This window comes from Kribbella italica, assembly GCF_014205135.1.
Classification (GTDB): domain Bacteria; phylum Actinomycetota; class Actinomycetes; order Propionibacteriales; family Kribbellaceae; genus Kribbella; species Kribbella italica.
Genome location: NZ_JACHMY010000001.1, coordinates 558,075 through 673,417, shown reverse-complemented (window position 1 = coordinate 673,417; position 115,343 = coordinate 558,075). Strand labels below are relative to the sequence as shown.

Here is a 115,343-nt window from a genome sequence, read left to right as displayed (position 1 = left end):
GTACGGCGACCACCAGCGGCCGGCCGATCGCCGCCGCCTGGGCCTCGCCGAGCGCCTCGGCGTCCGCCGCGCGCAGCACGACCCCGGCCGATCCCGGCGCGATCCGCGCGAACACCTCGGGCAGGCCGCTGAAGTACGGGTTCCACGCCGGGTGCAGCCCCTGCGTCAGATCCACCACGTACGGCGAACCGCCGAGCGCCGGGATCTCCTGGCCGGTCACCGTCCGCGCCGCGACCTCGCGGGTCGGCGCGCCGTCGAGGCCGGGCATGCGGGTCCGGGCCGCCAGGTCGGCGGCGAGATCACGAACCCTTTGAGCAGCCTCGGTGACGCGGGACGCGTCGAGCGTTCCGTTGCCGACGGCACCGACGATCTCGGCGGTCAGCGCCCGCGGGTCGGCCTCGCCGATCGCGATCATCGCCAGGTCCGCGCCGGCCCGGATCGACTCGACCGCGGCCTGCTCGATCGACCGGGTGCTGGTGATCGCCTGCATCTCGAGCGCGTCGGTGGTGATCACGCCGGTGAAGCCGAGCTCGTCGCGCAGCAGGCCCTGCAGGATCCGGCGCGACAGCGTGGCCGGCTGGTCGTCGTACGCGGAGAAGACGATGTGGGCGCTCATGATCAGGTCCGCGCCGGCCTCGATGGTCGCCTGGAACGGCGCGAGCTCGACGGCGGTGACCTGCTCGATCGACCGGTCGACGCGCGGCAGCGCGAGGTGGGAGTCGACGGCGACGTCGCCGTGGCCCGGGAAGTGTTTCGGGCAGGCGGCGATGCCGGCGTCGCGCACGCCCTGGACGAAGGCGACGCCGTGGCGGGAGACCACGCCGGCCGTCGTACCGAACGAGCGGGTCGAGATGATCGGGTTGGCCGGGTTGCTGTTGACGTCGACCGACGGCGCGAGCATCACGTCGATCCCGAGCAGGGCCAGGGTCGCGGCGGCGTCGCGGGCCGCGGCGCGGGTCAGGTCGGTGTCGTCGAGCTCGCCGAGCGCACGCGGCGAGGACAGCGGCCAGGGGTTCGCCGGAGCGAGGTGGCTGAACTCGCCGCCCTCGTGGTCGATCGCGATCAGCAGGTCCGGCCGCTCGGCGCGCAGCGCGGTGGTCAGGGCGGACACCTGGTCGGCGTCGACGACGTTGCGGGTGAACAGGATCACCGCGCCGAGGCCGTTCGCGATCGCTCGGCGCAGGTCGTCGGGGGCGGTGGTACCGGTGAAGCCGACGATCAGGGCGCCGGCGGCGTCGCGTTCCAGTTGGTCACTCATAGCGTCACCCTCTCGCGCCGGACCATCCGATGCCAATGGACCCGGAGATGTCTCACGCCCAGTGAGTTCACCAAGGTCACCTCCCAGCGTCATCTGAGGTTCGGAGCAGCACACAAGGGTGGATGGGATTCCATCCCCCCGATCAGTTACGGAGCTCCGCCATGCCCGTCACACCGATCACTCGTCGCACGTTGCTGGTGGCCACCGCGGCCGGCGCCACCGCTGTCGCCGCGGCCGGATCGCTGCCCGCGTCCGGCTCGCCGATGCCGGTCGAGGCCGCCGGCTCGCACCAGCCGCTGCCGGACCCGTTCACCCTCGGCATCGCCTCGGGCGACCCGGACTACCAGAGCGTCATCCTGTGGACCCGCCTCGCGCTCGACCCGCTCGCCGCCGACGGCATGGGCGGGATGCCGAGCCGCCGGTACCACGTGCAGTGGCAGGTCGCGCTCGATCCCGCCATGCGTCGCGTCGTACGGTCCGGCGTTGTTTCGGCCACGCCGGAGTCGGCGCACGCCGTCCACGTCGAGGTCCGCGGCCTGCTGCCCGGCCGCGAGTACTACTACCGCTTCCGCTGCGAGCGCCACGTCTCGGAGATCGGCCGCACGCTGACGACGCCGCTGCCGGGGACTTACGGGAGCCCGCTCGACATGGCCTTCGTCTCCTGCTCGAACTACTCGGGCGGCTACTTCACGGCGTACCGGCGGCTGGCCGAGGATCACCCGTCGCTGGTGCTGCACCTCGGCGACTACATCTACGAGGGCGCGGGCGGCACCGGCGCGCGCGCCCACTCGCCGGCCAAGGAGATCTGGACGCTGGCCGACTACCGGGTCCGGCACGCGCAGTACCGGACCGACCCGGACCTGCAGGCCGCGCACGCGGTCGCGCCGTGGGCCGTGGTCTGGGACGACCACGAACTGGAGAACAACTACGCCGACGAGATCCCGTCGCCGGCCGGGCAGGCCGGGTTCCTGGAGCGGCGCGCGGCGGCGTACCGGGCGTACTACGAGATGATGCCGCTGCGGCGCAGCTCGATCCCGCGCGGGATCGACATGCAGATCTACCGGCGGATCCAGTGGGGCCGGCTGGCGTCGTTCCACATGCTCGACACCCGGCAGTACCGCAGCGACCAGGCCTGCAACGACACGACGTCGGACTGCCCGGCGGCACTCGACCCGGCGCGCTCGATCACCGGACCGGCGCAGGAGAAGTGGCTGCTGGACGGGCTCGGCCGGTCGTCGTCGACGTGGGACGTGATCGGGCAGCAGGTGTTCTTCGGTGCGCGCGACTTCACCGCCGGGCCCGCGGTGAGCTACAGCATGGACGCCTGGGATGGGTACGTCGCGTCGCGACAGCGCATCCTCGACGGCTTCCGGCAGCGGCACGTCACCAACCCCGTCGTCTTGACCGGTGACGTCCACAAGCACTACGCGAACGATCTGAAGGCCGACTTCCGCGACCCGTCGTCGCGCACCGTCGGCGTCGAGCTGGTCACCACCTCGATCACCTCCGGCGGCGACGGCCAGGACTTCCCCGCCGGCGGTCAGCTGCAGCTCGACGAGAACCCGCACATCAAGCTGCTCAACAACCAGCGCGGCTACGTCAAGACCCGCATCACCCGCGACACCCTGCAGGCCGACTTCAAGGTCGTCCCGTACGTCAGTACGCCGGGAGCTCCGGTCTCCACCCGAGCCAGCTTCACCGTAGAAGCCGGCCGCCCGGGGCTAGAGCTGACCTGACCACCGCGGCCGACCGCCGGCCGCTTCCGCCTCGCCGCCCGCTGTCGCGTCGCCGACGCACTCCCGCTCCGCGGGCCCGCGGCTCCGCACCACCGGCCCGCGCAGCGGGCTCGGCCCGGGCGACCGCGCCTTCCCTCCGCTCCCGCCGTCTCGCCCGCAGGGCGAGACGGCGGGAGCTTTTTTGTCCTTTCAAAGGCCATCGTTGTCAGTGACCGTCGGTGCACCTGGTGGACCAATTCGCGCACGCTGTGGCGTGGTGGTGCGTGATTAGCACTGGTTACCTCTCGCTGTATCAGCTACTTGCGGATAACGTTGTCTCTCGACCTGACCGCCACCCGACCGGAGCCCGATCACCGTGACAGTGCAGATCACCCGCCCATGAGCGCTGACTCAGCGACCGTTCTCGGCATCGACATCGGCGGCACCAAGATGGCCGCCGCCCTGGTGGCCGCCGACGGGACGATCCTCACCGAGGACCGGATCCTCACTCCGCCCGGCAACGCCGACCAGGTCTTCGACGCCCTCGCGGAGCTCGTTGGACGGGTCGTCGGCGGTACGACGCCGATCGCGGTCGGGATCGGTTCGGCGGGTCCGCTCGACCTCACCCACGGACTGGTCTCCCCGGTGAACATCACCGGCTGGCGCAACTTCCCCCTCGTCGACCGGGTCCGCGCGCTGGTCGGCGACGTACCGGTCGAGCTCGGCGTCGACGGGCACTGCTTCGCGCTCGGTGAGTCCTGGACCGGCGCGGGGCGCGCGGTCGACACGTTGCTCGGCATCGTGGTCTCGACCGGCGTCGGCGCCGGGATCGTCGTCGACGGGAAGCCGCTGCTCGGCCAGTCCGGCAACGCCGCGCACCTCGGGCACATGGTGGTCGACCTGGACGGCGAGGCATGCGCCTGCGGTTCGTACGGGTGCGTCGAGACGTACGCGAGCGGTCCCCGGATGGTCGCTCGCGCTCAGCGGCGTGGGTGGCGTGCGGGTGAGCGAGTGGACGCGGCCGTGCTGTCGGCCGACGCCGCGGCCGGGGACGAGATCGCGCTCGCGGTGTTCGACGACGGCGCCCAGGCGCTTGCCGCAGGCATCGTTGCGACCGCGGTCACGGTCGACCTCACGACCGTGGTCATCGGCGGGGGTGTGGCGAAGGCGGGGCCGGTGCTGTTCGACCCGGTGAGCCGGTGGGTGAAGCGGCTGGCTCAGCTGCCGTTCGTGACCGAGCTGACCGTCGAGCCCGCGCAGCTCGCGAACGCCGGCCTGCTCGGCGCGGCGCGGCTCGCCTGGGCGACGACCTGAGCCGACCTGGCTGACGCGGGCGCGGCCGTTTCGCCGTACCTGGGTCATTGAATTCTGTCCGACAGTCCGACGGAACCGCGCGTGACCGTGGCCGCAGGCCTTACACACAGTGATGCCGCGCGGAAAGGGATCTCCCGCGCAAATTTGCGCAATTTTTACCCAATGCCGAAAAGTCTGTAACGGCGACCCCTGTCCACGCGATGCAACGGATGGATGGGGTGGGGGCACGTCATCCAAGGGCAATCAGGGGGGCCTGCATGCCAGGGATTGACCGCTTGCGAGTGCGGCGGAGAGGCGACTCTCCGCCGCGCACGCGGGCTCGACAGGTTGCGTACGCACGTCCACCAGCGTTGTCCGGGGCAACGCTCGACCAGGGGAACAGGTCTTGATGGACGTCGCAGTACTCGTCGTCTTCGCACTCTTCTTCACCGCGCTGGTGGTCGTCACCACCAGCGCGGACGGCCGCCTGCGGGCTTCGGTCCGCCGTCCGCGGCTGTTCCAGCTGGTCGTGTTCGGCGCCGCCGCCGCGACGGTTCCCGTCGACGTGTACGCCGTGGTCTACGGCACCGTCGCCGGCGTACCGGTCGCCGAGGTCGCCGACCGCCTGCTGCTCCTGAACGTCGCCGCCGCGTGCGGCGTCGCGGCCCTGCACGAGTCCCTCCGGGGACGCGCCGTCTCCGCCGCGCTCGACCCGGACGACCCGTCCGCGTCCGAGCAGCCGGTACGGATGGGCGTGCTGGGCTGGACCGGCCCATTGATCGCGCTGGTCGCGGTCACCGCCGTCGTCGCGATCGGATCCCGGGGGAACGGGAACGAGCTCGGCAACGTCGGATCCGTCTGGGCCGTCTACTCGCTGCTCATCTGCGTCATCAGCGCCTACGCGCTGCTGCGCCGCCGGGCGGTGAGTGCGATCGATCCTCAGGAGGGATGAGGATCGTCGCGGGTTCTGCACCGCGGACGGTGGGCCGGTGACTGCGGGAGGGCTGTCACCGGGACTCACACCCCCGTCCACGGTGCAGAACCAACCCGGATGCGCCCGCCCGGTGGTCACCGGGCGGGCTTTGGTGTTCCCCGTCAGGGCTGGAGCCACTCCGGTTCCGGGAGTTGGCGGCGGTCCAGCTTGCCGGCGGCGTCCAGCGGGAGCTCGTCGATCGGGATCAGGTCCGCAGGCACCAAGTAGATCGGAAGCTCCTTGGTCAGCTCGAGCATCAATCGCGCGAGCACCGCCGGGTCCTCGTCGTCCAGGACGACGTACCCGATCAAGCACGTGTCCCCCGCCGGATTGACGCAGGCGACGACGACCGCGTCGATCACGCCGTCGAGGTCGGCGAGGACGTGTTCGGTCTCGCCGGGCTCGACCCGGTGGCCGCGGATCTTGACCTGGTCGTCGACCCGGCCTAGGTAGTCCAGTGTCCCGTCCGGCCGCCAGCGGCCGAGGTCGCGCGTCCGGTACAGCCGGCTCCCCGGCGTCGCCGGATCGGCGACGAACGACGTCATCGTCTCGTCCGGCCGCCCGATGTAGCCCTGGGCAACGGCCACTCCCCCGAGGTGGATCTCGCCGACCGCACCCACCGGCACCGGCCGCAGCGCCTCGTCCAGCAGCCGTACGACGACCCCGTCGATGGGCCGCCCGATCGACGGCCGGTCCTCGGCCGGGTCGACCTGGTGGATCGTCGTCACCACCGACGCCTCGGTCGGCCCGTACTCGTTGTACAGCAGGCATTCCGGATGCGCCGCGAGGAAGTCGCGGATCCCGTGCGTCAGCACCATCGCCTCACCACCGGCGACGATCTCCCGCAGCGCCGGCAGCTCGGGCATCTCGTCCATCGTCGCGAGCAGCGCGGTCAGCGGCGTGAACGTCATGAACAGCCGCTCGATCCCGTACTCGGTGAGCGCGGCAACGACCGCGTCCGGGTCGTACCGGTCGTCCTCGCCGATCAGCACCAGCGCGGCCCCCGACGCGAGCGCGGTGAACATCTCCTGCACGTGCACGTCGAACCCGAACGACGTCCACTGCAGCGTCCGCAGCGACGACCGCGACCGCAGGTAGTGCCGGATCAGGTTGACCGGACCGCGATGCGGAACCGCGACGCCCTTCGGGTTCCCGGTCGAGCCCGACGTGTAGATGCAGTAGGCAACATCATCGGCCGCGGCCTTCACCGGCGGCGCCTGATCGGCCCGTACGTCGTTGTCTCCGGCAACCACCGGGACCAGCCGCAGCCCGAGCCGGTCCGCGAGCGCCGCGTCGTCGCCGACCAGCGCGACCGCGCCGGCGTCGGCCGTCATGAAGGCCCAGCGCGCCTCCGGCACCCCAGGATCCAGCGGCAGGTAAGCAGCCCCGGACTTCAGCACAGCCAGTACGCCGACCACCAGCTCAGCGCCACGAGCAACCCGTACGGCGACCAGTTGGCCGGGCTTCACGCCAAGGTCGACGAGCTGCCAGGCCACGGCGTTCGCGCGGCGATCCAGCTCGGCGTACGAGATCTCGCGCTCGCCGTGAATCAGCGCGATCGCGTCCGGCGTACGGGCGACCTGCTGCTCGAACAGGGTGTGCAGTCCACTCAGCTCACCGCTGACGACCGCGTTGCGGCGAACCCGGCCGACCGGCCCGCTCGCCGGCGCAGCGCCTTCGAGCTCCCGCAGCGCATGGCGATCGGACTCGATCGGCAGCATCAGGTCGGGCAGCGACGCGGCCGGCTGGGCGAGCGCGCGACGCAGCACGGCTTCGAGGTAGTCGAGCAGCCGCTTGATCGTCGACTCGTCGAACAGGCCGGAGCGGTAGTCCGCCGTGCAGGTGATGCCCTGCAGGTGGTTCGCGAGCGTGAGCCTGAGGTCGAGACCGGCAGGCAGCTCGTCGGTGGCCGGTTCGAAGACGACCAGGACCTGGTAGAGCGGGTCCTGCTCGAGTACGGCGAGGTCGGCGCCGGCGTGGTCGAACGCGCCGGTCGTTGCCTCGCGCACCCTTTGGGCCAGCTCGCCGAGGTCCGGTTCGCCGGATAGGTCGATTCTGAGCGGCAGGGGCGTCGGCTCCTGGCTGCGCAGCGCGGCCGCGCCGATGGTGATGTCGTCCTGCGCCGCGAACCGGCCGAGTACCGTGCCGACCGCTGCGAGCATCGTCATCAGCGGGCTGAGCCGGCGCTGCCGGCTGAACGCGAACACGGCCTCGCCGAGCCCGGCGTCCAACTCGTGGACCAGCGCCGCCGTACCGGCCGCTGCTTCGGGGCGAGCCTTGTCCGCCGGGAGCACGAGCGGCTGGGCTCCGCTCAGCGCGGCCTGCCAGTACTGGATCGCGGCCCGCTGGCCGGCGCGCTCGGCCTCGATGGTTGCCGCGTCTGCGGCGGGGTTGCTCTGACCCGTGGCTGCCTGACCCGCTCCGACCTGGCCTGCTCCTGCTCCTGCGTGGCCGGCTCCGCCTTGGCCCGCTCCCGCGCCGGCGTGGCCGGCTCCCGCATGCGGCGTACCGGCCTGGGCTCCCCCGTGCGCCTGCGGTACGTCGCCCAGCAGCGCCAGCTGCTCGTGCATCAGCTTGGTGACACCGTCGACCAGCTGGCTGGCGACACGGAGCTGCTGCGACATCAGCGCAGCCATGCCCGAGCCGGGCAGGTCGGCCTCGCTCGTCGCCGACGCCGCGGCGTCGACCTTCGCGGCCAGCTCCGCCAGGCCGGACCCAAGCACCGCGAGGGCGGCGCGCGAGTTCGGCTCCTCCTTCTTCGGGACCTCCGGCAGCACCCTGATCCGGGCCGGCTTCAGCGTGACCGGCTTGGCCTGTTTCGGCTGCGCGGTGAACGCCGACGGCGGCGTCTTGGCGGCGACCGCCGACGCGAGCTTGTGCGGCGTGATCAGGTCCTCGAACAGCGCCTCGGCCTTCACCTCGACGTCGAACTTGCGCAGCACCTCGTCCAGCACGCGCTGCATCGACGCCGGATCGGCGCCGAGCTCGGCGAACGAGTGGTCGACGGTGACGTCGTACGGGTCGAGTCCGAGCTGCTCGCTGGTCAGGTCGAGCACCAGGTCGAGGGACTCACGGTAGCGCTCGGCAACGACCTCGGGGTCGGCCGCGGCGGCGTACCCGTCCGGCTTCGGGGCGTGGTCGGTGGCCTCGGGCACCTTGATGGTTGCCTCAGGCACCGGTACGACGAGCACGCGGTCGACGTCGTCCGCGGGGATGGCGAACGGCGACTCCTCGGCCGCCTCCGGCTCGGGCGCGATCTCCTCGGTCGCCTTCGCGGCCGGCGGGTCCAGCGGGATCCGCTTCAGCGCGCCGCTCGTCCGCTCGACCGGACGGAGGTCGTCCGCCGGCTCCTCGACCCGCGCGGCCTTCGCCTGCGCCGGCTCCGGCGCGCGAGCGGCGAACAGGTCGACCGGGTAGTGCACCCGCCGGAACGGGTACGTCGGCAGCGGCACCCGGCCGCCGTCGGCGTACACCTTCGCCCAGTTGATCTCGGTCCCCTGCAGGTACAGCTCGGCCAGCCCGTTCATCGTCGCGAGCACCGGGTCCTGCCCGAGCCGCTGCGCGGGGATCCAGGTGCTGTTCGGCGCGATCCGCCGACCGGCCGGTGACAGTACGGCGTCCGGCCCGAGCTCCAGGAACCGGCGGCACCCGGCCGCGGTCAACGCCTCGACCGCGTCGCCGAACAGCACCGGCTGCCGCAACTGGCCGACCAGGTAGTCCTCGTCGAGCTTCGTGCCGCTCTCCAGCAGCTCGCCCGACCACGACGACACCATCGGCGTCCGCAGCGGCCGAAGCTTGACCTTGGCCACGATCTCGGCGAAGTCGGACAGGATCGGGTCGACCAGCGAGCTGTGGAACGCGCGATCGACGTCGAGTCGTTGCCACGACACCTGCAACCGGTCGAGCTGCTCGGCCAGCTGCCCGACGATCACCTCGGACCCGGCCAGCACGAACGACTGCGGACCGTTGCCCGCGGCAACCTCGACGCCAGGGGTCTTGGCCAGCTCGCGCACCCGGTCGGCATCGGCGCGCACGGCAACCATTGCCCCCGGCACCGTTCCGCGCTGCATCAGTTCGCCGCGCTTCGCGGTCAGCCGGACGCCGTCCGCTGTCGACAAAGCGCCCGCGACGCACAGGGCGGCATACTCGCCGACGCTGTGCCCGACCACGAGCGCGGGCCGGACGCCGAACGACTCCCACAGCCTCGCCAGCGCCAGCTCGAACGCGAACAGCGCGGGCTGCGCGGTCTCGGTCGGCCAGACGCCTTCGGTCCCGGTCGCCGGGGTGAGCAGCAGCTCGAGCAGGCTCCCGCCGAACTCCTCGGCGTACACCTTGTCGCACTCGTCGAGCACCGACCGGAACACGGGGAACCGTGCTGCAAGACCTGACGCCATGCCACGTCGCGCGGCACCCTGCCCGGTGAACGCGTACCCAAGCGGGCCGGGCCCGCCGCGCGGAACCTCCGCCGGGATCGCCGATCCGAGCGCCTCCGCGAGCTCCTGCTCCGACGACCCCGCGACGGCGATCCGGTGCCGGTGCGCCGGCCGGCCGAGCGCCGCCGTACCGGCCAGGTCGATCAGCCGGTGACCGGTGCCGGCCTCGAAGTCGGCGCGGTACAGGTCGGCGAGGTCGCTCAGGCCGTGCGGGTCGGGCGCGGACAGCGCCAGGACGACAGGGCCGTCGTCGCCGCGGCGGATCTGGCGCGGCGCCTCTTCGAGGATCACGTGCGCACTGGTGCCCCGGGCATCTATCGCGCTGACGCCCGCGCGCAACGGCGTACTGGACTCCCAGTCGCCGACCTGGGTGCCGATCACGAACGGGCTGCCGGTCAGCTTGAGCTTCACGTTCGGCCGGTCGTAGTTGATCGTCGGGACGAGCGTGCGGTGCTGCAGCATCAGGATCGTCTTGATCAGCCCCGCCATGCCGGCCGCGCTGGCCAGGTGGCCGATGTTCGGCTTGACCGAACCGATCGTGCAGAACCCGACCTTGTCGGTGTGCTTGCGCAAGGCATTGCTCAGGGCAAGGAACTCGGCGGCGTCGGCGTCCGGCGTACCGGACGCGCTGGCCTCGACGTAGCTGATCGAGTCGGCCGGGACGCCGGACTTCTCCAGCGCCCGCTCGACGAGCTCGACCTGGTCGCCTTCACTGACAGCGGATCCACGGATCACGGCGTACACGGTGTCGCCGTCGGCGATCGCCTGGTCGAGCCGCTTCAGGAGCACGGCCGCGACGCCGTTGCCGCCGACGGTCCCGTCGGCGTCGGCGTCGAACGCCCTGAGATGCCCGCTCGGCGAGAGAATCGATCCCGCGCCGGCGTGGTAACCCGTTGCCTGAGGCACATGTACGGCGGCCGCACCGGCCAGCGCGAGGTCGGCGTCGCCGCTCCTCAAGGCCTGGCAGGCCAGGTGTACGGCGACCAACGACGAGGACCACGCAGCCTGTACGCCGATCGCGGGGCCGGTCAGGCCGAGACGGTAGGCCACGCGGGTCGCCAGGTTCTCGCCCGGCTGCGCGCCGTACAAGTTCATGCCGGAGCCCGCGAACACGCCGATCCGGTCGGTCGATCCCGCATGGCCACCGTGCTCGAGCGCCTGCTGACACACCTCGAGGAAGAGCCGCTGCGCCGGGTCCGTCAGCTCGGCTTCCCGCGCGCTGAGCCCGAAGAAGGCGGCATCGAACGACTCGACGTCATCGAGCGCACCACTGACGGCAACCAACTCGTCGTCCCCGAACGCCTCGGCGTCACCCGCACTGCGCAACTCCTCAGGCGAGAACCTGCGCAGACTCTCGACGCCGTTGACGAGGTTGTCCCAGAACTGATCCAGCCCACCGGCGCCCGGCAGCCGCGCCGCGAGCCCGACGACGGCCACGGGCTCTGCTACCTGGCCTGCTGCTGCGCCGCGGCCTGCGTGAGCCGGGGCTTTGGCGGCCGCCTGCGCCAGCTCGACCACCGAGACGTCCCCGGCAACGTCCTCACTCGGACTGGACTCCCGAGTCGGAAGCATCGGCGCCGCAGCTAGGCCCGAAGCCCCAGGTCCGTTGGTGTCCAGCGCTTGCTCGTCCGACTGCCCATCGTCGCCAGAGGCAACTACCTCAGGCCGGTCTCCTTCGCCGGGTGCTTCAGTGCCGTCCAGTCGACCGCGTCGGTCCTCGGGCTCCTCAGCAGCGGTCTCAGCTTCAGCTGCCGCGGGCTCTGTCTGAGTGTCGCCACCGGCCGACGACTCAGCATCGCCGGCCTCGGCCAGGTCACTAGGCATGACGGCTTCACGCAGGTCAGCCGACGTGACCATCTCAGCAGACTCGACAATGTCAGCCGTCGTCGGAGCCTCAACCGGCACCTCATCTGAATCCGTCGAGCCCTCACCTGCCGACGCCACCCCGGCCGAAGCAACCTCGTCGGACACGTCGGTGGACAGCTCCCTCTCCGATGCCCGCGCATCGTCAGCTTCCTGCGCGTCGACCCGCTGCACGTCTCCAACCGAACGCGCCACACCGGCTTCCTGCACACCCTCGGCCGGACGCCGGTCCTCAGCGACCTGTACGCCGTCGGCCTGTCGCACTTCGTCGGCCGAACGCGGGTCATCAGCTTCTTGTACCCCGTCGTCCGGACGTGCGTCGTCTGCCGGGCGGTCGCTCGCGGAGGAACCTTCAGTCGATGCCTCCTCCCCCACGGCCTCCTCGCCCCCAGCTACCCCGGCAGGCGGTTCGTCGGCGGCGGCCGAGGTGAGGCCCTCGGCGGTGTCAATGTCTGTAGGCGCCTCATCATCGAACTGCTCGGCGGCAGGACTTACCTGACCGTCTGCGGCCTCACCCAACGGCTCGTCGCCCGCCGACGATTCGGCGGCAGCCTCGCCAGCACGCGCAGACACCGGCCCGTCGACATCAACTGCCTCGGGCCGCGACTCCTCGCTTCGTCCCGCGCCGGTCTGCGGGGCCTCCCCCTCGATTCGTCCCGCGTCGGTCTGCGCAGCCACAACATCGGCTCGTGCCGCGACGGTCTGCTCGGCATCCGTCTCGCCCGGCGCCTTGTACCCGCCAGCCGATCCGGCAGCAGCCTCGTCAACGCTGGCGGACATCGGTACGTCGACGGCAGCCTCATCAACGCCGGCCGACATCGGTACCTCGGCGTCAACTGCGTCAGGCTCCGGCACATCGGTCGATGCCTTGCCGCTCTGCGTGGAGCCGCTCGGCAGCGCATCAGTCTGCGGCTCGTCGCCGCGGTGGTCTTCGCTACCCGTCGTACCCTGCTGACGAGCCTCGGCGGAGGCCACATCCAAGCCCTCGGCAGACCGGACCGGCTCTACCACGATCGCCGTCGGGGAGGCGCTCCCGGCCGGGAGACCGTCGGTCGACTCTTCCGCCGGTACGACCTCGGTCGGCTCTTCCGCCGGTACGACCTCGGTCGGCTCCTCCGCCGGTACGACGTCGGTTGGCCGTGCCTCGTCGTGGGACTCGTCGCTTGCGGCCTGCGAGGCCGACCCGTCCGCAGTCGCCTCGGCCACAGACTCGTCCGCGTCCGCCGACGGACGAGTTTCGTCGGAAACTTCAGCAGCCGACGCATCCCGCGCAGCACCAACAGCCGACGCAGCCGCACCAACAGGCCGCGCAGTCTCAGCAGCCGACGCAGCCGCGACTGAAGCCACCTCCGCGGAAGGCTCATCGCCGTCCGCGCCCGAGAGCTTCTCGCCGATCTCGGCGGTGGGCTTGACCCCGACCTCGGCGGAAGACTCCGTGCCGACCTCGGTCAAGGGCTTGTCGCCGTCCACGACCGAGGTCTTCTCGCCGACCACGGCGGAGGACTCCTCGCCATCCTCGACCGCGGTGGCGTCGGTCTGCTCGGCTTCGCTGACGGATGCGTCAGCGGACGCAGACGACAGCGCGTCCGCCTCTTCGCCTTCGCTCGCGGACTTGTCGGCGGACGCAGACGAGCGTGTGTCCGCCTGTTCGCCCATGCTGACGGACCTGTCAGCGGGCGGAGAGGAGCGGACGTCGGTGGTCCGAGCGTCAGTGCCCGACTCGTCGGCGGACGCGGTGGAGGCCACGTCGGCCGGTGCTGCCTCGGACGGGATTGGGTCGGCGTCCGAGGCGGGCGGTCCCTCGGACGAGGCGTCCGAGGCGTCCGAGGCGTCCGAGGCGGACGCGGGGGCGCCAGCGGATGCCTCGGCACGGGCTTCTTCGGAGGCCTGCACTCGTGGGAGGACGCTGGTCGGCGCGTCCTCGTCAAGGGATCGGTCAGTGGAGACGGCAGAGGCCGCGTCGGTCGGGGTCGCCTCCGTCGGAAGCCCGGCCGGGTCTGCTGCTGCCGACAGACGGGTGTCCTCGGGCGGTTCAGCCGAGTCCGCCCCGGCGGAGGACTCACCAGTGTCCACGGACGAGACTGCGTCGGACGAGGTCGCGTCCGATGCGAGCGCGTCCTGACTGGCCGATTCCGACGAACGAGCGTTGTCGGACGGTTCAACCGAGTCCACCTCGGCGGAGGAACTGCCCGCGTCCACAGACGAGACTGCGTCCGACGCGAGCACGTCCTGGTCGCCCGATGCCGACGTACCAGCATCACCGGACGCATCAACCGCCTCCGCCTCGGCGGAAGACCTGCCAGTGTCCACGGACGAGACTGCGTCGGACGAGGTCGCGTCCGGCGCGAGCGTGTCCTGACCGGCCGATGCCGGTGCCGATGCCGACGCCGACGCCGACGCCGACGCCGACGCCGACGCCGACGCCGACGTACGAGCTTCGTCTGACGGTTCAGCCGAGTCCACCTCAGCGGACGACTTGCCAGCGTCCACGGACGGGGCTGCATCGGACGAGGTCGCGTCCGGCGCGAGCGCAGCCTGACCGGCCGATGCCGACGTACGGGCGTCGTCGGACGGTTCAGGCGAGTCCGCCTCGGCGGGAGATTTGTCGGCGTCGGCTGGCGAGAGCCCGGCGGCGGCCTGTGTCTCGTCGGCGGACGCGGATGCGAGGGTGTCGGACGGTGGCGCCTCGGGCTGGAGGGCGTGTGCGCTTGCTGCGGTCGGTTCGGGCGGGGAACCGTCGGCGGCTACTGCGGCGGACTTGCGGGGATCGGCGGAGGCATCCGCGGGGATCGGCTCCGGCGAGGTTCCGTCTGCGTTTGTGGTGGTGGTCGCACGAGCGTCGGTGGTGGGCTCGGGGGTGGTGGACGGGACGGCTCCGGCGGGTACTTGGCCGTCGTACGCCGAATCCTCCCGCGGCTCGGAAGCGGCAGCGGAAGGCGACTGCTCCTCGTCCGACTCGGAGGTGTCGCGAGGGTCGACGGCGCGGTTGACTTCGGATGGCGTCTGCGCGTCGGAAGGCGTCTCCGCATCGTCCACGGCGGACGCGGAGTTGTCGCGCGGATCAGCGGCGGGGCCGGCTTCGGAAGGCGCCTGGGCGTCGGCCTCGGCGTACGCGGAGTTGTCGCCCGGATCAGCGGCGAGGCTGGCGTCGGAAGGCGCCTGCTCGTCGGCGTTCTCGCGCGGTTCGTGGGCGTCCGGAGCGACCTCGGCAAGCGGCCCAGTCTCTGTCGAGGACTCGGCGTGTGTCGACGACTCGGCGGGTGCTTTGTCGGACGCGGGGTTCTCGTGCGGCTCACGGGTCGCCGGGTTGGCCTCGGACGAGGGCTCGGACTGTGTCGCGGGCTCGGAACGTGACTCGGCGGGTGCGGGGGTCTCGCGAGGGTCGGCCTGGAAAGGCGCCTCGTTGTCCGTCGGTTCCTCGGACGGCGCCTCGTCGTACTCGGGCGCCTTGTCGTGCTCGGGCTCCTCGTTCGCCTCTTCCTCGTGGCGGTTGGCGCCGAGGGTGGGGCGTTCGGGGGGCTTGGGGATGGAGTCCTTGATCTCTCGGCGCCAGGCGAGGCGGACGACCGGGAGTTCCATGGTGCGTTCGGCGGGGTCTTCTTCGAACGTGGGGAGCTCGGCCGCGCGGTCGAGGGGGTCGATCGTCGGCGCGGTGGAGGGATCAGAGGTATCGGAAGCGCCGGGGGCTCCCGCGATGCCGGGGGCATCATCGGCTCCCGCGACGCCGGGCTCGCCAGAAACACCCTGGAGACCGGGCGCGCGAGAGGCGCCGGCGACACCCGCGACACCGGGCATACCAGAGGCACCCGCGGCTCCGCCTGCATCGGCAACACCGGCACCCGCACCAGCACCTGAGCCACCAACGCCAGGAGCACCACCCACACCCACCCCAGCAGGCCGCAGCGGCCTGGACTGGTCGAAGCTGTTTTCGATCCAACGCTGTTTGAGCAGCGGACGGAGGATCTTGCCGCCAGGTGTCGTCGGGAACTGGTGGCGCGGGACCGCGACGAGTTGGGCCGACAAGGCCAGGCGGTCGAGCAGTGCGGCGCGGATGGCGTCGACGAGGTCGGGGCGGGTGCCCGGGAGGTCGGCGTAGAAGACCATCAGGCGGTCGGTGCCGGTGGTGCTGTCGGCGATGCCGCAGGCGGCGATCAGGCCTTCGGGGGCGCCGGGGACGGCGCCGGCGACGGCTTCGATCTCGTGGGCGTAGTGGTTCTCGCCGTTCAGGACGATGCGTTCGCTGTCGCGGCCGGTGATGACGACCTGACCGCCGGCGATGAACGCCTGGTCGCCGGTCGCGAGCCACTTGCGGGCCGGCCAGTTGCCGACCGGGAAGGCGGCGCGGTCGGCATCCGGGTTGCCGAGGTAGCCGGGGGTGACGCGGGCGGAGGCGACCTGGAGCTGGCCGATCCGGCCCTCGGGCAGGACGGCGCCGTTCGGACCGACGATGCGGACCGTCGTACCGGGGGCCGGTGCGCCGACCGACAGCAGGCTCAGTACGCCGGGAGCGTCGACGCGCGGTTTGCCGGGGCGCGCGACGGCGACCTTTCCCGACGGCGTGTGCTGGTCGACCCATTCGACGACGCCGGTCGGGGGGATGCGGACGCGGTGCACGTTCGGGGTGAGGCCGGGGCGGGCGAAGGTGATGCCGGTGACGGTCTCGGTCATGCCCCAGGCCGCGACGAACGTCTCCGGTACGACGCCGAAGCGGTTGGTCAGGCGGAGGAACTCGCTCATCACCGGCACGGTGATCTGCTCGCCGCCGCTGACCAGGCTGCGTAGCGCCGACAGGTCCCAGTGGCGGTCGGGTTCGCCGGCGATCGCGGTGGTGACGAGGCGGTAGCCGAAGTTCGGGGACCACGAGTGGTTGACCCGGTGCTGGTCCATCAGGTCGAGCCAGCGCAGCGGGTTGGCGACGATCCAGCCGGTGTTGACGTGGATGTTGGTGCAGCCGGTGAAGACGGGGAGCAGGTGGTACAGCAGGAAGGCGCCGCTCTGGTCGAGCGGGAGCCAGTTGAGCGTCACCTGGCCGGGGCGGACCGGCAGCATCGCCGGCGTACCGGCGGCGAACTCGACCAGGCCGCGGTGCGTCAGCTGCGTGAGCTTCGGCGTACCGGTGCTGCTGCCGGACGACATCATCAGGACGGCGACGTCGTCGGCCGCGGGGCGGTGGAAGTCGGACGTCGGTTCGTGGCCGGCGAGGGCGTCGGGGTCGAGGACGGGCAGGCCGAGGTCGTCGGGGAGGTCGCTGGGGCGGCCGATCAGGACGGTCCAGCCGAGCAGGTCGGTGACCTTGCGGAGGCGTTCGCGGCCCTCCTCGGAGCGGTCGCCGGCCGGTGACGGGGAGATCAGGAGCGGGCGGATGCCGCCGAGGGTGCAGGCCCAGAACGCGGCGAAGAAGCCGACGGGTTCGGTGCAGTGCACGACCGCGGGGTCGCCGGCGCGGACACCGTTGGCGCGCAGTCCGGCCAGGATGCGGGCGGCGAGCTCGAGCAGGGTCGGGAAGTCGAGGCGGGTCTCACGGCCGTCGGGGCCGATCTCGACGACGCCGGCGGTACCGAAGTCGCGTGCGGCGCGCAGGAGCGCGCTGGGCAGGTCGCGGGGGTACCCGGCCGGGATCATCAGGGCCGGCCCGGTGCTGATCGCCGGTCGGTCCGCGCCGTTCCTCACCACGCCGTAGCCACCACCAGCTCAGCCTGCTCCGCGGCAGGCCGATCGAAACCATCCAGTACGACGTACGCCTGCCGAACGCAGGCGGTCGGGTGCAGGTCAGGGAAAGCGGTCACCGGGTGGGGTGAGCGGGGTGCAGGCTGGGTACGGCTGTGGACCTCAGCGGCGCCAAGTCGGCGACCCACGGACACGCGCCTCCCCAACTGGACGGAGCCGGGCTCAGGGCAGACCCGTCTCGCTCTCACCGACAGAACAGGCCCCGTAAACGGCCGGGCGGCGGTGCCTCATCGTGCCGACCGACAGCCGTGAACCCTACCAGCCGGTGGGTGGGCTGGAGGAGTCCGTTCCCGGCAGCCGAAGGTTAAGAAATCCGCCGACCGCTGACAGAGAAGACAACGAGCGTCGGGCCGATCGGATACGGGCCGACGGGCACCTGGCGGGATCCCGCCAGGTGGAACGCCACGGCGAGCAGGCGGCCGGGCGAGGACCATCAGGAGAGGGGTGGGTGCTGAGGGGATCGAACCCCCGACATCTTCCTTGTAAGGGAAGCGCTCTACCGCTGAGCTAAGCACCCGGGAGCGACGTACTTTACCCGAGTCCGGGGACCAGTTCCGCCAGCGCCGCGGCGTAGTCGTCGGGGTCCCGCGCGTCCGGTACGTCGTTCACGACCGACCACCGCACGACCCCCGCGGCATCGATCACGAACGTCCCGCGCAGCGCACAACCCCGCGCGGAGTCGAACACCCCGTACGACGAAGCGATCGCCCCGTGCGGCCAGAAGTCGCTCAGCAGAGCGAACTCCAGCCGCGCGGACTCGGCGTACGCGCGCAACGTGAACATCGGGTCGCAGGAGACCCCGACGAAATCCGCCGCGCCGAGCAGGTCGGGCCGGTCCCGCAGCGCCTCCAGCTCGCTCGTGCAGACCCGGCTGAAGGCGTACGGGTAGAACACCACGACCACCGGCCGCCCGCCCCGGAGGGAGCTGAGGCGGAACGGCTCGCCGTGCTGCGTGCGTGCGGTGAAGTCCGGTGCCGCGCTGCCGACCAGGAGGGCGGCAGCGGGGCTCACTTCTTGACTCGCGGCGACTTCGGCATCACCAGTTTGGTGGCGGACCAGTCAGCGGTCACCGTCAGGCTGCTGGTCGTGGACAGTCCGGCGGTCGGTGCTGCCTCGGCGACGTCGGCGGCGTCGACGTAGCCGTCCCGGCCGACCTTCGGCGTCATCAGCCACACCACGCCGCCGGCCTTCAGGTCGGTCAGGACGTCGAACAGCGCGTCGACCAGGTCGCCGTCACCGTCCCGGAACCAGAGCAGCACGACGTCCACGACGTCATCGGTGTCCTCGCCGACGAATTCCTCGCCGGTCGTTTCCTGGATGGCGTCGCGCAGGGCGTCGTCGCAGTCCTCGTCGTAGCCGAGCTCCTGGACGACCCAGCCGCTCTCCAGGCCGAGCCGGCTCGCCATGTTCGGCTCGCCGCTCTTGCCGTCCGCGTGGTCCGCGGTCGCGCTCACGTGTCCTCCTCCGTCGTCCCCGGGGACCGGGGGTAGGCGTCAGTAGCAGTAGTCCATCGTGGCCTACCGCGTCGCGCAAGTATGCACGAGGGTTCCGTGACGTGTCCGGTATCCGCGTGCCGCGGCGGTGGCGTGTCCGCTCCCACCGCCGCCGGGAGCCCGGATCTCGCCCGGGAAGGGACGCGAAGTAGAACGCATTCCGAACAGGTGACAGGATTGCTAGGAGTACCGACTAGTGCTTGGCAGGATCGACTAGACAGAACGGCAGGACACCGTGGCTTCCGGACACGAACCACCAGCCATCATCACCGAGGGGATGCCGACCCAGCTCCCCGACATCGACCCCGACGAAACTCGTGAGTGGGTCGAGTCGCTCGACGCCGTGCTGGACGAGCGTGGCAAGGCGCGAGCGCGCTACCTGATGCTCAAGCTGATCGAGCGGGCCCGGGAGCGGCAGGTCGGCGTACCTGCGCTGCGGAGCACCGACTACATCAACTCGATCCCGCCCGAGCGCGAGCCGTGGTTCCCCGGTGACGAGCACATCGAGCGGCGGATCCGGGCCTTCATCCGGTGGAACGCCGCGGTGATGGTGAGCAAGGCCAACCGCAAGGGCCTCGAGGTCGGCGGCCACATCGCCACCTACCAGTCCGCGGCCAGCCTGTACGAGGTCGGTTTCAACCACTTCTTCCGCGGCAAGGACGATCCGGGCGGTGGCGACCAGATCTTCATCCAGGGGCACGCCTCCCCGGGCATCTACGCGCGCGCGTTCCTCGAGGGCCGGCTCAGCGCCGACCAGCTGGACGGGTTCCGCCAGGAGGTCTCCCGCGGTCCGCACCAGGGCCTGTCGTCGTACCCGCACCCGCGGTTGATGCCGGACTTCTGGGAGTACCCGACGGTCTCGATGGGTCTGGCGGCGCTGGACTCGATCTACCAGGCCCGGTTCAACCGGTACCTGCACAACCGCGGCATCAAGGACACCAGCGACCAGCACGTCTGGACGTTCCTGGGCGACGGCGAGATGGGTGAGCCGGAGTCGCTCGGCGCGATCGGCCTGGCCGCCCGCGAGGAGCTCGACAACCTCACCTTCGTGATCAACTGCAACCTGCAGCAGCTGGACGGACCGGTCCGCGGCAACGGCAAGGTCATCCAGGAGCTGGAGGCGTTCTTCCGCGGCGCCGGCTGGAACGTCATCAAGGTGATCTGGGGCCGTGAGTGGGACGCGCTGCTCGCGCAGGACCACGACGGCGCGCTGGTGAACAAGATGAACACCACCCCGGACGGCCAGTTCCAGACCTACTCGGTCGAGTCCGGCGAGTACATCCGCAACAACTTCTTCGGCGGCGACCAGCGGCTGCGGCAGATGGTCAGCAACCTGTCCGACGAGGACCTGCGCAAGCTGCCCCGCGGCGGTCACGACTACCGCAAGGTGTACGCCGCGTTCAAGAGCGCCAAGGAGCACGTCGGGCAGCCGACCGTCATCCTGGCCCAGACCATCAAGGGCTGGACGATCGAGGCGCTGGAGGGCCGCAACGCGACCCACCAGATGAAGAAGCTGACCTCGGACGACCTGAAGCTGTTCCGCGACCGGCTCTACCTGCCGATCGAGGACAAGGACCTCGAGGACGCCTACAACCCGCCGTACTTCCACCCCGGCACGGACTCGCCGGAGTACCAGTACATGATGGAGCGCCGGCGTCAGCTCGGCGGCTTCCTGCCCGAGCGGCGGGTGGCCCCGAAGACGACGCTGAAGCTGCCGGGCGAGAAGGTCTACGCGCCGCTCAGCAAGGGCAACGAGAAGACCCCGGTGGCCACCACGATGGCGCTGGTCCGGCTGTTCCGCGACCTGATGAAGGACCCGGAGATCGGCGACCGGATCGTCCCGATCGCCCCGGACGAGTACCGCACGTTCGGTATGGACTCGATGTTCCCGACGGCGAAGATCTACTCGCCGCACGGGCAGACCTACGAGTCGGTCGACCGCGCGCTGCTGCTGTCGTACAAGGAGTCGGCCCAGGGCCAGCTGCTGCACGAGGGCATCAGCGAGGCCGGCGCGATGGGCTCGATGATCGCGGCGGCGACGGCGTACGCGACGCACGGCGAGCCGATGATCCCGTTCTACATCTTCTACTCGATGTTCGGGTTCCAGCGCACCGGCGACTCGCTCTGGGCGCTCGGCGACCAGCTCGGGCGCGGCTTCCTGGTCGGCGCGACGGCAGGCCGTACGACGCTGACCGGCGAGGGCCTGCAGCACGCGGACGGGCACTCCCCGCTGCTCGCCTCGACGAACCCGGCGGCCGTGCACTACGACCCCGGTTTCGCCTACGAGGTCGCGCACATCGTCAAGGACGGGCTGCGCCGGATGTACGGCTACGGCCTGGACAAGGACAAGCCGTACGGCGAGGACGTCTTCTACTACCTGACCGTCTACAACGAGCCGGTCGCGCAGCCGGCCGAGCCGGAGAACCTCGACGTCGCGGCGCTGCTCAAGGGCATGTACCGCTTCAACGAAGGTCAGGCCGAGGCCGACGCGCCGCGGGTCCAGCTGCTCGGCTCCGGCGTGGCGCTGCCGTGGGTCCGCAAGGCCCAGCAGATCCTCGCCGAGGAGTACTCGGTGGCCGCCGACGTCTGGTCGGTGACCTCGTGGAACGAGCTGCGCCGGGACGCGATCGCGGCCGAGGAGCACAACCTGCTGCACCCGGACGAGGACGAGCGGGTTCCGTTCGTCACCGAGCAGCTCAAGGACACCAAGGGCCCGGTCGTTGCCGTCAGCGACTTCATGCGCTCGGTGCAGGACCAGATCTCCCGCTGGGTCCCGAACGACTACACCTCGCTCGGCACCGACGGCTGGGGCCTGGCCGACACCCGCGCGGCCGCGCGCCGGCACTTCCACGTCGACGCCGAGTCGATCGTGGTCGCCACGCTGGAGATCCTGGCCAAGCGCGGTGACGTCAAGCGCGAGGTGGCCGCCGAGGCCGCCCGCAAGTACCGCATCGACGACCCGACCGCGGTCGCCGGCGTGAAGCAGGAGGGCGCCGGCGCCTGATCCGGTCGCCTGGTCGTGAGGGCCGTCCACCTTCGGGTGGGCGGCCCTTCGCCTGTGGAAGACCTGATGAGGGATGGGTCCGGGGCCCTCTAGCCTTGGGCGCATGCCTGAGCTGATCCAGCCGACCGTGGACCTGCGGGACTCCTGGCTGGAGTCCTCGCTGGAGTGGGGATCCGAGTCTCAGCACGGATCAGGGCTGCACGAGTCCGACGACGTGGGCAGCGTCGAGGGGTTCGCCGCCTGGGTCGGCCGGCTGGCCGGCGAGGGCGACGAGACGCGAGAGCTCGCGCCGGGGCGCGTGCCGGCGGCGTACTGGTGGATCGTTGACGACGGCAAGTACGCCGGCGCGATCACCTTGCGGTACCGGCTGAACGACAAACTGCTCGACGGCGGCGGGCACATCGGGTACGGCGTACGGCCGTCCGCGCGCCGGCGTGGGCTGGCGTCGTGGGCGCTCGGCGCGGTGCTCGACCGTGCGCGGGAGCGCGGGCTGGAGCGGGTGCTGGTGACCTGCGACGACGACAACGCGCCGTCCGCGTGCACGATCGAGCGCCACGGCGGCGTACTGGAGGACGTCCGGGAGACCTGGCTGGGGCTGACGCGGCGGTACTGGATCGCGCTCTGACGGGCCCCGGATCGCTCAAGGCGGCGTCGACCGACTACCGTCGAGACGGTCTGTTGACGATCTACGGGGAGTAGTCGAGCGTGTCGCAAACGCAACCGGACGCCGAGCGGGAGAAGACGTTCTTCGGGCATCCACGAGGCCTGATGACGCTGTTCACCACCGAGTTGTGGGAGCGGTTCAGCTACTACGGGATGCGCGCCATCCTGCTGCTCTACCTGACCGACCAGGCGCACGGGCTCGGTCTCGGGCAGTCGCTCGGCGAGGCGGTCGTCTCGATCTACGGCGCGTCGGTCTACCTGCTGTCGGTGCTCGGCGGCTGGTTCGCCGACCGCGTCTTCGGCGCCCGGCGTACCGTCCTGTACGGCGGTGCGGTGATCGTGTCGGGCCACATCCTGCTCGCCGTACCGGTCGAGGGCCTTGCCTACGCCGGGATCGCGCTCGTTGCCCTCGGCACCGGCCTGCTGAAGCCGAACGTGTCGACGATGGTCGGCACGCTGTACGCCGACGGCGACGAGCGCCGCGACTCGGCGTTCTCGATCTTCTACATGGGCATCAACATCGGCTCGTTCAGCGCGCCGTTCGTGGTCGGGTTCCTGCGCCGCGAGTTCGGCTTCCACGTCGCGTTCGCGGCGGCCGCGGTCGGGATGACGCTGGCGCTGGTCGCCTACGTGCTCGGCCGGCGCACCCTGCACGGCCGCGGTGACGCCCCGCCGAACCCGCTGACCGCCGAGGACCGGCCGACGATGCTGAAGATCAGCGGCGCGGTGCTCGCGCTGCTGGTGGTCGTGTTCGGGGTGTCGGCCTGGATCTCCGGCGGGGTCGGGCCGAAGCCGGTCGTCGACGCGATCTCGTACCTGTGCTTCCTGGCGCCGATCGCGTACTTCACGATGCTGCTGCGCAGCCCGCTGGTGACGCCGACCGAGAAGCAGCAGGTCAGGGCGTACATCCCGCTGTTCGTCGCGGCGATGCTGTTCTTCATGCTGTTCGAGCAGGCCGCGACGACGCTGACCACGTTCGCCGCCGACCGGACGTCGCTGGAGCTGGTCGGGATCTCGCTCTCGCCGGAGTTCTTCCAGTCGGTCAACCCGTTCTCGATCATCGTGCTGGCGCCGGTGTTCGCGGTGGTCTGGATCAAGCTCGGCGACCGCGGGCCGGGGATCGGGCAGAAGTTCGCGACCGGGCTGCTGCTGGCGGGGATCTCGTTCGCGATCATGGCCGTGGCCTCGGCGGTGACCGGCGATGGTCTCGCCTCGCCGCTGTGGCTGGTGCTCGTGTACGTCGTACAGACGCTCGGTGAGTTGTTCTTGTCGCCGGTTGGTCTGGCCGCGACGACGGTACTGGCGCCGAAGGCGTTCCTGAGTCAGATGATGGCGCTGTGGTTCCTCGCGCCGGCGGCCGGGCAGGCGATCACCGCGCAGCTCGTGCAGGCCACCGAGGGCGCGTCGGACACGGCGTACTTCGGTGGGCTGGCGGTGGTGACGATCGTCTTCGCGCTGGCGCTGTACTTCCTGTCGCCGTGGATCCGGCGGCACGCCCGGCGCTGAATTTCCCCCGTGCGGGGGAGCCGAATCCCTCGTGTGGGTGAGGTTTTCGGGGCTTTTGCCTTGCAAGCTTGAGGGCATGACCGAGAGACCTGTACCGCGGTGGGCCGAGTGGCTGGCGCACGCGATTCCGTTCATGGTGCTGCCGTCCGGCCTGTGGCGGCTGGGGCTGGTGGCCGGGTCGTCGATGGGCATGCTGGACGACGCCGGGCGGCCGGTGACGCTGCACGGTCCCGGCGAGCACATCTACATCGTGTGCTTGACGCTGTTCTCCGAGGCGGTCGCGTTGACGGCGTTCGGGATGGTGCGGCGGTGGGGTGAGGTGGTGCCTGCGTGGATCCCGTGGATCGGCGGGCGGCGGGTGGCGCCGTACGCGGCGATCGTGCCGGCGACGCTGGGGAGCCTGGCCCTGATCGCGATCTGGACGTACGGGTTCCGCGACGCGTTCACCGCGCAGTGGCTGCCGTTCAGCAGCGACGGCGCGGCGGTGCTGATGGTCGCCTGCTACGCGCCGCTGAACCTGTGGGGCCCTGCGCTGCTGGTGCTGACGTGGGCGTACTACCGGCGCCGCGTGAGCGGTGTCCGGCGGGAAAGCGTGCTGGTCGCATGAGGCCGCACGGGATCGGCCCTTCGCGGGAGACTGCGTCGCGCCTCTCCCCGCCCTGGGAGGGATCCTGGGCGGGGAGCACGGTCTGCGTGAGGTCAGCGGGAGCGTGGCCTCGGCTTCAGGCGGGTGCCGGGCAGCGGCGGGGCCGGGAGCGGGTCGCCGTCGTAGCCGGGGACGGCCGGGAAGCGGGCCGAGCCGTGCGCGTCGACCGACGCCATCCAGTCGTTGCGAGCGGCAACGACCTCCTCGTGCGAGCGGCCGATGAAGTTCCACCACATCACCAGCTGTTCCTCGAACGGCTCACCCCCGAGCAGCAGGAATCGGGCGCCGTCGGGCCCAGCGGTCAGCTCGATCGTTCGGCGTCCGGTGCCGAAGTACGCCATCTCGCCGAACGCCGGCGCGACCTCTCCGGCGTCGACCGAGCCGTCGACCACCAGGACGGCGTACTCGAACTCGGACGTCAGCGGCACCTCGACGGTCCGCCCGGGCTCGATCGTGAAATCGGCGCCGACCAGCGGCGTGTACGCCGGAGCCGGCGACGTGACGCCGCCGACCGTGCCGATCATCACCTTCGCGCGGGCACCGTCGAGCTCGAGCACCGGCAGGTCGGCGTACGCGTTGAAGGTCGGCGTCACGGTGTTGCGCGCGGACTCGGGCAGGGCGACCCACAGTTGCGCGCCGTGCAGCGTTGGAGGTGCCGAGGGCAACGAGATCTCCGAGTGCGCGATGCCCGGGCCAGACGTCATGATGTTGAGCTCGCCCGGGCGGACCATCGCGTGCGAGCCGGCCGAGTCGCGGTGCTCGATCTCGCCCTCGAACAGCCAGCTCACCGTCTGCAGGCTGGTGTGCGGGTGCGGCGGCACGCGCATGCCCTGCTCCCCCGGCCCGTCGTACGAGTCGACCCGCTGGGTCAGGTCGTCGGGCCCGTAGTGGTCGGCGAAGCACCACGCGCCGACCATCCGGCGGTTCTTGTTCGGCAGCAGCCGACGGACCTTCGTGGTCCGGCCGAGCACCACCTGCCGCGGCTCCAGCAACTCCTGCACCGGCCCCTCGGCGCCGGTCCCGTCACAGACGACCTCGGCCGGGTCCTTCTCCAAGTCGCTCATGGGACGAGTATGGACTCCGGCCCCTGATGCGTGGTCGGGTAGGCAGGACCCGACCACTGGAGGCTCGCCGTGCACGACGTTCTCGATCTTCGCGACCTGGTCCCGGACGAGGCGGAGCAGCTGGAGAGTTCCGGGTACGCCGTCGGCGACCTGCACGCCCGCGCCCGCATCGCCGCGGCCGCCGGTGACCTGACGCAGCTGGCCGACATCGAGTCCGCGCTGGCCGCACTACGCCGAGACCCCGACTGGCCGTACGACGAGCCCTCAGCTGTCTCCCAAGTGGCGGAGGCGCCAGGTCCCGCGCAAACGAGTGATGACCTGGCCGACCGCATCCGAGGCGCCTGGCTCGGCCGCTGCGTCGGCAACACCATGGGCAAGCCCGTCGAAGGCCTCAGCCGCGCCGACGTACGGACCTATCTGGAAGCAGCCGACGACTGGCCGTTGAGCGGCTTCGTCCCGTACGTCGCGACGCCGCCGCCCGGCATCACCTTGCACCCGTCAGCCGCCGAGGCGTCGGCCGGCCGGTTCGACGCCGTACCGCGCGACGACGACCTCGACTGGACGATGCTCGGGCTGCACCTGCTGGAGACGTACGGCCGCGAGCTGCGCACGGAGGACGTCGCCCGCGAGTGGCTCGACCGGATGCCGTTCACGCAGACGTACACCGCCGAGCGCGCGGCGTACCGCAATCTCGTCCACGGCCTGCGCCCGCCGGACACGGCCACCACCCGCAACCCGTACCGCGAGTGGATCGGCGCCCTCATCCGCGTCGACGCCTACGGCTACGCGAGCCCCGGCAACCCCGCGGAAGCCGCCCGCCTCGCGCTGGTCGACGCCAGCCTGTCCCACACAGCCAACGGCCTGTACGGCGCGCAGTGGGCCGCCGCCCTCGTCGCCCAAGCCCTCGTCGCCACCACTCCCGCCGAAGCACTCCGCACAGCCCTCACCGTCGTCCCACCCCGCTCCCGCCTCGCCGACAGCCAACGCTGCCTCCTCGACCTCCACGAGCAGGACGCCACGGCCGAGGAAGCTCTCGACTGGATCGACGAAACGCTGGCCTACAACTGGGTCCACACCCTCAACAACGCCGCCATCATCACCACCGCCCTCCTCTGGGGCCACGACGACTACGTCCGCACCCTCGCCCTCTCCGTAGGCGCCGGCCGAGACACCGACTCCACCAGCGCCACCGTAGGCAGCGTCTTCGGCGCCCTCCACGGTGCGGCCTCGATCCCCCCGGCTTTGGCGAACGCCGGCAACGGCACGGTCCGCTCAGCAGTCCGAGGCTTCGACCGCATCACTATCGACGAACTCGTCACCCGGACGACAGCTCTCCATCACTAGCCGGCCTCGCCCTCGCCCGCACGCCAAAGCGCTCCCGCACACCAGCGCCGCCTTTACTGGCCCGGTCGTCCGCGCTGTTCGAGCCGCTGCACAGGCGGATCGCGCCACGCGGCCGGGGCCCGGGCTGGGCCTGGGGTCGGGACGGGGCCTGGGGGCCGGGGCCGGCAGATCCTGGTCGACTACCCCGGGCGCGCCCAACGCCAGTCATCCGACACATCCCCCAAACCAGCCGTGGTTGCGGGAGCCGGGCGGCTGCCGTCCGCGGTGTGCGAGCTGCGGCCTGCAGGTCGCGCCCTCCACCGTCATCCCACACGCCCCCAAGCCCACCATGGGTGCGGGAGCCGAGCGGCTGGCGCCCGCCGTACGCGTACTGCGGGAGCCGGACGGCCGGCGCCCGCTGTGCGCGTGCCGCGGCCTGCGAGTCGCCCCTCCACCGTCACCCCGCACACGCCCCAAAGCCCACCCGTGACGGCGGGAGCCGGGCTGCTGCCGCCCGCCGCCCGCCGTGCGCGGGCTGCGGCCAGCAGGTCGCGCCCTCCGGGCGGCTGGCGCCCGCCGTGCGCGTACTGCGGGAGCCGGGCGGCCGCCGCCCGCCGTGCGCGTACTGCAGCTTGCAAGTCGCCCCTTCCACCGTCACCCCACACACCCCCAAGCCCGCGGGTCGCAGCGGGAGCCGAGCGGCTGGCGCCTGCTGTGCGCGTGCGGCCTGCAGGTCGCGCCCTCCACCGTCACCCGGCACATCCCCAAGCCCACCCGTGACTGCCATAGCCGGACGGCTGGCGCCCGCGGTGGGCGTGCGCCTATACCGCCGTCCACACGCACACCCCGGTCCCCATAGACCGCCGGAGCTGCGGGCGGTAAGCCGCGATCTGCCCCGCGGGCGCCGGGTGAACTGGTCGGGCGGAGAAGCACTTACCGCCGTACGCGTGTCAGCTGTTGGTCCACTCCAGTAGGTCGTCCATCGACCACGTGTTGATGACGTTCTCCTGCTCGACGCCGCATTCCTCGGCGCGTTCGCACCCGTACGGTTGCCAGTCGAGCTGGCCGGGGGCGTGGGCGTCGGTGTCGATGGAGAACTGGCAGCCGGTCTCGACGGCGATCGTCAGCAGGCGGCGGGGTGGGTCGAGGCGTTCGGGGCGGGAGTTGATCTCGACCGCCGTACCGAACTGGCGGCACGCTTCGAACACGACCTCGGCATCGAAGTCCGACTCCGGGCGAGTCCCGCGCCCGCCGGTGACCAGGCGGCCGGTGCAGTGGCCGAGGATGTCGACGTGGGGGTTGGCGATCGCCTTGACCATCCGCTCGGTCATCGGTTCGGACGCCATCCGCAGTTTGGAGTGCACGCTCGCGACGACGATGTCCAGGCGCGCGAGGATCTCGGTGTCGCAGTCCAGCGAACCGTCGTCGAGGATGTCGACCTCGATCCCGTTCAGGATCCGGAACCCGTCGAGCTCGTCGGCGAGCTTCTGGTTCAGCTCGGCGACGACGTCGAGCTGCTGCAGCCGCCGTTCGCGCGAGAGCCCGTTCGCGACCGTCAGGCGCGGCGAGTGGTCGGTCAGTGCGATGTACGAGTGCCCGAGCCGCGCCGCCGTCCGCGCCATCTCCTCGATCGGGCTGCCGCCGTCGGACCAGTCCGAGTGCAGATGCAGGTCGGCCTTCAGCGCGGAGCGCATCGCCGTACCGTCCTCGGTCAGTGCGGCGGCTCCCTGCTCGAGTTTCGTCAGGTACGCCGGTACGGCGCCGTCCATCGCCTCCAGGATCACCGCCTCGGTCTTCGGCCCGATCCCCGGCAACTCGGTCAGCGTCCCCGCCCGCTTCCGCGCCCGCACCTCGGTCGCCGGCAACCCCTCGATCGTGTCCGCCGCCCGCCGGTACGCCTTCACCCGATGAGTCGGCTGGCGGTCCCGCTCGAGGTAGTACCCGATCGCCCGCAACGCCTCAACCGCCGCCACCACCCCAGCCTTGTCACTCATCCCCCCATCATGGCGGGTCCCACCGACCAACCACCGGCAGAACCCCGTCCCCACCTCCCCGACTTCGAGCACCACCCAGCCACATCCCGCCGCCCACGACGACGGGCCGGCGCACAAGGTTGGGGTCCAGGCTCACCACCTCCCCCACCTCGTGCACCGCTCAGCCACAAACCACCACCCGCGCCGGCCGGCCGGTGCACAAGGTGAGAGCAGTACGGCGCCTGTCGCAGCACCTGCCTGCGCGGCGGCCCGGATGGAGAGCACGAGCGAGCCCCGCCACGCGAGCTGGCGAGGAGGTGGCGCGGAGGTGGCGCGGGAGCGCGGAGGTGACGCGAACGGCGCACGGCGAGAACGCGGCGAGACTGGTCGAGCCGGCAGGCGTCGCAGGCGCGATGGCGCGAGAGCGCGGTGGACCTGCCCGGCAGACGGCGCGCGGCGCGGCGGTGTCGCGGAAGCGCGGCGGCGCGCGAACAGCCAGGCGAGGAGGCGGCGCGGACGACGCACGGCGAGTACGCGGCGGGGGTGGGCCTGCCTGCAGACGGCGCGGGGCGGCGGTGTCGCGGGAGTGGGGGCCAGCCTGCAGGCTGCGCCGGGGCGCGGGAGCGCGCAGACGAGGGAAGTGGCGCGGGCCACGCGCGGCGGGGTGCGCGGCAGGACCGGGCCGGCAGGCAGGCGGCGCCGCGGGAACGCGCGGGCGAGGTGATGACCCGGGCGATGCGCGGCGGGTACGCGGCGGGAGTGGGCGACGCGCGACGGCGCGGGAGCGCGCGGACGAGAAGGTGGCGCGAACGACGGGCGGGCGTCGGGAGCGCGGCGTCGGGCGAACAGGTGGTGGGTGCGGCGGCTCGGGAGCGCGGCGGCGCGGGAGCGTGGAGGCGCCGACGCCCGCGGCGGGCGTGGGTCGGCAGGCGACGCCGGGGGCGCGCAGCGGCGAGCGGGCGAGGAGGCGGCGCAGACGACGCACGCCGAACGCGGCGGGACCGGGCGAGCCGGCAGGCGGCGCCGGGAGCGCGGCGCGTGGGGGCGGGCGAGCAGGTGGTGGGGCCCTGGCGCGGAAATCGGCGAGTGGTGCAGGCGGGGAGCGCGCACGGCGGGGAGCGCGCACGGCGGCGAGCGGAGTGGGCGGGGAGCCAGCCTGTGGGCGAGCGGCGCGTACGCCGTGGAGCCGGCCTGCGGGCGAGCGGCGCGGGGGCGCGTACGGCGGAGAGTCGGCGTACGGGCGCACGGCGCCGGCAACTGCGGCGGGGAGCGGGCGCGCGGTGCCGCCGCGTGGAGGCGGCGTGCGGGCGAGTGGCACTGGCGCGTACAGCGCGGAATCGGCATACGGGCGCGCGGCGCGGGCGAGCCGCTGGCGCAGGCAGGCACCGCGTCCGGCGTCCCGCCCGCCAAGACCGTGGCGGTTATGGTCGGGGCGTGGTGATGGCTAAGGGCAAAGGGCATGTGGCTCGGGCTGAGCGGTTGCAGGGGGCTACGGGGGCGCTTGCCACGGCGGCGATGGCGGCTATGGATGAGGAGTTGCCCTGGTTCAGGACGTTGTCGGCGCAGGATCGGTCGTGGATCGGGTTGGTGGCGCAGTCGGGGATCACGGCGTTCGTGGACTGGTTTCGCGATCCGGAGGCGAACTCTTCGATGCCGACGCGGATGTTCGGGTCCGCGCCGCGGGAGTTCACGCGGGTGATCAGCCTGCACCAGACGGTCGAGTTGTTGCGGACCACGATCGAGATGATCGAGAACACGATCGGCGATCTGCTGCCGGAGGACGACGTGCCGGCGGTGCGGGAGGCAATGCAGCGGTACGCGCGGGAGGTGGCGTTCGCGGCGGCGACGGTCTACGCGCAGGCGGCGGAGATGCGGGGCGCGTGGGACGCTCGGCTCGAGGCGCTGGTGGTGGACTCGGTGATTCGGGGCGAGGCGGACGAGTCGGTGCGGTCGCGGGCGTCGGCGCTGGGGTGGACCGGTGCCAGCGGATCATCAGAGGTGGCCGTCGTGGTGGGAAGGGCGCTCGAAGGAGAGTCCGGTACGGCGAACGTCGCGGACTCCGTCCGGGCGGCGGCGCGGGAGGCCGGGGCCGACGCGTTGTGCGCGATGCAGGGCGACCGGCTGGTCGTAGTACTCGGTGGTACGAGTAAACCTGTGGAGATCGTACAAAAGCTGGCCGCGTGGTTCGGACCTGGTCCGATCGTCGTCGGCCCGGTCGTCAAGGACCTGATGTCGGCCGTCACGTCGGCTCGCGCGGCGGTCGCCGGACTGCGCGCCGCACCCGCCTGGCCGGGCGCTCCGCGTCCGGTCCACGCCGACGAACTGCTGCCCGAGCGGTCCCTGTCCGGCGACGGTCACGCCCGTCGCCAGCTCGCCACCGACGTCTACGGCCCGCTCACGATAGGCGATGGAGTCCTCCTGGACACCGTCAGCGCGTACCTGGACTCCGGCGGTTCGATCGAGGCGACGGCCCGCACGATGTTCATCCACGCCAATACCGTCCGGTACCGGCTGAAGCGTGTGGGCGAAATCACCGGCTACTCCCCGGGCAACCCGCGAGACGCTTTCACGTTGCGTGTCGCACTGGCACTGGGCCGCCTGCTCAACCGCGAGCCGGGTACGACGGTTTTGTAGGATCCCTACAAACTCCGGCCGGTAGAATTCGTACCGCCGGGAGACCCACGAACGGCCCGGCTCAGGGAGAGTTGTCACGTGCTCGTCATCGTCGCGCCCGGTCAGGGCGCCCAGGCCCCAGGTTTCCTCGAGCCGTGGCTGGAGGACCCAGTCTTCGAGAACCGGCTGAACTGGCTGTCCGCGGTCGCCGGTCTCGACCTCGCCCACTACGGCACCAAGGCCGACGCGGACACCATCCGCGACACCGCGATCGCGCAGCCGCTGCTGGTCGCGTCCAGCATGCTCGCCGCGCTGGCGGTCTTCCCGCACCCCGGTGACGCGTTCCAGAAGATGGGCGCGCTGGCCGGGCACAGTGTCGGCGAGATCGCCGCGGCCGTCGGGGCCGGCGTGATCAGCGCCGAGCAGGCGATGGTCCTGGTCCGCGAGCGTGGCAAGGCGATGGCCGCCGCGGCCGCGCTGACCCCGACCTCGATGACCGCCGTCCTGGGCGGCGACCGGGACGAGATCCTGGCCAAGCTCACGCAGTACGGGCTGACCGCGGCCAACGACAACGGCCCCGGCCAGATCGTTGCCGCCGGCACCGTCGAGGAGCTGGCCGCGCTGGCGGCCGACCCGCCGGCCAAGGCCCGGCTGATCCCGCTCTCGGTGGCCGGGGCGTTCCACACCCGCCACATGGAACCCGCCGTACAGACCCTGGCCGGGTACGCCAACTCGATCACCACCCACGACCCGCGGACGCGGCTGATCTCGAACCGCGACGGCCAGGTCGTGCACGACGGCCGCGACGTCCTGCAGCGGCTGGTCCAGCAGGTCAACGCGCCGGTCCGCTGGGACCTGTGCATGCAGACGATGGCCGACCTGCAGGTCACCGGCATCCTGGAGATGACCCCGGCCGGCACGCTGACCGGGATCGCCCGGCGGGCGCTGAAGGGGGTCGAGACGTTCGCGCTGAAGACGCCGGACCAGCTCGACGACGCCCGCGCGTTCGTCGACAAGCACGGCAGCCCGTCGGAGATCGACGCGTCGCCGACCTGGCGGCTGCTGGTCGCGCCGATGAAGGGCACCTTCACCCGCGAGGCGCAGGTCAAGCGCGAGACCGGTGACGCGGTCGAGGCCGGCGAGGTGGTCGCGTCGGTGAAGAGCCTGCGCGACGAGCTCGAGGTGCGTGCGCCGCACGGCGGCATCGTCGTCGAGTGGCTGGTCGAGGAGGGCGACCCCGTCGCCCCCGGGCAGCCGCTGGTGCGGCTGCACCCGAGCGGAGGAAACTGACATGACCGGTTCGATCGCGAGCGTCCAGGGTGCCGAGCACACCGCCGTACTCGGCATGGGCGCCTACCGCCCGCGGACGGTCGTGCCGAACTCGGTGATCCTCGAGCAGATCGACTCCAGCGACGAGTGGATCCGGACCCGGTCCGGGATCCGCGAGCGGCGCTGGGCCGAGCCCGACGAGACCGTGCTGATGATGTCGGTCGAGGCCGCCAAGGAAGCGCTGCGCGACTCCGGCATCGACCCGGCGCAGATCGGCTGCGTCGTCGTCGCCACCGTCACCCACCTGTACCAGACCCCCGCGATCGCGACCCAGATCGCGGTCGGGGTCGGCGCCCCCACGGCCGCCGCGTTCGACATCTCGGCCGCCTGCGCCGGCTTCTGCTACGGGGTCGCGATGGCCAGTGACCTGGTCCGCGGCGGCAGTGCGAAGTACGTGCTCGCGATCGGCGTCGAGCGCCTGAGCGACATCACCGACCGGACCGACCGCAGTACGGCGTTCATCTTCGCCGACGGCGCCGGCGCGGCCGTGATCGGCCCGTCCGACGAGCCGGGCATCGGCCCGGTGGTCTGGGGCTCCGACGGCACGCAGCACGAACTGATCAGCCAGAAGGAGTCCTGGCAGGAGGCGGCCGGCAGCTACAACTGGCCGAACCTGAAGATGGACGGCAACCCGGTCTTCCGCTGGGCGGCGTACGAGATGGCCAGGGCCGCGCAGCAGGCGCTGGACGTGGCCGGCGTCAGCGCCGAGGACCTGGACCTGTTCGTGCCGCACCAGGCGAACATGCGGATCACCGACGCGATGCGGCGGGCGCTGAAGCTGCCCGAGCACGTCAAGGTCGCCCGCGACATCGAGCGGCAGGGCAACACCTCGGCCGCGTCGGTCCCGCTCGCGATCAGCGCGATGCGCGAGAGTGGCGAGGCGAAGAGCGGCGACCTCGCGCTCATCATCGGGTTCGGGGCCGGACTGGTGTACGCCGGTCAGGTCATCCGCATCCCGTAGTACGACCCCTCAGATGTCCGGGGCCACGCGTCCCGGCGTACCAGAGCAGCAGAAATCCGAAAGGGAAACCACACAGATGGCCAGCACCGAAGAGATCCGCAGCAACCTCGCCGAGATCGTCAACGAGATCGCGGGGATCCCGGTCGAGGACGTCCAGCTGGACAAGTCCTTCACCGACGACCTCGACGTCGACTCGCTCTCCATGGTGGAGGTCGTGGTGGCCGCCGAGGAGAAGTTCAGCGTGAAGATCCCCGACGACGAGGTCAAGAACCTGAAGACCGTCGGCGACGCGGTCGCGTTCATCGAGCGCGCCCAGAACGGCTGACGAAGCCGATCGTGCCGGCAGCGGTTGCTCGCCGGGCCTGAGGCCCGGTGAGCACGCCGCCGGTACGCCGTACCAGCAGGACCCCCACCGCACCAGTTCTCTCGCCGAAGGATGAGGTAACCATGTCGAAGACCCGAGTCGTGATCACCGGGCTCGGAGCGACGACCCCGGTCGGGGGCGACGTCGCCAGTACCTGGGAAGGCCTGCTGGCCGGCCGGTCCGGCGCCAAGCTGCTGACCGCCGACTGGGTCGAGGAACTGCCGGTGAAGATCGCGGCTCCGGCCGCGGTCGAACCGACCGAGATCATCGAGCGGGTCAAGGCCCGCCGCCTGGACCGCAACGCGCAGTTCGCCGTGGTCGCCGCCCGCGAGGCCTGGGCCGACTCCGGCCTGGCCGACGTCGAGCTGGACAAGACCCGCCTGGGCGTCGCGATCGCCACCGGGATCGGCGGCCTGCTCACCACGCTGACCAACTACGATGCGCTGCGCAGCGGCCCGCGCCGGGTCTCGCCGCTGGCGATCCCGATGCTGATGCCGAACTCCGCGGCCGCCAACGTCGGCCTCGAGCTCGGCGCGCTGGCCGGCGTCCAGACCCCGGTCTCGGCGTGCGCCTCCAGCAACGAGGCGATCTCGCTGGCCGCCGACCAGATCCGGCTCGGCCGCGCCGACATCGTCGTCGCCGGTGGCGCCGAGGGGTCGATCGCCGGGCTGCCGCTGGCCGCGTTCGGCCAGATGATGGCGCTCAGCAAGCGCAACGACGACCCGGAGCGCGCGTCGCGTCCGTGGGACGTCGACCGCGACGGCTTCCTGCTCGGTGAGGGCGCCGGCGTCCTGGTCCTGGAGACCTACGAGCACGCGGTCGCCCGCGGCGCGAAGATCTACGCCGAGTTCGCCGGCGCCGGCATCACCGCCGACGGCCACGACATCGTGCAGCCCGACCCGACCGGTTCCGGCGCCGAGCGCGCGATGCTGCAGGCGCTGCGCGAGGGCGACCTGGCGGCCGGCGACATCGTGCACATCAACGCGCACGCGACCTCCACCCCGACCGGTGACGTCGCCGAGGCGATCGCGATCCGCAAGGCGCTCGGCAGCGCGACCGACCACGCGATCGCCACCGCGCCGAAGTCGATGGTCGGTCACCTGCTCGGCGCGGCCGGTGCGGTCGAGTCGATCGCCACGGTGCTCGCGCTGCACCACCGCGTCGTACCGCCGACGATCAACGTCGACAAGGTGGACGACGGCGTCGACCTCGACATCGCCACCGAGCAGCGCAAGCTGCCCGACGGTGACGTCGCGGCGCTGAACAACTCCTTCGGCTTCGGCGGGCACAACGTCGCCCTGGCCTTCAAGTCGATCTGATTCTCGTGATGGGCCGGGACTGCCCCGGCCCATCAGTTCCAGCAGGCAGTTCGAGCTAGCTGATCCCCCGGAGATGCCCATGACCACTGCCCCCGCGAAACCGGCCAAGCTGCCGCGCGAGCTGGACCCGCGCAACCCGTTCACCCGACTCACCCAACTGCTCGACCCCGGCAGCCTCGAGCTGATCACGCCCGACGACCTGTCCGGCATGCTCGCCGTCCGCGGCACGATCGCCGGCGCGCGCGTCGTCGCCTTCTGCTCCGACGCGACCGTGATGGGCGGCGCGATGGGCGACGAGGGCTGCGAGGTCGTCTGTACGGCGTACGAGGTGGCGCGGCGCGAGGAGCTGCCGATCATCGGGCTGTGGCACTCCGGCGGAGCCCGGCTCGCCGAGGGCGTGCTCAGCCTGCACGCCGTCGGCAAGATCTTCTACGCGATGACGCAGGCCTCCGGCAAGATCCCGCAGATCTCCGTCGTGCTCGGCCCCGCGGCCGGCGGTGCGGCGTACGGGCCGGCGCTGACCGACGTGGTGATCCTCGGTCCGGAGGGGCGGATCTTCGTCACCGGCCCGGACGTCGTCCGCTCGGTCACCGGCGAGGACGTCGACATGCTGCGCCTCGGCGGTCCCGAGCCGCACGGCCGGCGCTCCGGCGTCGTCCACATCACCACCGACACCGAGGCCGCCGCGCTCGAGAAGGCGCGCCAGCTGGCCGACCTGTTCGCGAACCAGGGCGACGTGTCCGGCGAGGTGTCCGACACCGATCTGTCCGGGCTGCTGCCGGAGTCGGCCAAGCGCGCGTACGACGTGCACCCGCTGGTCGGCGGCGTGCTCGACGAGGACTCCGGCGTGGAGCTGCACCAGCGCTGGGCGCCGAACATCGTCACCACGCTCGGCCGCCTCGGCGGGCGCACGGTCGGCGTGATCGCGAACAACCCGCTGCGCCTCGGCGGCTGCCTGGACGCGCTGTCGGCGGAGAAGGCGTCGCGGTTCGTCCGGATGTGCGACGCGTTCGGCGTCCCGATGGTGGTGCTGGTCGACGTACCGGGCTATCTGCCGGGCGTCGGGCAGGAGTGGGACGGCGTCGTACGACGGGGTGCCAAGCTGCTGCACGCCTTCGCGGAGTCGGTCGTCCCGCGGGTCACGCTGGTGACGCGCAAGACGTACGGCGGCGCGTACATCGCGATGAACGCGCGCTCGCTCGGAGCGACCCGGGTGTTCGCCTGGCCGCGGGCCGAGGTCGCGGTGATGGGCGCGGTGGCGGCGATCCGGATCCTGCACCGGCGCAAGCTCGCCGACGTCGCGCCGGAGCTGCGCGCGCAGGTCGAGGCCGAGCTGGCCGCCGAGCACGAGAAGATCGCCGGCGGGATCGAGCGGGCCCGGGAGATCGGCGTGGTCGACGAGGTCGTCGAGCCGGCCAAGACCCGGTCCGCTCTGGCCGCGGCGATCGCGACGGCCGAGGAGAACGGCAAGGTCCGAGGACGGCACGGAAACATTCCCTTGTAGAACAAATTCCCTTGCAGACAAGAGAAAGGGCGCGGACCGTGAGGTCCGCGCCCTTTCCACGTGGTGCGGCCGCTGTTGGTGACAACCGGGGGTGTCCCGACACCCGGTGGCCCAGCGGCCACGGCCTGGTCCCCGGATCCTCCGGGGAAGCTGTGGGTCTCCAGCATCCTCGACAATCTGCCGAAAAGCTCCTGCCTGCACTGCTTTCTTCAGAACTTCTCAGGTTTGCTGTCGAGCGGTTGATTCAATGCCTACACAACCTGGTGCAGCCAGCGAACGGGAGCACCGTCACCTGCGTAGCGAAACGGCTCCAGTTCGTCGTCCCACGGCCTTCCCAGCAGCCGTTCGACCTCTTCGGTCAGGTCGGCCTCGCCACTGGCGGCCTTGAGCATCGCGGCCTTCAGCCGGTCCTCGGGCACCATGATGTCGCCGTGCACCCCGGTGGTCGCGTGGAAGACCCCGAGCGCCGGGGTGAACGAGTACCGCTCCCCCTCGACGCCGTTGCTGGGCTCCTCGGTCACCTCGAAACGCAGCTTCTGCCATCCGCGCAACGCGGACGCCAGCTTGGCCGCCGTACCGGCTTCCGCCTGCCACGACAGCTCGGCCCGGTACTGGCCCTGGGCCGCGGGCTGCGGTGTCCAGTCCAGTTTCACGGGCACGCCAAGGATGCCGCCCGCTGCCCACTCGACATGCGGGCACAGCGCTGACGGCACAGTGTGGACGTACAGAACGCCACGAGTCGTCGCCACCAGGGCCTCCTTTGTGCTCGAGCTGCGCCTTCCCCAGCGTTCTCGATCACAGTCAGACGGACCTGACAGCGAGGTCCATCTTGCACCACAGATCCCTTTGACACCAGCAACCTCGCCGTGTCAACTACATCACCGTCGTGTCGCGATCCGGCACCGGCCGGTCCGTAACGCTCAACCCGACGCGCGGACCACCAGTCGCGTCGGCAGGATCAGTGGACTAGGTTGCTCTCCCGCGAGCAGCGCGAGCAGCATCCGGGCCATCTCCCGGCCGAGCGCCTGGATCGGCTGGTGCACGGTCGTGAGCGGCGGAACGGTGTGCCGCGCGCCGGAGATGTCGTTGAAGCCGACCACCCCGACATCTTCCGGTACGGACTTCCCGGCCTCCCGCAGGACCCGCATCGCGCCGACCGCCATCTGGTCCGAGGCGACGAACACCCCGTCCAGGTCCGGCCAGCGGCTCAGCAACTCCCCCATCGCCTTCGCGCCGCCGTCCTCGGCGAACTCGCCGTGCGCGACCCGGCTCGCCTCGAGCCCGGCGATCGCGAGCGCGTCCTGGAAGCCCTGGTACCGCGCCGTACCGGCTCCTTCGTCGAGGCGTCCGGTGATCGTCGCGATCCTGGTCCGGCCGCCGGCGATCAGGTGCTCGGTCGCGGCCCGCGCGCCACCGCGGTTGTCCGCGTCCACGTAGTACGACGGCTCGAAGTCGCGCGGCCGGCCACCGAACACCACCGGTACGTCGGCCTGCTGCGCGAGCGCGGCGAGCGGGTCGTTCTCGTGCAGGGACATCAGCATCACGCCGTCCGCCTGCCGGGTCCGCAGCAACTGCTCGAGCCGCGCCTGGCCGCGCCGGGACGTGGCAAGCGACAGGACGAGCTCGAGATCGGTCTCCTCCAGCACCGACGAGATCCCGACCACCACCTCGGCGAAGAACGGGTCGGCGAACAGCGCCGGGTCCTCCCCCGAGATCGCCAGCACCACCGACCCGGCCTGCTGCGTGGCCAGCGCGCGAGCCGTTGCGTTGGGCACGTACCCGAGCGCGTCGACGGCGCGTTGCACCGCCTCGCGCTTGGCCCGGCTGACGTGCGGGGCGTTGTTGATCACCCGCGACGCGGCCGACCGCGAGACTCCCGCCCGCTCGGCCACCTCGTCGAGCGTCACCTGCCGCTTCGGCATCCCGCTCCTTCGTCGTCGAATGGATAGAGGTTAGTTCAGCGGACGGCGCCGTCCATGATGCCGCTGACGATCTGCCGGCCGAACAGCACGAACACCACCGCCAGCGGCACGGTCGCGATCAGCGTTCCGGAGAACATCAGCGTGTAGTCGGTGTAGTACTGCGTCGCCAGCTGGCTCAGCGAGAACTGCACGGTCGGGTTGTCCGCCTCGAGAATCGCCAGCGGCCAGAGGAACTCGTTCCAGGTGCTCATGAACGTGAACAGTCCCAGTACGGCGGCGCCCGGCCGCAGCGCCGGCGACACCACCCGGACGAACAGGCCGAACGTGCTGCACCCGTCCAGCCGCGCGGCCTCGATCAGCTCGTCGGGCACCGCGCGTTCGGCGTACTGGCGCATCAGGAAGACCCCGAAGGCCGACACCAGGAACGGCACGACGACGGCCTGCAACTGGTTCTGCCAACCGAGCTTCACCATCACCATGTAGAGCGGCACGATGCCCATCTGGACCGGGACCATCATCGTGGCCAGGACGACGAGCAGCAGGGCGTTGCGGCCGCGGAACCGTAGTTTGGCGAAGGCGAAGCCGGCCAGCGACGAGAAGAACACCACCGACACCGTGACGGCGACCGACGCGACCATCGAGTTCACCAGGCCGAGGGCGAAGTGCGCGTCCTCGGCGCCGAACAGGCGGCTCACGTTGGCGCCGAGGTTGCCGCCGGGGATCAGCGGCGGCGGCAGCTGGCCGATGACGTCGTTCGACCGGGTGGCGACGACGAACAGCCAGTACAGCGGGAAGACCGACAGCACCAGACTGACGATCAGGGTGAGATAGACCAGGGCGTTGCCACGGGTTCTCATCAGATGCCACCTTTCAGCCGGCGGGCGATCAGGGCGTTGGCGACACCGGCCAGCACGGTGAGCAGAAAGATCATCCAGGCGATCGCGGATCCGTAGCCGTAGTCGAAGTTCTGGAAGCTCTGCTCGAACATGTACATCGCGACGGTCTGGAACTGGCGCAGGCTGCCGCCGGAGATGTCGCCCTGGCCGAACAGCAGCGGCTCGGTGAACAGCTGCATGCCGCCGATCGTCGACATCACCACGGTGAAGATCAGCGCCGGCCGGATCAGCGGCACGGTGATCGACCGGAACTGCCGCACCGCCCCGGCGCCGTCCAGTTGCGCCGCCTCGTACAGATCTCGCGGAATCGCCTGGATCGCGGCCAGATAGATCAGCGCGTTGTAACCGGTCCAGCGCCAGTTGACCATGCTGGCCACCGCGATCCACGACGATCCCTTGCCCGCCTGCCAGTCGATCGGGCCGATGCCGACCAGCCCGAGCACCCCGTTGACCAGTCCGGCGTCGCGCCCGTACAGCTGCCCGAACACGATGGCCACGGCCGCCACCGAGGTGACGATCGGAGCCAGTACGCCGAGCCGGAACAGCATCAGCGCGCGGATCGGGCGGTTCAGCAGTCCGGCGATGACCAGCGCGAAGCACAGCTGCGGCACCGTCGACAGCAGGAACATGCCGAGCGTGTTCAGCATCGCGTTCCAGAAGTCGGGGTCGGCGAGCAGGCGCTGGTAGTTCGCCGTACCGACGAAGCCGGCGTCGCCGGTCAGGTCCCACGACCGCAGCGAGACCCAGGCGGTGTAGACGAGCGGGAAGAAGCCGAACACGGCGAAGAGCAGGAAGAACGGCGTGACGAAGAAGTACGGCGCTCCATGCAGGTCGAGGCGGCTCCGGTTCACTTGCCCGCGGCCCGCTCGGCGTCGTTCATCGCCTTCGTCCATGCCTGGTCGGGGCCGAGCTTGCCCTGCTCGATCGCGGTCAGCGCGTCACCGATCCCGTCGCCGACGACCTGGTTGTCCGGCCCGAGGTAGACCGGCTTCAGGCTCTTGGCGGACTGGCCGAAGATCTTGCCGACCGGCGCGTCGCTGAAGTACTCGTTCACCGCACCGGTCACGGCCGGGTCGTCGATCGCCTGCGGGGAGGACGGGAAGTTGTTCTTCGCCTTGAACGCCGCGGTCTGTCCCTGCGGACTGGTCAGGAACTTCGCCAGCTCGGCGGCCTCCTTCGGGTGCTTGCTCTGCGCCGGTACGGCGAGGAACGACCCACCGCGGACCGCGCCCTGCCCCGGCACCCGGGCGACGTCCCACTTGCCGGCGTTCTCCGGGCCGGCCTGGTCCTTGATCTGGCCGAGCATCCAGGCCGGGCACGGGATCGTCGCGAAGCTGCCCTGCTTGAAGCCGGCGTTCCAGGCCGGGCTCCACATCTGCAGCTTGCCGGACAGGCCGGCACCGATCATCGCGACGGTCTGGTCCCACGCCTTCCGGACGCCGGGGTTGGTGGCGGCGATCAGCGTGTTCTCGCGGTCGAAATAGGTCTGGTCGCCCTGCTGCATCAGGATGTTCTGGTAGACCGTGCCGGCGGTGTCGAAGAAGCTGGCGCCGGTGTTCGCGGCAGCGAACTGCTTGCCGGTGGCAAGGTATCCGTCCCAGGTCGGCCAGAGCGCACCGACCTTCGCGCGGTCGGTCGGCAGTCCGGCCTTGGCGAACAGGTCGCTGCGGTAACACATGCCCTGGGCCCCGATGTCGGTGCCGAGGCCAATCAACTTGTTGCCGTCGGGAGTCAGGGCCTGCTGCCACTTCCAGTCGAGGAAGTTGCCCTTCAGCGCGGCGGCGCCGTGGTCGAGCAGGTTGACGAACTGGTCGGGCTTGGCCATCAGCTTGATCAGGATGCCCTCCTCCAGCGCGACCACGTCGCCGGCGCCGCTGCCCGCGGTCAGCCACTGCTGCAGCTTCGGCGTGTAGTCGGCCAGCTTGGCGATGTTCTCCTGCTTGACCTTGACGCTCGGGTGGGACGCCTCGTACTGCGCGACCAGGTCGTCGTAGCCGAACTGGCCGAAGGTCTTCACGGTCAGCGTGATCGTGCCGTCGGCGGACTCGCCGGTCTCGCCTCCGCCACAGCCGGTCAGCACCAGGCTCGCCGCGACCGCCGTGGCGGCAAGCGCTTTCCTCGTCGTCGTACGCATGGGGACTCCAATCCGGGGAATTGGGAGAAACTGGTAGCGCTCCCAGCCGGGACTGTAGAGCAACTCGCGCCGAAGGTGAAGCCTTGACAGCGCTGCGGCCGCTCGGCACCATGCAGGAAATTGAAAGCGCTCCCAGCCCAACTCCTCCGGAGGCAGCGCCATGTCCACGCTCCGACGACGGTCCGGCCTCGTGCTGGCCGCTCTGGTCTTCTCCTTCGTCAGTCCACCCGCCGCGCAGGCCGCGGACCCCGAGTACGAGCGGATCCTGAACGGGACCTTCGACACCGGCAGCAAGAGTCCGTGGTGGAGCAGCGGCAGCACGCCGTCCGCCGTCGAAGGCGGCCGGCTGTGCGCCCAGGTCCCGGCCGGGACGGTCAACGTGTGGGACTCGATGATCGGGCAGGACGACATCCCGGTCGAGGACGGTCAGCCCTACCGCCTGCGCGTGACCGCCTCGGCCAGCCGGGCGGTCGAGATCCGCGCGGTCGTGCAACTGGCCGGCGCGCCCCGGACGACGGTGCTGAACAAACCGGTGGCCGTGGGCACCACACCGAAGACGTTCGAGTTCACCGCGCCGTCGACGGTGACCAACGACCACGCCCAGGTCAGCTTCCAGGCCGGCGGCACCGGTGCGGCGTTCACGCTGTGCCTGGACGACATCTCGCTGGTCGGAGGTGTCGTGCCACCTGGTGGGGTCCGGGACTTCGGCTCACCGGTGCGGGTCAACCAGCTCGGGTACCTGGGCAACGGTCCGCGGCGGGCGACGTACGTGACCGACGCCGTCGACGCGCAGCCGTGGCGGTTGCTCGACGCAACGGATCGGGTGGTGAGCTCGGGCTTCTCCACGCCGTACGGGCTGGATGCGGCGGCGGGGACCCGGGTGCAGCTGATCGACTTCGGGCGGTACCGCGGGAGCGGGCAGGGATTCCGGCTGGCCGTCGGCGACCAGCTGAGCGAACCCTTCGACATCGGCAACGGTCTCTACCGGTCGTTGCGCCGGGACTCGCTCGCGTACTTCTACAACAACCGCAGCGGGATCCCGATCGAGGCGCGGTACGTCGGCGAGGAGTACGCGCGGCCGGCCGGGCACGTCGGTGTCGCGCCGAATCAGGGCGACACGTCGGTGCCCTGTCTGCCGGGGACGTGCGACTACAGCCTCGACGTACGGGGTGGTTGGTACGACGCGGGCGATCACGGCAAGTACGTGGTGAACGGCGCGTTGGCGGCCTGGCAGTTGCTGGATCTGTACGAGCGGTCGGCGCAGCATCGGGATCGTGGGGTCGACCTGCGCATTCCCGAGGCGGGCAACCGGACTCCCGACGTCCTGGACGAGGCACGCTGGGAGATCGACTTCCTGCTGCGGATGCAGGTGCCGTCCGGTTCTCTCGCGGGGATGGTGCACCACAAGATCCACGACGTCGCGTGGACGGGGATGCCGTTGCTGCCGTCGGCGGATCCGCAGCCGCGGTACCTCTACCCGCCGTCGACGGCGGCGACGCTGAACGTTGCGGCCGTCGGGGCTCGGTGTGCGCGGGTCTACGCGGCGTGGGACAAGGCGTTCGCGGCTCGGTGTCTTCGGGTGGCTGAGAGGGCGTGGAAGGCGGCTGCGGCGCATCCCGCGGTCTATGCGCCGGACGGTGGGGTCGGAGGGGGCGCGTACGACGACACGAAGGTGAGCGACGAGTTCTCGTGGGCGGCGGCCGAGCTGTTCGTTGCCACCGGCAAGGCGTCGTACCGGCGGTCGATCACGACGGTGCTGAAGGCGGCTGACGGGTTCTCGTGGCAGGAGACGGGCGGGCTCGCGGATCTCGCGCTGGCGCGGGCGCCGTGGCGGTTGCCGCTGCTCGACCAGTGGAAGCTGCGGCAGCGGATCGCCGCGGTGGCCGACGTGTACGTCGCCGCGCTGCGGGGGCAGGGGTACGCCAATCCGTACAAGCCCGCTGACGGCAAGTACGTCTGGGGCTCGAACAGCGCGGTCGCGAACAGCGCGATGATCCTGGCGATCGCGCACGACCTGACCTGGTCCGGCAAGTACCGGGACGCGGCGCTGGAGTCCCTCGACTACCTGCTGGGCCGGAACGCGATCAACCAGTCGTACGTCACCGGGTACGGCGAACGCGCGAGCCAGAACCAGCACCACCGCTTCTGGGCCAAGTCGCTCGACCCGGCGCTCCCGTCGCCGTACCCGGGCTCACTGGCCGGCGGCCCCAACTCCGGACTCCAGGACCCGGTAGCCCAACGCAACCTCCAGGGCTGCGCCGCCGCAACGTGCTACACCGACCACATCGGCTCGTACTCCACCAACGAGGTCGCAGTGAACTGGAACTCGGCACTCGCGTGGATCACGGCCTTCGCCGACGCCGAGAACAGCTCTCCAAATAGTTCGAAAGTTCTGGCCAGTCCTGTCGACCTCACCAGTGGGTTCTACGTCGATCCCGACTCCACACCGAAGGCCTGGGTGAACGCGCACGGGTCGGACTCGCGGGCGGCTTCGATCAACTCGAGCATCGCCTCCAAGCCAATGGCTCGGTGGTTCGGGAATCCGCCGAGCGGGTCGACGATCGGGCAGCTGGTCGGTGGGTACGTCGGCGCGGCGGACAACGCCGACAAGTTGCCGGTGCTCGTCGCCTACAACCTCCCCGGACGCGACGCGTGCGGCGGGCACTCGGGCGGCGGCGCCGGGTCGCCGGCGGCGTACCGGACGTGGGTGTCGGCGTTCGCCGACTCGATCGGCACGCGCCCGGCGGTGGTGATCGTGGAGCCGGACGCGCTCGGGGACTTCGAGTGCATGAGTGCCGCGCAGATCACCGAGCGGAACGCCATGCTGTCGTTCGCGCTGCAGCAGTTCCGCGACAGGGCGCCGAACACCTGGGCCTACCTGGACGCCGGCAACGCCGGCTGGGTGCCCGCGGCAACCATGGCCCAGCGGCTGGCCGGTGCGGGGGTCAGCGCCGCCCACGGTTTCGCCGTCAACGTCTCGAACTACTACACGACGTCGGCCTCCACGACGTACGCCAACAACGTCCGCGCCGCGATGGCGACCCCGAAGCCGTTCGTCGTCGACACCAGCCGCAACGGCAACGGCTCCAACGGCAACTGGTGCAACCCCGCCGGCCGCAAACTCGGCACCCCCACCCAACTGGGCGGCGGCGCCGAGATGCTGCTCTGGATCAAGGTCCCCGGCAACTCCGACGGACCCTGCGGCACCGCACCCAGCACCCCGGCGGGCCAGTTCAACCCCGACCTCGCCGTACGCCTGATCAACGGGAACTAGGGAAAGCGCGTGGCCATCGCGATGCAAGCACCAGCAGCCGCCAGGGTGAACAGCATCGCGATGCCCGCGAACCTCGACGTCACTTCCTTGTCGACCTTGTCGTAGCCGACCGAGGAGCCGATGTCCTTGTAGACGTCCTCCAGCTCTCCCGCGGACTCCGCCGTGTACGCCTCGCCGCCGGTGATCTCGGCGACGCTGCGCAGCTCGGCGCGGTCCGGGGGAACCCGCTGCCGGATCCCGTCCATCTCGATGAAGCCGGAGTCGGTCCCGAAGGTGATCGTGTAGACCGGCGTGTTCTTCGCCTTCGCCGCCTGCGCGCCTTCCTGCGCCGTACGGCCGACGGTCCGCTTGCCGTCCGACAGCAGCACGATCCGCGCCGGGGCCGGGTCGTTCGGGTGCTCGGGGTCCGGCGGGACCTGCGTCAGCGACTGCAGCGAGGTGAAGATGCCCTCACCGGTGGCGGTCGACTCCGCGAGCTCCAGCCCGTCGATCGACCGCTGCACGGTCGCCCGGTCGGTCGTCGGCGGCACGATGATGGACGCCGTCCCGGCGAAGTTGACCAGCGAGACGTTGAACTTCGACGGCAGCTGGTTGACGAAGTTCTTCGCCGACTTCTTCGCCGCCTCGAGCCGGTTCGGGTCGACGTCGGTGGCCATCATCGACAGCGAGACGTCGATCGCGACCACGATGGTGGCCCGTTCGCGCGGCACCTTGACCTCGTCCTTGGGCTGCGCGAACGCGACCACGCAGGTCGCGGCGGACAGCAGCGCGAGCCCGACGGCGAGGTGCCGGCGCCACTGCGGGCGCCGCGGGGCGACCCGGTCGAGCAGCGCGATGTTGGTGAAGCGCAGCGCGTACTGGGCGCGCCGGTGCTGCAGGTAGATGTACGCCGCGATCACCAGCGGGATCAGCAGCAGGAACCAGAGTCGGGCCGGAGACAGGAACTCCATCAGCGAGCCACTCCCTTCGGCGGTTGGTGCAGGCGCGGGGCGACTCGCTTGTAGGCGAGCACGAACCGCACGGTGTCGGCGACCCAGTCCCGGTCGGTCCGCAGAACCAGGTGCCCGGCACCTACCCTACGCAGGGCGCTCCTGGTTCGTTCCCGCTGCGCGAGTGCCGCGGCGGCGTACTCGTCGCGGACCCGGCGCTTGCGGGTGTCGATCTCGCGCACCGCGCCGGTCTCGGGGTCACCGATCATCACGACCCCGATGTTCGGCAGCTCGAGCTCGCGCGGGTCGACGATCTCGACCGCGAGCACCTGGTGCTGCGCGGTCAGCTTGCGCATCGCGCGCTCCCAGGACGGTTCCATCCGGCTGTCGATCTCGCCGTCCTCCGGGGTCAGGAAGTCGGACACGACGACCCGCAGCCCGCGCTTGCGCTGGGTCCGGGCCATCGAGTCGAGCGCACCGGCCAGGTCGCTGCGCGCCTTGTGCTCGCCGTGGTCCTTCTCGGCGAGCAGCGCGCGGAGCAGCCCGTACAGCGCGAGGCGGCCGGAGCGGGCCGGCCAGCGGCGCAGCGTCGAGTCGCGCAGCATCAGCCCGCCGAACCGGTCGCCCAGCCGGTGGGTGAGGAAGCCGACGGTCGCGACGGCGGCGACGGCGAGCTCGCGCTTCTCCAGCTGCGACGTACCGAAGTCCATCGAGGCGGACAGGTCGACCAGCGCCCAGGTCTCCAGCTCGCGGTCCGCGATCAGGTCGCGGACGTGCGGCATCGTCGTCCGGGCGGTGACGGCCCAGTCCATCCGGCGGACGTCGTCGCCGACCTGGTACTCACGGGCTTCGGCCAGCTCGGTCCCCGGCCCGGGCAGCAGCCCGAGGTGCTCGCCGTGCAGGTACCCCTCGAGCCGCCGTACGACGGTCAGCTCGAGGCGCCGCAGCGCGCGCTCGGGAGCGAGCTGCGAGATCGTCATCGCAGCCCTCGGGTCGGGTCGGTTGGCCATCGGCTAGACGAACTCGGGACGGCCGGACTGGTCGTTGCCGTCGCGCCAGACCGGCTGCGGCGGCGGGACCGTGGCCAGGATCCGCTCGATCACGGCGCGGGCGTCGATGTTGTCCGCGATCGCGTCGAAGGTCAGGCCGAGCCGGTGGCCCATCACGTCCAGCGCGACAGTCTGGATGTCGCTCGGCAGCAGGTAGTCGCGGCCGTGGATCAGGGCCAGCGCGCGGCCGGCCGAGATCAGGCCGAGCGTCGCGCGCGGGCTGACGCCGAGCTCGATGATCGGCTCGAGGTCGGGCAGGTGGAAGTCGGTCGGCGTCCGGGTCGCCATCACCAGGCGGACGGCGTACTCGGCGACGAGGTTGTGCACGAAGACCTGCTCCGCGGAGCGCTGCAGCTCCATGATCGTCTCCGGCTGCAGCACCTGACGCGGCTGCGGCGGGTCGACGCTCATCCGGCGGAGGATCTCGAACTCCTCGTGCCCGCGCGGGTGCGGCACGTCGATCTTGACCAGGAACCGGTCGCGCTGCGCCTCGGGCAGCGGGTAGACGCCCTCGGACTCGATCGGGTTCTGGGTGGCGATCACGATGAACGGCTTCGGCATCGGGAAGGTCTGCCCGCCGATCGACACCTGCCGCTCGGCCATCAGCTCCAGCATCGCCGACTGCACCTTCGCGGGCGCGCGGTTGACCTCGTCGGCGAGCACGAAGTTCACGAACGTCGGTCCGAGCTCGATGTCGAACGCCTCGCGGGTCTGCCGGTAGATCCGGGTCCCGACGATGTCGGACGGGACCAGGTCAGGGGTGAACTGGATCCGCGCGAACGACCCGCCGACGACGGAGGCGAAGGTCCGTACGGCGAGCGTCTTGGCCACGCCCGGCACTCCCTCGAGCAGGCAGTGCCCCTTCGCCAGCAGCGACACCATCAGCGTCTCGACCATGTGCTCCTGGCCCACGATCACGCGTTTGACTTCGGTGATCGCCTCGCCGACCAGACGAGACTGCTGGGCCACTGACCCTGCCGGGACGGTGGTTTCGGTCATGCCTGTCCTTCCGGGGCCCACACGGGCCTGGTGCTCGGGAACAACGGCCATTCCATCAGATCCAGGGGCAACCCCACACCACGGCCACTCCCCATCCTCCCCACCCACTCAAATCAGTACTCCCTCACCCCCCCGTAATCCAACCGCCACCCACCCCCGAACAACGCATCTCCCACCGCCGAGCCACCAAGTCTTCCCCGAACTCTCCATCCGCCCCAGCGCCAGGTCCCACCCCCGACGAGCCCAAACCACAACCCACCGCACGTAGCCGCCAACCTCAACCCCCGCGACGGCGCCCGCACAGACCTCCCCATCTCCCACCCAATTCCCCTAAACCACCACACCGGGAGCAGGCAACAAGACACGGTTACCGTCAATATGGTGGGATTGACCCCAACATGACCGCGACCGAGTCCACCACCGCCGCACCCCCGGACGCTCCTGAGGCGAGCGTCCCCGTGCCGGCGATCCCGGACGCGCTCCCCCTCCTTCCCGAGGATCCGCCCCGCGTCGGCGAGTTCTGGCTCCGCGGCCGCCTCGGCGCGAACGCCGCCGGCTACTTGTACGCCGCCGCCGACGAGTCCGGCCGCGGCGCCGTCGTCGCGATGATGACCGAGGGCTCCGCCGACGACGCCTCCGCCAGGGACCGCTTCGTCCGAGCCGTCGACGACCTCCCCGACGACTCCGTCCTCGCCCACAACGACCAGGACGACGACGACCTGGCCCTCTGGGTGGCCCTGGGCCCCCTCCGCGACGACGACGGCTCCAGCTCCGCCGCCGACGAGCGCCTGATCGCCGAGCGCCGCGGCGAGGACGTCCTGTCCGCCGTACTGATGGACCGCGTCCCCCAGCTCGGCCGCGTCCGAGGCCCCGACTTCCGGCACTACTGGGAGAACCGCCGCCGCCCGGGCCTCTTCCGCATCTGGCCGCTCCCCTGGCCGGCGGTCCTCCGCCCGGCCTCCCGGCTCGCGCTGATCCTCTCCCTGATCGTGATGGCCCTGATCATGGCGATCGCCGTCCTGATCGCCTGGCTGCTGTTCCGCAACGCCCCCGAGGTGGACCCCGGTCCGGTCATCCCCAACCCGAGCGGTACGGCGACAGTCACGATCACCCCGACCACTCCGCCGCCCGGCAGCACCGGCCCCGGCAGCCCGACGGCCACGAGCCCCGGCAGCCCCAACACCACGGGCCCCGGCCCAGGCACCCCGGGCACGACAGGCACGCCCGGACCGGTCGACCCCTCAGACCGCTTCTAACCAGTACGCCGTACGGTCAACCGGCAGCCGCCGTACGCCGGGATCTCACCAGCGCGATCAGCCCGATCAAGCTGACCACCGCCCAGGTCCCTTCCAGCAGCAGGAACCCCCAGGACTGCTCGACCCCGGCGATCACCGCCAGGACGCCCGAGCCGACCAGGTTCAGCACCTGGTACCGAAGGGTCTTCTGCTCCAACCGCCCCGCCTGGGACGCGGCGAAGGCGATCAGGATGGTGATCGCACCGGCGATCTCGAGGACGTCGACTGCATGCATGACACTGCCCCTCCAGGGGCTGGCGTCGTCTTTGCGTCGGGTACGGCGCCGTCTCGTCCGGAAGTCCGCGGCTCGCGGACCCGGTCCCCAGCCTACTGTCGCCCGGCCCGATCACCGAGCGTTGGTGATCGATCTGACCTCACAGCGAGTTCTTGATCGCCGTGGCCTTCGCCACCAGCTGACTCGCGGCCGCCGCGGGCACGACCTTCTTCGCCGCCAGCACCCTCACCTCGATCACGAACGCCGTCAGCAGCGTCTTCGCGGCCGGCCTCTGGTTCTTCTGCACGGCCACCCGGGCGGCCTCCAGCTTGGACACCAAACTGGCCTCTACCGCCTTCGCGAGGTGCAGCGCCTTCACCTCGGCGATCAACGCCGTCAGCGCGGCCGCCGGCCCCGGCGCCTCCACGATCTCGACCGACCCGGCCTCGCAGTTCGCCCCGGCGGGCCGGGCCGTCATCCGCTGGTCGTCCTCGACCAGACAATTTGCCACCGGCACCCGACCACCGAGCGGACTCGTTGCCGCCGGCACCCGCACCCGCCCGAACCCACCGCCGCCCAGCGCCGCCAGCTGCGGATCGTCGGCGGTCACCAGGTCCGACGCCACACTCCCGCAGCTGGCGTCACGCCGTACGGAGAAGCCGAGCGACGTCCCCGCGAACGCGCCACCGATCCCCGCGCACGACGTACCGGCCTTCGGCAGCACGATCGCACTCTTCTCGGTCCGCACCTGAGCAGCCGGTACGGCGGCGACGTGCGCGCCGGTCGTCGCCTGGTCGTCGGCCATCGTCACGTGGGTCAGCGTCGCCACCGCGCCGTTGGTGATCGCGAGCCCGCCGCCGGTCGCGGCCGTGTTGCCGCTGAACGTGCTGTTCAGGAAGTTCGCCGCGACGGCGGACACCCGCGCGCCGCCGCCGGTCCCGGTCGCGACGTTCCCGGCGAAGGTCACCTTGCTGCCGCCGAGGTTCTCGGTCGCGATGTCGAGCCCGGCGCCGTTGGCGGCCGTGTTGTCGTCGACCGCCATGTCGTCGAGCGTCACCGAGTAGCTGTTGACGACCTTCGCGCCCCCGCCGTTGCCTCCGGCGGTGTTGTTGCTCAGGCCGGTCCGGTCGATGCGCAGGTCGGTGATCGCCTGCGCGTAGATGCCACCGCCGTCGCCGGTCGCGGAGTTGTGGTCGATCGGTGTCTCGTCGAACGACAGGTCGAACGGCCCGGTCGCGTCGATCGTGCCGGCGCCGCCGCCGTTGCCGCCGGTCGTGCTGTTGCCGATCAGCGAACCCTTGTACATGTGCAGCGCGCCGAACCCGAGCCAGACCCCGCCACCGCCGCCGACCGACTGGTTGTTCTCGACCAGCACCCGGTCGAGCCCGACGTCCGGCGTGACGCCCGCGGCCTCGATCAGCACCGGCGTCAGCGAGATGCCACCGCCGGGCTGGGTGCTCTTGTTACCGGTCACGGTGGACAGCAGGCCGCTGATCCCGGTCGATCCGTTGCCCCGCTTCGACGCGGTGAACGAGATGCCGCCGCGCGCGTCGGCCGCGGTCAGCCCGTTGTTGGCGACGTTGGTCGAGTACATGCTGAGCGATCCGCAGTTGCTGCACAGGATGCCGGCCCGGCCGTTGCCGTAGATGCTGGTCAGGTCGACCGTCATCTTGTTCGCCGCGAACCCCTGGCCGGTGTTGGTGATCCCGGTCCGGGTGTTGTTCTCGATCGACGCGTTCTGGATGTCGACCGGGTACCCGTCGACCAGCGACATGCCGGAGCCGGTGTTGTTCGAGATGGTCGTGCCGTTGACCGCCAGCGAGCAGTTGTCGCAACTCACGACGCTGCCGGTGTTGTCGTGCAGACTGCCGCCGAGCAAGGTCATCCGGTACGGCGTGATGCCGTGACCGAAGCTGCTCCAGACGACGCTGCCGCCGGGCGAGAGCACGTCGCGGACCTCGACGTTGTTGAGCAGCAGCTCGCTGTCGGAACGGACCGCGGCGCCTTCCAGCGCGGTGTTCGTGGTGTTCGGGCCGCCGTCGATCGCCAGGTCCTGCAGCTCGAGCCGGCCGTCGTGGCTGGTGCTGTCGACGATGCCCTTCGCGTCACAGGTCTGCTCGATCGTCGAGTTGTTGCCCTGGACAATCAACTCGTGGCTGTCGGCATGCGTCAGCGGGCCGGAGCAGACCGACAACGCGTACGTCAGGCCGGCGCCGAGTGTGATGACGTCGTCGGCGCCGTTGGCGGACGCGGTGCTGAAGGCCTCCCGCAACGAGGTCAGGCCGTCCCCGCCGTTGACCACGTCGGCGGTCGTGGTGACCGTGATGGCGGCGGCCGAGGCGGGCGCGGTCGTGACGACGACCAGGCACGAACCGAGCAGCCCGGCCAGCGCGGCGGCGCGCAGGCAGGACGCGGTGATTCTGGACAAGGACATCCCCCCACAGGAATCGAGGCCACCAGAATTCCTCAGCGGCTCCGGGCTGACAAGCCCTCACCCTGCGAGAAGCCGCGCCAGCTCCGGATCGCGCCAGAACCGCTCGGGCACGGGCTGGCGCACGAGCGCCGCGTCGGCCCGGATCTCGGCCGGCGTCGCCGCGCCGATCAGTACCGACGTCACCGCGGGATGCCTGCCAGGGAAGGCCAAAGCGGCCTGCGGCAGCGAGACGCCGTACGGCTCGCAGACCGCGGACATCCGCCGCGCGCGGATCGTCAGTGGGTCAGTCGTTTGCTTGGATCGATCGGTCAGCAGGATCTCCTTCGTGAGGACGCCGGAAACGATCACCGCTACTCCCCTTGCCTGGCAGCGATCCAGCAGCGGCCCACCGGACCGGTCGAGCAACGAGTACTGCCCGGCCAGCAGGACGACGTCCAGCTCGAGCTCCTTGACGAGCCGATCGAGCTGCTGCCACTCCCGCCCGGCGACACCGATCGCGCCGACGATTCCGCGCTCGCGCAGCTCGGCCAGTACGCCGTACGCGGCGTCGATCGGTGCGTCGCCGGGATCCTGCACGAAGACGAGGTCGAGCGTCGTCACGCCCAGCCGCTCGAGGCTGCCGGCAACCGACTCGCGAACACCCTCGAGCCCGACCTTCGTCGACACCAAGAAGCCCGACCGCGGGTGCGCCGCCAGGCCCGCGCCGAGGCGCCGCTGGTAGTCGTCGTACGCCGGTGAGGTGTCGAAGAAGCGGATCCCGGCCGTGTACGCCGCCTCGATGGTGGCGGTCGCCACCGTGCCTTCGGCGGCACCGAGCCGGGATCCCCCGAGGCCGAAGCGCGGCGGACGGAAGCGCGTCACGTTCGGTGGAGCGAGCACACGGCTGGGAGCGGTCATCGGCCCTACCTCCCTGGTCGGCACTACCAGGATCGGTCCTCCGCGACGGTTTCGCATCTCGGGCCCCGCGCGGGGCCCGAGATCACGATCAGCGTCCGGAGTGGTACAGCGCCTTCACCTCCGTCGCCTCCAGCGCGCGGTCGAACAGGTGCACCTGGTCGACGACACCGTCCAGGTAGTCGACCGGGTTGCCGCCGAACTTGCCGCGCCCGATCACGGTGTTGCCGGTCGAGGTCGCGTCGAGCGTGCAGGCCGACTTGGTCGCGACCAGCGCGCCGTCGACGTACAGCCGGAGCTCGCCCTTGGCGGCATCCCGTACGCCGGTCAGGTGGTACCACTGCCCGGGATTCGGCTTCGTCGGCGCGAGCGCGCGCTGCCCCGGGAAGCTCATCGCGAACCGCTGGTCCTGGCCGGAGTACTGCAGGAAGAACGCGCTGTCCCGGTCGCCGTCCTGGCTGATCACGGTCTGGAACCCGCCGTCGGCCTTGTTCAGCTTCACCCAGGCGGTCGCGGTGTAGTTGCCGTTGGTGTCGATCAGCTGGGCGCCGGTGTCGACGTACTGGCTCGTGCCGTTCGTCGCGACGCCCTGGCCGTTCTTGCCGGGGGCAAACGTCGCGCCGCCCTGCAGCGTCGCATCGTTGTCGCCGACAACGTCTTCCCCCGAGCCGTCGAGCGGGTAGAAATGGATGCCGTCGGCACCCGGCGTACCGGGTGGTGGATTGGGTCCGCCGCTGCCGGTTCCGTCCGCTTCGGCGATGATCTGCTCGTTCATCGTGCGGACCTGGGCGAAGTCCATCTTCGGGACCTGCCGGTCGTAGGTGAAGAAGCCGTTCACCTCGCCCTCGACATCGGTGATCTGGGTGTAGACCGAGCCACTGATCCCGCAGGTGTTGGCCGACCGCAGGACGTCGCGCTGGTTCTCGACGTACCGGCGGGTGAGCGTGGCCGAGTCCGGCGTCATCTCGTACGCGAAGCCGTCGCCGAACCACATGTGGTCCTCGGTCTTCAGCCCGAACCCGCCGTGCTCGCCGTCGACCGCGACCCGGTCACCGGAGGGCGTCGGGGTCGCCGGGCCGAGGTAGGCGTGGTGGTCGATCATGTCGCCGCGACCGGAGTCGCCGAGGGAGTCGCAGCAGTTCATCCCACTGTGCGCGTTGACGAGCCGCGACGGGTCCTGGGCCTTGACGCTGTCGGCGATCCGGCCGGTCTCGGCCAGGTCCCACTCGCCCCAGCCCTCGTTGAACGGCACCCAGGTGGTGATCGAGGTGAAGCTCTTGTGCTCCTCGACCATCTCGTGCAGCTCGGCCTTGTACTGCGCCTGCCAGGCCGGCGGGATCGGGTCGGTCTTCGAGGCCGGCATGTCCTGCCAGACCATCAGGCCGAGCTTGTCGGCCCAGTAGTACCAGCGGTCCGGCTCGACCTTGATGTGCTTGCGGACGGTGTTGAAGCCGAGTTCCTTGTGCTGCTCGAGATCGAACCGGAGGGCTTCGTCGGTCGGCGCGGTGTTGAGGCCGTCCGGCCAGAAGCCTTGGTCGAGCGTCGACAGGTTGAACAGGATCTTGCCGTTGAGCGCGAGCCGGAGCTTGCCGTCGGCCCCCTTCACCTTGCCGACCTCACGCAGTCCGGCGTACGAACCGACCTGGTCGACGACCTTGCCGCGGTCGATCAGCTTGACCTTCAGCGTGTAGAGGAAGGGGTTGTCGGGCGACCAGAGCTTCGGGTTGGGGATCTTGATCCTGAGCTCTTGGTTGGCCTTGCCCTTGAGAGCTGTGACTTTGCGGCGGCCGTCGTACACGGTCGTCTCGATGTCGAGGTTGGTCGGGCCGGTGGTGTCGGCGGTGACCTTGAGGGCCCTGCCCGGTACGTCGGGCGTCAACTGCAGGCGCTCGATCGAGGAGCGGGCCACCGGCTCCATCCAGACGGTGCGCCAGATCCCGGAGCTGCCCTGGTAGAAGATGCCGTGGTCGCCGACCTCGCGCTGTTTGCCGATCGGCTGGAACGTCTCGTCGGTGAGGTCCTCGGCCCAGACGATCACCTCCTGCGGGCCTTTGTGATGCAAGGCGTTGGTCACGTCCGCCGAGAAGCCGTCGTACCCGCCGCGATGCGTGGCGACCTGGCGGCCGTTGACCCACACCTTGGCGTCGTAGTCGACCGCGCCGAAGTGCAGCAGGAGTTGCCGGCCCTTCCAGCCCTGCGGGACGGTGAAAGTACGGCGGTACCACATCCGGTCCTCGTGGCGCTGGACTCCGGACAGGGCGCTTTCGATCGGGTACGGGACGAGCACCTTCTCGGCCAGTTGGCGGCCGAACGGAGGGGCTTCGCCGGGTGTCGCGGCGGCGAACTCCCACAGGCCGTTGAGGTTCTGCCAACGGTCGCGGGTCAGCTGCGGCCGCGGGTACTCCGGGAGCGCGTTGGCCGGTGAGACCTCATCGGTCCAGGGCGTGCTCAGCGGTGGGGTCCCGATCTCCCAGGCCGGCGCGGCCTGGGAGGTGGGGACCACGATCGCGGTCGCGGCCAGGAGGCCGGCCGCGACCGCGGCGAGGCGTCGTTTCATGCTGCTGTTTCCTTCCGGGGCGGGGAAAGGACAGCTCGATGGAAACGCTCCCACGACAGAATTGCAAGAGGTCACTCAGATTCGAACATCACACCAGCGTGCAGACCGGGCTCGGAGTGGTGAAGCTGCCGGCCGGGGTCAGGGTTCCAGTCTGTTGGTTTCTGTGGAAGGTAGTGATCGAGTTGGAGCGCTGGTTCGACACGAGCAGCAGCGTGCCGGTCGGGTCGATGGCGCAGTGGCGTGGCCAGTCGCCGCCCGTGGACGGAGTCGCCGTGCGGGTGAGCGTCGCGCCGTCCGCGCTAATCGCGAAGACCGCGATGCTGTTGTGGCCGCGGTTGCTGACGTACACGAAGTTGCCGTCGGCCGAGACGATCACTTCGCCGGGATAGTTCTGCGGTGAGTTCGCGGGCGCCGTGGGGAGCGGCGTTCCGGGGGTGAGCCGGCCGTCGGCGTACTCGCACGGTACGACGGTGCTGTCGAGCTCGTTCGCGACGTACGCGTACCGGCCGTTCGGATGGAAGGCCAGATGCCGCGGGCCGGCGCCGGTCTCGAGCTTGGCCTGGGCTGTTTCCGTCAGCTTGCCGGGCGCGGCGATCGTGTAGGTGTAGACCGTGTCGGTGCCGAGGTCGACCGACAGGATGTACTGGCCGGTGGGGTCTTCGACGACCTGATGCGCGTGCGGCGCGGCGCCGACGTGCTTGACCAGATCGGTCCGCGCGGCGAGGCTTCCGTCGGCGTTGACCGGGTGCACGGCGACGTCACCCGAGCCGTAGTTGGCGCTCACCAGGTACTTGCCGTCAGCAACGAGTGCGAGATGGCAGGGCGCGGATCCGCCGGTGGACTGGCGGTTCAGCACCCGGAGCTTGCCGGGGGCATCGACCGCGACGGCGGTCACGCCGCCGTCGGTCTGCTCGTTGACGGCGTACAGGAATCTTGCGGACGGGTCCGCGATCAGGAACGACGGCTCCTGGACTCCGGTCAGGACGCCGGTCGCGGTGATCGCGCCGCTGGTCGCGTCGTACGAGGCGAGGCCGATGCCGGTCCCGCCGGCGGAGGTGTAGGTGCCGATGTAGAGCGTCGCGCTGTCGCGGGCGAACGCCGGGGTGATGCCAGCTGCGGCCGCAGCCGCCGCGCCGGTGAGACCGAGAAAGGTGCGTCGGGTCGTAGCCATCTGTGGAGACCTCCGTGGGGGCGGACGAGGACTATCGAAGGGTAGCTTCGAAATCACCGGTCTGTCACCCGGCGCGCACGGTGTGTGCTTGCGGCCGGTCGCCGCTTCCGGCACGGCCGGTGCTGACCCGGCGCCGCGCCCGGCCGGGGCTGTCAACGGCCGGGTCACCGTGCCCTGTCCCGAGTGGACCTGGCCGACCTCGTCGGCGGGACGCACCGGATGGTGCTTCCTCAGAACGCGTCGACCCCGGTGGCCTCGACCGACCAGGCCCACAGCCGCTTCGCGAGCTCGGGGTCCTGGGCGGTGCTGGTCGGGGTCGCCGACCGCGGAGCACCGCGGTAGCCGAGGAAGCCGGGGCCGACGAACGCGCCCGACCGCAGACCGGGCAGCGTCGCGGCGTACAGGCTGGGCCAGGCGCCGGCAGCGGCTGACTGGGCGACCAGGCGCGTGCCAGCGGCCCAGAGGCGGGCTTGGAGCTGACGGCCGGCCAGCTCCGGCCCGGCAGCCTGGAGGTGTGTCGAGGCGTACCCGGGGTGCGAGCCGGCGCTGATCAGGCTGTCGCCCGCTCGGCGGCTCAGCTCGAGCATGAAGAGCACGTTGGCGAGCTTGGACTTCCCGTACGACTCCCACTTGCGGTAGCCGTTCTCGGCGGTGAAGTCGGACTTGCCGATCCCGCGCACGGTCTTGTGCATGAACGAGCTGACCGTGACGACGCGCGGCTTGTCCGCCTGCTGGAGCAGGGGCATCAGCCTGGCGGTCAGCGCGAAGTGCCCGAGGTGATTCGTGCCGAGCTGCAGCTCGAACCCGTCCAGGGTCTGCCGGTACGGCGGGGCCATCACGCCGGCGTTGTTGACCAGGAGGTCGAGGCGATCGTGGGTCTTGGTGATCTGCTCGGCGGCCCGCTGGACGCTGGTCAGGTCAGCCAGGTCGAGCTCGATCGTCTCAGGCGCTTTTCCCGCCTTGGCCGTCAGCTCGGCGGCCGCCTGCGCGGCCTTGTCCGGGTTGCGCGCCGCGATCAGGACGTCGGCGTTGTGTCTGAGCAGTTCGAGGGCGGTGGCATAGCCGATTCCGCTGGTCGCGCCGGTGACGAGGGCGAGACGTCCGGACTGGTCAGGGATCTCCGCAGTGCTCCAGCTCATGCGCCCACAGTAGCGGTGGGCGCATGAGCCGGGGTCGTCACGACAGGATCTTGCGGGCCTTGAACGCGGTGGTGACCTGGTCCGCGGCCGCCTTGCCGTACAGCAGGCGGGCCGACTGGACCGTGACGCGCGCGGCGTCGGCGAAGCTGGTGTCGGGCGCGTAGAAGAACGTGCCCTGCAGGATCACCTTGTTGGCCTTGTTCCGGCCGAGCGCCTTCTGGATGTCCCAGAGCGCGTTCGACCAGATCTCACCGTCGTCGTGCACCTCGCCGACGATGTCGTCGGTGGTCTTGCCGGTGTCGGTACGGCGCAGGCAGTGCTTCGGGCCGGCCGTGTACGACGTGGCGTCCCAGTCCATCACGCACGGGATGTCGTACCCCTTGCTGACCGGGATCGACTGCTGCACGGCCCAGTAGTCGCCGAAGCCCTCACCGATCGAGCCGGCCTCGAGCGACTCACCGAAGCCCGGGACGACGTCGTCCTGGATCGCGTGACCGTACTCGTGCCAGATCACCTCGGCGTCCTCGGCGTCGTCGACGCCGCCCTCGCCCATCGTGATCAGGTCGACGCTCGGGTCGTAGAAGCTGTTGTCGCCCTCGAAGGTGTTGATCGAGAAGTCCTGCGACTCGTTGTTCACCTCGGTGAAGCCGAGCGAGTGGATGTACTCCTGGGTCTGGTTGACCTGGTAGTACGCCATCACCTGCTCGAACTTGTCGTTGGCGCGCTGGTACACGAACGTGTTGTTCTTGTTCTGCGCCACCCCACCCTTGGCCTCGAGGATGTTGACGTAAGCACCGTTGAGCTTGCCCGAACCGTCCAGGTTGCGCAGGATCACGTTCTTCTGCGCCAGGAACAACTCGTTGCTGTTCTTGTCGTTGTTGTCGAGCAGATCCTCGTTCTTCAACGTGACCGACGGGCTCGGGTCGAACACCGAACCGCGGCCTTCGGCGTTGTCGCTGATCACCTTCGACTCGACGACGACCCCGTTCTTCGCGTCGACCAGCGACCGCGTCACACCCTCACTCGACCGCGAGGTGACGTTCCACACGAGCCGCGCATTGGGCCCACCGAGCACCGCCAACTGAGCCGCACCCTGCGTCGCCGTCGGCGTCTGCACCACACTCTTGTTCGGCTGCGCGATCCGGTTCCGCGCCGCCCGAGCGCTCACGGCCGAGTTGGCCGACTTCGTCGCCGTTGCCGACGGCACCTTGGCACTGACATCCAGCGACTCCGGTACGGCGTCCCGCCCGTCCGAGACCTGCGTGACCTTGCCCGACTTGTCGAAGTGCTTCGCGTAGTACCCGTTCACCACAGGCAGCCCCTTGAAGGTCTGCTGGTACCACACGTGCTTACCGAGCAACGAGTTCTTCGTCTTCACCAACTTCAAGTTCCCCGGCACCGCCGCCCCCGGCGCCGCCCCCGCGGAACCAGTCGCCGACAACCCCAACCCAGCAGCAAGCACCCCCGCAGCCACCGCCGCGACCGCCTTACGCTTCGTCATCTTCTGCCCTCCCATGAACTGACGTGGTGACACGACTACGATCCGTCGCGACCCTAGTTCGCCACCCACCATCTTGGGAAGCAAAACCCCACCCCTCCCCCCAAACAAGGGAAAACCTGGAGCCTCCACGGGCGACCGCCAAGGCAGGAACTCAGTCGTCTGCCTCGGACAACGCGAGCAGGAGTTCCTCAAGAACGCTGGATGTAGTTCTCCAGCGCCCGAATGCGTTCTGAGACCGACGGCTGCCCGGCGAGCCAGTCGGGCTGCGTCATCGCCATACGCCTGGAGGCCTCTTGATGCTGTCCCTGCCAGCCGTAGAGAACTTCCAGTAGCTTCCGGCCATGCCCCATGTCGACCACCGCACGGTCGGCCATCCGCTGGTTCCAGTGCGCCAGACCTCCGAAGAGGAACGGCAGCAGCACGGGCGACAGGTAGAGCAGCGGAACCGCCAAGCTGTCGTAGAACACCAACGCGAACAGCAGGATGCCGATGTAGGCCATCAGCAGGAACCCGACGATAGTGCAGCCGATGGCCGGGATCGTCCGGCTCAATTTCAGCAGCTGGCGAACTCCCAGGGCCACGAGTCTTGCCGGGACCGAGTACCAGAGCGCCAGTCTGCTGAGCCACGTACGGCCGTGAAGATGAGTCGCCAGATCGAACGCCAAGACCGCCTCCAGGTGACTGGGCGGCAGAGTGAAGATGGCCCAGCCCGTCACTGTGACCGTATTTCCTGCTCCCACGCCAGCGGTCGCGCCATCTGCGTTTTGGATCCACAAACTGTAGGTGTTCATGTCGAGCCCGGACCGCGTGGCCACCGTGTGCCAGCTCGGCATCAGGCGTTGTCCTTCAACCATGGTGGGCTGACGCAGCCCGAAGAGGAACCGCGAAAGCAGGAAGTCCATTCCTCGCCAGAACACGATGGCTCCCGACACCAGCCAGATCGCGATCAGGATCCAGGTCGCATCATCGGCTCCGAAGAGCTGGCAGAACCAGTAGATGATGAAGAAGCTGGCCAGTGCCCAGACTGCACCGTTGACGATCTCGGACAGCAGGAGACCTCCACCGCCGGGGCGCTGAACACCCATCGGCTCCGGTTGTCGCGGACCGCGGATCGGCAGCTGGGGAGTACCGTCCCCCTGACCGTCGGTCGGCCTGCGCGGGTCGCCGCCCGTCGGCCCGTCCGGTCGATCGGAACCGCCCTCAACACCACTCATTCAACGCCTCTGCCATCAGTAGAGCGATACATGGACATGGTCGAAGTGTCCACCGGTCGCATTGCTCGGATCGTAGATTCCGCCACCGTTGTACGGCTTCCACTGCCCGGTACGGGCACTCCAGATCTTTCCGTACCAGATGAGGTATCTGACCCCCGTCGTACCGGCCGTTTGAATCGTCCAGTTCGCGATGCGGTCGCCCTTCGCACGAACCGCCGGCGAGCGCCTTCCATCGCCCCCGACGAAAACGTCGCAGGCCTTGCCCTTGGGGTGGTCACTCGTTGGATTCCACACATGGGCGTCCCAGCAACTCATCGCTGGGCTGGCCAGGTTGGTGCGTGCCAACGCGATCCATGCCGCCGTCCGTGGCGTCACCATCCCGCCGGTGCCGGTGGGATCTGAGATCGTCGCCTGCTGGGGAGGCCAGACGCCGTTGACCGGCCGTCCCGAGATCAGCCCTCCGCCCTCGTCACAGTTGTCGAGAGCTGACACGGTTTCGTCCCCGCTGGGGACTCCCGGGGTCGTGACCTTACGCCCGCCGTAGGGATCACCGGGGCGGTCGAGGTCGATGCCGGCCACCGCTGCGATCCGTCGAGCGGCGTGTTCGTGCCGCGCATAGGCGTTCGGGAACGCAGAGACCTGGACCGCCTGCGCCGCTTCGGTGTAAGACATCGATGGCCAACCGTCAATGTCCACAAGACCGGGCGGGCTCGGAGCCTTCGGTCGGCCGAAGAAGGCCTCGGCCGCGTACGTCGGGTCCAGAATCTGCTCGACTGTTCCCCAGCCCGCAGACGGACGCTGCTGAAAGAGCCCGACGGAATCACGGTCGCCGTAGGAGATGTTCTCCAGCTGCGACTCCTGAAGCGCAGTCATCAACGCGACCAGCGTGGCTCGTCCTGGCAGATTACGAGCCACCGCGACGTTGTCGATGATCTTGGCGAAGCCTGCCTGCCGTTGCTGCATCGTCGCGTCAACCGGTGGGTCATCGGCTCTGCCGGTGTCGCCCAGCGGGCAGCCGGCGACGAAGCGGTCGCCGGCCGCACCGAACGGCAGAATTGTGACCACCCCCAGTAGCCCCACCAAGGCGACCGCGCCGGCGGCCTTCAGCGCCACCGATCGGGCACCCGCGAGTCCGCTCGATCCTCCGACCATGAACATGGAATCACCACTCCCCGTTGCTCATGGTCCGGCTCCGCCGTTCAGATCGCTGACAACCCACACAGCCCCCTCTGGAATCATGGTGACCACGAGTGGGAGTTGGATTCGGTTCGGTCGCTTACCGGTGATATCGATCGTGATTGTCACCAGTCGGCTGATCCGTGTGGGTGTGTCCACGGGAGCCGAGTCAGGTCTCGGAGCAGTCACCGTGACGTCGGCGACTGTGGACTTGCCTCCATCTGTCTTCAGCGCTTCGTAGGTACTGTCTCCTGCTTCGGTCAGACTCTCGCCGACCTCATTAGTGATGTACGGCCCGGTCTTCGTCACCAGATCGGCGTACGACTCAGCGGAGGGATCCCTGGTGTAGAACGTCCGAGCCCACACAGCAATCACATCTGTCGCTGCCGAGGTCGCGACAGCGGATGGGCGTTCAGTCAGAATCGGCGGGGTCGAGACCGATGTGGACGGAGTCAACACAGCTGACGGTGTGTTCTGGCTCGGATCACCGGTCGGCGCAGGTCGCTCAGGCTGAGGTGAAGGAGCCAGCAAGCCGACGTCCTGCTCCGGTGAGTCGTCTCGTCCTAACAGCCGTGGCAGTCCGCCGCCGAAGCCCAGAACGATAATCGCGAGGATGACAACGACCACGATCACTGTGACCGGACTGGTCGGTTCTGTCCGACGTTGGTCCCGCAGCCACGCCATCCGCTGGGCATGATCGTCGCGCCGCCACGAACGCTTAGCCTTCCGGCGTTCATTGCGTCCGAGGTCGTCAAGCTCGTCCGGGTACGAATAGTCCGTACTCATGACGTCGCGCCATCCGGACGGTTCGTCAGGACGTAGATCATCCGTTTGGGCGGAATCGTCCTTGGCGCCGTCCGCGTCAGCGCCGGCTCGCCTTCGGTTGCGATCCCGTTTCGTCATCGTCGGCTCACCTGCGCGTCGGCACCATGACGGTCACACCGTCCTTGGTCACACTCGAGTACTCACGGAAGCGTCGCTGGCCACCGCTCGTCGGTCTGCGACGTTCACGGAGGGTTTTCGGCGGCCCGTCCCGCAGGCTCGCGGAGTGGGCGTGCAGCCGAGGCTCAAATCGGCTGCTCGACGCAGGGGCTGCCTTTGTTTCGCGCGCGTGCCGAGCACGCCGGCTCTCGGCGGATGAGCTGGTCCCGCCTCCGGCGGCCGATGCGGTAGTACTGCCGCCGCCACTGGGCGCCATCCCTACCGTGATTGCGCGACGTCGTCCCGAACTGGAGTCCGACTTCATCGGCGTCGCCGAGATCGAGCCGGCTTGGACGACGCGGGGCTGATCTTTCAGCCGTCCCATCAAGCCTTCTTTCCGGCGTCGTGCACCGCTGCCGCTCGTCGTGCTGCCGCCCTCGATCGCTCGACGATCCTGCGCCGCAGCAAGTTCGTGCGGCTGCCGTTGTCCCGAAACCATCGGTGCGCCACCCGATGCACCAACCGCGGGTGCTTGCCGGAAGACGCGCACCGAGGTGGCACGCTCGACGGAGGTGTCGCCGGCCCCGCTGCCCTTGCCTGCTGACTTCTCAGCAACTGCTGGGCTAGCCGCCCGGCTCCCGACAGCACCCATGAGGCGCCGAACAGCCGTCATCGCTCCGCGGCGCGCCAGTCCACCCATCAGGAGGCTCCCGGAACCTGGGCGCATCATCGTGCTCATGCTTTCGAAGAGTCGCCGGAGCCGGAAGCCGGCGATCAATACAGCAATCGCCAATCCACTCACGGGCAACCAGCCGAGCGTGTCCGTCAGGCCGAACACAGCGGTCACCAACGCAAGCGTCGTCGAGAACACCAGCAACGCGAGAATTGACTGCAACACCAGTCCAAGTAGTGCTTCGAACCAATTCATCGCCCATTGCCGTGGTCTGCCCGGTATCGCCCACAAACAGGCGAAGAGAACACCGACGACAAGCAGGAGCATGCAACCGACGAACGCCATCAGGGCGGTGAAGGCAAGGGACACCGTCAGAAAGGCGAACAAGGAGGCCGCAATTGCTCCTAAGGTCAAGACACCGACACGACCGAAGGGGTTTTTCCCCTTGGCCCACTCGACTGTCGGGGCGCTGCCGCCGCCCTCCGCCTTGCTGATCTCGTTGTCGATGTACTGGTTTCGAGCGTCGCCATCAGTGCCTTTGTCGAGGATCGCCTTGCCGTAGCGCTCGCATGCCGCCAGCGACCCGAACTCCGCCACACACCAGGGAGTCGCAGCGAACGCGCGCCAGGTCGCATCACCGGATTTCCGCAGCAAGGTGTCCTGCTTGGTTCCTGCAAAGCTCGGTTGAGGCCAGTCGATGGGCGTTTTGATCGTCCCCCCGAGTACCTCGGTCGACGTACCGACAACGGCGTCAGCGCCGATCTGCCGCGCACCGTCGACACCGTTGAGCCACGTGTTCGGGGCCACCGCGAAGCTGGTTGCGATCAGGCCGGCCACGAAAACCCAGATCAACTGACCCATCGCGCTTCCGCTGGCGCGACGCTGTGCGTAGGCGGCAATTGCGCCGAAGGCGAGTGCAGACGGCAGGAGCCAACCGACGAGCTCAGTGTTGACATTGCCGATCGCCGACGAGGCAGTTTCCGTCAGCGACTTGATGTCCGTGAAGGAGAACAGCCACCAACCGACAGAGATCGCGCCTCGGGTGATCGCGATGATGTACATCATCACCATGTGGGCGTAGCCGTTGAAGACACCTTGGAACGGGTCCCGAAGGCTGGTCTCGAAGTCCAGGCCGTAGACCATTGGGCTGTACTGCTCGAACAGCGTCCGAGTGTCGCCGTGGGTCAGGTCCGGGGTCGGCAGCAGGTCTCCGAACCCGGTCGGGTTGGTGGGGCCTGTGTCGGGGTCGGCTGCGAGGGCGACTTGGGCTGTGACGATGAAGGAGATGGCGAGGACTGTGAGCGCCGTTCTCAGGCGGCGCAGCCACCTCATCCGACGTGCTCCTTTTTGGAGGGGGTCTCGTCGGGGGTGTACATGGCCTTGTTGTAGCCGGGGTCGTCGGCTTCTTGGTCGTAGACCTCGTCGGGGCCTATGGGGGCTTCGTGGTGGGTGGGGTGGGGGGTGTGGCCGTTGCCGTTCGGGGAGAGGGGGGCGGGGGCGGTGCCGGATTGCTGGGCTACCGGGGGGTGGGGCGTGGGGTGGGTGCCGTTGGGGGCGGCGGAAGTTGTTGCGGGTGGGGGTGCGAGGGGACTTCCTTGGGCGGGGGTGTCCTGGAGGTGGGCCGGCTGGGTCGGTGTGCCGTGGGCGGCGGGGCCGGGAGCCGGTGTGTCCTGGACGGGGTTGTCGTGGGCGGAGGTGCCGTAGGCGGCTACGCCGTGAGCTGGGGTGGCCTGGGCGGGGGCGTTCTGGCCCGGGAGGCCGTTCTGGGTGGGGTTGTCGTGGGCGGAGGTGCCGTAGGCGGCTACGCCGTGGGACGGGGTGTGCTGGGCGGGAGCCGAGGGACCCTGGGTGGGGACGCTGGGAGGCGGGGTGTCGTGGATAGGCATGCCGGGAGCGGGGGTGCCGTCGACGGGTAGGCCTTGGGACGGGGTGCCGTGGAGGGGCACGCCGGGGGCGGGGGTGCCGTCGGCGGCCGGGCCATAGGCCGGGGTGCTGTGGGCGGGGACGGCGGGAGGTGGGGTGCCCTGGAGAGGGTCGCCCCGAAGAGGTGTGTCCTGGAGAGGCGCGTCCTGGAGAGGCGCGTCTTGGAGAGGGGCGTCTTGGAGAGGGGCGTCCTGGAGGGGCTCGGGGTCCAGGGTGGTGTGGGCTTCGGCTTGGGCTGTGGCTGTGGCGGCTGGTTCGGGGAGGAGGGCGTCGTCTTCCTCGTCCTCGGCGAAGGGGTCGATGTCTTCGGGGAGGGTGGGGATGGGCTGGGTGGGTTCTAGGGCGTGCTCGGACTCCGGGGTGGTGCGGAGGAGGTCGGCTACGCGTTGGCTGGGGATGTCGATCTGGACGGTGGCGACTTCGTCCCAGCGGTCTCGCATGATGCAGTGGCCGTGGCGGATGGACTTGCCGTTGGCGGCGGTGTTGATGCCTCGGACGAGGGTTTGGTACGGCGCCGTCTGGGGGCGGCCCAGCAGTTCCAGCAGGGAGTCGACCTGTTCGCGGGAGCGTAGTGAGAAGGCGAAGAGGGTGGTGATCTGCTCGACCAGGCCGGGGAGCTTGAGGATCGACGCGGGGTCCTGGGTGTCCAGGACGAGCGAGGCTCCGAGGGCTCGGCCGACGCGGGCGATGTAGTCGAGGAAGCTGGCGCCGTCGGGGGTCTTCGTCAGGAGGTGGACCTCGGGGACGATGACGACCTTGGAGCGGCCGCGGAACTCGCGGCGGCCCGTCGTACGGACCATCCAGGCCAGGCAGCCGCGCAGGCAGGCCATGCCGACGCGTTCGATCGGGGACCAGGACTCGGGGGCCGACTCGGGAGAGGGCAGGGTGAGGCCTGGCATCTGGACGACCCAGAGGCCCGGGTTCGTCGTCAGGGACGACAGGCCGGACGGTGGGCCGGCGACGACCGAGCCGAGGCCGGTTTCGACCAGGTCGCGCAGGGCGAAGCCGACCGTACGGGTGGTCTCGGACTCGGACGCGCAGAGGCGCTGGATGACGCCCCAGGACGACGGGTCCGGGGACTGGATCTCGGCGCGGGTGGCCGCCATCACCGGTGCTTCGGCGGCGCCGCGCAGGTGCGGCGGGAGCAGGAGCATCAGCTGGGAGGGTGCCTGCAGGAGCGCGTCGTCGACCGGGAGGACGCGGAGCAGGTCCGCGGCACCGGAGAACTGCGCGGTGATCTCGATGACAGCAGTCGGTACGCCGTACTCGGCGGCGACCGCCGAGACGCCCGCGGCGTCGCCCTTCAGGTCGAGCAGCGGGACCCACGCGCCGGCGAAGGCCGAGTCGAGGCCACCGAGCATGGCGGCCGTCGTCTTGCCTCGGCCGGAGCGGCCGAGGAACAGCGTGGTCGTCGCGTCGCCGAGGGCCGAACCGGCGGCCGCGTCGAAGCGGACCAGGCCCGGTGTCGAACCGGTCAGGTAACCGATCGAGGGACCGGTGGCGTCACCGATCGACGCGCCGCCCCAGAACCACGAACCGAAGAACGCGGTCGACTCCCGGACGTGGCCGAGGTCGGGCACCCGGAGCTGGTCGCCGGGCAGCGACTCCAGCCACAGGTCGCGCTGCTCGTCGGCGCCGGCGGCGACGGTGATGCCGCGGTCGGCGTAGTGCGCGATGACGGCGTCGACGTACGCCTCGAGGTCCTCGCGGGTGTCCGCGCTGACCAGCAGACGCGGGTGGTCCTCGACCAGGGTCAGGCCGGAACGGTTGATGTCGCGCTTGACCTCGCGCATGATCCGCTCGGTCTCGACGATCTCGTCGGCGGTCTCCTCGGCGGTGCCCTTGGCGGCCGAGCGCCGCTGCTCCTTGGCCGACTTCCGGGTCTCGTCGACCAGGTGCCGCGCGGTCTTCTTGGTCAGCACGCGAAAACGCACCGACGCCTCGACGGTGACGTCGATCTCGTCGCCGTCGTCGTCGATCGCCTTGATCTCCGACAGCGTCCGCAGCCACTCCCCCGCGCCCGGGGTCTCGAGCTCCTCGGGGAAGTCGGTCATCGCGAGCACGGTCGTGTACGCCGCGATCTGGCCGCGGGTGTCGTAGATGCGCAGGTGGTCGGTGTAGGGGACGACTCGTCCGGCCGTGAGGCGGGCCAGCGAGGCGCCGGTGATCAGACCACGGCGGGGGGCCGCGACGGCGCCCCGGTGCATCTCGCGGCTGACCAGCCAGGAGATCACCTCGGCCGGCGCGGTGTGCGCCCGCCAGACCGTCGAGCCGAGCTGGCGGGCCAGCTTGCGGACCCGCTCGTCGAGGTGCGCGAGCTCGCGCGCGCTCACGCGCCAGGACGTCGTACCGAGTGCGTCGCTGATCGAGCCGCGGACCTGCGCGGTCGCGCGCGGGTCGCGGTCGCTGAGGTGGACGCCGAGCGCGACGTACCGCTCCGGCATCCGCATCTCGTCGATCCGGTCGGCACGGGTCTGGGCCCAGGCCTCGTGGTCGCCGAGCCGGTAGTGGCCGGCCACGCTGTCGAGGTAGTCCTGGCCGGTCGAACGGCCCCAGACCACCTTGAGGTGGCTGAGCCGGTCGCCGAGGATCGTCGCGGCCGCGCTCACCGCGGCGTCGAGGGCGGCGTCCTGCTCGCCCTCGGTGGCCAGGTCGGTGTTCGCCACCGAGATCAGGAACCACGCCTCCGCGCTGCGCTCGGTGACGAGCAGCCCGTCGGCGATCGCGACCAGGCGTGGCGGCGGGAGACCGCGTTCACGACCGACGCCGACCAGGTTCAGGAGCTTGTCCGCGATCTTCATCAGTGCCCCTCGTTGTCCAGTCGGCTGTGCCCCGACGACGTCCTGCGACTGACCTTCTGCACGTGGTCCGCGCCGAGGAGGCGGGCCCGCTGGTTCACCGTGATGTCCGCACCGGCGCGGACCTGGGGGTCGAGCTCCTCGACGACCTCGCGCTCCCACTCCGGGGTCACTCTGGCCTTGGCCAGGCTGGCCACCTTCTGGGTCGCGACGCGCTCACGCCACGGCAGGTACTCCGTCTTGTCCGCGGCCCGGGCACCGAGCCCGATGATCGGGCGGTGCGCGCGCAGCGCGTAGCGGACGGCCAGCGCCCACTCGGTCACCCGGCGGCGGCGTTCGTGGTGCTTGCCCGCGCGCCAGCCGAACGCGGTGATGACGAACGGCGGTACGACGTACAGGCTGACCGTCGGTTTCTTCGGTACGCCGATGAACGGCACGAGCAGCGCGATCCAAAGCAGGATGATCACCGCACCGAAGATGATCATCCGGCGACGGGCGCCTTCACCGAGGTCGATACCGAGCAGGTCGTACTGCCGGGTCTCGATCTCGAAGTGGTGGGTCAGGGTCCGGCCGACACGCATTCAGTTACCCCCGGAGAGCAATCCCCAGAAGCCCTTGAGCACGTTGATGGTCTGGTTGTTGGCGTAGATCAGCCCGCCGACCAGCACCCCGGCCGCGATGTGGCCGAACAGCTCGCCCCACTCGCGCTTGAAGTAGTGGCCGATGGCCCGCAGCACCAGGATCGCGATGAAGATGTTCCCCGCGATGACCAGGACCCAGTCCTTGAAGTCCGCGCCGGTGGGCACGTTGGGGTCGGCCAGCGGCGCGGCGAGCTCCACCACGCTGGCTACCAGTTGAGTCGTCATCATTGCGGTGTCTCCCTTGGTGCATAGGTCGTACGACGGCGGTCAGCTGTGGTCATCCGACGGCAGCCACTTGCCATCGTTGGGCTCCGTCCGCGGCGACGGTCCGCCGCAGGGTGAGCGTGTAGGTCTGGTCGAGGGTGGTGTCCCCCGTGCCCTTCCAGGTGACGGCACCGGTGGCCCGGCGTTCGTCATCGTTTCCGGTGAAGACCTGCCAGTCCTTCAGTTCACCGAGCTTCACCGCACCGTTCAGGCTGCGGATCGCGGCCCCCGGAGCGGCGACCGCCTCGACCTTGGCGTCGGACTCGGCGTACGCGCTGAAGAACGCCTGGGCGTCCCTCAGCGTGGCCGCGGCCAGGTCGTCGTCCGGTACGCCGGCATCCGGCATGTTGTCCGGCAGCGCCACCCGCTCGTCGGCCACGAACGTCGGGGGGCCGCTGGCGACGACCCTGGACGACGCTCGAGCCACCGGTACGGCGACGCGCTGCCAGCTGTAGGCCTGGCCGGCCCAGCCGCGGGCCTGCTTGATGAACGGGCGCACCTGCACCCGGACGTCGACGACTGCCGTGACGCCCCCGGAGTCGACCTTGACCTCACCCGGGTAGGCCGCGTTGGCGGTCTGCTTGCCTCGCCCGTTCCAGCCGGCGCGGGCGTCGAGCCCGGCGGCCAGGTCCAGGCTGATCTGCGCCGGACGGGCCTCCGGGTTGCCTTCGTCCCAGTTGAGGTAGGACACGGCGTACCGGGTCGCGACGGAGCGGGCCTCGTCGGCGGGGAAGCCGGACTGGTTGGCCACGGTGCCGCCGTTGGTCCCGGTGGTGGGCCGGACCCAGGAACGGACGCCGCTGATCGCCGCGAGCAGCAGCACGGCGACGACCAGGCCGCGGAAGAACCGCCGTGCCCAGGTCGAGAACGAGGACTCCGGCTCGGTCGCCCAGGGCGTCTGGCCCGGCTCCACCGGTCCACGCGGCGGCTGGGGTGCCGCGTGGGCTCCGTGCGCAGAGCGCTGGCGAAGACGTTCCGGGGGTCGCTGGCCGGGAGCGGCGGCGTGCTGCGGCGGCTGGTTCGCCGTACGAGGAGTCTCCGGGCCCTGGGGCCGGCGCGGAGGCGCCATCACCCCACCGGTGGCCGGAGGCGGCGCGCTGTACTGCGCGGCGACGCCCTGTGCCTGGCGAGGGGTGGGTGACACCGGGCCGTCGGGGTGCTGCCACCACTCCGGTGCGGTGTTCTGCGGACGGCCCTTGGGCTTCTTCGTCCGTCGCTGGTCCGACCAGTGCTCACCTTTGGGTGGCAGATTCAGGACCGTTCGCCACCAACTCATCTCTCCCCGCCCCTCAGACAGCAGTTACGCGGACAGTAGCCGGGAGGATACGGCAAGCAACTGTCCTCCGGGAGTCCTGGGACCAGGATCCGGATGCTCCATCGCTCCCCGCAGCCATACTGTTACCCCACTCGGGGGCAGATGCACCCTTCCGCTCGAAGCGTGACACCTTCGGTACCGTCGCCATAGCTCCTCTCTCATGCCCGACCGGCTCGATCAGGCAGCGCAAACCATGCCACACGCCGTGGACAGGTTCGAAAGTCCGTGCGAAGGACAGGGTAGAGAATCGATTCAACTGATCACGCAGTGTAGTCGATGCCCGTACCAGCCTGTGGAAAACTCTGTCGTGGCGCAGGGTCAAAGTAATAGGTTCTTGGTGACTTCGCCGACCATCGGGCCGGCGCCCGGAAGTACTGGCGGAAGGACTGGCATGGAGACTCGACGGCTGGGCAGGCTGGAGCACCACAGTTCGGTCCTGATCTACGGCGCCGCGGCGCTCGGTGGGGTCGATCAGGACACCGCCGACGCGTCGATCCAGGAGGCGCTCGAGGCCGGTGTCAACCACTTCGACGTGGCCGCCGACTACGGCGACGCGGAGCTGCGGCTGGGGCCGCGGATGGGTGAGATCCGGGACCGGATCTTTCTCGCGACCAAGACCGGCCGGCGGACCTATGACGAAGCGTGGTCGGAGATCAATCGTTCGCTCGAACGGCTCCAAACCGATCGGATCGACCTGATCCAGATGCACGCCGTCTGCGACCTGGAGAACCTCGACCTGGTGACCGGGAAGGGTGGGTCGCTCGAGGCCGCCGTACGGGCCAAGGAAGAGGGCATGGTCGGCGCGATCGGCATCACCGGGCACACCGCCCAGGCGCCGGCGGTGCACCGGGAGGGGCTGCGGCGGTTCGACTTCGACTCGGTGCTGACGCCGCTGAACTACCGGCTCTCGACCGACCCGCAGTACGCCGACGACTACGCGGCGCTGGTCGAGGCCGTACAGGCCTCCGACGCAGGCCTGATGACGATCAAGATGATCGCCCGGCGGAACTGGGCCGACGGCGAGGAGAAGACGTACGACACCTGGTACCGGCCGTTCGACGAGCAGCGCTACATCACGGCCGCGACGGCCTGGCTGCTCAACGGGCACCCGGAGATCACCGGGCTGGCGACGGCCGGCGAGACCCGGTTGCTGCGGCAGATGGTGGTCGCCGAGCAGGAGCGGTCCGAACTGACGCCGGAGGCCGCGGCGGCGATCCTGGACGAGGTCCACGACTACGCGTCTCCGTTCGTCGACATTCCGATCTGACCGCTCCACCGAACACGGCGCGGGCCGGGCTGGGAAGGGCAGATCCCTTCGGTGGGGCAGTCTGCCCCGGGAGAGTGCTTTCCAGTCCGGTGTCTCGCGGGACGTGAATCAGTTGTTCGGTTGAGGCAACCGATCGGATGGGCCGAGTCGTCGTACCCGGCGGCCGGTGCGGAGTGTGGCCGGCACGGTGCGATGTGTGAGGGTGGGAGCGCGCTCACCGGGGTACCGGTGCCGGTCGGGCGGGCCGTGGGAACACTGGCGGGGCCGCCGGTGTTGAACAGCGCGTATTCCCTATTCTTTCGGAGGTCGTAGTGGCAACGGTCGAGCTGTCCCAGCAGAACTTCGACGAGGTCGTCGGTTCCGACGGGCTCGTCCTGGTGGACTTCTGGGCTGAGTGGTGCGGTCCGTGCAAGATGTTCGGGCCGGTGTTCGAGAAGTCCTCGGAGGAGCACTCGGACATCACCTTCGGCAAGGTGGACACCGAGGCGCAGGTCGAGCTCGCGCAGGCGTTCGAGATCCGGTCGATCCCGACGCTGATGGCGGTCCGGGACGGTGTCGTCCTGTACTCGCAGCCGGGGGCGCTTCCGGCGCCGGCGCTGGAGGATCTGATCAGCCAACTGCGTGCGGTGGACATGGAAGAGGTCCGGGCGCAGATCGCGGCGCACGAGGCCGAGCACGGGAGTGAGCCGCACACGCACTGAGGTTTTCAGGACAACAGGCCCTGGTTCCGTCTGAGTTGGACGGGACCGGGGCCTTTGTCGTTGGTGGTGTGGGGTTACGACCTGGAAGGTTTGGGGTGGGGCGGGTGGTCGGGTTCGTGCTGGGGTGAGGGGTTCCGACTTGGAGGTCGGGGGCGCAGTTGCCGGGGTGGGCGGCGTACGGGCTGGTGGCAGCACGACGAGAGCGTGGTTCCCAGGTGCTGGTGGGAACCACGCTCTCGGGACCGGTCTCGGGGTTGCCGGTCGGTGGTGCTGCCGCCTCAGGGGAGGCGGGTGGTGCGCTCCGTCCCGGAAGGGACGGGTTGCCGCTCAGGGTCGAGCGGGTGGTGCCGGGTCGGCTCAGGCGCAGCCGGGGCCCGTTGTTCTGGTCCGCCCCGCATGGCGGACTTGGTGCTGCCCACTCCAGGCGCGAGTGGGGTGGTGCTGCCCGCTCGCTGCTGAACGGGTCGTGCCTCCCGCGCAGGGACGGGGAGTGGTGCGCCCCGCCGAGGGTCCGGCGGGAGTGGTGCGCCCGCTGAGGGTCCAGCGGGGGGTGGTGCGTCCCGCCGAGGGTCCAGCGGGGGTGGTGCGTCCCGCCGAGGGTCCGGCGGGGGCTTGCGTCCCGTTGAGGTGCCGGGAGTCGTGCGCCCCGTTCTGAGGTGGAGCGGGGATCGTGCGCCCCGTTGTTGAGGTGGAACGGGGGTCGTGCGCCGCTCGAGGAGCGAGCGGGTGGGGCGCCCGCGCTGGAGGCGGGTGGGGCCGGGGCAGAGATCTCTGGCCGGCCGGGTGGGTCGTGGCGGTGAGGTGTCGCCACGGCCCGGGTCGGTGGCGGGTCGCTGGATGCGATCCGCCACAAAGGTCAGCGGAGTGGGTCGAACGGCGCCAGCTCGGCGGGACGGCGGCCGGTGGTGATGGTCTCGGCCAGGAGCTGGCCGGTGATCGGGCCGAGCGTGATGCCCCACATGCCGTGCCCGCCGGCGGCAAAGACCCGCGGGGACGACGTGGCACCGATCAGCGGGAGGCCGTCCGGCGTACAGGGGCGCGGTCCGACCCACTCGAAGGTGCGGGCGTCCAGGTCGGCGTCGCGCAGCAGCGGACGGGCGGCCTCGACGATCGCGTCGATCCGGCGCGGGTCGAGCTTCGCGTCGGGCTTGCGGAACTCCATCATCCCGGCCACCCGGAGGCGGTCGCCCAGCGGCGTGCAGGCGATCCGCTGCGCCGGGAAGTACACCGGTCCGGCCGGTACGTGCGCCATCGGGACACTGAACGAGTACCCACGACCAGCCTGTACGACGGTCCGGACGCCGAACCGCCGCGCCAGGTCGCCGAGCCACGCACCCGTCGCCATCACGACCGCGTCGTACTGCTCGCTCGCGCCGTCGGCGGTGACCACGCGGGTGTCGCGGATCCCGTCGACGATGTCGGCCACGTTCTCGCCGCTGAGGATCCGGCCGCCGCGGGCGACGACCGAGTCGGCGAGCAGCTGGACGTAGTCGCCGGGGTTGATGAAGCGCTGGCCGTGCAACCGGATCGCCGCGCCGATCTCGTCCGACAGAGACGGCTCGATCTCCCGGGCGTCGTCGCCGGTGATGGCCTCGAACTCGATGCCCTGGCCGGCGGCGTGGATGTGCTCGATCTCGTCGAGCAGCACCGCGCGCTCCTCAGTGGTCCGGTACGCCGCGAGGAACGACTTGGCCTCGTACGTCTCGGCCTCGACCCCGGCCTTGGCCAGCAGGTCGAAGGCGCTCAGGGCCTGCCGGTTGATCGGGACCAGCGACTCCATCGCCGTCTTCCAGCGCCCGGCGGTGCTGTTGCGAGCGAACCGGGTCAGGAAGGACAGCAGCCGCGGGCTCGCGGTCGGCGGTACGTAGACCGGCGAGGACGGGCTCAGGACAGCGCGTACGCCGTACTTGAGCACCGCGGGCTCCGGAAGCGGGGTCGCGAGGCCCGGCGTGAGCCAGCCCGCGTTGCCCCAGGACGCTCCCGCGGCGACACCCTCACGGTCGTACACGGTGACCTCGATGTCGCGCTCCTGGAGGAACCAGGCAGTGGCGAGGCCGACCATGCCGGCGCCGACGATGGCGACCCGGTCGGGGACGATGTGTGTGGTTGAACCAGCAGCGACCATGTTTCGATGGTGCGCCGGTCCCGGAGCGCTGTCATGGTGCGATCGCACCACTGCTGGAGCAAATGACAGTGCGCAGAGCACAATAACCTTATGATCACCGCGCCTGACCTGGTCGTTGCCGTCGGCCCAGCCCTGTTCGAGACCGTCGTCGCGGGTCAGGGAGACACCGAAGTGCGGGACGTCTTCCTCGCCGATCCGCAGGAACCGGCGACCGGTGGGCCCGGCGATCTGGTCCTCGGGCTCGGCCTGCGCAACGCCGAGGAGGCGGTCGAGCTCCTGGAGCGCTGTGCCGCCGGCAACGCGTCAGGCGTCGTACTGCGGACCGGTCTGGCGCAGGAGCCGGCTGTAGTCGCTACGGCGGAGCGCTGGCTGCTCACACTCATCGCGCTCCAGCCGACCGTGACCTGGGCGCACGTGGTCTGGCTGCTCCGCGGCGTCATCGACCGGGCGGCCGCACCTGACTCCCCCGCCGCTGGTGACGCTGGGGTCCACCAGGAGCTGTTCGCCCTGGCTGACGCGGCCGCGGCGATCGTGGACGCGCCGGTAACCATCGAGGACAACCAGTCGCGGGTGCTGGCCTACTCCTCCCAGCAGGACCTGTCCGACACCGACCCGACCCGGGTGTCGACCATCGTCGGCCGCCGCGTGCCCGCTGAGGTGATCGCCCACTTCCGCGCCCGGGGCATCTTCCGGCGGCTGGCCCGGTCGAGCGAGCCGTTCCTGGTGCCCGACGGGCCGAACGGCATCCGCCCGCGGCTCGTCGTACCGGTCCGGGCTGGTGGTGAGTGGCTGGGCTCGATCTGGGCGGTAGTGGACGGCCCGGTGAGTCAAGAGGTCACCGAAGAGCTCAGCAACGCGGCCTCGGTGCTGGCACTGCACCTGCTGCGACTCCGGGCGCAGGCGGACGTTGCCAGGCGCTCGGCGATCGACCGCCTGCGCACTGTGCTCAGGCAGTTCTCTCCTGAGGCGCCGGTAGAGGTCAGACTCCCCTCACCGCCCTGGCGGGTGGTCGCACTGAACTCACCCGACGGGTACGACGTACCGCAGCAGCTGGACCTGTGGGAGTCGCTAGGTCGCCGCCAAGGCTGGAGTGAGCCGCTGCTGGCCGACCTGGACGGCACTGTGTTCGCTGTGGTGTCCGACGGTGAGGCTGTGCCCGGCTCCTGGCGCTGGCTGCGCAAGCTGGTGGGCGACCAGGCCAAGGACAACCCCGGTACGGCGGCCGCCGCCGGTGGGCGCGCCCGCTACCCCGCTGACCTCCCCAGCTCCCGTGCCGAGGCGGTGGAGCTGCTGAACCTCGTACGGCGTGGTGTTGCGCGCGGACCGGCGCTGCGGGTCGAGCAGGCCTGGCACGTACTGACTGTTCACCGGGCGGTCACCTCGCTCGACACCACCAAGATGGACGGGCCGCTGGCCACGCTGCTGCGGCACGACATCGAGAACGACACCGCGTTCGTCGACACGCTGGAGGCGTGGCTGAACCATCCGGGCCAGCCACAGCAGGCCGCGAAGGACCTGCACCTGCACACCAACACGCTGCGGCACCGGATGAAGCGGATCGGCGAGATCGCGCGGCTCGACCTGGCGGACCCGCGGGAACGGCTCGCGCTGCAGCTGCAGATCGCGTCGGTCCGCACCGAGCACTGAGACGTTCGCCACAGCCCGACGTAACAAGGCTTCACATTCCGGCAATCGATGGGCAACATCCGGGTGGAAAAGTACTGATCACGAAGACGTCTCAGCCCCCTTCAGGAAATGCCGTACCAGGGAGCTGAGCCGAGTGGGTCGAACTCTTCACCAGGGAGCTCGAACCATTTGGGCCCGGCGATTGTCTGAGCGATCGCCGGGCCCCTTCATGTCAGGCGGTTGACGATTGCGCCGTAGACACCTGGTAGCGCGGCCGCGGCAGGGACGATGCGGGGAGCGAGCAACGATCTGTTGCGGGCCCAGAGCAACGATGCGGTGAGCGCGCGGCACTCCCAGGAAACACGGCGCCAGGCGGCCTCGTAGTCCTCGGGGCGGTCGTCACGAATGCAGTCGACGAGTTCGGCGGAGGTCCTCAACGCCACCGCGATCCCCTCGCCGGTGAGCGCGTCGACGTAACCGGCGGCGTCGCCGACCAGCAGGACACGTCCCGCGACGCGGCGTCGGACTCGCTGACGCAGTGGCCCAGCACCCAGTACGCCGGATGCCGGCGGCGCGTCGCCGAGGCGGGCGCGCAGGCGGGGGAAGGCGCGGAGGTGGTCGTCGAAGGAACCACGCGCCGAGGTGAGGACGGCGACGCCGACGAGGTCGTCGGCGACGGGTGTCACGTAGGCCTCACCGAGGGTCGACCAGTAGACCTCGACCAGGTCGGACCAGGGACGGACGAAGAAGTGCTGCCGTAAGCCCCGCCGCGCCGAACTCGCGCCCGCCCCCGCGGGGCGGGAAGAGGAGCGGGAGCCGCCGAAGCTGAGGGCAGCGCGGGAGGAGCGGGCGGGGGCGGCGGCCAGGCCCAGCTGGCGGCGGATCGGTGAATGGAGACCGTCGGCGGCGGCCAGGTAGCGGGCGGTGTGGCCGGCGGCGGTGACCGAGGAAGAGGTTTGCGAGATCTCGCCCACCCGAGCGCGGACGACAGGTACACCAAGAGCGTCCAGGCGCTGCCGTAGACCGCGCTGGAGTTCGGTACGGCGGACCCCGAGCCCAGGGCCGGCGCTGAAGCGGGCGTCGACGGAGTGCGAAGCGTCGAGGTACCGGATGCCGTGGAACGGCCGACCCTCGAACTGCACCCCCAGGCGCGACAAGTAAGCGGCGGCGCTGTGAGCGATCCCCTCCCCGCAGGCCTTGTCGATAGGTCCTTCACGAGGCTCGATCACGACCACCTCGAGCCCGGCGAGCGCCGCCCGGATCGCCGTCGCGGCTCCCGCAGGCCCCGAACCGGCGACGAGGAGGTCGATCACGGGGCCGGCGGGTGCGCGGGCGGTGCTGAGCCGCCGCCGGTCAGCGCGGTGTCCAGTGCCGTCTCCTCGGCGCGAATGCGGACCGCGAGCAGCGGCAGGTTCAGCACCGTGAACACCACCGCGGTCACCCACGCCGTGTGCACCAGTGGCAGCGCGATCCCCTCCAGCACCACCGCCACGTAGTTCGGGTGCCGGAGCAACCGATAGGGGCCGCGAGCAACCAATGACAACCCCGGTACGACGATCACCCGCGTGTTCCACTGCTTCCCGAGCGTGCCGATGCACCACCACCGCAATCCCTGCGCCAGCAGTACGACGGCCAGCATCGTCCACCCCAGCGCCGGTACGAACGGGCGGTCGGCAACGATCGCCTCGACCAGGCACCCGGCCAGCAGCCCGGTGTGCAGCACCACCATGAACGGGTAGTGCCCCTTCCCGGACTCCACCCCGCCCTGCCCGAAACTCCACGCCGCGTTGCGCAGCGAGACGACCAGCTCCGCGACCCGTTCCAGGCCGACCAGGAGCACCAGTACGACGTACCACCACAACGACGGGTCCATCACCACTCCATCAGCACGAGCTCGGAACAGAAACCCGGGCCCATCGCCAGCAGCACGCCCGGACCTGCAGGATCCAGGGTCATGGTGTCACCGAGCACGTGCAGCACCGAGGACGACGACAGGTTGCCGACCGCATCGAGCGACTTCCAGGTCAGGTCGAGCGCCCCCGGCCGCAAAGAGAGCGTCCCGGCGACCGCCTCCAGCACCTTCGGCCCGCCCGGATGGCTCACCCACGTCCCGATCTCGGGCACGGTCAGGCCCCAACCATCGAGGAACTCCCGGACGTCGCCGCCGAGGTACTTCCGCACCACCTCCGGTACGTCGGCCCCGAGCACGATCCGGAACCCGCCCGACCCGACGTCCCACCCCATCACCCGCTCGGAGTCCGGGTACAGCCGGCTCCGCGTCGCGACCACCGAAGGCCCAGCAGCCGACCGATCGGCACCAGTCATCACCACAGCCGCAGCACCATCGCCGAACAATGCCCCACCCACCAGATTGGGCAACGACGAATCATCCCGCTGCAGCGTGAGCGAGCACAACTCCACCGACAGCAGTACCGCGACGTGCGACGGGTACGCCGTCAGGTAGTCGTGCAGGCGAGCGATCCCCGCCGCTCCCCCGACGCACCCGAGCCCGAACAGCGGCAGCCGCTTCACGTCCTCGCGCAGCCCGAGCCGCATCGCCACCCGCGCGTCGATCGACGGCGCCGCGACGCCGGTCACGGTCGTGAACATCAGCAGATCCACGTCGTCGACCGTCAGCCCCGCCGCCGCGAGCGCGCCGCTCACCGCCTCGGCCCCGAGATCGACCGCGGCCGCGATCCACGCGTCGTTGGCCGCGCCGAAGTCCTTCAACTCGCCGTACTGCTCCAGCGGAATCGCGAGGTGCCGCGACGACACGCCCGCGTTCGCGTGCAGCCGGCGCAGCAGCGCGAGCCCCTTGCCGTCGGGCAGGCACAGGTCCGCGAACGCCTCGGTGAGCTCGGCCTGCTGATACCGGTACGGCGGCAACGCGGCCTGCACCGCGGCGATCCGGCTCATCGTGGCATCGTTGCTTCGGTGAGCCGACTCGCAGCCGTCAAAGGTCTGGCTCTGGCCTGCCACCCCGGCCCGACCGTTGCCGTCACCGCCCTGGTCACGGCCGTCGCCTGGTCCGCGGGCCGCGGCCTCGCCGGATCTCTCCTCGTTGCCGCAACCATCCTCACCGGCCACCTCTCGATCGGCTGGAGCAATGACGCGATAGATGCCACCCGCGACTCCATTGTGAACCGGCGTGACAAGCCTGTCGTCCTGGGACTCGTCGGCCGCCGGACGTTGTGGGTCGCGGCGGTCGTCGCGCTGGCCGTCACGATCCCGGTCTCGCTCGCCAACGGCGTCCTGGCCGGCCTGGCCCATCTGCTGTTCGTCGCCTGCGCGTGGGCGTACAACCTCGGGCTCAAGTCGACACCGGTCTCCTGGCTTCCGTACGCCGTGGCGTTCGGCGCGCTGCCGTCGTTCGTCACCCTCGGCACGACGGGCGCCTGGGCGCCGTGGTGGGCCACGGCGGCGACCGCGCTGCTCGGGGTCGGCGCACACCTGGCGAACGTCGTACCGGATCTCGCCGACGACCTCGCGACCGGCGTACGGGGTTGGCCGCAGCGGCTCGGGCAGGCCTCCAGGCTGCTCGCGCCGCTCCCCCTCGCTGCTGCCACGGTCCTGCTCACGGTCGCGCCGGCGGGCCCGATCGGCGTCGTCGGCTGGATCGCGCTCGGCGTGGTCGCCGTCCTGCTCGGCGTGATCGTGGCGTGGAAGCAGGCGCCGTTCCTGGTCACGATCGGCGTGGCCGTCGTCAGCGTGATCGTCCTGGTCGTCCGCGGCGACGCGCTCTGACGGTCACGGCCGGAGCTCCTGGAGCTTCGTCTTCACGCCTTCCTTGAGCACGCCCCACCGGTCCTCGTCGCCCTTGAACAGCGACTCGGTCATCTTGGTGATCTGGTCCCAGCTCGCGTGCGGCGGGATCGGCGGCACATCCGGATCGCAGTACACGTCGAGCACCGTCGGCCGGTCGGCAGCCAGGGAGTTGTCCCAGGCAGCGGCCAGCTCGTCAGGTTTTCTGACCGCGATCCCCGACAGGCCGACCGACTGCGCGAAGCCGGCGTAGTCGACGTCGGGCAGCGTCTGCGAGTCGGGGAACTTCGGTGCACCCTGCAACGACCGCATCTCCCAGGTCACCTGGTTGAGGTCGTTGTTGTGCAGTACGGCGATCACCAGGCGCGGGTCCGACCACTCCTGCCAGTACCGCTTGATCGTGATCAGCTCGGCCAGGCCGTTCATCTGCATCGCGCCGTCGCCGGAGAACGCGACGACGGGGTTGCTGGGGTGCGCGAACTTCGCGCCGATGCCGTACGGAACCGCGGAGCCCATCGTCGCCAAGGTGCCCGACAGCGAGCCGTGGGTCGAGTCGGTGAAGCGGAGCTGCCGCGCGTACCAGTCGGCGGCGGAGCCCGAGTCGGCGACGACGATGCAGTCCTCGGGCAGCCGCTCGGAGAACTCGTGGAACAGAAGCTGCGGGTTCACCGGGTCGGCGTCGACGTGAGCTGCCCCGGCCATCACATTCCACCAGCGCTCGACACCTTCCTCGATGCCTGAGCGCCAGGAGCGGTCCTCCTTGCGGTCGAGCAGCGGGATCAGGGCGCGCAGCGTGGTCGCGGCGTCGCCGACCAGGTTCACGTCGTACGGGTAGCGCATCCCGATCATCGCGGCGTCGGCGTCGATCTGGACGGCCTTGGCCTTGCCGAACTCGGGCAGGAACTGGGAGTACGGGAAGCTCGAGCCGATGGTCAGGAGCGTGTCGCAGCCCGTCATCAGCTCGTACGACGGACGCGTGCCGAGCAGGCCGATCGAGCCGGTCACGTACGGGAGGTGGTCGCTCAGCACGTCCTTGCCGAGCAGCGCCTTCGCGACGCCGGCGCCCAGCAGCTCGGCGACCTGCTCGATCTCGGCGCGCGCACCGCGGGCGCCTTGTCCCACCAGCAGGGCGACCCGCTCGCCGGTGTTGATCAGCTCCGCGGCACGTCGTACGGCGTCCGCGTCCGGCGTCTGGGTCCCGGGCTCGAAGCCGAGGCTCGACGGGACCATCTTGAACGCGTGCTCCGGCGGGGTGTAGTCGAGCTCCTGGACATCGGCCGGGATGATGATCGCGGTCGGCGCCGAGCGGCTCAGCGCCGTACGGATCGCGCGGTCGAGCACGTTCGGCAGTTGCTCGGGGACGGTGACGGTCTCCAGGAACTCGCTGGCGACGTCCTTGAAGAGGCTGTGGAGATCGACTTCCTGCTGGTACGAGCCGCCCATTGCCGAGCGGTTGGTCTGGCCGACGATCGCGACGACGGGCACGTGGTCGAGCTTCGCGTCGTACAGGCCGTTGAGCAGGTGGATCGCTCCTGGGCCGGAGGTCGCGACGCAGACGCCGACCCGGCCGGTGAACTTCGCGTAGCCGACGGCTTGGAAGGCCGACATCTCCTCGTGCCTCGACTGGATGAAGCGCGGGCCGTCGGCCCTGGTCCACGCGGCAAGCAGTCCGTTGATGCCGTCACCGGGGTAACCGAAGACGGTGTCGACCTCCCACTCCCGAAGCCGTTCCAACAGGTAGTCACCCACGGTGGTAGCCATGAGGCCCCAGTGCCCCAGGAGCAAAGCTGTATTCAGTTGTTGGAAGGCTTCAAAGGCGCGTTGCTGCCGAGGATTGCCGCGGTCAGAGCCTCGGCTGGTTCCTTGGCGGCCCTGGGGTTGGTGATCAGGACCAGATCGATCGACGGGAGCTCCGGCAGCCCGGCGCTCGGCGGTGGTTCGACGAGGTCGGCGGGCATCAGCGAGTGGGCGAAGATCGCGATGCCGAGGCCCGCGCGGACGGCAGCAAGGACTCCGTTGACGCCTCGGACGATGCAGGTGACCCGGTACGGACGGCCGACGCTCTCCAGGGTCTGTACGCCGAGCATCCGGCTCAGGCTGGGGGCCTGATAGGCGACCAGCGGGACAGGACCGTCGGGAGCGATGCGGGTGCCGGAGATGCCGGCCCAGACGAGCGGATCACGCCGGACCAGGCGCCCGTTGGGTTCGGAGGCGGCGCCGACCGAGTGCTTCACGTACGCCAGGTCGAGGTGACCCGACTCGACGCGGCGGAGCAGGTTGGGGCTCTGGGCGACGGTGAGCTCGAGGTCGATCCGTGGGTAGAGCTGCCGGAAGTCGCGCAGGATCCGCGGCAGTGGGGTCAGCGCGAGGTCGTCGGTCACGCCGAAGCGCAGACGGCCGCGGAGCTCCGAACCGGTGAAGTACCCGACGGCCTCCTCGTGGGCGGCCAGGATCGTCCGGGCGAACCCGGCCATCGCCTCGCCGTCCGCGGTCAGCGTGACCGTCCGGGTGTCGCGCACGAACAGCGGCCGCCCGACTGCCGCCTCCAGTTTGCGGATGTGTTGACTCACCGTCGGCTGGCGGATGCCCAGCCGTTCGGCGGCCTGGGTGAAACTCAGCGACTGCGCCACGGCAAGGAACGTGCGCAGCTGGTCCGGATCGTAGGCCATCGATTCCCTCTCATCGCGACTCGTAATAAGACTAATAGGAGTAATTCGTTGTGAGAATCCGGCCCGGACCGGTGAGGATGGAACAGACCTCCCCTGACACGTCCACTTCCAAAGGGTTGACTCTTGACCACCCGGGCCACCGGTTCTGTCCCCGTCCCCGACTTCCACACCCACCGTTCCACTCCGCGGACCACCCCGGGTGAGCTGCCGCCGACCCAGCGGCGCCCCGGTTTCCGTGAGACCTTCAGTGCTCTCCAGGTCCGCAACTTCCGGCTCCTGGTCAGCGGGCTGTTCGTCAGCTCGACCGGCGGCTGGGTCCAGCGCATCGCGCAGGACTGGCTGGTGCTGACACTGACCGGCAGCGCCACCGCCGTCGGCATCACCACCGCGCTGCAGTTCCTCCCCACCCTCCTGCTCGGCCTGTACGGCGGGGTGATCGCCGACCGTTTCCCCAAGCGCAAGATCCTGCTCGTCACCCAGTCGACGATGGGCACCCTGGCCGCCGTCCTGGCGGTGCTCGCGTTCACCGGCGACGTGAAGGTGTGGCAGGTCTACGCCCTCGCGCTCGTGCTCGGCCTGGCGACCGCCGTCGACAACCCGACCCGGCAGTCCTTCGTCACCGAACTGGTCGGCAAGGAGCGGCTGCGCAACGCGATCAGCATGGTCTCGTCCACCTTCCAGCTCGGCGGCCTGATCGGTCCGGCGCTGGGCGGCGCGATGCTCGGCACGATCGGCGCCGGCTGGGCCTTCGCGCTGAACTCGATCACGTTCTTCGGCTCGATCTCGGCGCTGCTGATGATGCGGGAGAGCGAGATGCCGGGGCTCCAGGCCGCCCGACGGGCCGGCCAGGCGCTGCGGATCCGCGACGGTCTGCGCGACGGCGTCCGGTACGCCTTCCACGAGCCGGCCGTGCGCTGGGCGATCGTGCTGGTCGGCATCTTCGGGATGTTCACGATCAGCCTGCCGGTCACGCTGACGGCGTTCGCGGACGTCGTCTTCAAGACCGGAGCCACCGGGTACGGCGTACTGAACTCCGTCGTCGCCGTCGGCTCCCTGGCGGGCGCGCTGCTCTCGGCACGGCGGATCCGGCCGACCCGGTTGCGCAACCTGGTCGGGATCGCGGTGATCCTGGCCGTGACGGAGATCCTGGCGGCGCTCCAGCCGTCACTGTGGACCTTCCTGCCACTGCTGTGCGCGCTCGGGATGGCGACGCTGATGTTCCTCACCGCGGCGCAGTCGATGGTGCAGCTGACCACCCCGGACGGGCTGCGCGGTCGCGTCGCGGGGATCTACAACCTGGTCTTCATCGGCGGCGGCGCGATCGGCGGACCGACCGTCGGCGCGATCGCCGAGCACTTCGGCGCCCGGACCAGCCTGCTGCTCGCCGGCCTGATCCCGGCCGTGGCAACAGTTGCCATCGGCATCAAGCTGGCGAGAGCCGGCCGGTTCCGGGTGGTCGTTGTCCGCAGCACCCGTTCGCCCTGGCGCCAACCGCCGGTGCGACTGGGCCTGGAGCAGCTCCCGATCCAGCTCACCCGCCCCGAGCCCCCGATCCCGTCCAAGCCGCGTCCCTTCACCTTGGCGAGGCGCAGGTACCAACGGACCGACCCGCACACCACCACGACCAGGACCAGACGCAAGCCACTTCACCGATAGAGACGAACTGCCGGCCGGTCAGCTGCCGACCGGCCGGCAGTTTTCAGCGGTAGTACGCCTCGAACTCCGCGATCGACGTGAACGTCTGCGTCCCGCCCGGCGTACCGATCACCCGTACGCCGTCGCCCGACGTCGGCGTGAAGCTGAACGTGTACGCCCGGTTGGTCCCCGCCGCCGAGCTCGTCGGGTACGCCGGGCTCGTACTCAGCCCGACCACGTCGGTCCACACTCCACCCCGCCGCACCTGCACCCGAGGCGCCGACGCGAACCACCCGCCGTCGCCGAACATCTTCCCCGTCGTGTAGACGACCTGGTTGAGGTTGTACGCCCGAGGCCACGTGACACCCCACCAGCTCAGCGGCTTCCGTTCGTCGTTCCAGTCGTCCTCGTTCTGCGCCCGATTGCCGTCGGCAAGGATCAGCTGCCCGAAGTGCGTGGCCCGCTCGATCGCCACCGACCCGGCCTCACGCGACAGGTTGCGCGCGGCATCGAGACCGTTGCCGGGCGTCGACGGCACCGACGGCGTCAGCGCCATCCGCCGCAGCGAGAACGTGTACGCCCACCGATCACTGATCCCACCACCGCACGGACACACGTTCGACTGCAACCACATGTTCCGGCCATCGGCGCTGATGTACTTCGACGGGATCGTCGTCGCGTACCCGCCGTGCTTCGCGTGCGTCCACGGGTACCCGCCGAAGTCCTTCGGGGTGAACCGCTGCCACGGCCCCCACGGCGTCGCCGACTCGTAGAACTCGAACGTGTACTCGGTCCACGACGTGTAGATGTAGCGGTTCAGCGGCTTGTTGTAGACGACACCGCCCTGGCTGATCGTGGTCAGGTTCCGCGCGCGGCCCGGCGTACCGACGTTCTGGTAGACGTGGCGATCGTCGTGCAGAACGGCAACCCGAGCGTTGATGTCGGCGGTCCACTGCGGTACGCCGTCGCCGCCGGCGTAGAACTGCCAGGCCGACCGGTCCTGCGCTCTCGCCACCGGCACCCGGGCCAGCCAGAGGTCGACCGGATCCGGCACCCGGTTCGAGAACGAGTCCCGCCAGTTGTTGTCCAGCCCGTACGCGTAGACGAACCCGTCCGGACTGTTGACGTTGTCCTTGCCGTAGTCGAGGAAGAAGATCGTGGTGAACTTCGACCCGCCGAACATCGGCGCGGCCCGGTCGAAGGTCCAGGTCCGGCCCTTGTCGACCGACTTCGCGATCGTCGCCGCGGGCGCGTCGTCGAAGTCGAAGGCGAGATCCTGGACGGCGAGGTACAGCGCGCCGCCGGCACAGGCCAGTCCGGTCGGCTTGCGCGAGTGGTTGGCGGTCCACACCTTGCCGACCTGGTCGCCGCTCGACAGTTGCGTGCCGCTCAGACTGCCGGGCAGGCCGGCGATCCGGGTGACGCCGATGTCGCTGCCCGTCGTACCGAAGCCGATGCCGTCGCCGTACGCCGCGTAGACGTGGTCGTCGTTCGACCAGCAGTTGGGCCACAGATCGCCGTGGTCGCGATCGTCGCCGACCGCGGGCGCACCGACGGTCGCGCCGGCGTCGACGTGGACGGTGGAGAAGAACGTGCTCTCAGGTGGGGACGCGGCGACGCGGGCCGGTGCGGTGGGCGCGACCAGCGTGGACAGCAGCAGAACACCGGCGAGAACCAGGACGGATTTCCTCACGATGACCTCCGGGGCGGCGGGAGAAATCGATTTCCCTCTCGAAGCTGCCAGCCCGGCCGAAGCAGGTCAAGACCTGTACTCCTGGTCGAAGAGCCTCGCACTCCCGGGCGGGCGGACCCGGGAGTGCGAGCGGCAACCGCCGTCCTACGGGGCGTCGATCACCCCGACCGGCGGCACCTTGACCGTGCGGTGGTGCAGCGTCCCGCCGAGCACAACCTTGCGCAGCGAGACGTTGTTGGCGGTGTTCGACTCGAACAGCCGCTTCTCCGGGTTGGCGACCACCTGCACGTAGTACGTGCCGTTCGGCAGGTCGGTCACGTCGAAGGACTGGCCGGGCAGCGACTGGACGTACGTGTCGCCGGAGCCGACGTCGAGCACCTCACGGACCGACAGCGAGCCGTGGTTGCCGCAGGCGGTGTGCAGATCGGTGTTCGACGGGTGCCAGTTGGCGTTCTTCACCGTGTAGTCGATCGAGTCGGTCGCGGCCAGGCAGAACGCTTCCTTCTGGCTGCGGACGACCTCGGTCTGCTTCGCGTTCAGCAGGCTGTAGCGGGCGAAGTCGGTGAAGTGCCAGTGGGTGTGACCGTCGCGCGGGTCCCACTCCATCGTGCCGGTCTTCTGGTAGCCGACCTGCTTGCCGTTGGTGTCGTAGAAGTACTGGTACGCGTCCATCAGGTCCTTGCCCTGCCGGCGGAACCCGTCCAGTACCAGCGTCGACGGCCCGGCGTTCCACACGTTCGCGGAGAACTGCAGGAAGTCCTTCTTGGCCTCCGGCGTTCCCTCTTCCCCTGGCTGAACAGTGATCTGCCAGGCCGGCAGCGCCCGCAGGTCCGGCTTCGGCCCAGCCGGTACGCCGGCCCGGCCGGTCGGCCGGGACGCGTTCGGCTTCGGCGCCGACGTCTTCTTCACCTCCGGCGCGCCCAAGACCTTCGGGGCCTGGTGACGGCAGCCCGCGGCCCCACCGTGACCACAGTCCTCGGCCTCCTTGACCGTCAGGTTCAGCCCCACGCTCGCGTCGTACGCCGGGATCTTGAAGAAGTCCCGGTAGACGCGGTTCACGCTGACCGTAGCCGTGTACTTGCCGACCGGAAGATCGACCGGCTCGGCGTTGGAGCCGTAGGTGTTCGCCGACCAGCCGGCCTGCAGCCCCCAGACCGCGCCGAGCGTGAACGGGTTGGCGTTGCAGTCGTCCGGGTACGGCGACGTGTCCGGCGCGTCCGGCCTGGTCCGCGACCCTTCGCCGTTCAGGCAGAAGGCCTGGTCGCGGTCGATGACCTTCTTGCCCTTGGCATCCTTGATCGTGACGTGCAGGAACCTGCCGAGCCCGGTGAAGTCGGTGACCGCGCCCTTCGGCAACGGCTTCGGCTTGCCGTTCACGATCAGCTGCGCGACGACCGGGTCGTTGTACGACTTGCGCGTCGTGCGCACCTCGATCGCCGACTTGCCGGCCACCAGGTGCGTCCCGAGATCCAGGTCGACGCCGTAGTCCGAGAACCGGTCGAGCGTGACATCGGTGCTCCCGGCCACGATTTTCAACGGTGGTTCGGCGCCTTGTCGCTGGGCTGCCGCGCCACTCGCCCCCGCGGTGACCAGCGCCAGTGATCCGGCGGCTGCGAGCAGCACGTTTCGCCTTGAAGTCTTGATGATCCGTCCCCTCCTAGCTGGATGTCTACGCCAGGTAGGACGGTGCTCACCGAACGTTAAGTTTGTCTCAGTTGCTTAGCAGTTCGATCACACGCTCCGGCTGTTCGCGCCAGAACAGATGCCCTGCACCTTCGAGCAGTTCGAGCCGAGCGCCGGGGATCAGCATCGCCAGCCGCTCGCCTTCGGTCGGCAGGATCATCTGGTCGGCGGTCCCGTGGATCACCAGCGCCGGTACGTCGAGCGCCGGCAGCCGGTCGACCGCGTTGTGCTGCAAGGCCGCCTGGAACTGCATCCCGACCACCGGCACCGGAACACGCGCGGCCAGCGCATCCTCCTGGTACGCCGCGAAGTGCGCCGGATCGGCCGCGAACCCGGCCGACAGGTTCACCTCGAACCCGGTCCGCAGCACGGTCGCCTCGCGCCCCGACCGCATCGCCGCCAGCAACCGTTCGGGGCCGGGGCCGATCCCAGCAGCGCCCCGCGCGGAATCTCCACGCCGTTCACCGGAGCCCACTCCCGGCGACGTACAGCCCAGCGTCAGCCGCCGGACCCGCGCGCGATGGTTCAGCACCAGCTCCTGCGCGACCATCCCGCCGAGCGAGATCCCGAAGACGTGCGCGTCCGTCCACCCGGCCTCGTCCATCACCCGCGCGGCGTCGTCCGCGAGCTCCGCCGTACTGAACTGCCCGTCGGCGCGATCGCTCGTCCCGATCCCGCGCTGGTCGAAGGTCAGCACCTCGAAACGCTCCGCCAGCCCGGCCAGGAACGGCTCGCCCCAGATCCGGTGGTGGCCGGCCATTCCCATGATCAGCAGCAGGGGCTCGCCGGAGCCCCGGCGCTCGGCGTACAGGTGCATGCGGCAAACCCTACGCAGAGTTATCGGGCCTTGTTACTTGACCCCGTAAATTTATCCGACCTAGGCTCGGCCGCACGCGCCCCGCTCCCGCCTCGAGACGGAGGAACTCCCCATGCCTGTCCCCACCGGCCGAAAACGTCGCGCCGCGGTCGTGGTCACCGCGGCTGCCGCCCTGGTATCGGCAGCCGTAGCGATCGCTCCTGCCGACGCCGGCCCGCCCAACGTCTCCCTGCCCGGTCCGAAGCCGGCGCTGGTCCAGCCAAACTCCGCCTTCCAGGGCACGGCGCCGATCGCGGCGCCGAAGGACAAGGCCGCCGTACCGGCCAAGCACCCGCAGGTCGCGGCGAAGCCGTACCTGGGCTGGAGCAGCTGGAGCCTGCAGTCGACCAACTACCCGGGCGTGAACCCCGACGGCCCGGGCAGCTTCATCAACGAGAAGAACATTCTCGCCCAGGCGCACGCGATGGCGACCAAGCTCAAGCCGTACGGCTACGAGTACATCAACATCGACGCCGGCTGGCAGAACGGCGGTGACGAGTACGGCCGCCCGACCGCGAACCTCGCCCGCTTCCCGCGCGGGATGAAGGCGGTCGGCCAGGACCTCCACAAGCTCGGGCTGAAGTTCGGCATCTACACCGTGGTCGGCCTCGGCTTCGACGTCTACCGCGAGGGCAACACCCCGATCCACAACGCGCCGGGCTGCTTCACCCGCGACATCGTCTACCCCGACCTGCGGACGACGAACGGCTGGGACCAGGCGTACAAGATCGACTACACCAGCCCGTGCGCGCAGAAGTACGCCGACTCGATCGCGAAGCTGTTCGCCGGCTGGGGCGTCGACTTCATCAAGATGGACGGCGTCGGTCCGGGCTCGTGGAAGGGCGCGCCGGACGACCCGAACCACAACAACACCGAGGACGTCGAGGCCTGGTGGCGCGCGGTCCAGAACGCCGGCCGCCCGATGATGTACACGCTGTCGTGGTCGCTCAGCCACCGGTACGCCGAGACCTGGAAGGCGAACTCGAACGGCTGGCGGATCGACACCGACGTCGAGTGCTACTGCGACACGATCGTGCGCTGGAACGGCTCGCTGGTCGGCCGCTGGTGGGACCTGCCGCAGTGGGTCGACGACGCCGGACCGGGGCACTGGAACAACCTCGACGCGATCAACGTCGGCAACGGCGCGATGGACGGCATCACCGAGGTCGAGCGGCAGAGCTCCATGACGTTCTGGGCGATGAACGCCGCGCCGCTGTTCGTCGGCGACGACCTGACCAAGCTCGACCCGTACGGGCTGAAGCTGTTGACCAACCGCGAGGTGATCGCGATCAACCAGGCGGGCGTCCCGGCCCGGCCGCTGAACCAGGACCAGCTGCAGCAGACCTGGTACGCGAAGAACCCGGACGGCAGCGTCACGGTCGGCCTGTTCAACCTGGCCGACACCGCCGCGACCGTGACCGGCAACTTCGCCCAGCTCGGACTCTCTGGCAAGGCTTCGGTCCGCGACGTGTGGGCCGGGCAGACCGCGCGTAACGTCTCCGGCAAGGTCAGCGCCGCGCTGCCCGCGCACGGGTCGAAGCTCTTCAAGATCACGCCCAACCAGTCGGCCTCACCGAGCCGGCCGGCCGATCTGACCGTGACGGACACGAGCCATACGACGGCCGCGCTGACCTGGCAGCCGAGCACCGGCGCCACGTCGTACAAGGTGTTTGCCAACGGCAAGCAGGTTGCGACCAGCTCGGTGCCGGGCACAACGGTTCAGGGATTGTTGCCGCAGACCTCCTACACCTTCACGGTGAAGGGTGTGAAGGGCAACAAGTCGTCCGACGCGAGCGCGCCGGCCACCATCCTGACCGCGAAGTCGGGCGGCGGTCCGGTCCGGTACGAGGCGGAGGCCCCGACCAGCACCTTCACCGGCAACGCGAGCGCCGGCGACTGCACGCTGTGCTCCGGCGGCAAGAAGGTCGGCAACATCGGGTACGACGCGTCGGTGACGCTGAACGGCATCACCGTGCCGACGACCGGGACGTACCTGGTGAAGATCGCCTACACCGACGGTGACACCAGCCGGCAGAGCATGCTGACGGTGAACGACGCCGACTCGTACTGGGTGAACTACCACGGCCTCGGCGACAACGACTGGGGAACGCCGCAGGTCACCTACCTGCCGGTCGAGCTCAGCGCCGGGACCAACGCCCTGAAGATCAGCAACCCGAACGGCTACATCGCCGACATCGACTGGATCAGCGTCTGATCGCCGCGCGGGGCCGGCCTTTCCTCAGGCCGGTCCCGCGTCTTTACTGGCTGCATGAGCTACCCCGAGCCGATCGTCCCGACCGGGCCCGTGCCGGTCCCCCGCCGGATCCGCGCCCTGCACGACGGCAAGGTCGTGCTGGACACTCTGAACGCGGTCTACGTCTGGGAGTTCCCGCCGTACCCGCAGTACTACCTGCCGGCCGCCGACATCGCGGACGGCGTCCTGACCGACACCGGCGAGACGCGGACCTTCCACCACGGCGAGGCCCGGGTCATGCAGGCCGGGTCGGGCACCGCCTGGCAGTACGACGAGGGCGAGCTCGCCGGCCTGGTCCGCGTCGAGTGGGACGCCCTCGACAGCTGGTTCGAGGAGGACGAGGAGGTCTTCGTCCACCCGCGCAACCCCTATGCCCGGGTCGACGCCCTCAAATCCACCCGCCACGTCCAGGTCTCACTGGACGGTGTCGTCCTCGCCGACTCCACGTCGACCGTCATCGTCTACGAGACCGGTCTCCCGCCGCGCTACTACTTCCCGCGCACCGCGGTGTCCTTCGCGCACCTCGAGCCGACCGACACCGCGACGTCCTGCCCGTACAAGGGCCACACCAGCCAGTACTGGTCCATCCGCACCGGCAAGGCGCTGTACGACGACCTCGCCTGGTCCTACAACTTCCCCGCCGCACCACTCCTGCCCGTCGCCAACCACATCGCCTTCTTCAACGAAAAGGTCGACCTCACCCTCGACGGCACTCCCGTCGACCGCCCGATCACACCGTTCTCCTAGCCACCCGGAACCCGACGTCGTCGATCCGGAACGTCGGATGACTCCGCCGCCGTACCGAGGCCCGGCAACTCCACGCCTGGTCGAACCACCCACCACCCCGCAGCACGCGGTACTCGCCGTACACCTCGGGGTCGTAGTAGTCCCAGCACCACTCCCAGACGTTGCCGAGCATGTCGTACAGCCCCCAGTCGTTCGGCGCCTTCCCGCCGACCTCATGCACCCGGGCGTCAGACGTCCCGCGGTACCAGGCGATCTCGTCCAGGTGCCCGTACTGCGGTCCGGTGCTGCCCGCGCGGCACGCGTACTCCCACTCCGCCTCACTGGGCAGCCGGTACCCGTCGCTCGCCGGGTCCCACCGCACGGCCTCCTCCGCCAGCAGCTCGTACGCCGGCGCCAAACCCTCGCGCTCCGACAGCACGTTGCAGAACCGCACCGCGTCCCACCACGACACGTTCTCCACCGGCAGCTGGTCTCCCGCAGACGTGCTCGGTCGCTCCCCGGTCACCTCGGCGTACACCGCCTGCGTCACCGGGACCGCGGCCAGCCGGAAGTCGGCTACCTCGACGGACCACTTCCGCTCGGTCCGCCGATCAGCCAACCGCACCCGCCCGCCGGCGACCTCCAGCAGGTTCATCGGTTGATGCACGCCGGCCTCAGATCGCCGAGGTGACGCCGCCGTCCATCGGGACGACCGCGCCCGTCACGTAGCTGGCGCGCGGCGACGCCAGGAAGACGGCCAGGTTCGCGACCTCGGCCGGTTCGCCCGCGCGGCCCAGGGGGATCTCGGCCACCATCTCGGTGAGCAGCTCGTCCTTCGGCCGGCCGCTGGCGCGGACGGCGGCCTCGAGGCCCTCGTCGACGCGGCCGGTGCGGGTCAGGCCCGGGTTGATCACGTTCACCCGGACGCCGCGCCCGGCGTACGCCTTCGCGTAGCCGACCGACGCGAGCATCAGCGCCGCGTTGGCCGCGCCGCCGCCGATGTGCAGCGGGTTCGCCTGCCGGCCGCCCTGGCCGACCACGTTGACGACCGCGCCGCTGCCGCGCTCGGCCATCCCGCGGATCACGGCCCCGGTGGCGTGCATGTAGGTGAAGTACTTGGCCTCCATCGCCGCGTGCAGCGTGACGCTGTCGAGCTCGTCGACCGGCGTACGCCGGGCCGCGCCCGCGCAGTTGATCAGGATGTCCGGGACGCCGATCCGCGCGAACACCGCGTTCGTCGCCTCCGCGTCGGTCAGGTCGACGGCCTCGACGGCGTACTCGAGCCCCTTCGCCTTCAGCTCGGCCTGCGCCTTCGCGAGGTTGCCCGGGTCGCGGGAGATCCCGGTGACCCGCACGCCCTCCCACGCCAGCGCCTCCGCGCAGGCCAGTCCGATTCCCTTGCTCGCCCCGGTGACGACCGCGGTCCTGCCCGACAACTGAAGCTCCATCGACTCTCTCCTGGCTCGGCTGCCTCGATCGTAGTTTCCGCACGCGCGGGAACAGGTAAGGACCACATGACGAGAAGGGACCATGCGATGAGGATCACGGCGGTCGAGACGGTCAGGCCCAGCATCCAGCCGAACCTCGTGTTCGTGCTGCTGCACACCAACGACGGGCGGACCGGTCTGGGTGAGGCGTTCTTCGGCGGCCGGACGGTCGAGGCGTACCTGCACGAGTCGGCCGCCGAGGTCCTGCTCGGCGCCGCGGACCCGACGCCGGAATCGATGGCTCGCGCGCTCGCGTCGTACACGGGGTTCGCCGGGGCCGGGGTGGAGACGCGCGGGAACGGCGCGATCGACCTAGCGCTCTGGGACCTGATCGGGCAGGAGGCCGGGCTGCCGCTGGTCCGGCTGTTCGGCGGGCCGGTGCAGGAGTCGTTGCCGACGTACAACACGTGCGCGGGACCGGGATACATCAGTACGAGTACGAGGCAACGATCGGACAACTGGGGTGTGCCGGCAACGACTCCGGCCCGTTGGGACGATCTCGATGCCTTCCTCAACCGCCCGGCCGCGCTGGCCCGCGACCTGTGGGACGAGGGCATCACCGGGATGAAGGTCTGGCCGTTCGACCGCGCGGCCGAGGCGACCGGCGGGACGGACATCTCGCCGAGCGAGCTGGGTCGCGGGCTGGCGGTGATCGAGGCGATCCGCGAAGAGGTCGGGTTCGACATGAAGCTGATGGTCGAGCTGCACGGGCTGTGGAACCGGCGCGGGGCGACGGCGATCCTGCAGGCGCTGACCGAGTACCGGCCGTACTGGGTCGAGGACCCGATGCGCCCGGACGCGGTCGACGCTCTGGCCGCGCTGTCCGCGGACGTCGACGTACCGATCGCGACCGGCGAGACGCTCGTCGGCCGGCGCGGCTTCCTCCCGTTGCTGGAGCGAGGTGCGGTCGACGTCGTCACCGTCGACGTCCAGTGGACGGGCGGGCTGACCGAGGCGCGCAAGGTCGCGGCACTCGCGGACACGTACGGCGTACCGGTCGCTCCGCACGACTGCACCGGCCCGACGACGTTGGCGGCGTGCGTCCATCTGACGCAGTCGGTGCCGAACGGTCTGATCCAGGAAACCGTGCGTGCCTTCCTCCGGACCTGGTACGCCGAACTGGTCGAGGGCCTGCCGCCGATCGTCGACGGCCGGATCGCCGCGACCGAAGCGCCCGGGCACGGCGTCCGGCTGCGCAACGACCTCGGCGAGGCCGAGCGCCGCGTCTCGCGATGAACAGGAGATGTCCGTCTGTTGCGCGCGGATGTCCGCGCCACCCACTTTCCGGGCGGTAGGCAACGATTTCGCCACGGTGGCGGCGATCTGAGCCTTCGGCAACGAATTCGGGCTCGTCGGGCCTTGAACGGCTGGGTACTATGAGTCACGAGATCGACACTCTTTGTTTCGACGTTCTGATGCACCCGCACCGACGCCGGAGGGACCCGTGCCGACCATGTCCAAGACGCAGTCCAAATCCCACTCCCCGCCTTCGCGCGAGCCTGCTGTCGAACAGGCCGCGTGGAGGTCCATCGTCCGTCATGACCTCCCGGCCTCGCTGGTGGTCTTCCTGATCGCGATCCCCTTGTCCTTGGGGATTGCCGCAGCATCCGGGGCGCCGCTGATCGCGGGCCTCGTCGCCGCCGTCGTCGGTGGCGTGGTCGCCGGCGCGCTCGGCGGCTCCCCTCTCCAGGTCAGCGGCCCGGCCGCCGGCCTCACCGTTGTCGTCGCCGGACTGGTCAGCCAGTTCGGCTGGGCCGCCACCGCGGGCATCACCTGCGCGGCCGGCCTGGTGCAGATCCTGCTCGGTGTCACCCGCATCGGCCGGCTCGCGCTCTCGTTGTCCCCCGCGGTCGTGCACGGCATGCTCGCGGGCATCGGCGTCACGATCGCCGTTCAGCAGCTCCACGTCGTTCTCGGTGGACAGGCGCAGAGCTCGCTGATCGCCAACCTGGGCGGGCTTCCCGACCAGCTGCTCGCACACCACGCCGGGTCGGTCCTCGTCGGTGTGCTGACGGTGGTGATCCTGCTGGTCTGGCCGCGGATCCCGAAGGTGAAGATCGTTCCGGCCCCGCTGGTCGCGGTGGTCGCGGTCACCGCGCTGGCCGCTCTGTTCATGGTCGACGTCACCCGCGTCAACCTGCCGGACAACCCGCTGCAGGAGCTGATCCTCCCGGCGATGCCGTCCGGCACTGCCCTCGACATCGGGACCGCGGTGCTGACCGTCGCCCTGGTCGCCAGTGTCGAGTCGTTGCTCTCGGCCGTTGCCGTGGACAAGCTTCATCGTGGCAAGCGCAGCAACCTGGACCGCGAGCTGATCGGCCAGGGCGCCGCGAACGCGGTCTCCGGCGCGCTCGGCGGGATGCCGGTCACCGGCGTCATCGTCCGTAGCTCGACCAACGTCGCGGCCGGTGCGAAGTCCCGCGCCTCGGCGATCATGCACGGCCTGTGGATCGCGGTCTTCGTGCTCGCGGCCGGCGCCATGCTCGAGCTGATCCCGATGGCCGCTCTCGCGGGCGTGCTGCTCGTCACCGGGCTCCGGCTGGTCCAGCTCGCGCACATCCGCACCCTGCGGCGCCACGACGAACTGCTCGTGTACGTCGTGACCGCGGCCGGCGTGGCGGCGCTCGGCCTGGCCGAAGGCGTGCTGGCCGGGCTGGTGCTCGCGCTCGGCCGGGTGCTCTACCGGTTGGCGAGGGCAACGGTCACCGCGGCCGAGGAGAACGGCGTCTGGACCGTACGGATCCAAGGCACGTTGGTGTTTCTCGGTGTCGCGTCACTGGTCCGCACGCTGCGGACGGTCCCGGCCGGCGCCGACGTCCGCGTGAAGCTCCAGGTCGATCACCTGGACCACGCGGCGTACGAGGCGATCGAGGACTGGCGCCGCGGGCACATCGCGCGCGGCGGCACGGTCGAGCTCAGCCGCTCGGCGTTCCGGGCGGCGCTGAAGGGCGACGCCAAGCGCCGGCTGCCCTGGCAGCACGAGCAGGTCGTGCCCGCGCCGGACCAGCGCGCCTCGATGCTGGACGGGATCCGCGAGTTCGAGGAGTCGGCCGACCTGATCCGGCCGATGATGGCCAAGCTGGCCGCCGACGGGCAGAAGCCGACGCAGCTGTTCATCACCTGCGCGGACTCCCGGATCGTGCCGAACCTGATCACCACCACCGGTCCCGGCGAGCAGTTCTGCGTCCGCAACGTGGGCAACCTGGTCCCGCCGTACGGCTCGAACAGCAACTCCGTGGACGCCGCCGTCGAGTACGCCGTCGACGTGCTCGGCGTCAGCTCGATCGTCGTCTGCGGCCACTCCCACTGCGGCGCCGCCGGCGCCGCCCTGGACAGCGTCGACGACGACGGCTCCGGCCTGCGCACCTGGCTCCGTCACCTCGAACCGTCAGTACGCCGGGCCGTCGCCCTCCCCGACATCGTCGACCCGGCCACCGGCGTCAAACTCAGCCCCGCGGACAAACTCTCGGTCGCGAACGTCGCCGTCCAGCTGGAAAACCTCCGCAGCTTCTCCTGCGTCCGCAAGGCCGAGGAAGCAGGCCGGCTGGAACTCGTAGGCCTCTGGTTCGACATCGGCGCCACCGCCGCCCGCCTCGTCCTGGAACGCGACCCCTACCTGGTCCGAGCCGACGAGGAACTAGCCACCGCCAACACCCCCGCCGACGCCGACCTCTGACACGAATTGGTGGGGTGCGCGTCCACCGCACACCCCACCAAGTCAGACGAACACCCGTCGAGAAGCAACCAGTTGACCTTCGGAGAACGCGTCCGCCCGCAGCAGTTGGCCAGGCGTCACCTCGACGATCTCGATGGCGATGGGAACCCCGGCCAAGTCCTCCGAGCTGATCGGCCGCCCATCCAGGTACAGGTCGACCCGATCGACCCCCTCCACCTCCAGCCCGACAGTCAGCGTCGTACCAGTCATCGACGTACTGACGTCGAGCCGCCGCCGAGGCATCCCCGCCAGCAACGCCCCCGCCGCCTCCAGCAGGTCAGCGTTCCCCGCCAGCAGGTCCGCCCGCGTCATCCGGTGGATCGCATCCGGCCGCACCCCGACATCCTCGACCGGCGTCCCCGACAGCTCCCCCACTCGCAGCGTCCGCCGGATCGCCACCCGCAGATTCGCGCCGTTCGGCAGCGCGACGTACGGCGACGTCGGATCGGCCGGCGGCGGCTCGTTCAGCAGCGTCGCCAGCAACCCGTGCGTCCACACGTTCGCCCCACCGGCACCCGTGTTGTCATCGACTCCCAAGATCAGCCCGACCTCATGATCAGCAAACCCGGCCGCAAAGATGTCCGTCGCCGAGTAGCACCGCGCATCGGTCACGAGCACCACCGGCCCGTAGTACGTCTGCCCGAGCTCATTAGCCCCGTCCTCCGGCGTGATCGGCTTCGCCGCCGAGTACGCCGCACCCGTCTCCGTCGCCAAGTCGAGCGAGTCGAACCACGGCCCAAGGTCAATCCCGGAAGGGTTGTCCTTGTGCCGCCGGCAGATCCGCAGGTTCAGCGCCGTACTGATGAACTGCACCGGCTCCGGCGCGATCCGCCGCGGCGTCATCGTCTGCAACGTGAACTCGCTGGCGTAGATGTGCCCCCCACCGTTGTCCCGTACGTCGACGATCAGCCCGTCCTGCGGCAACGCCGCGGCCAGCCGAACGAACTCGTCCCGGAACCCGACCGGATCCGTCACGCTGAACGTGAAGATCCGCAGATGCCCGAACGTCCCGTGCGACGTCGTCACCGAACGCGCCCGGAACACCCCGGGCATCGTCGTCGGCAGATCCGCCGCACCGACCGCAACCGGCGCAGCCAGCGCGGCCGAGCTCTCTCCCCGCTCGAGATCGACCACATCCCGGACGTACAACGCCTTCTTCGCCCGCGACTTCTCGTCGGAGTCCAGGTCGAGCCCCATCGACGCCGACGCCTCGGTGATCGCGTCGAGATCCGTCATCGGCGGCAGGTTCGTCGTCACCTTCCACTGCTCGCGCAGTTCCTGCGCCGACCCGTCCAGACCGGCATAGGTCAGCGTCACCCAATCCTCGTCCGGCGGCGCCTGGATCACCAGCGGCCGCAGCGTCAGCGACTCCAACCCACGCGCCAGGTTGGCGGCGTCGTTGCTGCCCGCGAACACCGCGCCGTTGAGCGCGGCGGCCCGCGCGATCGGCGTACCGTTCCAGTGCGTCACCTCCGCGCCCGGCCCGAACTGCGGCGCGCTGTACCCGGTGACGGTCCGCGTGATCAGGTAGTGCTCGCCGGCCGCGTCGAAGCACTTCTCGATCATGAACGGCAGGTAGGCGACCTTGCCGGCGAACGGCGCCGGCAGCAGGTAGTTGGTGTGCAGGTCGCGGACCGAGTGGAAGATGCCCGACATCTGCCGGTGGAAGGTCCACTCGGCCTCCATCGTGGCATCGGTCTGGCGTTCCATCCGGGCCCGCAGCACCCGCAGGCGCTGCAGCGGGTTGACGGCGTGCATCGCGGCCTTCAACGGCAGGTGCACGTAGTTCTCGCCGAGCAGCAGCAGCGACTGGTCGACCAGCAACTTGCGCTGGGCGAGCGTCAGACTGCCGGCCCCGGTGAGGAACTGCGGCAACGGTACGGCGGCCGCCTGCTCGGTCTGCTTCGCCCGGGTCGCCTTGCGGGCAACGGCCCTCCTAGTCGACGGCTGCCTGGTGGACGGCTGCCTGGTCGTCGGTTTCTTGGTGACGGTCTTGCGTGGTTCGGTCATGACATCCCCCAACGGGCGCGCCCCTCCCCTGGGCGTCGCGATCTGTCCACCGTCCGCCGCCGGTACTTCCGTGTCAACGCCTCGGCCGTCCATGCGTTGTCCTGGTGGCCAACGGGTGTGAAGCCGGTCAGCATCGACAGCATGCGGATCAGTCGTTTGTTGGTCACGATCGCCCTCATCACCACGTCCCTCAGTGCGGTCCCGGCGGGATCGCTCGGCGCGACCGCGGCGGAACCGTTCGGCGCGACCGCGGCCGGATCGCTCGCCACTGCCCCGGCCGCCGCGACCTTCCCCCGGATCGACGCGTCCGGGTTCCAGCTCGTCCAGGGCAGCACCTTCGCGACGTACGGCGCCCGGATCGCCGCCCTGGAGACGAAGCCGCAGCTCGCGCCGGTCGGCGTACCGGAGGTGCTGGCGGCGTCGAACCGGACCGGCCGCGCGCTCTGCCACGCGACGTACCTGAACGCCGCGCTGAATCCGCAGGGATTCTGCTGGCAGGACGGCGAGGACGACGATCTCAACGTCTGGATCCCGCAAGGCGTGACCGGCTCGGGCGACGCGCAACCGGGCGGCGGCGCGCGCCGGGTGATCGCGGCGACCTGGCACAACGCCGACGACACGGCGATCCGCGTCTCGTTCCTCGACGTCGCGACGAACAAGTACCGGCACGTCCTGCTCGTCGAGCCGACCTCCGACAGCAACTTCGCGGCGATCACCGGGCACGGGCACGGTCTGTACTGGTCGGGCAACTACCTCGTGGTCGCGACCAGCGGGTCCGTGCTGCGCGTCTTCGACCTGCGGCACGTCTGGCGCACCGACACCTCCAGCGAGGTGGTCGGATTAGGTGCCGACGGCAAGTACCACGCCCGCTGGCACGCATTCGCGCTGCCGCAGGTCGGGGCCTACTGGTACGCCGGCGGCGGTGGCTGTGCCGCCTCGACCGGGAACCGCCCGTGCTTCTCGAGCCTGGCCCTGGACCACACCGGATCGTTCGTCAGCGCCGAGCACACCGCGCGCGGCGGCGGCCGAATCGTCCGCTGGCCGCACGACCCTGCGACAGGCCTGCCGAAGACGAACGCGGCGGGCGTCGTACAGGCTTCGGAGGCCCTCGCCTCTCCCGTGTGGGGCATGCAGGGCGCGGTGTCGTCGGGTGACAGCTTCGTCATCACCGGGGTCTGTCCGGAGTACGCCGACAACATCGGCGACGGCGTCGACTACCCGAGCTGCCTGCACCGCGGCACCGCCGGAGGGTCCACCGCGGTCTGGACCAAGGCACCGAAGAACACCGAGAACCTCTCCCACTGGCCGGCCACCCACGAACTCTGGCTGATCAGTGAGCAACTTCGCGAACGCGTGACCGTACACATCCCCTGGCAGTAGCGTGCCCAGGGTGGAGCCACCCTTCGTCGACCAGCACTCGCGCACCATTCCGTACCCACGGGACGTGGTCTGGCGAGCACTCACCGAGCACGCCACCGGCGACCTGCTGATCGGACCCCACAACCCACTCGCACTGATCCTCGGAACAAAACCCCGCGGAGGATTCGAGATCGCAGACAGCGTCGAGGGCAAGACCCTCGACCTGGTCGGCCGCCACCACTTCTCCAACTACCTGCTGCGCTTCGAACTCGAAGGCGACACCAAACTGAGCGCCCTCACCTACGCCGCCTTCCCCGGCCCCCACGGCCGGCTCTACCGACTGCTGGTGATCACCTCCGGCGCCCACGCAATCGCGACGCGCGGCATCCTGCGGTCGGTCGCCCAGGCCGCGGAGCGGAAGGGTTGACCACCCACCTGTCAGGATGGGCCGGTGATTGAGGTTTGGGACAACATCACGTCCGTGCAGGCCGATCCGTCGATCCAGGTCGTGATCGGGACCGGCGTCGCGGCGCTGCTGCTGATCGCCTGGCGACCGATCTGGCGGCACACCCGCCAGGTCGTGACGATCGCGCACGAGGGCGCGCACGGGCTGATCGCGCTGCTGGCCGGCCGCCAGCTCGCCGGGATCCGCCTGCACTCGGACACCTCGGGCGTGACGGTCTCGCGCGGTAAGCCCGACGGTCTGGGGATGATCGCCGTCTTGCTGGCCGGCTACCCGGGACCGGCGTTGTTCGGTCTCGCCGCCGCGTTCGTCCTCAGTCGCGGGTACGCCGTGGGCCTGCTGTGGGGACTCCTGCTCGCGCTGGTGATCCTCCTGCTCCAGATCCGCAACCTGTTCGGCCTCTGGTCGGTGCTCGTCTTCGGCGCTGTCGTGTTCGGCGTGTCGTGGTGGGGCTCCGAGCAGGTGCAGTCGGCGTTTGCGTACCTGCTGACCTGGTTCCTCCTGCTCGCCGCGCCGCGCGCCGTGCTGGAGCTGCAACGCTCCCGCCGCCACGGCGCCGGCCGCAACTCCGACGCCGACCAGCTGCGCCGCATCACCGGCGTACCGGCTGTTCTCTGGGTCGGCGTCTTCGGCCTGATCACCCTCGCCTGCCTGGCCCTGGGCGTGCTCTGGTCGGACGTCCTGCCGACCTGAGCACCCCCGGCAACAGCCTTAGGCTCGCCCGCCAGCGATCGGGCGGGCCCGCTGGTTCACACCAGGTACGCCGTACGGATAGTCCGCCGCACCCGGGTCACTTGCCTCGTCCAGCTGCTTGCGCTCCTCTTCCGTGAGGTGCAGATCCGCGGCGGCCAGGTTGTCGTCCAGCTGCTCCAGCGTGCGCGCCCCGAGGATCACCGAGGTGATCGCCGGCCGGTCCACCAGCCAGGCCAGCGCGATCTGCGCCATCGAGATCCCGCGCGCCTCGGCGATCGCCCGGACGGCGTCGACCACCGCGCGGACCCGCTCGTTCTTGCTCCGCCGTGCCCACGCCTCGACCCCACGCTCCGGGTTCTCCCCCAGCCGGGTCGAACCCGTCGGCGCCTCGTCGAACGAGTACTTCCCGGTCAGCCAGCCGCCGCCGAGCGGCGACCACGGCAGCAGGCCGAGCCCGTTCTCCTGCGCGGCCGGGACGATCTCCCACTCGATCTCGCGGACCAGCAGGTTGTACTGCGGCTGCAGCGTGACCAGCGGCGACCAGCCCTGCCGGTCGATCAGGTCGCACGCCTTCTGCAGCTGCCAGCCGGTGAAGTTCGACAGGCCGCCGTACGCGATCTTGCCGGCCCGGACGGCGTCCTCCAGGAAGCTGAGCGTCTCCTGCAGCGGGGTGACCGGGTCCCACGCGTGCAGCTGGTAGAGGTCGACGTGGTCCACGCCGAGCCGCCGCAGCGACTCGTCGAGCGCGCGCCGCAGGTGCCGGCGGGACGTGCCGACGTCGTTCTGCCCGTCGCCGGTCGGGAACCGGCCCTTCGTGGCCAGGACCACGTTGTCGCGCGCGGAGCTCTTGGCCAGCCAGCTGCCGACGATCTGCTCGGACACGCCCGCGGAGTACACGTCCGCGGTGTCGATCAGCGTGCCGCCGGCCTCGACGTACCGGTCGAGCTGCTGGTGCGCGCCGGCCTCGTCGGTCTCGTTCCCGAACGTCATGGTGCCGAGCGCGTACGTCGAGACGACGGTGCCGCTCGCACCGAGGGTGCGGTATTCCACAGCTGCTCCTTCAGGTCTGGTACCGCTCACAGTAGAACGTTCCGCCGGGCGGCGCGCGAGTCTGTCCACAGGCCGGAGTACGGTGACAGAAGTCGGCGCGATGGAGGGAAGACGATGAACACCAGCGCAGTTCTGATCGACGCGTTCAGCCGGATCCAGGAGGTCGTGCACGAGACCGTCGAGGGTCTCCAGGACGACGTCCTCAGCACCCGCCCGAACGACGCGGGGAACTCGATCGCCTGGCTGGTCTGGCACCTGACCCGGATCCAGGACGACCACCTGGCCGATGCCGGCGGCTACGAACAGGCCATCACCGCCGACGGCTGGCACGAGCGCCTCGGCCTGCCGTTCGACCCGTCCGACACCGGCTACGGTCACACGCCCGAAGACGTTGCCGCGGTCAAGCTGTCCGCCTCGCAACTGACCGGGTACTACGACGCCGTGCACGCCCGCTCGGTCCAGTACCTGGAGACCCTGACCGACGACGAGCTCGAGCGCGTCGTCGACAAGCGCTGGAACCCGCCGGTCACACTCGGCGTACGCCTCAACAGCGTCCTGTCCGACGATCTCCAGCACGCCGGCCAGGCGGCGTACGTCCGCGGTCTACTCGGCGGCTGACGTCCAGAGCGTGCCACCGGCGATCAGGTAGAGCGTGCGGCCGACGAGGCGCGCGTCGGTGACGTCACCCGTCGGGCCGTCGGAGGTCCTGACGGTCCAGGCGCCGTCCGCGCCGCGCAGCACCTTCACCTGATTGCCGTCGGCAACCACCTGGACGACCTGGTCGCCGTCCAGGACCGGCGCCGGCAACGGCGTCTTGTCGCCGACGGCGATCTCCGGCAGACCCTTCAGCCGCCGCGCGCTGTCCGGCTTCGCCGGATCGAACTGCCACATCGCCAGCTTGCCCTCGACCCACCCGGTCACCGTGCACAGCTGCTCGCCGCAGGTCACCCGCTGGCCGTGACTCCGCTCGCCGCCGTCGGGCAGCGCGAAGCCCGACCAGCCGTCGTTCAGCCGCTGCGACCTCCACACCGCCGCCTCCTGCCGTACGACGTTCGGCGCGAGCCGCACCTGCGAGCCGGTCTGCACGATCGCATCGCCGAAGACCGTCGCGTCGCCCGGCCCGGGCAGCAGTCCCGGCGTACTGCGCAGGACCGTCCCGGCCGAGTCCTGCCGGATCCACTTCGCGCCCTGCGGCAACCAGACCGCCGCGTCCAGGCCCGATGTCCTGGAGGCCCACGCCCCGAGCAACGCCTGCCCGGCCGGCGCGATCACCGCCGAGTACAGCGTCCCCGCGTCCGGCCCGCCGAAGGTGTTGAACTCCTGCGGTAGCTCCTGCACCGCGGCGGTCGTCCCGGTCCACACCGTCCAGCGCACGTTGGAGTGCGCGCCGCCAGCCGCTCCACCCAGCGCGACCACCCGGCGGCCGTCGTACGCGATGGACTTCCAGACGGCGAGGGCGGCGTACGGGCTGCTCGGGTCCGGCGACAGCTTGACCTCGCTCTGCTTGTCCCCCTCGACCAGCAACAACCGTGGCACCACCTTGGCGTCGCGGTCACGCAGTCCGACCAGCAATTGATCGCCGTGCCCGGTGAGCACGACCGGCTCGGCCGGCACCTTCACCTGCGACCAAGCCACCGCCTGCGCCTGCGGCTTGTCCTCACTGCAGGAAGCGGCGACCAGCAGCAGTACGACGAGCAGCAGCGCTCTGCGCATCAGCGGTTCTGCGGCAGCTTGGTCGTCTTCTTGCGAGCGCCGCGCGGATTCGACGGCGGCGGTACGACGGGACCGAGGTCACCGTCCGGCGCGACGTCCAGGTCGATGATCACCGGCGCGTGGTCGCTCGGCCCGGTCCCCTTGCGCGCCTTCCGGTCGATCCACGCCGCCTTCACCCGCTCGGCCACCGGGTCCGACGCGAGCATCAGGTCGATCCGCATCCCCAGGTCCTGGTGGAACATGCCGGCCCGGTAGTCCCAGTAGCTGAAGACCCGCTCGGTCGGCCAACGATCCCGTACGACGTCGTGCAGCCCGGTCGCCAGCAGCGCGGCCAGCGCTTCCCGCTCCGGCACGGTCACGTGCGTCGATCCGACGAAGGCCGCCGGGTCGAACAGGTCCGCGTCCGTCGGCGCGATGTTCATGTCACCGCAGACGATCTGCTCGGCCGGTCCGGCCGCGACCACATCCCTGAGCGCCTTGAGCCACGCGAGCTTGTAGACGTAGTGGTCCGAGTCGGGCTCGCGCCCGTTCGGCACGTACAGCGAGTGGATCCGGATCCCGCCGCAGGTCGCAGCCACCGCTCGCGCCTCCGGGTTCGGGAAGCCCGGCGCCCCGGCCACGCCGGTCACCACGTCCTCGATCCCGACCTTCGACAACAGGGCCACGCCGTTCCACTGCACCTCGCCGTACAGGGCGGTCTCGTACCCACGCCCCGCCAGCTCCTGGCCCAGCAAGGCGGTGAACGCGTCGTCGGCCAGCTTCGTCTCCTGCAGGCAGACGACGTCCGGCTCCCGCTCGTCCAGCCAGTCGAGCAACCGCGGCATCCGCTGCTTCACCGAGTTCACATTCCAAGTCGCTACGCGCACCCGCCTACCGTAGCCCGGCTCAGTTCCGTTCGGCGTCCGCTGCAGGCGGCACCTCGTACTCGGCGAGGCCGAACCAGAACGCCGCCGCCACTTCGATCTGGTCGAGCACCTCGACCGACTCCTCCAGGTACTGCACCTGCTCCTCCTCATCACCGATCTCATAATCATACTCGGTATGAGTTTGAGTTGGGTATGATTTCACCGTGGAAGGTCGCCGGGAACGGAAGAAGGCCGCGCTCCGTCAGCACATCTCCGACGTCGCGACCGGACTGTTCCTCGAGCGCGGGTTCGACCAGGTGTCGGTCTCGGAGGTCGCGGAGGCGGCCGACGTCGCGCGGCCGACCGTGTTCGCGCACTTCCCGCGCAAGGAGGACCTGCTCTTCGACCAGTACCCGGAGACCGAGGCCGAGCTGGTCGGCGCCGTACTGGACCGCCCGGACGGCATGCCGGCGGTGCGTGCGATCGCCAACCGGGTCCTCGTCCTGGCCGCGCAGGAGTCCCCGCCGTTCCTGGTCCGGCCGCACCAGGCACCGTTCTTCCGGATCGTCGCGGAGTCCCGGGCGCTGCAGGCGCGGGCGCGAGAGATGGCCGATCAGCTCGAGGACGCGGTCGCCATGGCGATGGAGGCGACCGGCGTCCGGCAGCCGCGCCTGGTCGCGGCGCTCACGACTGCGGCGTACAAGACGGCCCACCTGGACTCCGTACGCCGGGTTCTCGCCGGCCAGGACGCGCTCGACCACGTCTTCCGGGTGCAGACCGCGCTGAACGTCGTCGCCCAGGCTGTGGAAAACGATCCGGTCTTCGTGGGCTGATCCGGGACAATGGCCGGGTGGCCAGAATCCCGGGACTCGTGCTGACCGATCACACCTTCACCGTGCCGCTCGACCACGAGCGGCCGGACGGTCCGACGATCGAGGTGTTCGCGCGCGAAGCCGTCGCGCCGACCAAGGTGGACGACGACCTGCCCTGGCTGGTGTTCCTGCAGGGTGGCCCGGGCGGAGCGTCACCGCGACCGACCAGCGGCAGCGGCTGGCTCGAGCGCGCGACCCGTGAGTTCCGCGTGCTGCTGCTCGACCAGCGCGGGACCGGGCGCAGCACGCCGGTGACCCGTCGTACGGCCTTGTCGATGGGCGCCGAGGAGCTTGCGGCGTACCTGAAGCACTTCCGCGCGGACTCGATCGTCGCCGACGCCGAGTTCATCCGTGGTCAGCTGAGCCCCGGCAAGCCGTGGACCACGCTCGGCCAGTCGTACGGCGGGTTCATCACGCTGACCTATCTGTCGAAAGCGCCGTCAGGCTTGAAGGCCTGCTACGTGACCGGCGGCCTGGCCGGGCTGGACGCGACGGCGGACGACGTCTACACGCGCACCTATCCGCGCGCCAAGGCCAAGACGCTGCGCTACTACCGGCTCTTCCCCGAGGACGTCGCCAAGGTCCGCCGCATCGCGGACCACGTGACCGCCAACGACGTCCGCCTTCCCAACGGCGACCGCCTGACCGTCGACCGCTTCCAGACCCTCGGCTTCGGCCTCGGCATGAGCGAGTCCGCCGAGTCCCTGCACTGGCTGATCGACGAGGCCTGGGACGGCCCCGAGCTGTCCGACGCCTTCCTGTACGGCGCGATGGCGCGCACCGACCACACCCTCAGCCCGCTGTTCGTCGTCCTGCACGAATCGCTCTACGGCCAGGACACCCGCCCGACGAACTGGGCCGCGGCCCGGGTGAAGCCGGCCGAGTTCGCGCCCACCGCCGAGCCCTTCCTCTTCACCGGCGAGATGATCTACCCCTGGATGGTCGAGGACCTGGCCGGCCTCAGTCCCTTCGCCGAAGCCGCCAACCTCCTGGCCGCCGTCACCGACTGGACCCCGCTCTACGACCCCGCCGTCCTCGCCACCAACCGGGTCCCCGTCGCCGCCGCGATCTACCACGACGACCTGTACGTCGACGCTTCCCTCTCCCTCGAAACAGCCGCCCGTGTCGCCAACGTCGCCACCTGGGTCACCAACGAGTACGAACACGATGGAGCCCGGGCCTCCCGCGGCGCAGTGCTCGACCGACTGATCAAACTCGCCAACGATCTCCCGCCGGCCTGACAGTCCCATCCGAAGGAGGCTCCCGTGGCAGTCCGTCTCTCCCCTCGCCTGCTGGCGATCGTCGACGCGCTTCCGCTGGCGCCGGGGCTACGGGTGCTCGAGATCGGCTGCGGTCCCGGTGCCGCGGCCCGCGAGGTCGCGCACCGCGTGGGTCCCACCGGCCACGTCCTGGCCATCGACCGCTCAGCCAGAGCCATCGCCCAGGCCTCTGCCTCGGCCGCCCCCAACCTGACGTTCCGCCAGGCCGCCGTCGAGGCCTTCGAGCTGGAGCCCGGCGAACCGCCGTACGACCTGGCCTTCGCCGCCCGCGTCGGTGCACTCGACGGACGCCACTCCGACCTCGAGCCGCGAGCACTCCGGGCCATCGCCGCGGCGCTCACCCCCGAGGGTGTGCTGATGGTCGACGGCCGGCTCAGAACGACAGGTCGCGGAGCTGACGGCGGGAGGTGATCTCGAGCTTGCGGAAGATGTTGCGCAAGTGGGCGTCGATCGTGCGCGGGCTGAGGAAGAGGGTCGTGGCGACCTCCTTGGACGTCGAACCACCGGCGACCTTGGTCGCGATCAGCCGTTCCTGCGCGGTGAGACTGTCCAGCGGGGCGGCCGTGTCGCGACGCGGCCGCTGACCCGTCGCGGACAGCTCCCGGGCAGCACGCTCGGCGAACCCGGTGGCGCCGATCGCGATCAGTGACTCGTGGGCCGCCTGGAGTTCCACGCGGGCCTCGGCGCGCCGGCCTTCCCGGCGCAGCCATTCGCCGTACGCCAAGCGCGCACGGGCCTGGCAGGCGCGGACCTCGGTCTGGCCCAGCAGGTCGATGGCCTCGCGGTAGTGGCTGTCCGCCGTCGCCGGTGCTGAGTCGAGCAGCGCCTGCCCGAGCCGGTACGTGCCGACCGCCCACGGGGTCGGGCTGGTGCGCGCCACCGCCTCGAGTCGCTCCAACGCCAGTACGCCGTCGTCGGGGCGTCCGGCGCGCGAAGCGGCCTCGACGAGCTCGGAGTCGAGCGGCCACACGACGTACGAACCGCGTTGCTGTTCCTGCTGAGCCGCGAGCCCGGCCTCGAGCGCGGCGGTGTAGTCGCCGAGTCCGTTGCGCAGGACCGCGGTGGCGTACAGCTCCGCGACGACCTCGTCACGGCCAACTCGATCGTGCAGGGACGCTCGCAGCGCGGCGACCTGCTCGGCGTCGCCGCGCCAGGCGGCCAGGATGAGTTCGGCGAAGGCGAGGTTGACCGCGCCGGTGGCCTCGTCGACCGCGGTCGCCTCCGCCAGGCTCGCGTCCGCGTCCCCGAACCGGCCGAACAACGTCTTGCCGATCGCGTGGAACCGCAGCGCCTGCGGCAGAACCGCGAAGGTGGACTGCCGGCGCGCCAGTTCCACCTGCCGGGTCGAGATCTCCTCGGTCGCCGCCGCGTCCCGCAGGTCGAGCGCCATCAGGCAGGCGAGCTCCATCCACGACGGGTTCACAAGGTCCGGGTCGCGAAACGCGTCCACCGCCCGGCGCATCGCGGGGACCGCCTCGTCGACCGGCAGGACGGCCTGGTCGAGCAGTGCGTCCAGCAGCAGGTCGGACGGCCGGGGATCGCGTCCCGGTCGCACCTGCTCGCGGATGCGGGCGGCGAGCTGCCGCAGGCGACCCGGCAGCCGGTCGATGAACATCGACGTCGAGAAGGCTTCGATGTAGGTCTGGGTGGCCTCCTCGGGTCCGAGGTCGGCCGCCGCGGCGACCAGTGCGGCGATGGCGTCGGCGCTGCGGGCGAGGTGCAGGTCGATCAGCGCACGCTGCAGGCGCGCGTCGGCTCGCTGCCGCGGTCCGAGCGGCCGGCGCTCGGCCTGCAGGACCAGCGCGCGGGCGTCGGCGAACGCCCCGAGCTTGAGCCGCAGCTCGGCCGCGGACAGCAGCCGCTCGGCCTGGCGACCGGGCTCAGGAGAGAGCCCGGCCGCGCGTTCGAGGAACGCGGACGCCGCCGCGAGGTCGCCACGCCGTCGGGTCCGCTCCGCCGCGCTGGTCAGCTCCGCGGCGACGGTCTCGTCGGTGTCGGTGACCGCGTGCGCCTGGTGCCAGGCGCGGCGGTCGGGATCGATCTCGGCGTCGGTCGCGCCGGCCAGCGCGGCGTGCACGCTTCGGCGTACCCGCGGAGTAGCGGACTCGTACGCCGCCGAACGCACCAGTGGATGACGAAACCTCAGCCGGGGCCCGAGAACCACCAGACCGTCGTCCTCGGCACCGGACAGCACGGTCAGGTCCAGCTCGAGCCGCTTCGTCGCGCGACGCAGCAGACCGAGATCGCCGACCGGCTCGGCCGCGGCCAGCGCCAGCACCGTTTGAGTTGCCTCAGGCAACCGTTGGACCCGGCGGGTGAACTCGTCCTGCAACGCCTCGACCACACTCGTCCGCGGCCGGTCCCGCAGGCCCGGTACGCCGGTCTCGGGCCCGAACTCCAGCAACGCCAGTGGATTGCCGCGGGCCTCGGCGAGGATCCGGTCGAGCACGTCGGCGTCGAGCCCACCCCGGCCGGTCGAGCTCAGCAGCGCCTGGGCGTCCTTCTCGTCCAGGCCGGCGAGCGGCAGCTGCGGGAGGTCGGCGAACCCGGATCCCTCGGGACGCCCGGCCAGGACCATCGCGACGCGTTCGGCCGACAGGCGCCGCGCGACGAAGGTGAGCACCTGCCGCGTCCCCGCGTCGATCCACTGGACGTCGTCGACGACACAGCACACCGGCTGCTGCCGGGTGAGCTCGTTCAGCAGCCCGAGGACGGCGAGGCCGACCATCAGCGGGCTCGGCGTCGTACCGTCGGAGAGGCCGAACACCACCCCGAGCGCCTGCTGCTGGACGGCGGGCAGAGTGGCGCGCGCCTCGATGACCGGCGCGCAGAGCTGGTGCAGTACGGCGTACGGCAGCTCACGCTCGAACTCGGTGCCGTCGGCCCGCAGGACCAGCCACCCGTCGAGCTCGCCGGTCGTGGTGCCGACCAGGCTCGACTTGCCGATCCCGGCCTCGCCGACGATCACGACCGCTCCACCGCGGCTGTCGTTCGCGCTCCGGAGGAGGCTGTCGATCACCTGACGTTCCGCCTGCCTCGCCACGAACTGCATCGAGCCGACTCTCCTGGGTGATCGACGGAAACGCTCCCGCCGGTCAGCGTAGTTGGCCTGCCGTGAGCACCTACCGCCGCGATCTACGTAGTTCTCACCGACGCGCCCGGCGTCCTCCGCACGGCATCGTCGACTTCGACAGCTTGAACATCGGAGGAGGCGCACATGATCACCGAGGTGGAACTGCCAGGGATCGTCGAACCGGAAGGACTGCGAGTACGCCGTCGCGAGGTCCCGCCGGTCGCACCCGGGCAGGCACTGGTCCGGATGGAGGCGACCGGAGTCTCGTTCGCGGAGCAGCAGATGCGCCGCGGCAAGTACTACGACCAGCCGCCGTTCCCGTTCGTCCCCGGGTACGACGTCGTCGGCGTGATCGAGACCCTCGGCGAGGGTGACTCCGGGTTCACTGTCGGGCAGCGGGTCGCCGCGGTCACCAAGACCGGCGGCTGGGCGGACCGGCTGGTGCTCGACACCGCCGACCTCGCCGTGGTGCCGGACGGCCTGGGCGCCGAGGAGACCGAAGCGGTCATCGTCAACGGCGTCACCGCCCGGCGGATGCTCGCGATCGCCGGAGCCGGCCGCGGTGACACCGTGGTCGTCCTGGGCGCGAACGGCGGGGTCGGATCGCTCCTGGTCCAGCTCGCGCGGCACGCCGGGGCCCGGGTCATCGGCGTCGCCTCCCAGCGTCACTTCCCGTACCTGCGGGAGCTCGGCGCGATCCCGGTCGACCGGGCCGGAGACTCGGCCGCCGCGGTCGCCGAGCTCGCCCCGAACGGCGTGAAAGCGGTCTTCGACCACGTGGGCGGGCCCGGCCTTCGCCGCTCCTGGTCCATGCTCGGTCGCGGCGGCGTCCTCGTCTCGTACGGCACCGCGGCCACTCGAGACGACCAGGGCAACGCCAAACTTCCCATCCTCGCGCTGTTCGGCCGGCTCGCGCTCTGGAACCTGCTGCCCAACGGCCGCTCGGCCACCTTCTTCAACCTCTGGTCCGGCCGCAGGCGTCTCGAGCGTCACCGCGCCGAACTGCGGGCCGACCTCGAAGCCGTCTTCGGCCAGCTCGCGGCCGGTGAGATCACCGCTCGCATCGCCCGCGCCTTTCCACTGTCCGACACCGCCGCCGCCGTCCGGTACGCCGAGTCCGGCTCAGCCGCCGGCAAGGTCGTCCTGGTCCCGTCGGTCTGAACCGTCACCAACCATTCTTGGGAGTCAGCTATGCGGATCATGACCAAACTGGCCGTCGCCGCGGTGGCCTTGCTGAGTGTGAGTGCGGTGATCACACCGGCCGCGCAGGCGGTCACCACGACCTCGGCAGGCAACGCCACGCCGTCGATCAGATGGCAGTCGTGCCAGGAGCCGTACTTCGCGGGCCTGGACTGCGGCACGCTCCGGGTGCCGGTCGACTGGGCACGGCCGTGGTCCCGGCAGATCGAGCTGTCCCTCGTACGCCGTCAAGCTACCGACCCGACGCAGCGGGTCGGGAGCCTCCTGCTCAACAACAGCTCGGGACGATCGAGCATCGAACAGCTCCGGTACGCACTCGTCAGTGGCGGGCTCGAGGACACCGTGCTGGACCAGCGGTTCGACCTCGTCGCCGTCGACCCGCGCGGCATCGGTCACAGCACTCCGACGACCTGCGCCGACCGCCCACAGCGCGCGCCGGGAGTCACGTACTTCCCGGCGAGCGAGGCGCAGTACCGCGACCTGGTGCGGAACAACCGGGCGCTGGCCGCGGCGTGCGGCGACCGGACGCTGCTGACGAAGCTCGACCGGGCGAGCATCGCGCGTGACCTCGAGGCGGTCCGGATCGGCCTCGGGGAACGGCAGCTCAACTGGTACGGCATCGGCTGGAGCGCCGTTCTCGGCAAGACCTACGAGCAGATGTTCCCCGGGCGGCTGCGCACCCTGCTGGCCGACAGCGCCGAGGAGGACACCGCGGACCCGGTCTCGCGGCTCACCAGCGAGATCCTCGCGGCGGAGGATTCGTTCAACCGGTTCGCCGCCTGGTGCCGCGACGACGCCCGGTGCGCGCTGACCGGCCAGGACGTGGGCACGGTGTTCGACCAGCTCGTCGCGAAGGCGGACCGGACCCCGATCCCCACCACGACTCCGGGCAAGGCGCTCACCGGCGAGGACATCCGCGCGGCCATGCAGGACAAGCTCAACCTCGGCCTGTTCTGGCCGAAGGCGTCGCAGGCGATCAAGAAGGCGATCGACGGTGACGCCACGGAGCTGGCGACCGTCAACGACAAGACCCTCGACTTCGTCCAGGCGCAGACCCACGCCTGTGTCGACACGCCGCGCGCAGCATCCGGGTACGCCGGGCTCACCCAGTTGGCCCGGATGGCCAAGCAGCTCTCACCCCACCTCGGCGGCGCCGTCCTCGGCTGGCGCACCCTGGCCGGCTGCCAGGGCTGGCCGGTTCCCGTGAACGCCCCCACGCCGAAGCCGGTTCACCACTTCCCGCCCACGCTGATCGCCCAGTCCACCCACCAGTCATCGACGCCGTACACGTGGGGCTTCACCCTGTCCGCCACGCTCCCCGGCAGCGTCGTATTGTCCCGAGAGGGCGACGACTACTCGATGTACCAGCTGTCGCCCTGCGTACGAGACGCCGCGGACCGCCTGCTGGTCCACCGCAAACTGCCCGCCCCCGGTTCGCTCTGCACCACCTGACAGACACCGTCAGAACCGCTCCTCGATCCACTCCCGAACAGCCCTGACCGCCCGGCGGGCGTCGAACGTCCAGATCTCAGCCGCCCCCACCCGGCCCTGGACCCCGGCGCCCGCCGCGACCGCTTGCCGGGCGAGGTTGCCGACCGCGCTCTCCACGTCGTACGGCAAAGCTCCGTAGAAGGTGTCGAGCGTCGTGTAGTCGCGCCAGACATCGCCTTCGCTGGTCCGGACCGGCATCCGGTAGCTGTGGTAGCGCTTGCCCTCGACGGCCGCGATCGCCTCCGCGTGATGGCACAGGGTCAGCGTCTTCAACGGCGCCCCGAGCAGCAGCACCTTCCCGCCGAGCGTCGTGAGCCGCCCCAAGGTCCCGTCCGGTCCCCACGGATCCTCGACATCGGCGATCAACTCGCCGGCCCGCGCACCGAGCGCCGCGAAGCTCACCTCCGGGTGCGGGCTCCTGATCGCGCCCGGCCAGGTCCTGAGGCGCTCCGGGAAGCCGCCGAAGTCTCGCCGTGACGACGACACCGCGGGGTCGAAGCCCGGCAGTTCGTCGTACGCCGTTTGCCAGCGGCGCGGCCAGAACGCCACGTGGTACGGGCTGTCGTCCCACCCGCAGAACGCGACCAGCGTCCCCTCGGCACCCACCGCGTCGCGCAGCGCGCGGACGACCGTGTCGATCCCGCCGACCACCCAGCCCAGCGCGGACAACCGCACGTGCACCATCAGTACGTCGCCCGCCCCGATCCCCGCCGCGGCGACTCCCCGCGCGATCTGCCCGCGCGTCACCGGCGCGAACTCGACGTCGTCCAGCAGGTCTGCCCCGGGAAATGCCATGACCCCAGGATCCACCCGTCCCTCCTCCGGTGGCGTCAGCTTGCATGATCATGCAGGACACTGCATACTTATTCTCATGTCCAAGGTGATCTCCTCTCTGCCCGTCGGCGAACGCGTCGGCATCGCCTTCTCCGGAGGGCTCGACACGTCGGTCGCGGTCGCCTGGATGCGCGACAAGGGCGCCGTCCCCTGCACGTACACCGCCGACATCGGCCAGTACGACGAGCCCGACATCGGCTCGGTCCCCGGCCGGGCCAAGGCGTACGGCGCCGAGATCGCCCGCCTGGTCGACTGCCGGGCGGCGCTGGTCGAGGAGGGCCTGGCCGCGCTCACCTGCGGCGCGTTCCACATCCGCTCCGGCGGCCGGGCGTACTTCAACACGACCCCGCTGGGCCGCGCCGTCACCGGCACGCTGCTGGTCCGCGCGATGCTCGAGGACGACGTCCAGATCTGGGGCGACGGCTCGACGTACAAGGGCAACGACATCGAGCGGTTCTACCGCTACGGCCTGCTCGCCAACCCGAACCTGCGGATCTACAAGCCGTGGCTCGACCCGGCGTTCGTCACCGAGCTCGGCGGCCGGAAGGAAATGAGCGAGTGGCTGGTCGCCCACGAGCTGCCGTACCGCGACAGCACCGAGAAGGCGTACTCCACCGACGCCAACATCTGGGGCGCGACCCACGAGGCGAAGACGCTGGAGCACCTCGACGCCGGCATCGAGACCGTGCAGCCGATCATGGGCGTCGCGTTCTGGGACCCCGAGGTCGAGATCCCCGCCGAGGACGTCACGATCGGGTTCGAGCAGGGCCGGCCGGTGACGATCAACGGCAAGGAGTTCGGCTCCGCGGTCGACCTGGTGATGGAGGCCAACGCGATCGGCGGCCGGCACGGCCTGGGCATGTCCGACCAGATCGAGAACCGGATCATCGAGGCCAAGAGCCGCGGCATCTACGAGGCGCCGGGCATGGCGCTGCTGCACGCGGCGTACGAGCGGCTGGTGAACGCGATCCACAACGAGGACACTGTCGCGTCGTACCACAACGACGGCCGCAGGCTGGGCCGGCTGATGTACGAGGGCCGCTGGCTCGACCCGCAGTCGCTGATGCTGCGGGAGTCCCTGCAGCGCTGGGTCGGCGCCGCGATCACCGGCGAGGTCACGCTGCGGCTGCGGCGCGGCGAGGACTACTCGATCCTCGACACCTCCGGCCCGGCCTTCAGCTACCACCCCGACAAGCTGTCGATGGAGCGCACCGAGGACTCCGCGTTCGGCCCGCTGGACCGGATCGGCCAGCTCACCATGCGCAACCTCGACATCGCCGACTCCCGCGCCAAGCTCGAGCAGTACGCCGGCCTCGGCATGATCGGCACCGCCCACGCCGAGCTGATCGGCACCGGCATCCCCCAGCTCATCGGCGAGATGCCCGAGGGCGGCGCCAACCTGATCGCCTCCCGCGGCGAGGTCGACGAGGAAGCCGCCCTGCTCGACCGAGCGGCGATGGAGTCGGGCACGGACTGAGCCGAGGCAGTGAACGCGGTACGGCCGGTCAGCTGACCGGCCGTCCTGCGGTGTCGACTCCCACGGATTGGCTACCGCGGGTTCTTGCTGCGCCAGGCGAAGTAGTCCGCGACCGCGGACACGGCGTCGAAGCGCGGGGTGAAGCCGGTGTCGTCGGTCAGGCGGCTGATGTCGAGGTACGGCTGCTCAGCTGGGTCGCCGTCGGTTCGCTCCGGGCGCTGGTCGACGGGAGTGATCGCCTCCAAGGCCGCGACGAGATCGCGATGGGTCGACGGCCGTCCGGCCGAGACGTTGTACGTCGTGTGCCGCAGGATCTCCGCGGCCGTCAGCAGCGCGATCGCGCGGCCGGCGTCCGGGCCGTAGCAAGAGTCGCCGCCTTCGCCGGCGGGCAGCGGCCGCGGGGTCTCGCCACGCAGCACCGCGCTGA

The 115,343-nt window shown here is 70.3% G+C and carries 82 protein-coding genes, 1 tRNA gene and 1 riboswitch (2 of these 84 cut by a window edge); of the genes, 35 read left to right on the top strand and 48 right to left on the bottom strand.

Translation table 11 applies throughout. The annotated features are described in order from the left end of the window. Window positions 1-1,258 carry the 5' portion of a beta-N-acetylhexosaminidase gene (nagZ, locus tag HDA39_RS03275; RefSeq protein WP_184793762.1) on the bottom strand. Its footprint begins 200 nt before the window's first position, so 1,258 of the gene's 1,458 nt are visible here — the first part of the coding sequence; the start codon lies at window positions 1,256-1,258; its stop codon lies off the left edge, out of view. Window positions 1,259-1,419: 161 nt separating this feature from the next. On the opposite strand from nagZ, the gene HDA39_RS03270 reads away from it, so the two are divergent. The 3 genes from HDA39_RS03270 (at window position 1,420) to HDA39_RS03260 (ending at window position 5,218) form a co-directional block, all read left to right on the top strand. Next, window positions 1,420-2,994, top strand: coding sequence for an alkaline phosphatase D family protein (locus tag HDA39_RS03270; RefSeq protein ID WP_184793761.1), 1,575 nt, complete (start codon window positions 1,420-1,422; stop codon window positions 2,992-2,994). A gap of 378 nt (window positions 2,995-3,372) precedes the next feature. Further along, window positions 3,373-4,287, top strand: a complete 915-nt coding sequence (locus HDA39_RS03265; protein ID WP_184793760.1) for an ROK family protein — start codon at window positions 3,373-3,375, stop codon at window positions 4,285-4,287. A gap of 388 nt (window positions 4,288-4,675) precedes the next feature. Then, window positions 4,676-5,218, top strand: coding sequence for a hypothetical protein (locus HDA39_RS03260; protein WP_184793759.1), 543 nt, complete (start codon window positions 4,676-4,678; stop codon window positions 5,216-5,218). A gap of 143 nt (window positions 5,219-5,361) precedes the next feature. Here HDA39_RS03260 and HDA39_RS03255 read toward each other — a convergent pair whose 3' ends face one another. From HDA39_RS03255 to HDA39_RS03240, 4 genes are all read right to left on the bottom strand, one after another. After that, window positions 5,362-17,208, bottom strand: a complete 11,847-nt coding sequence (locus HDA39_RS03255; protein WP_184793758.1) for a non-ribosomal peptide synthetase/type I polyketide synthase — start codon at window positions 17,206-17,208, stop codon at window positions 5,362-5,364. Window positions 17,209-17,707: 499 nt separating this feature from the next. Next, window positions 17,708-17,779 (bottom strand) — tRNA-Val (locus tag HDA39_RS03250). Window positions 17,780-17,793: 14 nt separating this feature from the next. Next, entirely contained in the window at window positions 17,794-18,273 is a 480-nt protein-coding gene (locus HDA39_RS03245; protein WP_184793757.1) for a redoxin domain-containing protein, read from the bottom strand. After that, entirely contained in the window at window positions 18,270-18,716 is a 447-nt protein-coding gene (locus HDA39_RS03240) for a DUF3052 family protein (protein ID WP_184793756.1), read from the bottom strand. Before HDA39_RS03240 ends, HDA39_RS03245 begins: the two co-directional genes overlap by 4 nt. Before the next feature lie 316 nt (window positions 18,717-19,032). Between HDA39_RS03240 and aceE the strand changes: the two genes are divergently transcribed. The 4 genes from aceE (at window position 19,033) to HDA39_RS03220 (ending at window position 24,535) form a co-directional block, all read left to right on the top strand. Then, on the top strand, window positions 19,033-21,759 hold the full coding sequence (aceE, locus tag HDA39_RS03235) for a pyruvate dehydrogenase (acetyl-transferring), homodimeric type (protein WP_202893373.1): 2,727 nt from the start codon (window positions 19,033-19,035) through the stop codon (window positions 21,757-21,759). A gap of 103 nt (window positions 21,760-21,862) precedes the next feature. Next, window positions 21,863-22,384, top strand: a complete 522-nt coding sequence (locus HDA39_RS03230) for a GNAT family N-acetyltransferase (protein WP_184793754.1) — start codon at window positions 21,863-21,865, stop codon at window positions 22,382-22,384. Between the two features lie 80 nt (window positions 22,385-22,464). Beyond that, complete coding sequence (locus HDA39_RS03225; RefSeq protein ID WP_184793753.1) at window positions 22,465-23,928, top strand: oligopeptide:H+ symporter; 1,464 nt, start codon at window positions 22,465-22,467, stop codon at window positions 23,926-23,928. A 76-nt stretch (window positions 23,929-24,004) separates the two neighbouring features. Further along, window positions 24,005-24,535, top strand: a complete 531-nt coding sequence (locus HDA39_RS03220; protein WP_184793752.1) for a hypothetical protein — start codon at window positions 24,005-24,007, stop codon at window positions 24,533-24,535. Window positions 24,536-24,627: 92 nt separating this feature from the next. Here HDA39_RS03220 and HDA39_RS03215 read toward each other — a convergent pair whose 3' ends face one another. Next, window positions 24,628-25,638 carry a pirin family protein gene (locus HDA39_RS03215; RefSeq protein ID WP_184793751.1) on the bottom strand — a complete coding sequence of 337 codons (1,011 nt, stop codon included), beginning with the start codon at window positions 25,636-25,638 and terminating at the stop codon, window positions 24,628-24,630. A 69-nt stretch (window positions 25,639-25,707) separates the two neighbouring features. On the opposite strand from HDA39_RS03215, the gene HDA39_RS03210 reads away from it, so the two are divergent. After that, on the top strand, window positions 25,708-26,982 hold the full coding sequence (locus HDA39_RS03210; protein ID WP_184793750.1) for an ADP-ribosylglycohydrolase family protein: 1,275 nt from the start codon (window positions 25,708-25,710) through the stop codon (window positions 26,980-26,982). Window positions 26,983-27,911: 929 nt separating this feature from the next. Here the strand turns inward: HDA39_RS03210 and HDA39_RS03205 are convergent. After that, window positions 27,912-28,955 (bottom strand): PHP domain-containing protein, encoded by a 1,044-nt coding sequence (locus HDA39_RS03205; RefSeq protein ID WP_184793749.1) that lies wholly within the window; start codon window positions 28,953-28,955, stop codon window positions 27,912-27,914. A 1,419-nt stretch (window positions 28,956-30,374) separates the two neighbouring features. Here HDA39_RS03205 and HDA39_RS03200 point away from each other — a divergent pair. From HDA39_RS03200 to HDA39_RS03175, 6 genes are all read left to right on the top strand, one after another. Further along, window positions 30,375-31,568 carry a PucR family transcriptional regulator gene (locus HDA39_RS03200; RefSeq protein WP_184793748.1) on the top strand — a complete coding sequence of 398 codons (1,194 nt, stop codon included), beginning with the start codon at window positions 30,375-30,377 and terminating at the stop codon, window positions 31,566-31,568. A gap of 78 nt (window positions 31,569-31,646) precedes the next feature. Next, a complete protein-coding gene (locus HDA39_RS03195) occupies window positions 31,647-32,837 on the top strand; it encodes an acyltransferase domain-containing protein (RefSeq protein ID WP_184793747.1) in 1,191 nt (396 codons plus the stop codon). Window position 32,838: 1 nt separating this feature from the next. Continuing rightward, complete coding sequence (locus HDA39_RS03190; RefSeq protein WP_184793746.1) at window positions 32,839-33,837, top strand: beta-ketoacyl-ACP synthase III; 999 nt, start codon at window positions 32,839-32,841, stop codon at window positions 33,835-33,837. Between the two features lie 76 nt (window positions 33,838-33,913). Then, complete coding sequence (locus HDA39_RS03185; RefSeq protein ID WP_077017127.1) at window positions 33,914-34,162, top strand: acyl carrier protein; 249 nt, start codon at window positions 33,914-33,916, stop codon at window positions 34,160-34,162. Between the two features lie 122 nt (window positions 34,163-34,284). After that, the gene (locus HDA39_RS03180) at window positions 34,285-35,520 is read left to right on the top strand and encodes a beta-ketoacyl-[acyl-carrier-protein] synthase family protein (RefSeq protein WP_184793745.1); all 1,236 of its coding nucleotides are present in this window, start codon (window positions 34,285-34,287) and stop codon (window positions 35,518-35,520) included. Window positions 35,521-35,599: 79 nt separating this feature from the next. Further along, a complete protein-coding gene (locus HDA39_RS03175; protein ID WP_184793744.1) occupies window positions 35,600-37,024 on the top strand; it encodes an acyl-CoA carboxylase subunit beta in 1,425 nt (474 codons plus the stop codon). Between the two features lie 251 nt (window positions 37,025-37,275). Here HDA39_RS03175 and HDA39_RS03170 read toward each other — a convergent pair whose 3' ends face one another. The 5 genes from HDA39_RS03170 to HDA39_RS03150 form a co-directional block, all read right to left on the bottom strand. Beyond that, entirely contained in the window at window positions 37,276-37,773 is a 498-nt protein-coding gene (locus HDA39_RS03170) for a DUF3145 family protein (protein WP_184793743.1), read from the bottom strand. A gap of 171 nt (window positions 37,774-37,944) precedes the next feature. After that, on the bottom strand, window positions 37,945-38,946 hold the full coding sequence (locus HDA39_RS03165) for a LacI family DNA-binding transcriptional regulator (RefSeq protein ID WP_184793742.1): 1,002 nt from the start codon (window positions 38,944-38,946) through the stop codon (window positions 37,945-37,947). Between the two features lie 35 nt (window positions 38,947-38,981). After that, window positions 38,982-39,803 carry a carbohydrate ABC transporter permease gene (locus tag HDA39_RS03160; RefSeq protein WP_184793741.1) on the bottom strand — a complete coding sequence of 274 codons (822 nt, stop codon included), beginning with the start codon at window positions 39,801-39,803 and terminating at the stop codon, window positions 38,982-38,984. Further along, window positions 39,803-40,693: a carbohydrate ABC transporter permease gene (locus HDA39_RS03155; RefSeq protein WP_337925604.1), complete on the bottom strand. Its 891-nt coding sequence runs from the start codon at window positions 40,691-40,693 to the stop codon at window positions 39,803-39,805. The genes HDA39_RS03160 and HDA39_RS03155 overlap by 1 nt, the downstream gene beginning before the upstream one ends. Then, entirely contained in the window at window positions 40,690-41,976 is a 1,287-nt protein-coding gene (locus HDA39_RS03150; protein ID WP_184793739.1) for an extracellular solute-binding protein, read from the bottom strand. The genes HDA39_RS03155 and HDA39_RS03150 overlap by 4 nt, the downstream gene beginning before the upstream one ends. 160 nt (window positions 41,977-42,136) lie before the next feature. Between HDA39_RS03150 and HDA39_RS03145 the strand changes: the two genes are divergently transcribed. Then, window positions 42,137-45,250, top strand: coding sequence for a glycoside hydrolase family 9 protein (locus tag HDA39_RS03145; RefSeq protein ID WP_184793738.1), 3,114 nt, complete (start codon window positions 42,137-42,139; stop codon window positions 45,248-45,250). Here HDA39_RS03145 and HDA39_RS03140 read toward each other — a convergent pair. The 3 genes from HDA39_RS03140 to HDA39_RS03130 are packed head-to-tail and all read right to left on the bottom strand — an operon-like array spanning window position 45,247 to window position 48,227. Next, the gene (locus tag HDA39_RS03140) at window positions 45,247-46,200 is read right to left on the bottom strand and encodes a VWA domain-containing protein (RefSeq protein WP_184793737.1); all 954 of its coding nucleotides are present in this window, start codon (window positions 46,198-46,200) and stop codon (window positions 45,247-45,249) included. The two genes, HDA39_RS03145 and HDA39_RS03140, sit on opposite strands and share 4 nt — an antisense overlap. After that, window positions 46,200-47,189, bottom strand: a complete 990-nt coding sequence (locus HDA39_RS03135; RefSeq protein ID WP_238355965.1) for a DUF58 domain-containing protein — start codon at window positions 47,187-47,189, stop codon at window positions 46,200-46,202. Before HDA39_RS03135 ends, HDA39_RS03140 begins: the two co-directional genes overlap by 1 nt. Window positions 47,190-47,192: 3 nt before the next feature. Next, complete coding sequence (locus tag HDA39_RS03130) at window positions 47,193-48,227, bottom strand: AAA family ATPase (protein WP_184793736.1); 1,035 nt, start codon at window positions 48,225-48,227, stop codon at window positions 47,193-47,195. 398 nt (window positions 48,228-48,625) lie between these two features. Between HDA39_RS03130 and HDA39_RS03125 the strand changes: the two genes are divergently transcribed. Continuing rightward, window positions 48,626-49,483, top strand: a complete 858-nt coding sequence (locus HDA39_RS03125) for a hypothetical protein (protein WP_184793735.1) — start codon at window positions 48,626-48,628, stop codon at window positions 49,481-49,483. 16 nt (window positions 49,484-49,499) lie between these two features. Here HDA39_RS03125 and HDA39_RS03120 read toward each other — a convergent pair whose 3' ends face one another. The 15 genes from HDA39_RS03120 to HDA39_RS03050 form a co-directional block, all read right to left on the bottom strand. After that, window positions 49,500-49,757, bottom strand: a complete 258-nt coding sequence (locus HDA39_RS03120) for a CBU_0592 family membrane protein (protein WP_184793734.1) — start codon at window positions 49,755-49,757, stop codon at window positions 49,500-49,502. A 19-nt stretch (window positions 49,758-49,776) separates the two neighbouring features. After that, window positions 49,777-49,842: riboswitch (guanidine-III (ykkC-III) riboswitch) on the bottom strand. Between the two features lie 54 nt (window positions 49,843-49,896). Continuing rightward, window positions 49,897-52,170, bottom strand: coding sequence for a right-handed parallel beta-helix repeat-containing protein (locus HDA39_RS03115; protein WP_184793733.1), 2,274 nt, complete (start codon window positions 52,168-52,170; stop codon window positions 49,897-49,899). A 57-nt stretch (window positions 52,171-52,227) separates the two neighbouring features. Then, entirely contained in the window at window positions 52,228-53,067 is an 840-nt protein-coding gene (locus HDA39_RS03110) for an aldo/keto reductase (protein ID WP_184793732.1), read from the bottom strand. Between the two features lie 88 nt (window positions 53,068-53,155). Further along, entirely contained in the window at window positions 53,156-55,621 is a 2,466-nt protein-coding gene (locus tag HDA39_RS03105; protein ID WP_184793731.1) for a LamG-like jellyroll fold domain-containing protein, read from the bottom strand. Window positions 55,622-55,709: 88 nt separating this feature from the next. Further along, window positions 55,710-56,792 carry a lactonase family protein gene (locus HDA39_RS03100; protein WP_184793730.1) on the bottom strand — a complete coding sequence of 361 codons (1,083 nt, stop codon included), beginning with the start codon at window positions 56,790-56,792 and terminating at the stop codon, window positions 55,710-55,712. Window positions 56,793-57,022: 230 nt separating this feature from the next. Then, window positions 57,023-57,931: an oxidoreductase gene (locus tag HDA39_RS03095; protein WP_184793729.1), complete on the bottom strand. Its 909-nt coding sequence runs from the start codon at window positions 57,929-57,931 to the stop codon at window positions 57,023-57,025. A gap of 37 nt (window positions 57,932-57,968) precedes the next feature. After that, window positions 57,969-59,432, bottom strand: a complete 1,464-nt coding sequence (locus tag HDA39_RS03090) for a M36 family metallopeptidase (protein WP_184793728.1) — start codon at window positions 59,430-59,432, stop codon at window positions 57,969-57,971. Window positions 59,433-59,620: 188 nt separating this feature from the next. After that, a complete protein-coding gene (locus HDA39_RS03085; protein WP_184793727.1) occupies window positions 59,621-60,646 on the bottom strand; it encodes a M48 family metalloprotease in 1,026 nt (341 codons plus the stop codon). Between the two features lie 15 nt (window positions 60,647-60,661). After that, window positions 60,662-61,804: a VldE C-terminal domain-containing protein gene (locus tag HDA39_RS03080; protein WP_184793726.1), complete on the bottom strand. Its 1,143-nt coding sequence runs from the start codon at window positions 61,802-61,804 to the stop codon at window positions 60,662-60,664. Between the two features lie 21 nt (window positions 61,805-61,825). Next, entirely contained in the window at window positions 61,826-62,725 is a 900-nt protein-coding gene (locus HDA39_RS03075; RefSeq protein ID WP_184793725.1) for a hypothetical protein, read from the bottom strand. Between the two features lie 7 nt (window positions 62,726-62,732). Continuing rightward, window positions 62,733-64,748: a hypothetical protein gene (locus HDA39_RS03070; RefSeq protein WP_184793724.1), complete on the bottom strand. Its 2,016-nt coding sequence runs from the start codon at window positions 64,746-64,748 to the stop codon at window positions 62,733-62,735. Next, window positions 64,745-68,140 (bottom strand): ATP-binding protein, encoded by a 3,396-nt coding sequence (locus HDA39_RS03065; RefSeq protein ID WP_184793723.1) that lies wholly within the window; start codon window positions 68,138-68,140, stop codon window positions 64,745-64,747. The genes HDA39_RS03070 and HDA39_RS03065 overlap by 4 nt, the downstream gene beginning before the upstream one ends. Next, complete coding sequence (locus HDA39_RS03060) at window positions 68,140-68,718, bottom strand: hypothetical protein (RefSeq protein ID WP_184793722.1); 579 nt, start codon at window positions 68,716-68,718, stop codon at window positions 68,140-68,142. Before HDA39_RS03060 ends, HDA39_RS03065 begins: the two co-directional genes overlap by 1 nt. Beyond that, the gene (locus HDA39_RS03055; protein WP_184793721.1) at window positions 68,719-69,006 is read right to left on the bottom strand and encodes a hypothetical protein; all 288 of its coding nucleotides are present in this window, start codon (window positions 69,004-69,006) and stop codon (window positions 68,719-68,721) included. A gap of 49 nt (window positions 69,007-69,055) precedes the next feature. After that, entirely contained in the window at window positions 69,056-70,318 is a 1,263-nt protein-coding gene (locus HDA39_RS03050) for a conjugal transfer protein (RefSeq protein WP_184793720.1), read from the bottom strand. 430 nt (window positions 70,319-70,748) lie between these two features. Here HDA39_RS03050 and HDA39_RS03045 point away from each other — a divergent pair, with 430 nt between their 5' ends. Together HDA39_RS03045 and trxA are read left to right on the top strand one after the other, a co-directional pair. Then, window positions 70,749-71,624, top strand: a complete 876-nt coding sequence (locus HDA39_RS03045) for an aldo/keto reductase (RefSeq protein ID WP_184793719.1) — start codon at window positions 70,749-70,751, stop codon at window positions 71,622-71,624. Window positions 71,625-71,935: 311 nt separating this feature from the next. Beyond that, window positions 71,936-72,325, top strand: coding sequence for a thioredoxin (trxA, locus tag HDA39_RS03040; protein WP_184793718.1), 390 nt, complete (start codon window positions 71,936-71,938; stop codon window positions 72,323-72,325). 856 nt (window positions 72,326-73,181) lie between these two features. On the opposite strand, the gene HDA39_RS03035 is transcribed toward trxA, so the two are convergent. Further along, on the bottom strand, window positions 73,182-74,450 hold the full coding sequence (locus tag HDA39_RS03035) for an NAD(P)/FAD-dependent oxidoreductase (RefSeq protein WP_184793717.1): 1,269 nt from the start codon (window positions 74,448-74,450) through the stop codon (window positions 73,182-73,184). Window positions 74,451-74,540: 90 nt separating this feature from the next. On the opposite strand from HDA39_RS03035, the gene HDA39_RS03030 reads away from it, so the two are divergent. Continuing rightward, window positions 74,541-76,097 (top strand): helix-turn-helix domain-containing protein, encoded by a 1,557-nt coding sequence (locus HDA39_RS03030; RefSeq protein ID WP_184793716.1) that lies wholly within the window; start codon window positions 74,541-74,543, stop codon window positions 76,095-76,097. 206 nt (window positions 76,098-76,303) lie between these two features. Here HDA39_RS03030 and HDA39_RS03025 read toward each other — a convergent pair whose 3' ends face one another. The 3 genes from HDA39_RS03025 to HDA39_RS03015 are packed head-to-tail and all read right to left on the bottom strand — an operon-like array spanning window position 76,304 to window position 78,992. Next, on the bottom strand, window positions 76,304-77,389 hold the full coding sequence (locus tag HDA39_RS03025) for an FAD-dependent monooxygenase (RefSeq protein WP_184793715.1): 1,086 nt from the start codon (window positions 77,387-77,389) through the stop codon (window positions 76,304-76,306). Next, window positions 77,386-77,949: an isoprenylcysteine carboxyl methyltransferase family protein gene (locus tag HDA39_RS03020; protein ID WP_184793714.1), complete on the bottom strand. Its 564-nt coding sequence runs from the start codon at window positions 77,947-77,949 to the stop codon at window positions 77,386-77,388. Before HDA39_RS03020 ends, HDA39_RS03025 begins: the two co-directional genes overlap by 4 nt. Next, complete coding sequence (locus HDA39_RS03015) at window positions 77,949-78,992, bottom strand: type III polyketide synthase (RefSeq protein WP_184793713.1); 1,044 nt, start codon at window positions 78,990-78,992, stop codon at window positions 77,949-77,951. The genes HDA39_RS03020 and HDA39_RS03015 overlap by 1 nt, the downstream gene beginning before the upstream one ends. Window positions 78,993-79,010: 18 nt before the next feature. Between HDA39_RS03015 and HDA39_RS03010 the strand changes: the two genes are divergently transcribed. Continuing rightward, window positions 79,011-79,820, top strand: a complete 810-nt coding sequence (locus HDA39_RS03010; protein ID WP_337925603.1) for a UbiA family prenyltransferase — start codon at window positions 79,011-79,013, stop codon at window positions 79,818-79,820. A gap of 3 nt (window positions 79,821-79,823) precedes the next feature. On the opposite strand, the gene HDA39_RS03005 is transcribed toward HDA39_RS03010, so the two are convergent. Together HDA39_RS03005 and HDA39_RS03000 are read right to left on the bottom strand one after the other, a co-directional pair. Further along, window positions 79,824-81,599 (bottom strand): thiamine pyrophosphate-requiring protein, encoded by a 1,776-nt coding sequence (locus HDA39_RS03005; protein ID WP_184793712.1) that lies wholly within the window; start codon window positions 81,597-81,599, stop codon window positions 79,824-79,826. 32 nt (window positions 81,600-81,631) lie between these two features. Beyond that, the gene (locus HDA39_RS03000; RefSeq protein ID WP_202892854.1) at window positions 81,632-82,507 is read right to left on the bottom strand and encodes a LysR family transcriptional regulator; all 876 of its coding nucleotides are present in this window, start codon (window positions 82,505-82,507) and stop codon (window positions 81,632-81,634) included. Between the two features lie 123 nt (window positions 82,508-82,630). On the opposite strand from HDA39_RS03000, the gene HDA39_RS02995 reads away from it, so the two are divergent. After that, window positions 82,631-84,163, top strand: a complete 1,533-nt coding sequence (locus HDA39_RS02995; RefSeq protein WP_184793711.1) for an MFS transporter — start codon at window positions 82,631-82,633, stop codon at window positions 84,161-84,163. A 43-nt stretch (window positions 84,164-84,206) separates the two neighbouring features. On the opposite strand, the gene HDA39_RS02990 is transcribed toward HDA39_RS02995, so the two are convergent. The 3 genes from HDA39_RS02990 to HDA39_RS02980 form a co-directional block, all read right to left on the bottom strand. Continuing rightward, on the bottom strand, window positions 84,207-85,835 hold the full coding sequence (locus tag HDA39_RS02990; protein WP_202892853.1) for a hypothetical protein: 1,629 nt from the start codon (window positions 85,833-85,835) through the stop codon (window positions 84,207-84,209). Between the two features lie 144 nt (window positions 85,836-85,979). Then, the gene (locus tag HDA39_RS02985) at window positions 85,980-87,458 is read right to left on the bottom strand and encodes a lysyl oxidase family protein (protein ID WP_337925602.1); all 1,479 of its coding nucleotides are present in this window, start codon (window positions 87,456-87,458) and stop codon (window positions 85,980-85,982) included. Window positions 87,459-87,546: 88 nt separating this feature from the next. Continuing rightward, on the bottom strand, window positions 87,547-88,335 hold the full coding sequence (locus tag HDA39_RS02980) for an alpha/beta fold hydrolase (protein ID WP_184793710.1): 789 nt from the start codon (window positions 88,333-88,335) through the stop codon (window positions 87,547-87,549). A 112-nt stretch (window positions 88,336-88,447) separates the two neighbouring features. Here HDA39_RS02980 and HDA39_RS02975 point away from each other — a divergent pair, with 112 nt between their 5' ends. Next, window positions 88,448-90,589 (top strand): fibronectin type III domain-containing protein, encoded by a 2,142-nt coding sequence (locus HDA39_RS02975; protein WP_184793709.1) that lies wholly within the window; start codon window positions 88,448-88,450, stop codon window positions 90,587-90,589. Between the two features lie 54 nt (window positions 90,590-90,643). After that, complete coding sequence (locus HDA39_RS02970; protein ID WP_184793708.1) at window positions 90,644-91,375, top strand: DUF427 domain-containing protein; 732 nt, start codon at window positions 90,644-90,646, stop codon at window positions 91,373-91,375. On the opposite strand, the gene HDA39_RS02965 is transcribed toward HDA39_RS02970, so the two are convergent. Further along, the gene (locus HDA39_RS02965; protein ID WP_184793707.1) at window positions 91,359-92,009 is read right to left on the bottom strand and encodes a formylglycine-generating enzyme family protein; all 651 of its coding nucleotides are present in this window, start codon (window positions 92,007-92,009) and stop codon (window positions 91,359-91,361) included. The genes HDA39_RS02970 and HDA39_RS02965 overlap by 17 nt on opposite strands. Window positions 92,010-92,028: 19 nt before the next feature. After that, complete coding sequence (locus HDA39_RS02960; protein WP_184793706.1) at window positions 92,029-92,802, bottom strand: SDR family NAD(P)-dependent oxidoreductase; 774 nt, start codon at window positions 92,800-92,802, stop codon at window positions 92,029-92,031. Window positions 92,803-92,889: 87 nt separating this feature from the next. On the opposite strand from HDA39_RS02960, the gene HDA39_RS02955 reads away from it, so the two are divergent. Continuing rightward, window positions 92,890-94,077, top strand: a complete 1,188-nt coding sequence (locus tag HDA39_RS02955; protein WP_184793705.1) for a mandelate racemase/muconate lactonizing enzyme family protein — start codon at window positions 92,890-92,892, stop codon at window positions 94,075-94,077. 217 nt (window positions 94,078-94,294) lie between these two features. Continuing rightward, window positions 94,295-96,517 (top strand): bifunctional SulP family inorganic anion transporter/carbonic anhydrase, encoded by a 2,223-nt coding sequence (locus HDA39_RS02950; protein ID WP_184793704.1) that lies wholly within the window; start codon window positions 94,295-94,297, stop codon window positions 96,515-96,517. Between the two features lie 42 nt (window positions 96,518-96,559). Here the strand turns inward: HDA39_RS02950 and HDA39_RS02945 are convergent, their stop codons facing one another. Continuing rightward, the gene (locus HDA39_RS02945; protein ID WP_184793703.1) at window positions 96,560-98,566 is read right to left on the bottom strand and encodes a S41 family peptidase; all 2,007 of its coding nucleotides are present in this window, start codon (window positions 98,564-98,566) and stop codon (window positions 96,560-96,562) included. 141 nt (window positions 98,567-98,707) lie between these two features. On the opposite strand from HDA39_RS02945, the gene HDA39_RS02940 reads away from it, so the two are divergent. The 3 genes from HDA39_RS02940 to HDA39_RS02930 are packed head-to-tail and all read left to right on the top strand — an operon-like array spanning window position 98,708 to window position 101,081. Next, entirely contained in the window at window positions 98,708-99,946 is a 1,239-nt protein-coding gene (locus tag HDA39_RS02940; protein WP_184793702.1) for a hypothetical protein, read from the top strand. A 10-nt stretch (window positions 99,947-99,956) separates the two neighbouring features. Further along, window positions 99,957-100,352, top strand: a complete 396-nt coding sequence (locus HDA39_RS02935) for a hypothetical protein (protein WP_184793701.1) — start codon at window positions 99,957-99,959, stop codon at window positions 100,350-100,352. A 24-nt stretch (window positions 100,353-100,376) separates the two neighbouring features. Continuing rightward, window positions 100,377-101,081: a M50 family metallopeptidase gene (locus HDA39_RS02930; RefSeq protein WP_184793700.1), complete on the top strand. Its 705-nt coding sequence runs from the start codon at window positions 100,377-100,379 to the stop codon at window positions 101,079-101,081. Between the two features lie 18 nt (window positions 101,082-101,099). Here HDA39_RS02930 and HDA39_RS02925 read toward each other — a convergent pair whose 3' ends face one another. Next, a complete protein-coding gene (locus HDA39_RS02925) occupies window positions 101,100-102,131 on the bottom strand; it encodes an aldo/keto reductase (RefSeq protein ID WP_184793699.1) in 1,032 nt (343 codons plus the stop codon). A gap of 114 nt (window positions 102,132-102,245) precedes the next feature. On the opposite strand from HDA39_RS02925, the gene HDA39_RS02920 reads away from it, so the two are divergent. Continuing rightward, on the top strand, window positions 102,246-102,749 hold the full coding sequence (locus HDA39_RS02920) for a mycothiol transferase (protein WP_184793698.1): 504 nt from the start codon (window positions 102,246-102,248) through the stop codon (window positions 102,747-102,749). Here HDA39_RS02920 and HDA39_RS02915 read toward each other — a convergent pair. Both HDA39_RS02915 and HDA39_RS02910 read right to left on the bottom strand, forming a co-directional pair. After that, window positions 102,735-103,844: a hypothetical protein gene (locus HDA39_RS02915; protein ID WP_184793697.1), complete on the bottom strand. Its 1,110-nt coding sequence runs from the start codon at window positions 103,842-103,844 to the stop codon at window positions 102,735-102,737. The genes HDA39_RS02920 and HDA39_RS02915 overlap by 15 nt on opposite strands. Next, window positions 103,844-104,710 carry an exodeoxyribonuclease III gene (locus HDA39_RS02910; RefSeq protein ID WP_184793696.1) on the bottom strand — a complete coding sequence of 289 codons (867 nt, stop codon included), beginning with the start codon at window positions 104,708-104,710 and terminating at the stop codon, window positions 103,844-103,846. Before HDA39_RS02910 ends, HDA39_RS02915 begins: the two co-directional genes overlap by 1 nt. Window positions 104,711-104,913: 203 nt before the next feature. On the opposite strand from HDA39_RS02910, the gene HDA39_RS43015 reads away from it, so the two are divergent. The 3 genes from HDA39_RS43015 to HDA39_RS02895 are packed head-to-tail and all read left to right on the top strand — an operon-like array spanning window position 104,914 to window position 107,252. Then, window positions 104,914-105,522 (top strand): TetR family transcriptional regulator, encoded by a 609-nt coding sequence (locus tag HDA39_RS43015; RefSeq protein WP_184793695.1) that lies wholly within the window; start codon window positions 104,914-104,916, stop codon window positions 105,520-105,522. Between the two features lie 17 nt (window positions 105,523-105,539). Then, window positions 105,540-106,802, top strand: coding sequence for an alpha/beta fold hydrolase (locus tag HDA39_RS02900; RefSeq protein ID WP_184793694.1), 1,263 nt, complete (start codon window positions 105,540-105,542; stop codon window positions 106,800-106,802). A gap of 24 nt (window positions 106,803-106,826) precedes the next feature. Further along, complete coding sequence (locus tag HDA39_RS02895; protein WP_184793693.1) at window positions 106,827-107,252, top strand: methyltransferase domain-containing protein; 426 nt, start codon at window positions 106,827-106,829, stop codon at window positions 107,250-107,252. Here the strand turns inward: HDA39_RS02895 and HDA39_RS02890 are convergent. Further along, the gene (locus tag HDA39_RS02890) at window positions 107,215-109,893 is read right to left on the bottom strand and encodes a helix-turn-helix transcriptional regulator (protein WP_184793692.1); all 2,679 of its coding nucleotides are present in this window, start codon (window positions 109,891-109,893) and stop codon (window positions 107,215-107,217) included. The two genes, HDA39_RS02895 and HDA39_RS02890, sit on opposite strands and share 38 nt — an antisense overlap. A gap of 165 nt (window positions 109,894-110,058) precedes the next feature. Here HDA39_RS02890 and HDA39_RS02885 point away from each other — a divergent pair, with 165 nt between their 5' ends. Then, window positions 110,059-111,075 (top strand): medium chain dehydrogenase/reductase family protein, encoded by a 1,017-nt coding sequence (locus HDA39_RS02885; protein ID WP_184793691.1) that lies wholly within the window; start codon window positions 110,059-110,061, stop codon window positions 111,073-111,075. A gap of 30 nt (window positions 111,076-111,105) precedes the next feature. Then, a complete protein-coding gene (locus HDA39_RS02880) occupies window positions 111,106-112,566 on the top strand; it encodes an alpha/beta hydrolase (protein ID WP_184793690.1) in 1,461 nt (486 codons plus the stop codon). Window positions 112,567-112,575: 9 nt separating this feature from the next. Here the strand turns inward: HDA39_RS02880 and aac(3) are convergent, their stop codons facing one another. Beyond that, window positions 112,576-113,376: an aminoglycoside 3-N-acetyltransferase gene (gene aac(3), locus HDA39_RS02875; protein WP_420488792.1), complete on the bottom strand. Its 801-nt coding sequence runs from the start codon at window positions 113,374-113,376 to the stop codon at window positions 112,576-112,578. Window positions 113,377-113,476: 100 nt separating this feature from the next. Here aac(3) and argG point away from each other — a divergent pair, with 100 nt between their 5' ends. Beyond that, window positions 113,477-114,916 carry an argininosuccinate synthase gene (gene argG / locus HDA39_RS02870; protein WP_184793688.1) on the top strand — a complete coding sequence of 480 codons (1,440 nt, stop codon included), beginning with the start codon at window positions 113,477-113,479 and terminating at the stop codon, window positions 114,914-114,916. A 71-nt stretch (window positions 114,917-114,987) separates the two neighbouring features. Here argG and HDA39_RS02865 read toward each other — a convergent pair whose 3' ends face one another. Further along, window positions 114,988-115,343, bottom strand: partial view of an NAD-dependent epimerase/dehydratase family protein gene (locus HDA39_RS02865; RefSeq protein ID WP_184793687.1) — the 3' end only. The gene runs 559 nt beyond the window's last position; 356 of the gene's 915 nt are visible here — the last part of the coding sequence; its start codon lies beyond the right edge, outside the window; it ends in the stop codon at window positions 114,988-114,990.

Bases quoted from the DNA above. Each gene is read 5' to 3' on its own strand.
- HDA39_RS03130 (WP_184793736.1), bottom strand. From the start codon at position 48,227: ATGACCGAAACCACCGTCCCGGCAGGGTCAGTGGCCCAGCAGTCTCGT.
- HDA39_RS02975 (WP_184793709.1), top strand. From the start codon at position 88,448: ATGCCTGTCCCCACCGGCCGAAAACGTCGCGCCGCGGTCGTGGTCACC.
- HDA39_RS03115 (WP_184793733.1), bottom strand. From the start codon at position 52,170: ATGTCCTTGTCCAGAATCACCGCGTCCTGCCTGCGCGCCGCCGCGCTG.
- HDA39_RS03060 (WP_184793722.1), bottom strand. From the start codon at position 68,718: ATGCGTGTCGGCCGGACCCTGACCCACCACTTCGAGATCGAGACCCGG.
- HDA39_RS03150 (WP_184793739.1), bottom strand. From the start codon at position 41,976: ATGCGTACGACGACGAGGAAAGCGCTTGCCGCCACGGCGGTCGCGGCG.
- HDA39_RS03100 (WP_184793730.1), bottom strand. From the start codon at position 56,792: ATGGCTACGACCCGACGCACCTTTCTCGGTCTCACCGGCGCGGCGGCT.
- HDA39_RS03270 (WP_184793761.1), top strand. From the start codon at position 1,420: ATGCCCGTCACACCGATCACTCGTCGCACGTTGCTGGTGGCCACCGCG.
- HDA39_RS03095 (WP_184793729.1), bottom strand. From the start codon at position 57,931: ATGAGCTGGAGCACTGCGGAGATCCCTGACCAGTCCGGACGTCTCGCC.
- HDA39_RS03035 (WP_184793717.1), bottom strand. From the start codon at position 74,450: ATGGTCGCTGCTGGTTCAACCACACACATCGTCCCCGACCGGGTCGCC.
- HDA39_RS02970 (WP_184793708.1), top strand. From the start codon at position 90,644: ATGAGCTACCCCGAGCCGATCGTCCCGACCGGGCCCGTGCCGGTCCCC.
- HDA39_RS03075 (WP_184793725.1), bottom strand. From the start codon at position 62,725: ATGACGAAACGGGATCGCAACCGAAGGCGAGCCGGCGCTGACGCGGAC.
- HDA39_RS02880 (WP_184793690.1), top strand. From the start codon at position 111,106: ATGCGGATCATGACCAAACTGGCCGTCGCCGCGGTGGCCTTGCTGAGT.
- HDA39_RS03000 (WP_202892854.1), bottom strand. From the start codon at position 82,507: ATGGCCTACGATCCGGACCAGCTGCGCACGTTCCTTGCCGTGGCGCAG.
- HDA39_RS03050 (WP_184793720.1), bottom strand. From the start codon at position 70,318: ATGAGTTGGTGGCGAACGGTCCTGAATCTGCCACCCAAAGGTGAGCAC.
- HDA39_RS03085 (WP_184793727.1), bottom strand. From the start codon at position 60,646: ATGAGTGGTGTTGAGGGCGGTTCCGATCGACCGGACGGGCCGACGGGC.
- HDA39_RS03030 (WP_184793716.1), top strand. From the start codon at position 74,541: ATGATCACCGCGCCTGACCTGGTCGTTGCCGTCGGCCCAGCCCTGTTC.
- HDA39_RS03135 (WP_238355965.1), bottom strand. From the start codon at position 47,189: ATGGCCAACCGACCCGACCCGAGGGCTGCGATGACGATCTCGCAGCTC.
- HDA39_RS02980 (WP_184793710.1), bottom strand. From the start codon at position 88,335: ATGCACCTGTACGCCGAGCGCCGGGGCTCCGGCGAGCCCCTGCTGCTG.
- argG (WP_184793688.1), top strand. From the start codon at position 113,477: ATGTCCAAGGTGATCTCCTCTCTGCCCGTCGGCGAACGCGTCGGCATC.
- HDA39_RS03165 (WP_184793742.1), bottom strand. From the start codon at position 38,946: ATGCCGAAGCGGCAGGTGACGCTCGACGAGGTGGCCGAGCGGGCGGGA.
- HDA39_RS03185 (WP_077017127.1), top strand. From the start codon at position 33,914: ATGGCCAGCACCGAAGAGATCCGCAGCAACCTCGCCGAGATCGTCAAC.
- HDA39_RS03080 (WP_184793726.1), bottom strand. From the start codon at position 61,804: ATGTTCATGGTCGGAGGATCGAGCGGACTCGCGGGTGCCCGATCGGTG.
- HDA39_RS03220 (WP_184793752.1), top strand. From the start codon at position 24,005: ATGACCGAGAGACCTGTACCGCGGTGGGCCGAGTGGCTGGCGCACGCG.
- HDA39_RS03260 (WP_184793759.1), top strand. From the start codon at position 4,676: ATGGACGTCGCAGTACTCGTCGTCTTCGCACTCTTCTTCACCGCGCTG.
- HDA39_RS03140 (WP_184793737.1), bottom strand. From the start codon at position 46,200: ATGGAGTTCCTGTCTCCGGCCCGACTCTGGTTCCTGCTGCTGATCCCG.
- HDA39_RS03180 (WP_184793745.1), top strand. From the start codon at position 34,285: ATGTCGAAGACCCGAGTCGTGATCACCGGGCTCGGAGCGACGACCCCG.
- HDA39_RS02915 (WP_184793697.1), bottom strand. From the start codon at position 103,844: ATGCGCAGAGCGCTGCTGCTCGTCGTACTGCTGCTGGTCGCCGCTTCC.
- HDA39_RS03230 (WP_184793754.1), top strand. From the start codon at position 21,863: ATGCCTGAGCTGATCCAGCCGACCGTGGACCTGCGGGACTCCTGGCTG.
- HDA39_RS03070 (WP_184793724.1), bottom strand. From the start codon at position 64,748: ATGAGGTGGCTGCGCCGCCTGAGAACGGCGCTCACAGTCCTCGCCATC.
- HDA39_RS03200 (WP_184793748.1), top strand. From the start codon at position 30,375: ATGGCTAAGGGCAAAGGGCATGTGGCTCGGGCTGAGCGGTTGCAGGGG.
- HDA39_RS02885 (WP_184793691.1), top strand. From the start codon at position 110,059: ATGATCACCGAGGTGGAACTGCCAGGGATCGTCGAACCGGAAGGACTG.
- HDA39_RS03110 (WP_184793732.1), bottom strand. From the start codon at position 53,067: ATGACCGCTCCCAGCCGTGTGCTCGCTCCACCGAACGTGACGCGCTTC.
- HDA39_RS02940 (WP_184793702.1), top strand. From the start codon at position 98,708: ATGCGGATCAGTCGTTTGTTGGTCACGATCGCCCTCATCACCACGTCC.
- aceE (WP_202893373.1), top strand. From the start codon at position 19,033: ATGCCGACCCAGCTCCCCGACATCGACCCCGACGAAACTCGTGAGTGG.
- HDA39_RS03205 (WP_184793749.1), bottom strand. From the start codon at position 28,955: ATGAGTGACAAGGCTGGGGTGGTGGCGGCGGTTGAGGCGTTGCGGGCG.
- HDA39_RS03175 (WP_184793744.1), top strand. From the start codon at position 35,600: ATGACCACTGCCCCCGCGAAACCGGCCAAGCTGCCGCGCGAGCTGGAC.
- HDA39_RS02965 (WP_184793707.1), bottom strand. From the start codon at position 92,009: ATGAACCTGCTGGAGGTCGCCGGCGGGCGGGTGCGGTTGGCTGATCGG.
- HDA39_RS03105 (WP_184793731.1), bottom strand. From the start codon at position 55,621: ATGAAACGACGCCTCGCCGCGGTCGCGGCCGGCCTCCTGGCCGCGACC.
- HDA39_RS03045 (WP_184793719.1), top strand. From the start codon at position 70,749: ATGGAGACTCGACGGCTGGGCAGGCTGGAGCACCACAGTTCGGTCCTG.
- HDA39_RS02955 (WP_184793705.1), top strand. From the start codon at position 92,890: ATGAGGATCACGGCGGTCGAGACGGTCAGGCCCAGCATCCAGCCGAAC.
- HDA39_RS02950 (WP_184793704.1), top strand. From the start codon at position 94,295: ATGTCCAAGACGCAGTCCAAATCCCACTCCCCGCCTTCGCGCGAGCCT.
- HDA39_RS02920 (WP_184793698.1), top strand. From the start codon at position 102,246: ATGAACACCAGCGCAGTTCTGATCGACGCGTTCAGCCGGATCCAGGAG.
- HDA39_RS03090 (WP_184793728.1), bottom strand. From the start codon at position 59,432: ATGACGAAGCGTAAGGCGGTCGCGGCGGTGGCTGCGGGGGTGCTTGCT.
- HDA39_RS03005 (WP_184793712.1), bottom strand. From the start codon at position 81,599: ATGGCTACCACCGTGGGTGACTACCTGTTGGAACGGCTTCGGGAGTGG.
- HDA39_RS03020 (WP_184793714.1), bottom strand. From the start codon at position 77,949: ATGGACCCGTCGTTGTGGTGGTACGTCGTACTGGTGCTCCTGGTCGGC.
- HDA39_RS03015 (WP_184793713.1), bottom strand. From the start codon at position 78,992: ATGAGCCGGATCGCCGCGGTGCAGGCCGCGTTGCCGCCGTACCGGTAT.
- HDA39_RS02945 (WP_184793703.1), bottom strand. From the start codon at position 98,566: ATGACCGAACCACGCAAGACCGTCACCAAGAAACCGACGACCAGGCAG.
- HDA39_RS03215 (WP_184793751.1), bottom strand. From the start codon at position 25,638: ATGAGCGACTTGGAGAAGGACCCGGCCGAGGTCGTCTGTGACGGGACC.
- HDA39_RS02890 (WP_184793692.1), bottom strand. From the start codon at position 109,893: ATGCAGTTCGTGGCGAGGCAGGCGGAACGTCAGGTGATCGACAGCCTC.
- HDA39_RS03120 (WP_184793734.1), bottom strand. From the start codon at position 49,757: ATGCATGCAGTCGACGTCCTCGAGATCGCCGGTGCGATCACCATCCTG.
- HDA39_RS03160 (WP_184793741.1), bottom strand. From the start codon at position 39,803: ATGAGAACCCGTGGCAACGCCCTGGTCTATCTCACCCTGATCGTCAGT.
- HDA39_RS03265 (WP_184793760.1), top strand. From the start codon at position 3,373: ATGAGCGCTGACTCAGCGACCGTTCTCGGCATCGACATCGGCGGCACC.
- HDA39_RS03065 (WP_184793723.1), bottom strand. From the start codon at position 68,140: ATGAAGATCGCGGACAAGCTCCTGAACCTGGTCGGCGTCGGTCGTGAA.
- HDA39_RS02960 (WP_184793706.1), bottom strand. From the start codon at position 92,802: ATGGAGCTTCAGTTGTCGGGCAGGACCGCGGTCGTCACCGGGGCGAGC.
- HDA39_RS03190 (WP_184793746.1), top strand. From the start codon at position 32,839: ATGACCGGTTCGATCGCGAGCGTCCAGGGTGCCGAGCACACCGCCGTA.
- HDA39_RS03125 (WP_184793735.1), top strand. From the start codon at position 48,626: ATGACCGCGACCGAGTCCACCACCGCCGCACCCCCGGACGCTCCTGAG.
- HDA39_RS03145 (WP_184793738.1), top strand. From the start codon at position 42,137: ATGTCCACGCTCCGACGACGGTCCGGCCTCGTGCTGGCCGCTCTGGTC.
- HDA39_RS03055 (WP_184793721.1), bottom strand. From the start codon at position 69,006: ATGATGACGACTCAACTGGTAGCCAGCGTGGTGGAGCTCGCCGCGCCG.